Origin of the sequence: Paenibacillus taihuensis (genome assembly GCF_003386535.1) — a bacterium.
Classification (GTDB): domain Bacteria; phylum Bacillota; class Bacilli; order Paenibacillales; family Paenibacillaceae; genus Paenibacillus_Z; species Paenibacillus_Z taihuensis.
In genome coordinates, this window is record NZ_QTTN01000001.1 from 56,230 (window position 1) to 171,572 (window position 115,343).

The window sequence follows — 115,343 nt, forward strand, 5'->3', positions numbered from 1 at the left end:
GGGCATGGCTTTCCAAATTCGCGATGACTTGCTGGACCTGCTTGGTACGGAGAAACAGATCGGCAAACCGCCGGGCTCTGATATTAAACAAGGCAATATGACATTGCCGGTACTTCTTGCGCTGAAAGAACCAGGACATTCGGAGGAATTGCTTGCAGAAATAAAAAAAATTCATGAGTCGAATGGAGCAGGGGAAACGAAGCGCGCGTTGAACATAATACGTAAGAGTGCAGGCATACATATCGCTGATGAGATGGCGACCCGCTATATTAACAAAGCGATCGAAGCGCTTAGCAGCTTGCCAAGCATTCCAGCTAAGAAGAATTTAACCGATATCGCCCATTTTGTAGGGAAACGAAACTACTAATCGCGTCAAGGAGGGAACATTCGATGGAAAGAACGTTTCTAATGGTTAAGCCAGACGGCGTACAGCGCGGCTTGATCGGAGAAATTGTATCACGCTTCGAGCGGAAGGGACTAAAGCTTGTCGCTGCCAAATTTATGATGATTACACCAGAGCTGGCTGAACGCCACTATGCAGAGCACATCGGGAAGCCCTTTTACCCGCCGCTTGTAGCGTTTGTGACGTCTGGGCCGGTATTTGCAATGGTGTGGCAAGGAGACAATGTCATCGGGTTGACCCGTGCCATGATTGGCAAGACAGATGCCCTTGAAGCAGCGCCTGGCACAATTCGTTCCGATTTTGCCGTACATACCAATTTTAATTTAATCCACGGTTCGGATTCGCCGGAAAGCGCAGCACGAGAGATTGGCATTTTCTTTGCATCGCATGAGCTCGTTGATTATAACCAAACCATACAACAGTGGATCTAATTTCATAAATTGCCACCAAGAGTCGGCATGATGGGGGTTCGTGCATGTTCGAGGATAAGGACTTCGGTTTATTCATCTCGAAGATTAAAGAGAAGACCGCAATCGATCTATCGCAGTATAAGGAAGCCCAGATGAAGCGGCGGCTGACGACCTTACGACAGAAGTACGGATATGATACGTTCGCGGCTTATTGGAACGGTCTTGAGAAAGACAAGAAGCTGATGAATGAGTTTCTGGACCGAATGACGATCAACGTATCGGAGTTCTGGCGCAACCCAAGCAGATGGGATGCGATGGAGAAGAAGTTTCTCCCGGAAGCGCTGAAGAACAATAGCCGCGTCAAAATTTGGAGCGCTGCCTGCTCGACAGGAGAAGAGCCTTATACGCTTTCGATGATCATGGCCGAACTCGGCGCGCATGACCGAACGTCCATACTCGCCACGGACCTTGATAACATTGTGCTGCAGAAGGCGATGCAAGGCGTGTACCAAGACCGATCTGTTCGAGATGTACCCCGCAATTATATGTCCAAATATTTCGTGAAACAGGGCGAGGATATGCTTGCCATTACGCCCCAGCTCAAAAAAAATATTACGTTTAAACAGCAGAATCTGCTGCATGATACGTTTGACACCGGATTTGATATCATCGTTTGCCGCAATGTTATGATCTATTTTACCGAAGAAGCGAAGCACATGCTTTATCATAAGTTTTCGAAAGCGCTTAAGCCTGGCGGGCTCTTGTTCGTCGGCAGCACGGAGCAGATTTTCTCGCCGGGACAATATAATTTCGATTCGGTCGAAACTTTCTTTTACCGTCGCAAGGCTTAGTGCGTATATCGTTTTCCATCTTCTGCAATACTAATGCTATCACTGCTGTGGCATTGGAGGTGCAACATGGACAAGCGAAAAGTAATTACAGCGTACAAACGTGGCTTTATTACGGTCCACGAATGCGCCCAAATTCTCGGAATCGATACTAGTCAAATGAAAGGTCTTATGAATGATCCTAATTTGAACGTGGACCCGCATTTGCTGCGGAGCCAGCATTCCGCTAACGGTTAATAAATCATGAAAGCTGTTCGTTCCGCCTTGAAGAAGGTGTGGCGGACAGCTTTTTTTCATGGGCGCAAGCCGTGGAATTGCGCTTCGAAAGCGGCTTTCATTTCCTTGTCAAACCAGCGGCGCTATACTATAATGAGCAAAAGATATTTTGGCAGACAAGCTTACATAAGCGGCCATCAAGTTTTCGGTGTTCAAAATGAGGGAGGACTTTACAGTGAGTTTACGTTATTTGACAGCGGGAGAGACGCATGGTCCGCAGTTGACGGCGATTATTGAAGGATTGCCGAGCAACCTGAAGCTGGACTTCGAAGAACTGAATTTCCAATTGCATCGCAGACAGAAAGGTCACGGCCGTGGCCGCCGGATGCAAATCGAGAAGGATACGGCGAACATCGTTGGCGGTGTGCGTCATGGGAAGACAACAGGGGCGCCAGTCGCACTTATCGTTGAGAATAATGACTGGAAGCACTGGACAACTGTAATGAACATTGAGCCGATCGAAGGCAGCGATGAAGAGAAGCGCCGCGTGCATCGTCCGCGTCCGGGTCATGCTGACTTGAACGGCGGCTTGAAATATAACTTGAAAGATTTGCGCAATGTACTGGAGCGCTCGAGCGCTCGCGAAACAGCTGCACGTGTTGCTGTTGGTGCAGTTGCAAGACAGTTCCTTGCTGCCTTCGGCATTAAAGTTGGCGGACAAGTCATCCGTATTGGCGAGATTGAAGCGCCGGCGAACAATTTGCCGCTGGACGAGCTCATCCGTTTGACGGAAGAATCGCCAGTGCGAGTGGTCGATAAAGGGACAGAAGAGAAGATGACTGCTTACATCGATCAGATCAAAGCAGAAGGCGACTCCATTGGCGGTATCGTAGAGTGCATCGTGGAAGGCGTGCCAATTGGTCTTGGCAGCCACGTGCAGTACGACCGGAAGCTGGATGGCCGCATCGCGCAAGCGGTAGTCTCCATCAATGCGTTCAAAGGCTGCGAGATCGGTATCGGCTTCGAAGCTGGCACAATCCGCGGTTCGCAAGTGCATGACGAGATCCTGTACTCCGAAGAGCGCGGCTACCACCGCAGAACGAATCGCCTCGGCGGCTTCGAGGGCGGCATGACGAATGGCGAGCAAATCGTTGTACGCGGCGTAATGAAGCCGATCCCTACGTTGTACAAACCGCTGCAAAGCGTTGATATTGATACGAAAGAGCCGTTCACGGCACAAGTTGAACGTTCGGACAGCTGCGCAGTTCCAGCCGCAAGCGTAGTCATGGAGCATGTCGTTGCTTGGGAAGTAGCGAAGGCGTTCCTGGAGAAGTTCGGCGGCGACTCGATGGAAGAGATCACAGCGAATTACAACAACTACCTGGCGCAATTGGAGAGCTACTAATGAGCGGCCATCGTGAGCTGACCGTTGAGCTTGGCGAACGGTCCTATCCGATCTATATCGGGGAAGGACTGCTTGACGAAGCGGGCAAGCTGTTCGAGCGCCATGGAATTAGCAAGAAGTCGCCGCTTATGATCATCACAGATGAGAATATTGCCGGTCGTCACTTGGCCCATTTGGAATCGGTGCTGCAAACGGCGGGTTTTGCTGTGACTAGCGCGATTATTCCAGCGGGCGAGACGTCGAAGTCGCTGCGTGAACTGGAGAGATTGACCGGGATCGCGCTCGAAAGCGGGCTAGACCGTAAATCGGCCATTGTCGCGCTTGGCGGCGGCGTCGTCGGCGACCTCGCAGGCTTCGTTGCAGCATCCTATATGCGCGGTATCAAGTTCGTGCAAGTGCCTACGACGATTCTGGCGCATGACAGCAGTGTCGGCGGTAAAGTAGCGGTGAACCATCCGCTTGCGAAGAACATTATCGGTGCGTTCCATCAGCCGGAGCTTGTGCTGTACGACTTGCTTACTTTGCAAACGCTGCCGGAACGTGAAGTGAAGGCCGGTTTGTCCGAAGTAGTGAAGCATGGCCTCATCTGGGATGCGGAATTCGTGACGTGGTGCGATGAGAATGCAGGCAAACTGCTCGCGCTCGATGCGGATGCGCTTGGCTATGCGCTTTACAAAGGCTGCAGCGTGAAAGCAGCGGTGGTTTCCAAAGATGAGCGCGAGAATGATCTGCGCGCGATTCTGAATCTCGGCCATACGATCGGCCATGCGCTCGAAGCTGTTGCCGGCTACAATGAGCTGCTGCACGGCGAAGCGATCGCGATCGGCATGATTGGATCAGCTAAGCTTGGTGTAAGGCTAGGCGCGCCGGAAGAGGTATACCATGTGACGAAGCGAGTGTTGTCGCGGGTGGGACTGCCGGTTCGATTGCCTGAACATCTGGATACGGATGAAATTATGCGTGCCATGATGCATGATAAGAAATTCCAGGAAGGCACGATGGTGTTCATCGTTCCAACTGCCATTGGCACCGTTGAAATCAATAAATCGGTATCTGCTGCGCTCGTACGCGAGATAGTAGAAGAGCTGAAACAGGAGGCCGTGTAGATGAGTGTTCGGGGAGTTCGCGGAGCAATTACGGTAGAGGTGAACGAGGAACAGCCGATTCTGCAAGCAACGGCAGAATTGCTTAACCTTATCGTAAGTGCCAATCATATTTTGCCAGAGGACATTGCTAGTGTATTCGTAACTGTAACAGGAGATCTCGATGCAACTTTCCCTGCACGTGCGATTCGCGCAATGGCTGGCTGGGATCTTGTTCCCCTGATGTGTGCGCTCGAAGTGCCTGTTAAAGGCAGCCTGGCGATGTGCATCCGACTCATGGTGATGGTGAACACGGACAAATCGCAGCAGGAGATCGAACACGTCTACTTAGGTGGAGCGAAGGCGCTGCGTCCGGATTTGAGCAAAGCTTAAACGACGATTTGGTGCAAGCCGGCCAAATAAAGTGCATTGACGGATTCAATTGCACTAGTGTATAGTGATTTCATACTTAAAGAATGAGCAGAGTAATAAGCAGAGCATAGATTAGCAGTAAGAGATGTTTTTAGAAGAGATGAGTAGAGCTGAGCTGAGTAGAGCTGAGAGCTTGCATGATTGAGACGAGTAGAGTGAGTGGTTGGAGCCATAGGTGTATTTTGCCGATTTTGTCGTACCCATTTGCTGGAATCTTGCAGCTGGGGCGTTAGATAAGTGCATCCAATTACGATTATTTCTCTATATTCGAATCAATGCTCATCATTAATATCTTCTGATACGAACACTCCTGCTGCGGCAGGAGTTTTTTTATTTTTCCTACAAGGAGAGATTAAAGATGAATCAGGAGCTTCAAGAGATTATTCGATTAGCAGGTACTTATAATTTAATTCCGGTTGTACGCAATGTGCTGGCAGATACCGAAACGCCAATTCGGCTGTTCCAGCACTTCTATAAAGAACGCCGCGCTTTTCTGCTTGAGAGCGTTGAAGGCGGAGTGAAATGGGCACGTTACTCCTTCATCGGCACGGACCCATTCATGCTAATCCGAGGCAAGAACGGCGAGATGGTTATCGAGAAGAACGGCGAAGAGACAATTCTTCGCGACAAGCCGATCGAGCTGCTCAAAGCTCACTTGCGCGCTTATCGCAGCCCATCTATCGCAGAGCTGCCGCCATTCACGGGAGGCGCGATCGGATTCTTCGGTTACGATCTGCTGCAGTATTACGAGAAGCTGCCTGCACACCGTATCGACGATTTGCAAATGAACGATATGCAGTTTATGTTCTGCGATCAGATCATCGTCTTCAACCATTTTAAGCAGCAGGTGCAAGTCATCGGCAACGTACATATCCCGCATGGCGCGAATGACCGGGATATAGAAGCCGTATATAACCAGACAGTGAGCAAGATCGAATCGACGATTGAGCGTCTGCAGCAGCCGCTGCAAACGCCGCTCGCAGGCGGGAAGGTTCCAACGGATCCGGAGCTTGGCGATGTGCAGTCGAACTTGACGAAAGAGCAGTTTCTAGCAAACGTTGAGAAATCGAAGGAATATATTCGCTCAGGCGATATTTTCCAAGTGGTGCTTTCACAGCGCTTCAGCATTGAGACGGAAGTTGATCCGCTGCATGTGTACCGCGTACTGCGCACGATGAACCCTTCGCCATACATGTACTATCTGAAAATGGATGATGAAGTCATCGTCGGCACTTCGCCGGAAGCACTCGTGAAGGTGGACGGCGAACGCGTGGAGACGCGCCCGATCGCAGGAACACGACCGCGCGGCAAGACGCCGGAGCAGGATCTTGCGCTCGAGAAGGAGCTGCTCGCTGACGAGAAAGAACGAGCAGAGCATCTGATGCTCGTTGACCTGGGACGTAACGATATCGGCCGCGTATCGGAGTTCGGTTCCGTTCGCTGCGATTCTTACATGGATATTGAGCGGTACTCGCATGTGATGCATATCGTGTCCAACGTTTCCGGCAAGCTGCGGGCGGACAAAGATTTCTTCGATGCGTTCGTCTCTTGTATGCCAGCCGGCACGGTATCCGGCGCTCCGAAGCTTCGCGCGATGGAGATTATCGCAGAGCTTGAGAATGAAGCGCGCGGCGCATATGCCGGTGCGATCGGCTATCTCGGCTTCGGCGGGAGCTTGAATACGTGCATTACGATTCGGACGCTCATTTTCAAGAATGGCAAAGCTTACGTTCAAGCAGGAGCAGGTATCGTGTGGGACTCCATTCCAGAGAGTGAGTACCAGGAAACTGTGAACAAAGCGATGGCAATGCTCAAAGCAGTTCGCGCGGCAGAAGCGATCTTCGCAGAGCCGAAGCGCGGCGTGAACATGATAAATATGGACTATTATGCGGGTGCGAAAGGGTGAGGAGCATGACAGTAACAAGCGAAATGATTACGATGCAGCGAGCTTTGACATCGCTGATTGGCGGTCGGGACTTGACGCGTGATGAAGCTAGAGGTGTAATGGAATTAATTATGCGTGGAGAAGCGACAGACGCACAGATCGGCTCCGTCGCTACTGCACTCCGCATAAAAGGCGAGACGAAGGACGAAATTACGGGCTTTGCCGAAGCGATGCGCGCGCATTCCCATCATGTGCACACAGAGCGCGGCGGTCTGCTGGACACTTGCGGCACAGGCGGCTCCGGCGTACACAAGTTTAATATTTCTACGGCTTCGGCAATTATTGCATCGGCGGCAGGCATTCGCGTGGCGAAGCACGGCAACCGCGCGATGTCGGGCAAATCCGGCAGCGCGGATACGCTTGAAGCGCTGGGCGTCAATATTACGCTGACTGGCGAGCAAGCAGCACGCTGCTTGGATGCAATCGGCATCTGCTTCATGTTCGCGCAGATCTACCATCCTTCGTTGAAGCACGCAGCTGCACCGCGCAGGGAGCTTGGTTTCCGCACGATCTTCAACATGCTTGGACCATTGACGAATCCAGCGAATGCAGATCGCCAATTAATCGGTATCTATGACCGTTCGCGGACGGACACGATAGCTGCCGTTCTAGGTGATCTTGGCTTGCATCGCGCGATGGTCGTAAGCAGCCATGACGGGCTGGATGAAATCAGCATTTCGTCGCCGACCCAAATTTCCGAGCTGCTGAATGGCGATGTTCGCACGTATACGATTACACCGGAAGAGCTCGGCTTGACGACGCGCTCTCTATCCGATATCATCGGCGGCGACGCGCAGGAGAACGCGCGTATTATCCGTACGATCTTCAGCGGCGAAGAGCAAGGCGCTTACCGCGATATCGTACTGGCGAACGCTGGAGCTTGCATCTATGTCGGCGGCAAAGCGAACTCGCTGCAAGAAGGAGTGGCTGTCGCGAAGAGCATTATTGATTCCGGCAAAGCAGCGTCGAAGCTGCAGCAGCTGATTGAAACGACAGGAGCGTTGAGCCATGTTTCTTGATAAAATCGTAGCTACAAAGCGCAAAGAAGTAGAAGCACTTGCAGCACAGTTCGACCTCGCTGCTGTTGAACGCCAAATCGCAGCGCTGCCTGCTTGCAGAGGCTTCGAGCGCGCATTAACCGAGCGAAACAATCGTCCGCTCGGCCTGATCGCCGAAGTGAAGAAGGCTTCGCCTTCCAAAGGGCTAATTCGCGCCGACTTCGATCCTGTCACCTTGGCGAGGATCTATGAAGAAGCGGGTGCGGACTGCATTTCGGTGCTGACGGACGTGGATTATTTTCAAGGTCAAAATGAATACTTAACTGCGGTATCGCAAGCCGTTCGTCTGCCGCTGCTGCGCAAAGACTTCACGATCGATTATCGTCAAGTCTACGAGGCACGCTTGATCGGAGCAGATGCGATCTTGCTTATCGCCGCAATCCTTAAACCAGCCGAGCTGTCGGAGCTCTATGATATTGCGAAATCGATCGGTCTCGATGTGCTGGTCGAAGTGCATGACGAGCAAGAGATGGATGCGGTTCTTGAGCTGGATAAAGCGACGCTTGTCGGCATCAACAACCGCAATCTGCACACATTCGTGACTGACATTAAGACGACGGAACGGCTTATTGGTTTCGTTCCGCCAGGTATTACAGTGATCAGCGAGAGCTCTCTCGGCTCGCAAGAGGACATCGATTTTGTCCAATCGGTCGGAGCCAGAGGCGTACTAATTGGCGAATACTTCATGCGTCAGCCGGATGTCGGCGCTGCCGTCTCTCACTTGATGGGACCGGTGAAGGTATAATGACGCGTGTCAAAATATGCGGTCTGCGCGACAGCGAAACGGTCCGTGGGATGGACGGTTTGCCTGTAGACGAGATCGGCTTCGTCTTCGCGAAGAGCAAGCGGCAAGTGTCGCCTGCACTTGCTGGCGAGTTGATCGGCGAGGTGAAGAAGCTTCGCACGTCGTCCGGTTCTTCACCGCAAACGGTTGGCGTCTTCGTGAATCCGACGCTCGATGACCTTCGCTCCGTGCTGGCAGAGGCTCCGCTTGATGTCGTCCAACTGCATGGAGAAGAAACGGCGGAGTTCTGCGCGCAGGTACGGAATCTCCTGGGCGTGAAGGCTTGGAAGGTGTTCTCGGTTACGGCTGAAGATAGCGACGGGACGGTATCGGACGGGCCTGCTCGACTTTCATCATTTGCAGGTGTTATCGACGGTTTCCTCATCGATACGGCTGGCGGAGGCACAGGCGTTACGTTCGCATGGCATGTCATTGATCGATATGCGGAAGCTGCCGCGCAGATCGGCGTTCCGCTTTATGTTGCTGGCGGATTACACCCGGATAATGTTAGCGTGCTGCTTAGCGGATATACGCCGAGCGGGGTAGACGTGTCTAGCGGAGTAGAGACTGACGGCATCAAAGATATTCAGAAAATTCGATTGTTTGCAGAAAGGGTGAAAGGTGTATGATCGAAGTTCCAGATTTGAATGGCCGCTTCGGCAAGTTTGGCGGACGGTATGTACCAGAAACGCTCATGAACGCACTGTTGGAGTTGGAGGAAGCGTACAAGCGCTACTCGCAGGATCCTGAGTTTATTGCGGAGATTCGTAATTTGCTGCACAAGTATTCCGGTCGTCCGACGTCGCTGTATCACGCTCAACATCTGTCTGAGCAGCTTGGCGGCGCGCAAATCTACCTGAAGCGGGAAGATTTGAACCATACCGGCGCGCATAAAATCAACAACACCATTGGCCAGGGCATTCTTGCGAAGCGCATGGGCAAAACGAAGATCATCGCCGAAACCGGCGCTGGTCAGCACGGTGTAGCGTCTGCAACTGTAGCAGCGCTGCTCGGCCTGGAGTGCAAAGTATTCATGGGCGAGGAAGATATGAAACGCCAAGAGCTGAACGTATTCCGGATGCAGCTGCTCGGCGCGGAAGTTGTTCCGGTTACTTCTGGCACACGCACGCTGAAGGATGCATGTAACGAGACGCTTCGCTACTGGGTTAGCCACGTGGATGACACGTATTACATTCTTGGATCGGCAACAGGTCCACACCCTTACCCGATGATTGTCCGCGACTTCCAGCGCATTATCGGCGACGAAACAAGAGAGCAAATCGTGAAGGAAGCTGGACGTCTGCCGGATTATGTGGTCGCCGCAGTCGGCGGCGGAAGCAACGCAATCGGCATGTTCTATCCGTTCATCGGTGATGACAGCGTGAAGCTGATCGGTGTTGAGGCAGCAGGACGCGGCGTCGATACAGAAGAGCATGCGGCGACGATGACAAAAGGACGTCATGGCGTATTCCAAGGCTCGCTCAGCTACGTGCTGCAGGATGACCACGGTCAAGTGCTGCCGGCGCATTCGATTTCGGCAGGCCTCGACTACCCGGGGATCGGTCCAGAGCATGCGTATCTGAAGGATACGGATCGGGCGAACTATGTACCGATTACCGACGCAGAAGCACTAGACGCGCTGCAATTGCTGTCCCGTACGGAAGGCATCATCCCAGCGCTTGAATCGGCGCATGCGATCGCAGAAGTTGTGAAGCTCGCGCCGAAACTGAGCCGTGAAGAGATCGTTGTTGTCTGCCTCTCCGGTCGCGGTGACAAGGACGTGCAAGCGATTATGGGTTACTTAAACGGAGGAGGCGTAAACAATGGCCATTAATGCAATTGATGCGGCATTCCAGCGGCTCCTTGAGGAAGGCCGTACGGCACTAATTCCTTTTGTAACAATTGGCGACCCTGACTTGGGGACGTCTGTAGATATCATTAAGACTTTAGAACAAGCAGGCGCGGATATGGTCGAGCTCGGCGTGCCGTATTCGGACCCGCTCGCAGACGGTCCTGTCATTCAGCGTGCATCGGAGCGGGCGCTATCGAATGCCAGCGTTACATTGGCGGACGTTATCGATGTGGCGGCGCAAGCGAGAGCTGCTGGCGTGCAGCTGCCGTTCATTCTATTCACTTACTTTAATCCGGTCTTGCAATTCGGCTTGGATCGTTTCTTCGACCTGATCGTTTCGAAAGGCATTAGCGGTCTCATTATTCCGGATTTGCCGATTGAAGAGGATGCCGAGCTTCGCGAAATGGCGGAGAGAGCCGACATTCACCTCATTCCGCTCGTTGCACCGACGTCGAATGACCGGGTAACACGGATTGCGGCGAAGGCGCGCGGCTTCGTCTACTGCGTATCGTCGCTTGGCGTAACTGGCGTGCGTGCGGACTTCCACAAGGGCATTGATGAGTTCCTCGCTACTGTTCGCAGTGCGACATCGACACCAATCGCAGTCGGATTCGGTATCTCGAACCGCGAACAGGTTGAGCGCTTCAGTAAGCAAGCGGATGGCGTTATCGTCGGCAGCGCGATCGTGCGCAAGATCGAAGAGGTTGTTCCATTGCTCCAGTCGCCGGATACGAAGCAGGCAGGGCTAGAGCAAATTCGCCAGTTCGTGAGTGAACTGAGCGGCCGAGCATAAGTAAGCACTGGAAGATAAAAAGCATAGATAGCATAGGTATAGCCCTCCGGCTGGCGATGAGCGCAGCGAGAGGGCTTTTCTGCCTTCACAGTGACGCTTCTATGCATAAAAGCTTAAAAGCACGAAAGAAAAGTTTGTGCAGGCTCTTTAAAATGCCAGCAAGTTGTGAGACAATGTTGGAATAACATTTGTTCACTATTCTACGCCACTAATTATGAGGTGATCTTGTATGCAACCGAAACAAAGTATTGTGCACTTGCCAGTGTACCAGCCTGGTAAGCCGATTGAAGAAGTGAAGAGAGAGCTTGGACTCAAGGAAGTCATCAAGCTTGCTTCCAACGAGAATCCGTTTGGCAGCTCGGAGCATGCCAAGGCAGCGATTCAGAATGAACTTACGAACATTAGCATCTATCCAGACGGCGGCAGCGTTGAGTTGACGAGGGATCTGGCAGCATATCTTGGCGTGACGCCGCAACAAATCATCTTCGGCGCTGGCTCCGATGAAGTCATTCTCATGCTGGCACGCGCTTATTTGACGCCTGGCGACGAGACGATTATGGCGGATGAGACATTCCCGCAATATAAGCATAACTGCGAAATTGAAGGCGCGACGATCATCGAAGTGCCGCTTAATAACGGAACGCATGATTTGAACGCGATGCTGGCGAAAGTCACGGATCGCACGAAGATCATCTGGGTGTGCAACCCGAACAACCCGACAGGCACAATCGTGCGCAAAGCCGAGCTCGAAGCGTTCATCCGCCAAGTGCCTGCGAATGTCATCGTAGTGCTTGACGAAGCGTATTTCGAGTATGTCATGGATGCAGAGTATCCGGACGGCATTACGCTGCTCCCAGAATTTAAGAATGTGATCGTACTTCGTACGTTCTCCAAAGTTTACGGACTTGCATCGCTCCGAATCGGCTACGGCGTAGGTCACGCAGATGTGATCCGTTCGATCAATCAAGTTCGCGAACCGTTCAACACATCCCGTTTCGGTCAAGCTGCAGCGAAGGCATCGCTCGCTGACGTGGACTTCCTGAACACATGCAGAACGCGCAACGCCGAGGGTATTGCATATTTGTACGAGCAGTTCGATCGTCTGGGCCTGAGCTATTTCGAAGCGCACGGCAACTTCGTCATGGTCGATGTGAAGCTTCCGTCGCAGCAGGTATTCGACGGCTTGCTCCGCAAAGGCATTATCTCCCGTGCACGCTGGTCCTACTACCCGACATATATTCGGATTACAGTCGGCAGCCGCGAGCAGAACGAAGCGTTCATCCGTGCATTGGAAGAAGTACTTCAAGAAGCGGCGGTGCTAGGCTAACATCATGACAAAAATCGCGATATTCGGCGTCGGTCTGATCGGAGGCTCGCTCGCGCTTTGCTTCAAAGGCAAGCCGGGCATAACAGTTGTCGGCCATTCCGTACGCGAATCATCCGTAGCCAAGTACCTCGAGAGAGGCGTCGTCGATCATGCGACGACGTCACTCCGCGAGGCCGCGGAAGGCGCGGATTTTATTTTTCTATGCGTGCCAGTCGGATCACTGGCGCAATATGTGGACGAGCTCAGCCAGCTCGAGCTGAAGCCAGGCTGCATTATTACCGATGTAGGCAGCACGAAAGCATCGGTAGCTGCATCCGCGCGTAACGCGAAGCTGGGAGATGCCGTATTCATCGGCGGTCATCCGATGGCGGGCTCCGAGCGTTCAGGCGTAGAAGCCGCATCCTTGTATTTGTTCGAGAATGCCTTCTACGTGCTCACACCAGACCCGGAGACGCCTCAATACTTCGTCGACCGGCTTACAGAGCTGCTCACGTATACCAAGGCACATATCGTCCATGTACACCCGGAGGAGCATGACGAGATCGTTGGCGCGATCAGCCATCTGCCGCATATTATTGCGGTCGCGCTCGTTAACCTGGTTCGCGGCTACAATGAGGACAATTCATTGTATGCGCAGCTGGCAGCAGGCGGCTTCCGCGACATCACGCGGATCGGTTCCAGCGATCCTGTCGTCTGGCGCGATATTCTCGTGAACAACCGCAGCGTACTGCTTAAGCTGCTACAGGAGTGGCAGGCAGGGACGAGCGCGTTCATTGAGATGCTGCAAAGCGAGGATGGAGAAGGAATCGAGAGTGCATTCAAGAAGTCGGGACAGTTCCGCAGTACGCTGCCGGAGAGACGCAAAGGTATGATTCATTCCGTATTCGAATGTTATATCGATGTGCCGGACCATCCAGGCATTATTGGCAATGTAGCGACAGAGCTTGGCAACAGCTCAATCAATCTTAGCAACGTCCAGATTATTGAGAGCAGAGAGGACGTCCCTGGCGTGCTGCGGCTTAGCTTCCGCACACAGGAGGATCTGGACCGCGCCGTTTATAAATTGGGTGAAATTGGATATTCTGTACATTTTTAAAATGGTTGTTACGAATATGAAAACGCTTATTGACAGAATGAAAACGTATACATATAATAAGAGTACAGTATGGTTTCTCTCCACTCCTATCCAAATCCATCGCAGAATATGCGGGGCCGCCTTTATAGGGCGGTCTTTTTTTTGTCTAACTGTAACCTTTCGGTCGTTTCATTCGTTTATTGTTGTGGGTAATGACACTTCTGTCCAAAACTTTGAAAAAATTTAACCCAGCATGGAAAGATTTCATGTTACAATATTGATTGTAAAAATGTGGATACGACATTCGTGTCGAAAATAGCAGGATTTTCGACTCATTTCACGAAATTAATAGTGATCTTTATCATTAAATTTTTTTTGTTTAGGATCGCGCAACTTTTCACTCTCGATTCGGTACAATGTAATACCGAACCGGGAGCACTCCTAAGGCCAAGGAGGGTCGCCCGCGATGACGGATTCCCAGCTAATACGCGAAATTAAAGACGGAAACATACAGCTATATTCGGAATTGATGCGGCGCTACCAACGTAAGATCCTTGCCTTCATCTACCACATGCTGAAGAGTGCGAAGCTTGAACTGTTGGCAGAGGATCTTTGCTCAGAAACGTTCTACAAGGCGTATCGAAGCCTGCATTCATTCCGAGAAGTCGATGCTTCCTTCTCTACGTGGCTGTACACCATTGCAAGAAATACGGTATTAAGTGAACTGCGCAAGCAGAAGGCAGGCAGCGTATCCTTCGATGAAGTTGGATACATACCTATTGCGCCGCCGGATGCCGTGCCTGAACATAGGCTGCTGCAGAGCGAACGAATGTCTATGGTTCGCGAAGCGATTAACAGCCTGCCGGAGAAACAGCGTTCAGCGCTTATTTTACGAGAGTATGACCAGTTGGATTATCAAGAGATTGCCAGCATTCTTGGTCAGACGGTCAGCTCGGTGAAATCGCTCCTGTTTCGTGCACGCAGCAGTGTCAAAGTTCAACTCGAACCGTATTTCGGGGAGTCGCCAATGCTGGAGGAATACGAGGGGATGAAAATGCGATGAAATGCCTTGAAGTCGGGCAATTGTTTGGCGTCTATTGGGATTTGCCGGAGGACGACATCGAACGCAAGTCCGTCGATGAGCATCTCCTTACCTGTGCAGCTTGCAGGGAGGAGTTTCAAATATGGGAAGAGAGCGAGCAGTTGATTCGCGTCTTCTCCGAGGATTCAGATGAAATCGGTCCGATCGATCACATGAACAACGGTGTCATGGACCGCATATATAACGAACAATCCTGGTACATGCCCGTACCGAACCGGAGCTACCAATTCTCGAAGTCGTTCCGCAGAAACGCAACGCTCATTATCGCTTGCTTCATGGCAATGTTCGTATGCGGCTTGTTCTACGTCGTTACGGGGGCGAACGATTCTTCTTCGGCCCAGGTGGCCAAGCTGACAGGGCTTCTCGAGACAGCGAATGCGGCGACAGACAGCTCAGTCATAAGTGCCGACTTCTACGCAGACGTGCCGGTTGCAAGCATCAGCGACCCGATCGTGCTGAATATTGTGCCGACCGTTCCGCAATACTATGTGGCATTATCCTTGCTCGGCATCATTATGACGCTGCTCATCTTGAACTGGTTTTCCCGAACGCGCAATTAACTAATCGGATACATGCATGTTGAAAGCTCGCATACATATAATTCAGAATGCAAGGTAAAGGGGGGCGCGAAGACTTGAGGATCGGACTCATTCGGCATGGCAAGACAGATTGGAATGCACTCGGCAAAATTCAAGGCCAAACCGATATCCCGCTCAACGAAGAAGGGATCCGACAAGCTAACGCGCTTGCCTATCGGCTTCAGCATGAACCGCTGAGATGGGACGCCATTATTTCAAGTGACTTGTCTCGCGCGATTGAGACAGCGACGATAATATCGAAGGCACTTCAAATTCCGCTGTTGCCGCCAGACGCCAGACTCCGGGAACGATTCTACGGAGAGGTAGAAGGAACAACGGAGGAAGAGAGACAGAAGCGCTGGGGACCGGATTGGAAGAAATGCGACTGCGGTCAGGAAAGCGATGCTTTGGTTCGCGAGAGATCGCTCAGTTTCGCCCAAGACACAGCAGATGCTAATCCAGACCGAAACATTCTTGTCGTCACGCACGGCAGCCTGCTCGCCCAGCTGCTGAAAGCGATGTGCGCTGATCTAGCTGATAAGCCGATCCACAATTTATCCTTCTCCATCATGGAACGCAGCGGTTCAAGCTGGAATCCGCTCCTTCATAACTGCACGCTACATCTGGAACAGCTGCAGAGCTAAGAACTGAACAGAACAGCCGTCAATCCTCTTATTCTAAGGGGGGCGACGGCTTTTTTTATTGCTAATGTTATAATTTTCGTCAATGTTCCCATAATGGTAGTAAACCTGTGAGAGGCGCTTGGAACGGAGGGCTGTATATGAATTTAGCAGATATGCTTAGCTATGCGGATATTGGACAGCTAAGCCGGATTGCGACGACCTATCAATGTGAATGCAACGGAAACTCGAAAAATGATCTCATCCAGTCGATTCTGTCGACGGTGAATCGAAGAGATGTGTTTGAAGCGCAGATTGGCGCGATGAAGCTCGAGGATTTGAGGTTCATTAATTCGCTCTTATTCGATGCAAGAGACGCATTCAGCCTAGAAGAGCTAATTGCTCGTGTACAGCAGAGCCGATTTGCAAGCCCATCGGAAGAAGCGAAGCCAGAAGAAGAGAGCGCAAAATCATCAGCGGCAGCAGCGAAGAAGACCGAAGCTGCCAAGAGCAAGGCTGCGAAACTATCAAACAAAAGCCGGGCAGCCAAAGAGAAGCAAGTCCAGGAAGACGGGCCGCGAGATACGATCTCAAGGTTCAAGCAGTACGGCTGGCTGTTTAACGGATATGCCGGTCCGAACCGTTATCTGTTCCAAGTGCCTACAGATTTAAAGGAAAGATTCAAAGAATCGATGGAGCGCAGACTTGCCTCCCAAGTCGTCTATGCTGGTGATGAGCCGCATGCTTATCGCGACGAGCAGATGCTTATGGGCGACGATGTTGCCCAGCTGCTTACATACATTCACCTCAATGAAATTCCGCTCACTAGCGAAGGCTTCATGTACAAGCGGAATGTCCTGCAGCTGCTGGAACTGTTCGGGGTGAAGGAGCAGCTTCCGGGCAAAGGAGAATGGCGCTTCGGATATGGCAGAAGAATGAAAGAATATCCGAACCGGCTCTCGCTTCTCTACGACTATTGCTACTATAAAGGATGGATTACAGAGACAGCGACTGGGCTGGAGTTGACACCACCCGGTCAAGAGCGGCAGGCGACGCGCGCAGCCGAGCCAACGGACAAGCTGTATCAGTTCTGGCTGAGGCTGTACAAGGGGCCGATTCCGAACATAAGAGCGATCGTTCACTGGATCGATAAGCTCGGCAGCCGTTGGGTGAAAGCAGAGACGGTGCGTACGACATTAACGCCGTACATCAAGCCGTTCTATTATGATCAGCCAGAAACGATTCTCGAGCATCGGCTGATTAGCATGATGATGCATCTTGGTCTTCTGCGTATTGGCGATCATCATGAGCATGGGCAAGTAATCCGGATGACGCCGCTCGGCCGCACGGTTGTTGCGGGTCAGAGCATAGATGACGAAGCGATTGTTTTGAACAGCTAAGCTAACCGGGTCAGTTGGACAAACATACCTGGGCAGAAGCACATTTCTTGCATTCGGCAGGGCCATCGTCCCAATCGGGGGCTGGCGAGATGAATATGATAAAGTAGAGCCGGTTCGCTTAAGGGTAACAGATATAATTACCCACCTATACGCTTTCACTTATTCGCCTGCGGGAGTCGTCACAGATCGGATGGAAAGCTATTGGCGCTTAAGGAAAGGTATATAGGATCTCTTAAACGCGGTTTTGGAGGTGTATCCTATGGACAAAATGAAAGTATCGTACGAAGTGATGCTCGGGCTCGCTGCTGAAATGTTACTGGATGAAGCTGTACTCAAATTCCGTAGGGATAAGCTTTATCAGGCCATTGACAGTGCGCTTGCGTCAGGCGATCGGGATACGTTCCAACGTTTGACTGACGAGCTGAAGACATTACACGCATAATGGAGGCGGACGCGAACATCCGCTTAAACCAAAGCCTGTACAACCGAGTCGCGAAATGAGCAATTTCGTGAAGTCTCGGAACGTGCAGGCTGTTTTTTGTGTTCCAGAATTGTGGTAGGATGGTAGAAAAGTGTTGGTTTTCGATATTTGCTACATAATAAGGACTGGTGAATGCACAATGAAATTTAGCGAGTTAAGCGCGGACGGATGGGCAGAGCTTGCCCCTTATCTAGACACGGCGGTGCTGCCTGTATCCGGGCTGCAAGGAACAGAGATGCCGCATGAGGCTACGGCAGTGCTGGAACGACTGCGGGATGTACTCGATCTGATCGAGATTCCCTTCAAAGGAAGAATCGTTACATATCCTGCTTGCCAGTACGGAACTTGGACACCGGAGTTAAGCAGCCAACTGCAATCATTATCAAGCAATCTGCGTCAAGTCGGGTTCAAATACGTGGTTATCGTCATGGCCTTTGGAGCACCGTCTGAGGCGAAGGTGGAAACAGGGGCAGACCTCATCATAAGCCTGAGTGAACAAGGGGAATTGCCATCCGGAACCGATGTGAACGACGCCGTTCGACAACTTTGGCTTGGACGAGCGTAAGGTCCGGAAGAAGTACGTGGCAGAATACGCATAAGGTGACAGCGGTTGGGGAAAACCAATAGCCAGTGACAAAGGTTAAATGTGACAAAATGACAACAAAATTGAGATTGCATTTTGAACTGATAAGCAAAAACGCCTGCCATATTCTTGACGCTCTATATGACCTAGGCTATTATAGGTAATGTCCAAGTTCAACGTGCGTTTTGCCTACTCCGGCAGAACACAAGATATGGCTCAGCAAAGGGGGTAGAACAGAAGATGAGTAACCATGGAAAACAGGATAAAGCGAATAGTTCGGCTAAGCGCGGTATATCAAGGCGGCAGTTTTTGTCGTATACGCTCGGCGGCGCTGGCGCATTCATGGCTGCAGGCATGTCACTACCGATGATCCGTTTCGCGGTTGATCCGATTCTGCAAAAAAAAGCAGGCGGAACATGGATTAAAGTAGTTGAGGCAAGCAAACTTACGAATGAACCTCAAGAATTCAAGTTCAAAATTCACCAAGTGGACGGCTGGTATGTCAGCGATCCGGAATTGACAGCTTGGATTTCCAAGGACGACAGCGGTAATGCTTTCGCATTGTCCCCTGTTTGTAAACACTTGGGTTGTACAATTGGCTGGAACACGGAGAAGAACAACGAGTATGTTTGTCCGTGTCACGGAGCTCACTACACGAAGGACGGCAAAAACTTGGTCGTAGCTCCGAAGCCGCTCGATGAATACGATTTGAAGATTGAGAACGATTGGGTGTATCTCGGCCCGATTAAAGCAAACACACGGGTGAAATAAGGAGGCGTAAGCTCAGATGATGAAAGGTGTCTACAACTGGATTGATGAACGTCTTGATATTACGCCGATGTGGAGGGACGTTGCGGACCACGAGGTTCCGGAGCACGTTAACCCTGCGCATCACTTCTCTGCATTCGTGTATTGCTTTGGCGGATTGACGTTCTTCATCACAGTAATTCAAATTCTGTCGGGTATGTTCCTGACGATGTACTTCGTACCGGATATCATCAACGCGTACAAGTCGGTCGACTATCTTCAGCACAAAGTTGCATTCGGCGGTATCGTTCGCGGCATGCACCACTGGGGTGCGAGCCTTGTAATCGTTATGATGTTCCTGCACACGCTTCGCGTTTTCTTCACGGGTTCCTATAAGGCGCCTCGTGAAATGAACTGGGTTGTCGGTATGTTGATTTTCTTCATCATGCTCGGACTTGGTTTCACAGGCTACCTCCTTCCTTGGGATAACAAAGCTTACTTCGCAACGAAGGTTGGTATTCAAATCGCTGAATCCGTGCCGTATATCGGTACATATATCAAAGAATTGATGCAAGGCGGAGAAATCGTAGGCGCTGAAACGTTAACCCGCTTCTTCGCAATTCACGTTTTCTTCCTGCCAGGTGCGCTTCTTGCGCTTCTTGCGGCACACTTCTTTATGATCCGGAAGCAAGGTATTTCGGGACCACTATAAGCCGAAGGGAGGCATATTGCGAATGGCACACGGTCACAAATCGAACGAAAAAGTCGTATTCGTTGGTGATTCGCGGGTTCGTAAAAAAGCGAAGACAGGTCCGTCTATCCCTCCTGACTATTCTTCCTACCCAGGCAAATCGGAAGCGTTTATTCCGAACTTCCTGCTGAAAGAATGGATGGTTGGTGTAGTAGTACTCGTCGGATTCCTAGTTCTGACGATTGCCGAACCGGCTCCGCTTGGTTACCCTGCAGATCCTACGAATGCTGCGTTTATTCCGATGCCGGACTGGTACTTCCTGTTCCTGTATCAATTCCTGAAATTGCAATACGTATCGAAGGACTATGTCGTACTCGGTACGGTTGGTATTCCTGGCGTAGCTTTCGGCGCACTTCTGCTGGCTCCATTCTTGGATACAGGCAAGGAGCGTCGTTTCTACAGACGTCCAATTACAGCGATTCTCATGTTCATGTCGCTTATCTCTGTTTTCTATCTGACGAAGCAATCGTGGGATCACTACCAGCACGAGCTGAAGCTGACGAACACGATTCCAGAGCATATTCTTCGTGAAGAGAAAGCGCGTGAAGCAGCAGAGAAAGGCCAAGAACCTGGCGGCGAAGCAGCTGCAGCAGCTGATATTCCGCTCGTTGATAAAGACGATCCTGCGGTTGAAATTACGAAGAAAGCGCAGTGCGTTGCATGTCACGGCGCTGACCTCAAAGGTAATGAAGGCGCAGGCATTCCATCGTTCCACGGAATCGGCGACACGTTCACGAAGGAAGAGCTTGTTGATATCGTAACTAACGGTAAAAACAACATGCCTTCATTCAAAGACAAGCTGAGCCCAGAGGAAATCGATCAACTGACGACTTGGCTGGCGAAGCAGAAAAAAGCATAATACGCACAAATAAAACCTGATCGTTCAACGCGGTCAGGTTTTTTTTCAAATTATTCAAGGGGTTGTTAGCACGTGAATGCTGCAAGTGTATTAGTAAGCCGGGATCTGCTGACTAGCCGGTTCATGCTTTGGACGCTCTTCTGGGTTAACGCGGCTGGTACAGTGTATGGCTACATCTGGTACGGCCAGCAAATTGAATATACTGCACAGTATCAGTCGTTATGGCAAATTATTTTCGTACCGGACAGCCCGACGGCGAGCTTGTTCTTTACGTTATCGTTGCTGTTTCTGCTGTTTCCGAGATTGTCTAAGCCATCAGGCGTATATATCGGAGTGCGAACCATCGTTGAAGCGCTTGGCGTCGTAACATCGATCAAATATGGATTTTGGGCGGTAACGATGATATTGGCGGGCGGTGCGCAAGGTGACCCGCTGGAGTGGCAGCATTATATGCTGATGGTATCGCATCTTGGGATGGCGTTTGAAGCGATGCTGTTCATTCGTTTCTTCGTGTTCGGCCGTTTCGCTGCCTTTCTTGCGCTTATCTGGCTGCTGCTTAATGATACGATTGACTATACATATTACGTGTACCCATGGCTTCCTGATGTGCTCGAGAATGATGTTTCTGCGATTCAATCGTTTACGATGGGCTTATCTATTGTCAGCACGCTGCTGACATGGCTGTTTATATCGCTTAGGAAGGTCTAAGATTGGACATCCCCCCATAAATTGATTAGGGGAGGGATGAGAGCATGAGAGCATCATCGTTGTTCGCGCTGTTCTGCAGCGCAGTGTTTATAGGATATTTGGCAATCGGCAGCTTCGCTGGGCTGTCAGCAGCCGTAGCATCGGCTGCGGCACCTACTCCGGCCGTCGAGACTTCGGCGGTGGACAAGCAGGCGGGCAGCGGGGTCGCCAAGCTGAGCCAGCTTGCAGACGAGCTGTATACGGCCGCAAACGATGCGAATCGGCAGGTCGTATATAATTTGCTGCAGCGAATGGAACAACTGTCCGAGCTGAAGGCGGTTCGCGCCAGCGGTACAGATGCGGGCTGGGCTGCTTACGACCAGACGGTGAAAGGGTTGAAGCAGGCGCTCTCGGAGAAAGGGACGAGCCAGCGATGGTATATCGAGGCTGCGAAGCTGAAGCTTGCGAGCGATGCGCTCTATCGGCCGACAGTTCCGTTGTGGCTTCAGTATGAAGGCATATTGAAGGACGATGAGAACCGGATCATGATCGCGTGGCAATCCCAGACAGAAGGGCGTTTCGATGCGGCTAAAGTGAACCTGGACATATATCGCGATCACATCGATCGGTTTGAAATAGCAGCGCTCATGCAGCGTGATGCAGGACAGCTTCAGGCGCTGAGAGATCAGGTAACGTATACGGAGCGGATATTAACTGCAGTAGACGGGGGAGCGGTGAAGCCGCAAGAGGTGCAGTTCGCGCTTGAGGGGCTTAATTCTGCCGCAAGCCGGCTGTTCCGTCTCTCGGACGGCCAGCCGGCTTTGGCCGAAGCGATACCGCCTGGAACGACAATCGGCGAATATCGCAAGGGCAGCAGCCAAATCGTGGAAATGTTTATTGCGGCTTTCGTCATGGCGGTGCTAGGTTTCGCCGGCTGGCGCAAATATTCGCTCTACCGGAACGTTGGCGAACCGGTGTCACGCAATAAGTTCAAGTAAGCGCGAGGCCTATCCGTCCTTGAAGCCTTCGCCAATTACTTCGTGCACATCCGTAATAATGATAAAAGCAAGCGGGTCGATACTGCGGACAATCGTTTTGAGCTGCCGGAATTCATGGCGGGCAACGACGCAGTAGACGACCTCTTTTTGTTTGCCGGAGAAAGCTCCTTTGGCCGGGTAGATCGTTACGCCGCGGTCCAACGTTTCATTAATGAGCTTGCTCATTTCATCGCCATGATCGGTGACGACAGAGAATGCTTTTGCCGCATATGCGCCTTCTTGAATGAAGTCGATCAGCTTGGACGCAATGAAGACGGCAACGAGCGTGTACAGCACCTTCTCCTTCGGAATATACAATAATGAAAGCCCGATTACGATGATGTCGGATGCAAGGATGAATTGACCCATGCTCCAGCCTTTCAGCTTAGAGGCAATCCGGGCGATGATATCGACGCCGCCTGTTGTTCCGCCATAGCGGAATACGATTCCGAGGCCTGCGCCAAGCGTAACGCCGGCATAGAGAACGGCAAGTATGTAATCGTTGGACGTTTTGAACGGCTCTATCCAACCGGAGGAGATCATTTTCTCCATTATAGCAAGGAATACGGAGAGCGAGACCGAGCCGAAGATGGTATAACCGATATGGGATCGACCGAGCACCTTCCAACCGAGAAAATAAAGCGGAATATTCAATATAAGCGTAGTTACGGATAATGGCCAGTCAAAGGCGTAATTGAGCAAAATCGCGATACCCGTGACGCCGCCTTCCATGAGTTGATTCGGCAATACGAAGTACTGCAGGCCGAACGCGTAGATGGCTGTCCCCAGCATGACGAAAGGAAGCGTGCGCAGGAGCTGAGCGAGGTTTGTTTTCATCTAAGATGATGACTCCTTTCAAATGGTTGCAAAATGATAAAGGCTATAACATAGTATGTCTCTTTGCAGGGATTGTCAAAAGCATTGTTTTCAAAAGCGCTTTGATATAACATAATGGGAAGATCAACTGATTGTCCAAGTGTCAGGAAAGGATGTTTCACATTGTCTCAAAAAACAATGGCAGACCTGCAGCGCGAAGTTGACGACTACATATCGCAGTTTAAAGAAGGCTATTTCAGCCCATTGTCGATGCTGGCAAGAATGAGCGAAGAAGTAGGCGAGCTGGCGCGGGAAGTGAACCACCGCTATGGCGAGAAGCCGAAGAAAGCCGATGAAGCGGATAATTCCATCGAAATGGAATTAGGCGATATTCTATTTATCGTCATCTGTTTCGCGAATTCTATGGGTATCGATCTAGCTGAAGCGCATGACCGCGTGATGAATAAGTTTAATACTCGCGATGCAAATCGCTGGACGCGAAAAAACGTCGAACATAATTAACGTCCTTACATATGCTGTACCATCAACCTGTGTACAAGGAGGATGGGCGGATGGACGGAGATAGCAGCATTAAGAAAGCTTACGAAGCCATCCTGAGCGGCGATTTCGAACAGGCAATCCTTCACTTTGAAGAAGCGATTGCACTGGATCCAACGAATGGAGCGGCATATTACAAATGCTCCATCACATGCGCCCGCAGCGGGAAATGGCAGAAGGCGCTCCAATATGCAGAGCAGGCAGTAAGCTTGAACCCGGAACTAATCGAATACCAGTTTCATCTGGAGAATGTAAAAGCGAAAGCACTCGTTATTGAAGCAGAAGGCATCTTGTCGAATAGCCCGGCGCGGACTGAAGAGGCGGTTGCGATGCTCCTGGAAGCTTCGCGGCTGGACCCGCTTAATATCGAAGCGCTGCTGATGCTCGGCGCCGCATATGCGACACTGAGCCGATACGATGAAGCTGTCGTATGCGCTCGCGATGCGGTTCGGCTTGAGCCGGAGCATTCCGCAGCACGGCGGATGTTCGCCGATATGAGCCGCCGAAGCCGGATACTGCGGACGAAGAGCGGGCGAACTAAACGGAAAAGGAACAGGTGAAACTTGTGTCAAATGAACAAATTCGAGTTGCAGTAATTGGAGCAAGCGGTCGAATGGGCCGTGAAGTCGTAAAGATGGTGCTTCAAGATGAAATGCTGACACTGGCTGCGGCGGTGGCTCCTTCCGCTGGTCCGATCGATGCTGGCACGTTGGTCGGGCTCCAGCCATGCGGCGTTACAGTAAGCGCGGAACTCGACAGTGCGCTTGCTGAAGCGAACGCAGACGTGCTTGTTGATTTTACCGTTCCTCACGCTGCATATGGCAATACGAGAACGGCAATCGCCCACGGCGTTCGCCCAATCATCGGAACGACGGGACTTACGCCCGAGCAGATTACGGAATTGGACGAGCTGTGCAAAGAGAAAGGAATCGGCGGTTTGATCGCTCCGAACTTCTCAATTGGCGCTATTCTGATGATGCAATTCGCGGCGCAGGCAGCCAAATATCTTCCGCACGTTGAAATTATTGAATACCATGGCGATCAGAAGCTGGATGCGCCATCGGGTACGTCCATTAAGACGGCTGAGCTGATCTCGGCTACACGCCAGGAACTGCGTCAGGGCAATCCGAAGGAAGAAGAAATTATCGACGGCGCACGCGGCGGTTATTATAATGGATTCCGTATACATAGTGTTCGTTTGCCAGGCGTGTTCGCACAGCAAGAAGTCGTATTCGGCGGTTACGGCCAGACGCTTAAGATTCGTCATGACTCCTATGAGCGTGCCGGATATATGCCAGGCGTTAGCGTAGCGTGCAAGAAAGTAATGACTTATACAGGACTTATTTATGGCTTCGAGCATCTAATGGACTAACAGCTTGCCGATTGGCAGGCTGCTTATAAGAGAGAGAAACCGCGGATACGAGAGAGGTGCGAGAGAATGAACATCGCGTTTATTGCCCACGATCGAAAGAAAGACGAAATGGTCAATTTCGTCACTGCTTACGAGCATGTATTTGAAGGTCATACCTTATATTCGACAGGTACAACAGGTACGCGTATTATGGAGCAAACGAAGCTGTCCATCCACCGCTTCATGTCTGGACCGCTTGGCGGCGACCAGCAAATCGGCGCACTGGTTGCGCAGAACGAAATGGACCTTATTATCTTCCTGCGTGACCCGTTAATGGCACAGCCGCACGAGCCGGACATTATCGCACTGCTTCGCCTCTGCGACGTGCAAGGCATTCCGGTGGCGACGAATGTTGCAACAGGCGAGCTGCTTGTGCGCGCACTGCAGCGCGGCGACTTTGCTTGGCGGGAGCTCGTTCACAAATATAAGCCGGGTGAAAATTAATGAGTACGGTTGATATTCTCGCATTTGGCGCACATCCCGATGACGTTGAGATTGGCATGGGCGGCACAATCGCCAAGCATGTACAAGCCGGCTACAAAGTAGCCATTTGTGATTTGACGGAAGCAGAGATGTCTTCGAATGGCACCGTGGAGACAAGGCGGCAGGAAGCCGCCGAAGCTTCCGCGGTGCTTGGGTTATCTGACCGCTCCGTATTGAGACTGCCTGACCGAGGTCTGACAGGCTCTTCGGAGCAATTGGCTGCGATCGTCGCCGAGATTCGCCGCGTACGTCCGCGTCTCGTATTTGCACCATATTGGTCGGATCGTCATCCTGATCATGTCATCTGCAGCCGTCTGATTGAAGAGGCAGTGTTCAACGCGAAGCTTCGGAACTACTTGCCGGAGCTGCCGCCGGTGCAGGTCGAGCATCTATACTTCTACTACATCAATGATCAGAACGATGTGAGTCTGATCACGGACATTACGGAGCATATGGAAACGAAGATCCGTGCGCTGCAGGCGTACCGGTCTCAGTTCGCGCCTCCTGCAGAAGGTGAAGATCGCGTTCAGACACCTCTGACCGACCGTTATATTCAGCGTGTTGAGGCCAGAGATATGCTGACTGGACAGACGAGAGGTTTCGGCTATGGCGAAGGATTTGCAATTAGGCGTCCGCATGCGGTAACTTTATTTTAACATCATTGCACTTACTGAATTTATGCTTAATGGCATATACATAGGCAGTAGCGTTGTAACAACTGGGGGTGTGAAACATGGCTAAACGCTTGAAAATCGGCATTACCTGTTATCCGACATTAGGTGGTTCCGGCGTTGTCGCAACTGAGCTGGGGAAGCTTCTTGCGGAGAAAGGGCACGAAATTCATTTTATTACGCATAGTGTGCCGTTCCGTTTGGGTCAGTTCCAAAAGAATATTTTTTATCATGAAGTCGAAGTAAACGATTATTATGTATTCCGTTATCCGCCTTACGATCTGTCACTTGCGAGCAAGATGGCTCAAGTCGCGAAGATGCAGAAGCTCGATCTGCTCCATGTTCATTATGCGGTGCCGCATGCGGTATGTGCATATTTAGCGAAGCAGATGGTCGGCGATCAATTGCGGACCGTCACGACGCTGCACGGTACTGACATCACGGTGCTTGCACAGGATGAATCGCTCAAGGATCTCATCCGGATGGGTATCAACAAGAGCGATGCGGTAACAGCCGTTTCCAATGATCTCATTAAGGAAACGCGCGAGCTGCTCGATATCGATAAGCCGATCGAGTTAACTTATAATTTTGTTGATAAGAGGGTCTATTATCCCCGGGAATGCAGCTCGCTGCGCAGCGATTTTGCGAGCAAGGATGAGAAGATTCTGATGCATATCTCGAACTTCCGTCCGGTTAAGCGTCTTAACGATGTCATCGATATATTCGCCAAAGTCGTGAAAGAAGTGCCGAGCCGCCTGCTCCTCGTAGGCGAAGGGCCGGATCTGCCTAAGGTGCAGCAACGCATTCATCAATTGGGCTTGCAGGATCGCGTTCATTTCCTCGGCAAGCAGGACGACGTCGCTCAGGTGATCTCGATTGCGGATGTCATGCTGCTGCCTTCGGAGAAGGAAAGCTTCGGCTTAGTCGCGCTGGAAGCAATGGCATGCGGCGTACCGACAATCGGATCGATTGCCGGCGGCATTCCGGAGCTGGTCACGAGTGGCGAGACCGGTTTCCTGTCCCCGATCGGCGATACCGACGATATGGCGTACAATGCCATCAAGCTGCTGCGCAGCGAAGGCATGTATGGGAGATTCCGTGAGGCTTGCCTCAATCGAGCGCGGCGCGTGTTCTGCAACGATCTGATTACGGCGGAATATGAACGAATCTATTACAAGGTGCTTGGAATTGAAGCTGACGTTCCAGTACCGGTCTGTGAATAAGAAGGATGGTCTTTAAGGAGGGAGAGCCTGATGTCATGGAGTGATGCGCTGACGAAGGCGCTCCCTCTATTGCATGTTTTGGAGGAGCGCGGCTTCGAAGCGGTGTTCGTAGGAGGCTGCGTACGCGATACGATCCTCGGCAAAGAGCTGAAGGACGTCGATATTGCGACGTCGGCAGCGCCGGAGGAAGTCATTGCGGCATTCCCGCATACGATCCCTACGGGGCTGCAGCATGGCACGGTCACTGTCGTCCATGAAGGCGAAACGTACGAGATGACGACGTTCCGGACGGAATCGGCGTATGAGCAGTTTCGGCGACCGACGCAGGTGCAGTTCGTGACGAGTCTTGAAGCGGATTTGCTGCGGCGGGACTTCACGATCAACAGCATGGCGATGCGCGCGGACGGCACGATTGTTGATCCGTTCGGCGGACTCGCGGATCTACGCCGCGGGTTGCTCCGCTGTGTTGGCGACGCCGATGCGAGGCTGCAGGAAGATGCGCTGCGCATCGTGCGGGCCGTTCGCTTCGCAGCCGCGTACAGGCTGCGGATTGCGCATGGCACTTGGCGAGCGATTCTGCGGCATCGCGGGCTGCTTGCGCATATTGCGATGGAGCGGGTCGGGCTCGAGCTGGACAAGATGATTGCCGGAAGCGGGCCGCATCAAGCGGCAGCTTGGCTGGCTGCGAGCAGGCTGCTCGAGTATACAAAAGTGAAGCTGCCTGAACCTTTGGCGGCCGCAGCGGCACGTTATCGATCGGACGAGCCTATGCATGCCAATATGCAGACTGCAATCGAATCATTGATAGAGCTCTCGCAGCCGGAGGATCGCTGGGCTGCGCTTTGCATGGCGCTCTCGCTCAACGCGGAGCAAGGGACGGAGCTGTTCGTAGAGTTGAAGTATGCTTCCGCTCGAAGTTCCCAGCTCGCTGCGGTCATTGGGCTGCACCGAGAGATGCTAGATGTCTTCGAGAGCGGTATAGCTTCCGCTTCCAGCAAGCAATGGAGTAACCGATGGGTACGGTTGATTGTGGGCAAATACGGTGTCGCCGCTGCAAGAGAATGGCTGCGCGTGACGAGGGCACTCCCTATTCTAGTGCCGATGCTGCAATCGGACTCGGCAGATACTTCGCTTGCGCTTCTCGATGAACTCGAGCATCGTTTGAACACGCTGCCTGCTTTTATACTGAAGCAATTGGCGGTCAAGGGAAGCGATGTGCTGGCTCAACAGAAGGACCGGCAAGCCGGACGATGGCTTGGCCAAACGATGAATGAGCTGCTGCTTGCCACCGCGCTTGGCGCAGTGCCGAATGAGAAGCAGGCCTTGCTTAATTTAGCTGACCGGATCATTACGCTCGGTTCAGCAGCTTACGAGGAGCCGTTATGAACAATCGAATTTTACAAATGCTCGAGCAGCAGTCGGAAGGCTATGTATCCGGCGAGATGCTCAGCCAAGAACTGCAAATTAGCCGTACTGCAGTATGGAAACATATTAAGAAGCTGGAGTCGGAGGGATATCTGATCGAAGCTTCGCGCCGGCTCGGATACAAGCTCATCGGACGCCCATCCAAGCTGACGCTGCCAGAACTAACGCAGCAGCTTCAGCAGAAAGGCGCTCAGCTTGTACAGAGCGTGAAGCTGTTCGACTCCATCGACTCGACGCAGAATATCGCACAGCGGCTCGCTGAGGACGGTGCTCCGGAAGGGACGCTTGTCATCGCCGAGCAGCAGACGAGCGGCCGCGGGCGTATGGGACGTAAATGGGTGTCGCCATCGGGCAAAGGCATCTACATGAGCTATATTCTGCGTCCCGGTATCCCGCTGCAATTCGCGCCGCAGCTGACGCTGCTTACGGCAGTCGCGTTATGCCGCGCGCTCCGGAGCGTTGCTGCGCCGCTGGATATCGGCATTAAGTGGCCGAATGACCTGCTCATCGGCGGCAAGAAGATCAGCGGCATTCTGCTCGAATCGACAGCGGAGGACGAGCGACTGCGCTATGTCGTCACTGGCATTGGCATCAGCGTCAACTTGACGCGTGAGGATTATCCGCCAGAGCTGCATGATATTGCGACATCGCTTGCGATTGAGCTTGGCCGCACATTGGATCGTGCGGAAATCATCGCTTCGTTCTTCGCGCAATTCCAGCAGTTATACGCGGTATATCTGAAGGAAGGCTTCGCGCCGATCAAGATGCTATGGGAGGCGTTATCGGTCTCACTGCATAAGCCGAGGAAGCTGCTCGTTGCAGGCGGGGAGATTACTGCCACTCCGGTCAGCTTGAACGACCAAGGCGCTTTGATGGTCCAGAGTGAGGATGGGACCATTATCCCGATATTTTCAGCCGAACAGATGCTTCAGCAGGGATAACCGTTCATAGACGCCGAACCATTTTTTTGATATACTCGCCTTACTAGTCATGCTCCGTTTAAGGGCGGTATCGCTATTCGTAGCGAGCTGCACCAGTAAGTGGAGCTTTCAGCATGCGGTAATGTAACCTGTGTCCATTCATGTCACGCATTCTGCTCTGAGCCGTAGGGACCGAGACAGAAGGAAGCTGTATTTTAATATGGCGCAAGCACGTTCCTTTATGGATTGGAACCTTTTTAGCGGCGGCTAGAAGGTTTTTTTGTGCTGATCACATAGGACTCCCCGCGTTCGTGAAAGCTTTAGGTAGGCATTCGCGACGATAATTCGGAGTTCGTCAAATCCAATCTATAAGGAGGACGGAGCAATGAAACAACCGTTGACTATTACGAAGCTGAAAAAAATGAAACAGAGCGGCGAGCCAATTTCCATGCTGACCGCCTATGATTACCCTGGGGCCAAACTCGCTGAGGAGGCCGGCATCGATGTGATTTTGGTTGGTGACTCGCTCGGCAACGTCGTACTCGGATATGATACGACAATTCCAGTTACACTCGACGATATGGTTTACCACACGCGAGCGGTCGCTCGCGGTGCTGCACATACATTTATCGTCGCAGACTTGCCGTTCATGACGTATCATCTCGGCAAGGAAACGACGCTTCGCAATGCGGCAAGGCTGCTGCAGGAAGGCGGCGCGCACGCTGTTAAGATGGAAGGCGGCGCTGAAATCGCAGAAGAGCTGGCGGCATGCGTAAGAGCCGGCATCCCGGTTATGGGGCATATCGGCCTCACGCCACAGTCCGTGCATCAGTTAGGCGGTTATAAAGTACAAGGCAAGGTCGAAGCGGAAGCGCGGCAGCTCATTGATGACGCCAAGGCGCTTGAGGCAGCCGGCGCATTCTGTATCGTGCTTGAGCTTGTTACGGAGCCGCTTGCCGAAGCAATCACTTCCGCACTGTCGATTCCGACGATCGGAATCGGCGCTGGCCGCGGCTGTGATGGGCAAGTGCTCGTGTATCATGATATTTTGCAATATGCATCGCCTTATCAGCCGAAGCGCATGGTGAAGACGTATGCGGACATTGGCAAGACAATTCGTGGTGCGATCAGTTCGTATGTGAGCGATGTGAAATCGCGGGAGTTCCCGCAGCAAGAGCATGCATTCCCGATGGAGCAGGAAATTCTGCACAATCTGTACGGAAGCGGCAGCAGCGCGAGCAAAGTGGCGGCGACGAGCGAGCAGCCTGCCAAAGGAGGCGGCGTATCTTGATTCGCTGCATGACTATAGAAGAGCTGCGCCAGCGTCTTGCTGAGCAGCGCAAGCAATTCCCGGAAGGCCGAATCGGACTCGTGCCGACGATGGGCTTCCTGCACGAAGGGCATGCCAGCCTCATGCGGCGCGCGGATGAAGAGTGTGATTTTAACGTGCTGTCTGTGTTCGTTAATCCGCTCCAATTCGGGCCGAATGAAGATTTTGACCGGTATCCGAGGGATATTGAGCGCGATGCGGCAATTGCGGAGAAGAATGGCATCGATATTCTATTCATGCCTTCGGTACAGGAGATGTACCCGATGAAGCCGCTGACGAAAGTGCTGATCAGCGATGTGACGGATCGGTTGTGCGGCGCTTCGAGACCGGGGCATTTCGACGGAGTAGGAACCGTGGTAAGCAAGCTGTTCAATCTGGTGCAGCCGGACCGTGCATACTTCGGCATGAAGGACGCGCAGCAGGTTGCCGTTATTGAACAGATGGTGCAGGACCTGAACATTCCGGTGCAGATTGTCCGCTGCGAAACGGTACGTGAAGCAGATGGACTCGCGATGAGCTCCCGCAATGTGTATTTGAACGAGGATCAGCGGCAGCAAGCCGTCGTATTATCCCGGACTCTACGTGAGGCGGGGTCGTGGCTTCAAGAGAAGGGCATGACAACGCAAGAGCTGACACAGCGGATTCGTGCATCGATTGAGACGGCACCGCTCGCAGTTATTGATTATGCAGAAGTACTGACTTATCCATCCTTATCGGTCATTGCATTGAATCAGGACTTATCCCAATTATCCGGTAACTTAATTATTGCGCTTGCTGTCAAATTCGGCAGCACGCGTCTCATTGATAACCGTTTATTCGAACTGCAAGGAGGTGACGTTCATGTTCAGAACGATGATGAAATCGAAGCTGCACAGAGCAACAGTGACAGAGGCGAACCTCAATTATGTGGGCAGCATCACCATTGATGAGGACTTGATGGAGCTTGCTGATCTTTTGCCAAATGAGAAAGTGCAAATCGTTAATAACAACAATGGCGCAAGGCTGGAAACTTACGTCATCACGGGTCCACGCGGCTCTGGCGTTATTTGCTTGAATGGCGCTGCAGCGCGTCTTGTTCAGCCTGGCGATAATGTCATCATTATCGCTTACAGCATGATGACGGATGAGCAAGCACGTTCTTACAAGCCGAAAGTCGTCATTCTCGACGCGGCGAATAAGCCGGCACAAGTGCTTGGCGAAGAAATTCACGCTACAATTATGTAAGATATACCGATTGTACCGCCAGCCTTCATGCCAGTGTTGTGAAACGGTTGGACACGAGTATGAAAAGTCGCGCCGGGGCAAAGAATGAGCATAAACATCCACACTTTTATGATCACCATTACGGCGTGAAGGCGGGTGCGTACGATGTTTAAGCACGTATTTGCTACAATGCAGGAACTGCTGCAGGACATTATCATTCATTATCCTAATGCAAATGACACGCAGCGCAAGCAGATGGATGAACAGCTTGCGACACTTAAGCAGTTCAGCGACAATTTCATTGAGCAATGGCTCCAGTTTGAAGAGAAAATGGCTGATTTCCGTGACATGCAGCAGGTTGTTCAGTCTCAGCAAGCTCAAAGTCAATCACAAGCACCAGCACAGTCGCAGGGACAATCTCCCCTTCATGGAGTGAAGAAAGACGCGGCCATTCCGCCGCCGATGCCGGGCTACCCGAAGATCATTTCCCAGCCTCCTGCTGGAACGATGAGACGACAGGCATCCAGCATGAAGCAAGCACATGTAAGTCCAGCGCCGCCACTCGCATCTTCGGTGTCAGGCAGCGAAGCTGGATTTGACGAAGCCGCTATAGATTTATGCCAGGCGATGTCGAAGGGGCAAGGTTATTTCAAATTGTTCATGTTCCGTGAAGCATCTAACCACTTCGCAGAAGCGGTCAGGATAGCGCCAGATGACAACCGTGCAAGGCTGTTTCTTGGCATGACCTATATGCATCTGCAGGAATGGCATGAAGCGCAGCGCCACTTCCAGCTGCTCGTTGAAGTAACGGAGCATCCGAAGTGGAAAGCGCTCGGTTTGAACGCATTAGGCTGTATCCAAGCCGTTCGCATGAATTTGGAGCAGGCGACCAGATATTTCGAGAAAGCGCATGAGGCAGATCCGGACTTTACGGATCCGCTGTCCAATATGAAATCATGCGAGCAGCACAGCGGGCATCTATCCTTATATTTCGGGAGCGGCCAGCTATAGATTGATGAGAGGAAAGTTATCCGGATGAATTATGCCGTACTGGATTTGGAAACGACTGGCCATGGCGCCAGCGATGAAATGATACAGGTTGGTCTAGTGCTGCTGGATGAACAAATGTCGGTCATTCGAACGTATAGCACATTTGTGAAGCCTACGATTCCGATACCGCCGTTTATAACCCAGTTAACTGGCATTGATGAAGCGATGGTGAAGGATGCGCCGGAGCTTGAGGAAGTCCTATTGGAGTTGATTCCGCTCCTAGACGACGCGGTTCTCGTTGCACACAACGTCAGCTTCGATGCTGGTTTTCTGAATGCAGCGCTGGATCGCTCAGGCTATATGCCTTTTGACGGCAGACGGCTTGATACGATCGATCTGCTTCGCATACTTTATCCGACCTTAACGACCTATCAGCTTGGCGCCGTAACAGAACTGTTCGGCATCGAGCATGACCAGCATCACCGCGCGGACAGCGATGCGCTAGCTACGGCAGAGCTGTTCGCGGAATGCTATCGCAAGCTTGAAGGCTTGCCGCTGCTCACCTTGCAGCGGCTGGCCAGCTTGCTCGGCGATGAAATCGACGATCTTGGCTGGTTTATCGGATCCGTGGCACAGCGCAAGGAATCCATTACCTCCATCGATCTCGATGCATACCACTACTTCCGTCAGTTCGCCATGAAAGCAGGAGACTGGACGGACGAAGAGCATCCTCGCAGTGACGAAGATAATCAATCGGTTGCCGATTGGACCTTCCCGCAATTTCTAGCCCATATTAAAGCTGAAATATCCGCCATTATTCCGGGTTATGAAGAACGCGAGCCGCAAAATATGATGTTCCAGGAAGTCATCGACGCGCTGGATGAAGAACGCCATCTGCTCATTGAGGCAGGTACCGGCACCGGCAAATCGTTAGGGTATTTAATTCCAGCACTTTACTATGGTGTCCAGCATAACAAGAAGATAGTCGTCAGCACGCATACGATTAACTTGCAGGAACAGCTTCGGGCAAGGGATCTTCCGCTTCTTGCGGCCGTCATGCCATATCCGTTCAGGGCCGCCGTCTTCAAAGGACGCGGCAATTATTTATGCCTGCGCAAATTTGAAGGCAAAGTTAATATGCGCGACTTCGTGTCTCCGGCTGAGGATCGAATTACAGCATCACAGATGGTTGTCTGGCTCAGCGAGTCACAGCATGGGGATCAAGAAGAGCTGAATTTCGGTAACCGCGGCTCCGATTTCTGGGGTACGGTAGCGAGCGACGCAGATTCATGCTTGAACCGCAGCTGTCCATGGTTTAAGCGTTGTTATTACCATCGCGCGAAGCAAGAAGCTAACATGGCTGATGTTGTCATTACGAATCATTCAATGCTGTTCACCGATATTCGGGCAGATCATCGTTTGCTCCCAGGCTATGAGCATCTTATTCTCGACGAAGCACATCACCTTGAAGAGGTGGCCGGCAAGCATCTGGGCACGCAAGTGTCCTACTATTCCGTGCAGCATCCCGTAATGCGGCTGTCCAAGGATGCCCGTAACGGCCAACTGATCCAATTGAAGAGCAGATTGGCTAACGAGAATATCGAGCAGACGCAGAAGTGGCGCGAGGAGATCGATGAAGTCGTGCCGGTCTTCGGCGATTTGCGAGATGAATGGGATCGATTGTTCGACATGCTCTACTCGATGATGGTTCCTGGCGGAGGCGGCTTCGGGGCAGGCGGCGCGAGGAGCGCTGCGCTTGACAGCGGAGGCAGCGAGAGCGGCCAATATGTGCTGCGTCTGCGTGGCGGGAAGCTACCTGCGGCTTGGTCGGACGCTCAGCTCGTTGAAGAAGCCATCAATGGTTATTTGAGCCGAATTGTGCGACCGCTCGAGAAGGTGTTCACGGCAATTAAGGATGAACTCGATGATCCGGGTATCACGGCGCTTGTGACCGACTTAAGCGGAACAATTAAGGATTTGGGAAGAGCGAGAGACGATCTGCGTCAATTTATGAAAGCGGACAAATCCGATACGGTTTATTGGCTCGAAGCGAACAGCAACTCGCGAGCGAAGTCGGTTCAGCTGTACTCGGTTCCGGCGGATGTGAGCAACCAGCTCCGGACTTATTTCTTCGACGTGAAGAAAAGCGTTGTTATGACGTCGGCGACATTGTCCGTGCAGAAGTCGTTCCAGTATGCATGCGAACAGCTAGGATTGAGTGCGGATGAGCGCGATGGAAGATTGAAGACCGTCCAGCTGCCATCCCCGTTCAACTATAGGGAACAGGCGCTTGTCATTATCCCGCGCAACTTCCCGGTACTGAAGGGCGCTTCGGGCGATCCTCTTTTTAACGAGATGCTTGTGAAATCTTTAACAGAGACTGCGATCGAGACGAACGGGCGAATGCTCGTGTTGTTCACTTCCTACCGGATGCTGAAGCAGGTGTATGAACCGCTGAAAGAAGCTTTGACCGTGAACGGCATTCAAGTGCTTGGTCAAGGAATCGACAGCAGCAACCGCAGTAAGCTGACGAGAAGGTTCACGCAGCAGGATGCTTCCGTACTGTTAGGGACAAGCAGCTTCTGGGAAGGCGTCGATATTCCAGGCGATGCGCTTACGACGCTTGCAATTGTAAGGCTGCCGTTCCAGCCGCCGAATCATCCGCTCGTTGAAGCGAAGTCGGAGATGCTGCAGGAGCAGAATCAGAATCCGTTCATGAAGCTGTCCATTCCGCAAGCCGTCATTCGGTTCAAGCAAGGCTTCGGCCGCCTTGTCCGGACAGGGAACGACCGTGGAATCGTACTTATTTACGATACTCGTGTAATCGATACGTATTACGGCAAATACTTCTTATACTCGCTGCCAGGACCGAAGATCGAGACGATGCATCAGGATCAGATCGTTCCGAGAATCCGGGAATGGCTCTCGAAGGGTGAAGAAGGGATGGAGGAGGTGACGTCATGAAGCCGATGAAAATATCCGAAGCGGTTGTTCGCCGACTTCCCGTTTACTTGCAAGTGCTGAACGACCTCAACATGCGCGATGTGCAGACGGTTTCGTCGCAGGAGCTTGGCAACAGGCTCGACCTGAACCCAGCTCAAATTCGCAAGGATCTGGCTTACTTCGGCGACTTCGGCCGCAAAGGAATCGGCTATGATGTGACGTATCTCATCGAGAAAATCCGTCAAATTCTGAAGCTCGACCAGCCGCTGAATGTTGGCCTGGTCGGCGCCGGCAACCTCGGCAGGGCGCTGTGCAATTATAATACGTATTTGAAGGATAATATGAAGATTACGGCCGTGTTCGATGTCCATCCTTCAATGGTTGGCGCGTCGATAAACGGGCTCACCGTGCTTCCGATGGAGAAGCTGAAGGAAACGATAGCGGAGCGGAATATCCGAATCGGTATTATCACGGTGCCGGCAACCGAAGCGCAGAATGTCGCTGATAAGTTCTCCGAAGCTGGTGTGGATGGGATATTGAACTTCGCGCCTACCATACTGCGCGTACCGGAGCATGTGCGCATCCATTATGCGAATTTCACGACGGAGCTTATGAGCCTGGCGTATTATCTGGACGAAGAAGGGGACAAGGAAAACGATGAAACGGTTGTGGATTGAGAACGGCACGTTCGTCACGATGGACGAGCAGCGTCCTGTGCTGAAAGGCCATATGGTAATCGAAGGCGATACCATTCTATATTTAAGCGAGCAAACGCCTGATCCGAAACCAGAAGGCGCAGAACGACTGGATGGTAAAGGTCTTGTGTTTATGCCAGGCCTTATCAATACGCACGGTCATGCAGCAATGTCACTCCTTCGCGGCTATTCCGACGACGAAGCGCTGCAAGTGTGGCTGGAGCAGAAGATGTGGCCAATGGAAGGCAAATATACGGACGAAGACTGCCGCTGGGGCACTGCGCTTGCAGTAACAGAGATGCTAAAATCCGGTACAACGACGTTCGTCGACATGTATGACCGTATGCACATCGTTGCCGATGTTGTTGAGCAATCCGGTATGCGTGGTCTGCTGACCCGCGGCGTTATCGGCCTCTGCCCGCCGGACGTACAGGAAGCAAAGCTGAACGAAGCGAAGCAATTCGTGCAGGATTGGAACGGACGTGCCAATGGACGGATCCGGACAATGCTGTCTCCGCACGCACCGTACACGTGCCCGCCGGATTACATCAAGCGCATCGTAGATGCTGCTCATGAGCTGAACGTGCCGCTTCATACGCATATGTCCGAATCGGCTGCTGAAGTGCAGCAGAACGTGAATGATTACGGCTGCCGTCCTGTCGAGCATCTGGACAAGCTTGGATTCTTCTCCGGTCCGTCGCTCGTGGCACATGCTGTGCATCTGACGGATGAAGAGATCGCATTGCTCGCAGATCGCGGCGTAAGCGTATCGCATAACCCTGCAAGCAATCTGAAGCTGGCGAGCGGTATCGCACGCGTCCCTGATATGCTGAAAGCAGGCGTTACCGTATCGCTTGGTACAGACAGCGCTGCAAGCAACAACAATCTCGATCTGTTCGATGAGATTCGTCTGGCAGCATTGATCCATAAAGGCATCTCCGGCGACCCGACGGCTGTTCCTGCATGGGAAGCCCTCAAGCTTGGTACGGTATACGGCGCTCGTGCCATCTGGCAAGAAGAGCAAATCGGCATGTTGAAGGAAGGCATGAAAGCCGACTTCATCGCAATTAATGTTGAGCAGCCGCACTTCTACCCGCAGACGGAAATCGTCTCGCATCTCGTATATTCCGGCTCCGGCCGCGACGTCGTGCATGTGTGGGTAGATGGCGAGCAAGTTGTGAAGGATGGACAATGCGTATTCCTCGATGAAGCGCAAATCCGTGCCGAGGCGCAGCGCTGCTTCGAAAGGCTGTTATCCTGATAATGCGCGCCAATCGTTCGAAACGCCCGTCATTCATGACGCCGTGGCGCTGGGTGCTGCTCGCGTCGCTTCTCGTTATCCTGATTCTTACTTCGCTTAACGTTTATTATCGGTCTGTTCAATCGCCTGTATGGGAAGAGGAACGGAATGCGGAAGACCAAGCGATGCAGCTTGGCAGTTTGAGCAGCGTGGACAACTCTTATCATTACGTGTGGGATGAGCCGGTGTGGGTGGTCAAAGGCAAAGATCACAACAACGATGTTACATACGTCTGGTTACTGAAGGACGGATCGATTACACTTCGCGCGGATCAAGGCAAGACGAAAGCCGAGGTCAAAGAAAGCTTCCTGCAGACCAAGCCGGATGCAGCCATTTCGCATATCAAGCTTGGGCTGCTGCGCGCCGAGCCGGTCTGGGAAGTTTTCTACGAACGCAATCAATCCGGCGTTGCGACGCATTTCTATGATTTTTACCGATTCAGAGACGGCACCTTCTTCGATTCGTACAGATTGCCGACGCGTTAATGGCGGTCAATGTAAGTAATCAGCATTGTCAGCACGATAAGCCATAGTTCCCTTTTATTACACGCCCCCTCGATGTATAGGTTGTGATATACTTTCGTTTAGCAGCAGTTGATTGACGAAAGTGCTAGCAATCAGTATTGACGAAGGGGGCTTTTTGCCATGAAATTCCGTATGATGCCTGCAGTCCTGACAGCTGTTATTTCAGCTGGAGTGTTAGTCGGCGGCTGGTTTACTTATCACAGCGTGGCAGCTGTAAAGCCGCTTGAACGAATTGTAGCAGGTACGCCTGGCGTAGTTGAATCGACACCTGTCATTAACCGGAACGCCGTTACGATAGATATGAAGCTTGACCGTGATGCCAATATCCGCGATGTATATGACCATATTGCGACTGAAGGAAACGATATTATAGGAGACCGCGAGCTGAAGCTTGATTTCGGCGATACGAAACCGTCCAAGCAGCTTGAGGACGTATGGTCGTCGATGTTGTTCGATATCGCGCAAGCGATGGATCATCGTGAGTATGCCTCGATTCCAGAGGCGATAAAGCAAGTGCAAGCGAAGCACCCTGGTGTTACGGCAACTTCGGAGATGGACGATGTTAATGTGTATATTACGCTGAAGGACGAAACATCTGTGAAGTATATGGTTCTACCTCGCACTCCAAACCAGATGGGAGCGTGGCCTAATGTTTAAACAGTACGGCAAAGAAATGGTGATCGGCTTCGTGCCGATCTTTCTCTTATTTTTGCAGTTTTTCGTTGGTGTGAATACCATTCCGCTCGTGCTGCTCGGCGCGATTGTCGGCGGATTGCTTTATATGGCAAGATCCCGTGGTCACTTGGCGACTGTAGGCGGGGAGCGTAAGACGAAGTCGCGTCCGGCGAAGCCGATGTCGTTCGATCAGATCGGCGGGCAGGAGCGGGCGAAGCAGGAGCTCGTCGAAGCGCTTGATTTTCTTGTGAAAGTGGATCAGATTTCGAAGTTCGGTATCCGTCCGTTGAAAGGGATTTTGCTTACAGGTCCTCCGGGAACAGGTAAAACGCTGCTTGCGAAGGCGGCGGCCTCGTATACGGATTCGATCTACCTTGGCGCATCCGGCTCGGAGTTCGTAGAGATGTATGTCGGTGTCGGCGCAAGCCGGATCCGTGATTTGTTCAAAGAAGCGCGTCAAAAAGCAGCGAAGCAAGGCAAAAGCAGTGCAGTTATCTTCATCGATGAGATCGACGTTATCGGCGGTAAGCGTGACGGCGGTCAGCAGCGCGAGTATGATCAGACGCTGAACCAGCTGCTCACTGAGCTTGACGGTATTCATACGTCGGACTCGCCGCGTATTCTGTTGATCGGTGCAACGAACCGTAAAGAAATGCTCGATAGCGCGCTGCTTCGTCCAGGCCGTTTTGACCGTCACATTGGGGTTGACCTGCCGGATAAGAAAGGCCGCACGCATATTTTGAACATTCATGCGAAGAATAAGCCGCTTGATCTGGAAGAAGTGAATCTGGAGAAGATCGCGGAAGAATCGTTCGGCTTCTCCGGCGCGCAGCTCGAGAGCGTGATGAACGAGGCAGCCATCTACGCGATGCGTGAAGACGGAGAGTTGATTAGCCAGCGACATCTGTCGATGGCGATCGATAAAGTCATGATGGGCGAGCGGACGGACCGTGAAGCGACGAAGGAAGAGCGGGAACGCGTCGCGCTGCATGAGCTTGGTCATGCGATTGCAGCTGAGCTTGTACGTCCAGGCAGCGTATCGCAGGTAGCGTTGCTGCCGCGTGGCCAAGCGCTCGGTTATGTTCGTCACAATCCGCAGCAGGATAAGTATCTGTATACGAAAGAGTTCCTGGAAGGTCAAATCATGATCGCGCTTGGCGGCGCGGCAGCGGAAGAAATGTTCTACGGCGACCGCAGCACAGGCTCGCGCGGCGACTTCGACCAAGCGATGAACATCGTTCGTTCGATGGTCGAGTGCGGCCTTACAGAGCTTGGCATTATCGATCAATCGATGATGACGCCGGACAAATGGGCGACGATTACGCGCACCATTCTGGACGAGCTCATGATCCGTATTAAGTCGATGCTTGAAGGACATCGTGACGTATTTACATCGTCGCTCGACGTGCTGACAAGCGAGGAAACACTAAGCGGCGATCGCTTCCGCAAGCTGCTCGCTGATGCGGCATAAATCTATGACGGAGTTCGGGACTAACCCGGACTCCGTTTTTTTAGTTGAACCTGTTATGATGGATATTATCCAATCATTGGAGGGATGGCTCGATGAAGAAAGTGCTGCTTACCGGTTTTGATCCATTCGGCGGGGAAGCCGTCAACCCTTCCTGGGAGGCGGTCAGCCAGCTTCACCAAAGGAAGTTGGACGGAATTGAAGTGGAGGCCATTGAGCTCCCGACGGTCTTCGGTAAGTCATTTCAATTGCTCCAGCAAGCGGTTCTGGAGTTTAAGCCCGATGTGATCATCTGCGTCGGTCAAGCAGGAGGCCGCAGCGATATAGCACTCGAACGCGTAGCTGTTAATCTGGACGATGCCCGGATTCCGGATAATGAAGGAAATCAGCCGACCGATAAGCCAATCACTTTCGATGGACCGGCTGCTTATTGGTCTACATTGCCAGTTAAGGCTGTTGCAGCAGCAATGCGCGAGGAAGGTATCCCGGCGTCCGTCTCGTACAGCGCGGGCACGTTCGTATGCAATCATCTGTTCTACAATCTTCAGCACATGATTGCCTCATCGTCTCACGAGATGAAGGGCGGCTTCATTCACATTCCGTATCTTCCTGCCCAAGTCGCCGAACGCCCTGGCGTTCCGAGCATGAGCCTGGATGTCATGGCAAAAGCGATTGAAATTGCAATTAAGTCAAGTGTATGAACTCACGGAGGGACTCAGGCGGAGTCCTTCTTATTTTTGTCCAAAAACGGTATAATAACTACAGAACTATGGAGGTGGGAAGTTGACAGCAGTACGGAAAGCAGGCGTCGTAGGCGCCGGAACGATGGGTCAGGGCATTTGCGAAATGCTGGCCTTCAATGGTCTTGAAGTCTACATGGTAGAACAGGACGAAGAAAAGCTTAACCAATCGCTCGGCATGATCGAGCAGAGCTTGGACAAGCAGATGGAGCGGTGGGCGCTCACTTCCGCAGAGAAGAAGCTGGTTATGAATCGGCTGAACAAGGCTGCAGAGCTGAGTGAACTTGCGGATTGCGAGCTCGTCATCGAGACCATCACCGAAGATTTGGACCGCAAGCGGGACATCTTCACGCAGCTGGACCAAATTTGCGCGCCGGATGTTATTTTGGCCAGCAATACGTCAACACTGAGCTTAACGGAGCTCGCAAGCGTAACCGCTCATCCAGAGCGGGTAATCGGCATGCACTTCGTCTACCCTGTGAGCAAGACGGACCTGGTCGAGATCGTGCGCGGCTTGAAAACGTCAGATGAGACGTTCAATCGAACGAAGCATTTTGTCGAGAACATTATACATAAGAATGGCGTCATGGTATTCGAATCGCCCGGTTTTGTAACGACGCGGCTTATTTGTTTATTCATCAACGAAGCGATGCATGTCCTTGAGGAAGGTGTTGCCTCCGTTAACGATATCGATAGCGCAATGCGGATCGGCTATTCGTTCCAGCATGGCCCGTTCGAGATGGCGGACCGCTTCGGACTGGATTCGGTGTTAGCTGCACTGGAACGGATGTTCCGCGAATATGGCGAGCTGAAGTACCGGCCATCGTTTATTTTGAAGAAGATGGTTCGTGCCGGGCAGCTTGGCGCGAAGAGCGGCGCAGGTTTCTTTAATTACGATAAGGACGGAGTCCGTGTATGATCATACTCGTTATGAATGCGGGGAGTTCCTCGTTAAAATATCAGCTCTACAATATCGAGAGCGAAGCCGTGCTGGCCGTTGGCCGGGTTGAGCGTATCGGAATGGAAGATTCGATTCTGACGCATGAGCCGACTGGGGGCATCGAAGTGAACCGCGTGAGCGAAATTCTCGATCACAATGAAGCGGTGCGCAAAGTCATTGATATGCTGACACACCGCGAGCATGGCGTGATGTCATCGATCTCTGAGATTAATGCGGTCGGCCACCGAGTCGTGCATGGCGGTGAGAGCTTCAAGCAATCGACGCTTGTGACTGGGGAGGTGAAGCAGGAGATCAGACGTCTGTTCGATCTTGCACCGCTTCATAACCCGCCGGCGATGATGGGGATTACAGCTGTCGAGCTGAACTTGCCGGGCGTGCCGCAAGTCGTCGTCTTCGATACGGCATTCCATCAGTCGATGCCGAAGGAGTCGTTCCTGTATCCGATTCCGATGGTGCTGTATCGTCGTCATAAGATAAGACGTTATGGCTTCCATGGCACATCGCATGATTACGTCAGCAAGCAGGCGGCCAAAGTGCTCGGCAGACCGCTTGAGGAGCTGAAGCTCGTTACCTGCCATATCGGGAACGGCGCAAGCTGCGCGGCGATTATGGAAGGCAAGACGCTCGATACGAGCATGGGCTTGACGCCGCTCGAAGGGCTCATGATGGGCACGCGCAGCGGCGACCTCGATCCGGCGATTGTTCCGTTCACGATGAATAAGGAAGAGCTGACGCTGAACGAAGTGAACTCGATGCTGAATAAGCACAGCGGCCTTCTCGCGATAAGCGGCATTAGCAGCGATATGCGTGAGATCGTCCAGGCGATGAGCGAGGGCGACAGCCATGCGAAGCTGGCGTTCGATATGTACACGTATCGGCTGCGCAAGTACATCGGCGCTTACGCGGCGGCGATGGACGGCATTGACGCGATTATTTTCACAGCTGGCGTGGGTGAGAATTCGTGGCCGGTGCGCAAAGCTGTGTGCGAGAAGCTGACATTCCTTGGCATCGAGTTCGACGAAGAGCGGAACATGGAGAAGTCCAAGGAAGCGCGCTACATCACGAAGGACGGCTCCCGTACGAGCGTGCTCGTCGTTCCGACGAATGAAGAGCTGCTTATTGCAAGAGATACGTTTGAAATCGTGAAATCATCATAAACCTAGAATGATCAGGAAAATAAGTAAAGGCGGAATCGAATATGAAAACATTAACAACAATTAGCCAGCTGAAGGACAACGCTGGTCAATCCGTATGGATTGGATGCTGGTTGAACAACAAACGTTCCAGCGGAAAAATCCAATTCCTCCAGCTGCGCGACGGCACAGGTTATGTGCAAGGCGTTGTCGTGAAGAGCGAAGTATCGGATGAAATTTGGTCAGCTGCGAAGGAATTGACGCAAGAGAGCTCGCTGTATGTGAAGGGCATCGTGCGCGAAGAGCCGCGCAGCCAGTCCGGCTACGAGCTTACGGTTGAAGACATCGAGATCATCCAAGTGACGCAAGATTACCCAATCACGCCGAAGGAGCACGGCATCGACTACTTGATGGACCGCCGTCATCTGTGGCTCCGTTCGCCGAAGCAGCGCGCAGTTCTAGTTATTCGTGCGGAAATTATCCGCTCGATACAGCAGTTCTTCGACAACAACGGCTTCACGCTCGTTGACCCGCCGATTTTGACGCCTTCTTCATGCGAAGGTACGACGAACCTGTTCCATACGAAATATTTTGACGAGGATGCGTATTTGACGCAAAGCGGCCAGCTGTACATGGAAGCTGCAGCCATGGCGCTTGGCAAAGTATACTCGTTCGGTCCGACTTTCCGTGCGGAGAAGTCGAAGACGCGCCGCCACTTGATCGAGTTCTGGATGATCGAGCCGGAGATGGCGTTCGTCGATCATGAAGAGAACCTGCGCGTGCAAGAGCGCTTCGTCTCCTTCGTGGTGCAGAACGTTGTGAAGAATTGCCGCAAGGAGCTTGAAGCCATCGGCCGCGACATCAGCAAGCTGGAGAACATTCAGGCGCCATTCCCGCGCATCACGTATGATGACGCGATCAAATTCCTGCAAGAGCAAGGCCAAGAAATCCAGTGGGGCGAAGACTTCGGTGCGCCTCACGAGACAGTGATCGCAGAGGCTTATGATCGTCCGGTATTCATCACGCACTATCCGGCATCGTTCAAGGCGTTCTACATGAAGCCAGACCCGAACCGTCCGGAGGTTGTACTGTGCGCCGACATGATCGCGCCAGAGGGCTACGGCGAAATTATCGGCGGCTCGCAGCGTATCGACGATCCGGAATTGCTGGCAGAGCGCTTCTCGGAGCATGAGCTGTCGACAGAGGCGTACCAATGGTACCTCGATCTGCGTAAATACGGCACAGTGCCTCACTCCGGCTTCGGACTTGGCCTTGAGCGTACAGTAGCGTGGATTTGCGGTCTGGATCACGTTCGCGAGACGATTCCGTTCCCACGTATGCTGTACCGTTTGTATCCATAAGTTGCGAGGAGAGGCTGAAGACCGGTGAAAAACGAAATGTGGAAAGCTTACGCCAGAGGCATGGCGGCGGCGATGAACGGCGGCGGTGTCGTCGTTCCCGCCGGTCTGCTGCGTGCTTACCGCGGCGTTGGTCTATCCGACACCGAGATGATGCTGATGGTACAGCTGATGATGTACCGGCAGCTCGAAGGGGTCGACTTTCCTACGCCGGAGCAGCTGGCGGAGCGCCTTGGTTTATTGCCGAAGGCGGCGCATCAGCTGCTCAGCCGCCTTATGAAAGAAGGGCTGCTCGCGATCGATGATGAGATCGATTCGGAGAGCGGCATGCAGATCGAGCGCTACAACTGGAACGGCTTCGTCATCCGCTGCGCCGAATGGCTGGCGGATGAAGCGAAGCAATCGTTCGAGGCAGAGCGCGAGCTGCAGCGCAGCACGAGTGCGGCGGCCGCAGCGGCAGCCACGCAGGCTGGCGCTGCCGAGTGGCCGAAGACGTCGGACCTGTTCACCGTGTTCGAACAGGAATTCGGTCGTCCGTTATCTCCGATGGAGTGCGAGACGATCAGCGCTTGGGTCGATCAGGACCGGTATCCGGACGAGCTGATCCGCTTTGCGCTGAAAGAGGCGGTATTTGCAGGGAAGCTGCATTTCCGCTACATCGACCGCATCCTGCTCGAGTGGAGCCGGAACCGGGTGACGAATACGGAAGAAGCAAAAGCACATACGCAGAAGTTTCGCGGCGGCCGCGGGTCTTGATGACCCGGGCCGTTTTTTGTGTGTGGATATCTAACACTCAGCCCCTATAAGGCGCGGGATTTGGGGCTAGCGCTGCGAGAGAACATATACGTTCTCTCAGAGGCGTAAACGTGAGGAGATGGAGTTGAGAGCACATATGTGTGCTCTCGATATTTCCTCATTACTTGCGAAGTAGCATTGTTCATAAATTAGGATGGAAGGACTTGTGAAAAGGGGCGTGAGCTTGTATGATTATACATAGATATCCGATGCATAGATATACGAAGTATTACGGGCGGACGAGGTGTAGGGCATGAAAGTGAACAAAGAGCTGATGAAGGGCAGTACCGTCATCCTGATTTTATCGCTGCTCAGCAAAGCCGAAATGTACGGCTACGAGATGATCAAGGAGATCGAGAGGAAGTCCGACGGCGTGTTCTCCTTCAAGGAGGGGACGCTGTATCCGATCCTGCATTCGCTCGAGATGGAGCAATGTGTGGAGTCGTTCTGGGCGGAGGAGGGCGGACGCAAGCGCAAGTATTACCGGATAACGAAGCAAGGCCAAGCGATGCTGAAGGAGAAAGAGCAGGAGTGGTCCTTGTTCAGCTTGTCGGTCAATCGGGTCATCGGGGAGGAGAGGGCATGAAGCCGAATCTGGAGGCGCATCCGCTGCTGCAGGCTTATCTCGATCAAGTCTGCGCTCATATTCGCATGAAGGAAGTGCATGATGCGATTCGAGAAGAGCTGCTAAGCCATTTGCTCGAAATCATCGAAGCGAGAGGAACGCTTGAAGGCGAATCTGAGGATCAAGTTATTCAGGCGGCGATCCTGCAGATGGGCAATGCCGATGTGCTTGGCAAGCAGTTCAATGGCGCGCATAAGCCGAAGAAGGATTACGGTATGATGGCACTTGTAGCTGGCATGATTCTGTTCGGACTTGTGACGTTATTCGCAGTGAAAGTATCGCTGGTTGATGGCATGCTGGAGTACAAATTGGTATATGGCGGAGTAGGAATTGCAGCGATGGTCGGCATGTATTTCGCAGATTATCGCAAAATCCTTCATTTCGCTGAACCGCTCTACGCCGCTACAGTCGGCTTACTGATGGTTGCGCTTTGGCAAGGGGTCCATGTGAATGGGGCGAACCAGTGGATTATATTGCCGGGGCACATTTCCATTCCTGTATTTTCGATGTCGCCTTACCTGTTAATCATCGCGATTGCGGGCATGCTTCTGCAAGGAAACGAAGCTGCCGCGCATGTAAGCGGATGTCGAGCCGTGTGGATGCCAGTGAAGCAAGTCATCCTCTACATGGTGATTCCACTTATTTGTTACATTAAGTCGCCAGCTCTTGTTCCATTAATTGTCTATGGTATAAGCCTTGCGTTGCTGTTGCTCGTCACTAAGAAGTGGAAACTGCTAGCTATATGCTGTACTGGCGTACTGCTGATGTTCTTGTTACTCAATTTTACAGATCATATTGTCCATAGTTTTCTCTATATGCGATATACCGGCTTCCTGCATCCGAACTCAGAAACCTATTTTCTAACCGGACGATCGTTAGAAGCCATTCGAAGTGCGGGGTTATGGGGGCATGGCATCGATGTCGCAAATGACCGCTTGCCTTTTCAGACAAATGAATTCGTATTCTCGTATTTAATCTATAGCTTCGGCTGGGTGTTTGGCTGGTGTGCTGGTCTGCTCGTGCTGCTCTTTATCGTTCGCATGTACAGGATTGGATTACGAATAAATGACCGAATTAGCCGCGGGCTGTTCATAAGTCTAGGATCGGTCATTTGTCTGGAGCTTGCCTGGAACCTCCTGATGTGCCTCGGTCTGCTTCCCGTCGTCGGCTTGACAATGCCGATTGTGAACTGGAGCGCTAGCACGGTTATTGAGTTAGCTGCTGTCGGATTTGTCCTAGGCGTGTATCGTCGAAAAGATCTATCAGCGTCTCCAGGTTTGATGGTTTGATAGCTGGCTACCGACGGTGGGTCGAGGAAGCTGAGTGATCCAAAAATGATCTCTCAGCTCTGAAAAGGGTAAGAAACTTATCTGAGAGTGCTAAATAGTCACTCTCAGATAAAAATCCGGCGACCGCCGCCGGTTCGAGGAGGTTGAGAGCTCCGAAACGGATCTCTCAGCTCGGAAAAAGGCAAGAATCGTATCCGAGAGTGCTAAATTGGCACTCTCAGCGATAGCTCCCCGCGGCCCGATGGAGGCGTAGCAACCTGAGCAATGCTCCAAGCGCTTTGCAATTTATACTGGCATTTTGCGGAATGTCTGCTATAATAGCGATGCAGGGCCGAACTGAATATGACATGGGGAGCTGGACTGAGGCCGGCTGAGAGGAGATCCCTTCAATGATCTCGACCCTTTGACCTGATCTGGATAATGCCAGCGTAGGAATTGCGATTGTATGTGTTCACATTCGCCTTCGTGCTTACTTGCACAGGGCAATGGATGAACCGGTACACACAGCTATTTTGAGCGTCTTCCAGAGCGGGAGGCGCTTTTTCTTATGGATTGGTTTGGTTTAGGTCATATTCATTCTGCCTTCGAAGTTTGTGCTAGCGATAGAGAGGAGTAAGGAAGATGGAGAGAACGAAACGTAACAAAATGGCTTTGCTCACCCTTGCTGTTATGCTGATGGCAGCGCTTATGCTGTCGGGGTGCGGCTCGAAGACCGAGAACAAGTCGGCTACAGAGAGATCAGGTGCGAATACAGCTGCAAACAGCGGTTCGGACAACACAGCTGCAACTGACCAGTTGAAAGAGATCAAAGTCGTGCTCGACTGGACGCCGAACACGAACCATACTGGTCTGTATGTTGCGCGGGACAAAGGCTTCTTCGAAAAGCATGGCCTGAAAGTTGATATCATCCAACCTGGCGAAGCGGGTGCGGATACGATGATCGCAACAGGCGCAGCGGACTTCGGCGTCAGCTATCAGGAAGGCGTGACGCAAGCGCGCATTCAAGGCGTGCCGCTCGTTTCCATTGCGGCTGTCATCCAGCACAACACGTCGGGCTTTGCATCCCCGGCGGATAAGAACATTAAGACGCCGAAAGACTTCGTCGGCAAAACGTATGGCGGATGGGGATCGCCTGCGGAGAATGCCGTCATCGACTCGCTCATGCAGGAAGAGAAGAGCGATGCGAGCAAAGTGAACATCGTCAGCATCGGCGATGCGGATTTCTTCACGGCTACGAAGAAGAACATCGATTTTGCATGGATCTACTATGCGTGGACGGGTGTTGAAGCGGAGCTGCGCGGCGACAAAATAAATATGATTTATTTGACCGATTATAGTAAAAAGCTCGATTATTATACGCCGGTGCTGGCGACGAACGAGAAGATGATCGCGGAGCACAACGATACGGTAAAAGAGTTCGTAGCAGCGGCAAGCGAAGGTTACCAATATGCTATTGATCATCCGGACGATGCAGCAGAAGTGCTGATCAAGGCTGTGCCGGACTTGAACCCGGACCTCGTCCGTGCGAGTCAGAAATGGCTGAGCCCGCGCTACCAAGACGATGCGAAGCGTTGGGGCGAGCAGAAGCTGGAAGTGTGGCAGAACTACGCAGGCTGGATGTTCGATCACAAGCTGCTGGATAAACAACTGGATGCCGAGAAGGCGTTCACGAATGAGTTTTTGCCAGAGTAAAGCCGGAAGCGCCAGCTGAGGTATTGGGATCAATCAATGGAGAGGGGAACTGATGAAGATGGCAAATGCATTGCTGAGCATTCAAATTATTCCGCGCACACCGGGCGGCGAATCCGTGATTCCGTATGTGGACCGCGCAATTGAAATTATAAAAGCATCCGGTGTTCCGTACCGGGTTGCTCCGCTCGAAACGACGATGGAGGGTGAACTGAATCACCTCCTGTCGATTGTACAAGAGATGAACGCAGCGATGACCGAGATGGGCTGCCCGTCCGTTATTTCGCAAATTAAAGTGTATTACAATCCTGCAGATGGCGCGTCGATGGATGTGCTGTTGGAGAAGTACCCGGATGGACAATAAACAGAATCGCAAATTTCTTCCGCCAGTCATTGTACTGGCTCTTTTCTTGCTTATATGGCAAGCTGCGGTGCGGATCTTCGATATCGATGCTTACGTGCTGCCATCTCCGGCTTCAATCGTGAAGCAGGGGCTTAACGATTGGAGTTCGCTGCTGCAGCATATGAAAGCGACGCTCGGCATAACGCTGCTTGGCTTCGGTATCGGCGCTGTGCTCGGCTTCCTTCTCGCGGCGTTATTGCATATCATTCCAGGGGCAAAGGCGGGTTTCTACCCGCTCCTCGTCCTTACGCAAAATGTACCGCTCATGGCGCTCGGTCCGCTGCTCGTCATTTGGTTCGGCTTCGGCATGATGCCGCGTGTCGTTCTAATCACGCTGGTGACGTTCTTCCCTGTCGTCGTGGCGATGCTCACGGGACTGACGCAGTGCGATCCGAAGCTGATGAATTATATGCGGATGATTGGCGCGAAGCGGGCTCAGCTGTTCTGGCGTCTGGAGCTGCCGAGCTCGGTGCCGCATCTGTTCTCGGGCCTCAAGATTGCCGCATCGTACAGCGTCATCAGTGCGATCTACGCCGAGTCGATCGGCTCGAACAAAGGGCTTGGCTACTACATATTGCTGAAGCAGCGCGGCTTCGAGACGGCGAAGGTATTCGCTGCTGTAGCGGTTATCGTGATGCTCAGCCTCATTCTGTTCGGTGCCATTACGCTGCTAGAGCGGATGTTCGTCCGTGGCCGCGTTCCATCGACCTCGTCGCGCCTGCGCCGCAAGAAAGGAGAGGAAGCGAGTTGAGCTATGCGCTAGAGATATGCAAGCTATATAAGTCATTTCCCGGCGCACGTCGCGGGGATGAACCGAAGCAAGTGCTTGCGAACGTCTCCTTTCAGGTGAACGACGGCGAGTTCGTGTCGGTAATCGGGCCTTCCGGCAGCGGCAAGTCGACGCTGTTTCATCTCATTGGCGGTCTGGAGAAGCCGACCTCAGGTGATATTAAGATGCAGGGACGCAGCGTTGTTGGTGAGCAAGGGCATATTGCATATATGCCGCAGCAGGCGTCGTTGATGCCTTGGCTGACTGTAGCCGGCAACATCGAGCTGGCGTTAACGATTGCCGGAGTCGCCAAGGCGAAGGCTCGCGCGCAAGCGGAGGAATGGCTGAGCCTTGTAGGACTTGCCGGTGCAGCGAATGAATACTCGCATGTGCTCTCAGGAGGCATGCAGCAGCGCGTATCGTTCCTTCGCGCACTGCTCTCGCCGCAGCGCCTGATGTGCCTCGATGAACCGTTCGGCGCACTCGATGCGCTGACGCGGATGCATATGCAAACATGGCTGCTATCGCTGTGGGAGGCGGACCGCCGCTCGGTGCTGTTCGTCACGCATAGCATCGAGGAAGCGCTGCTCCTGTCCGACCGCATTATTGTTCTCTCGGCAGCTCCTGCTTCCATTATCCACGAGCTGCATGTACCGTTCCCTCGCCCGCGGTCAGAAGCGCTGTGGAGCGATGCTGGTTTTGTAGCGATGAAGCAGCAGCTCTATGAGCTGCTGCGTCCGAAGTCGGAGGTGTTCACGTAAATGAGCTGGATTGATGCACATATCCACCTTGATTTGTATGAAGAGCAGGACGGTCGCGGGCTGCTTCAGGAAGCATTCGAGCGGGATCAGGTGGATGCCGTCGTTGCGGTTTCGATGCATCTGAAATCATGCGAGCATAACCGCCTCCTTGCGCAGCAATTCGAGGACCGCATTATGCCGGCGTATGGGTTTCACCCGGAGCAGCCGCTGCCGTCCGATTCAGAGCTGGATGCGCTCTTCGATTGGATCGAAGAGAAGCACCGGCAAGGCGAGAAGTTCGCCATCGGCGAGGTCGGCCTGCCGTATTATACCCGGACGGAAGCGCAAGAGAAGGGCGAGCATTTCGACGAGACGCCTTACTTAGCGCTGCTAGAGCGCTTCGCGCAGCTCGCTGCCAAGCTCGATCGACCCATCGTGCTGCATGCGGTATACGAGGATGCGGATAAAGCGTGTGAGCTGCTCGAGCGGTACAATGTGAAGCGTGCGCATTTTCACTGGTTCAAAGGTGGATCAGCGACAATCGAGCGAATGATTGCAAACGGCTATTATATATCCATTACGCCTGATGTCGCCTACGAGCAGGAAATCCAGCAGCTTGTCAGCAGCTATCCGGTAGAGCTGATGATGACTGAGACGGACGGCCCGTGGCCATTCGAAGGACCGTTCGAAGGAAAGCAAACTCGGCCTTGGATGGTGCGATATGTAGTCGGAGCCATTGCAGAGTTAAAGGGAATGCCGCAGGAACAGGCAAAGCAGCAGCTTCGCCAGAATGCGGCCGATTTTTACGGAATATAGATCATGTTGAAGGAGACCTAGGGGCCTGCTATGCAGCTGGTTCAGGTCTTCTTTTTGCTTAAAAAATGCGCAAGACTGTACAAAATTATGCTACACTAGTTATGAAGAACATGTTTGCGTAAGCGTGGTAAGGGAAGGACGATTGGCTGATGGCAGAACAGCATGCACACGCTCATTCGCATGAGCACTCGAAGTCTGCGGGAGCAGGCGACCATAACCATGATCCTGTGAAACAGATGATCCAGGTCATGACGACGAACGGCTGGCGCATTACCGATCAGCGCCGTGAGCTGGCCGAAATCTTCGCGCGGACGGAAGGTTACTTGTCGCCGAAGGATGTTTATGATCAGATGACGGTCGTTTATCCGAGCGTCAGCTTTGATACGGTGTACCGCAATTTGCGCTTGCTGAGTGAGATGGGAGCGCTGGAGCAGTTTTATTTTATGGACGGCGGCTTGAAGTTTCGGACGAGTTGTTTGTCTCATCACCACCACCACCTCATTTGCATCAATTGCGAGAAGACGTTGACGTTTGAATATTGCCCCATGGAGCAAACGCTGGATTTGCCGGGTTCGTTCAAAATCATCAATCATCGCTTTGAAGTGTACGGTGTGTGCGAGTCGTGCCAGAAGGAATAGATGCGTGATGTTAGAGGGAGTTTCGCCGCATTGGCGAAGCTCCCTTTTTTGGTATGGTTCTATGCGGTTTGGATGAGTGCACGAATGCGGCCGTTCACGTCAGCATCGCGATATAGCCCGCCATGGTAGCAGATAACCTGCCCGATGTCACAGGCTGCGAACTGCGCGAGCGACTTCGCGGCGGCTGCCTGATCGTAATTGAACTGGCCGAGCGCGAGTTCGCCGTCAATGATCGTCAGCGCATCCGCTGCAATCAATGTTCTGCTCGGAGCGTGATAGAGACTGACGTGGCCAGGCGTGTGCCCCGGAGTATCAATAACTGTGATGCCCTTGAAAGGATGCGCGTTCTCGCCGTATCCGATCAACTGATCGACTGTGCCGGTCGGCGGATGCTCAAGCGCGTAGCGGAACGCTTGTTTCTGAGTTTCGGGCATGTCTTGCGGGAGCGAAGCAACCGCTTGGTCGATACCGGCCTGGGTCACTTTGATCAGCATTTTATCGCCTTGAATGTAAGGTCTCTCGATTGCGGATGCCCACACTTGAACGGTGGAGCTGTTCGAGCCTCCCCTCAGGGCAGACAGACTGCCGATATGGTCAATATCTTGGTGGGTGATAAGGATGTCGGTCAGACGATCAAGCGGCAAGCCTTCATGCTGCAGCGCTTGCTCGATAAGTACGGCTTGACCGGGATAACCGGTGTCGATGAGGATGGTTTGTTCTTCGTTCCAAATCACAGTTGGGCAAATGGTGTTCGTACGTCCCATAATGGTTGCCGTAATTTCTAAGATGGCGATTCCCGATTGAATTTGCATCGTTCTAATCCCTCCGCTAGTGAAGTCTAACGACAATAATAGCGGACGAGTGACTTGCAGTCAAATAAATATTTTATTATATCATATTTTTGTAATTATGTCAATATTAATTTTCGGACGCATAAAAATAGACCTTCGGGAAAGACCAAGAATATACAGCAGGCAGCTTTTCTGGAGGTGCAATAACGTTTGAGAAAGCAGCATTTAAGATACATATTACTCGCCGGCTCCGTGCTTGTCTGCCTGATGATTGCAGATACACAGACCGTATCCAGCAACTCGAGCACCTATAACACGAATATGTATGGTGCCAAAACTGGCTTGAATCATGCCATGCCAAGCAAGTCGGAAGACGAAGTGAACGCAGAATCAACGGCGTTGCGGACGTCGTTTCTCGGACAGGACAATCCCCCTCGGAGCCGATATCCCGGCTGGCTCGGCCTGTTCGGGCTGCTTGGCCTCTTGGGCTTACGGGGGCGAAGCAGAGAGAAGTCTTAACCGATACCCGCTTCCGTACTCTACCTAGATGTACTTACGGAAGCGGGTTTTTGCTATATATACGTCACCTGCCGTTCCAACTCTATCGATCTATGCATATACAGGGAAGTAGATTAATAGATTCGTGTCCGTCTCTTACATGCGTGGAGGGAGGTGGTTGTAGAGTTGGACAAACAGTCATTTTTTGCATATTTAGTCCCAATCGTCAGGCAGCTGTACTTGGAAGGCTCACCGATCTATCCATCCGTACGGCTTGCGCAGAGCTGGCTTGAGACAGGCGGCAATCTTCCCTATTGGAACAATCTCGCCGGATATAAAGCAGGCGCAGGCGTCCCGAGCGGCTATTGGAAAGGTGCTGTCGTGAACAAGTCGACATGGGAGATCATTAACGGGAAACGGGTCAATATCGTGGCGGCTTTCCGTGCGTATGACAGCATTTATGATTTCTTCAAGGATCAGGACCTGTTGTTCGCCACTAGCCGGTATACTCGGGTGCGGGAAGCGAAGGGACCTTTCGAGCAAGCTGAGATGCTTCTCGCATGCGGTTATGCGACGGATCCGACCTATGCGATGCAAATCATAGCGATTATCAACGCGAGTCAGTTATTGAAATATGACAGCATGAATGGGGGCGATGAGCCGATGACGGCAGACGAGAAGAAAGCATTTCAGGATTTGATGGATCAGGTAACAGCGCTAAGCGCTGCGCTGAATGCCCAATCAGCAGCAGTTCAGGCGCTTCAAGTACAAGCTGCCCAGCTGCAGGCACATGATCAGTTGGGATCGGTTCCGGCATGGGCGAAAGAAGCCGTCGATGCGGCGGTTAAAGCAAAGCTGATCGATACGCCGGACGGAGGCAGCTTGGATTTCTACCGGCTGCTGACCGTGATGCACCGGAGGCAGCTGTTGTAATGTTTTAATTTCACAATAGGAGAGGCTCATGTCGGAAAGAAGCCAGAAGCGGCCGCCGGTGGGCCTCTTCCTTTTTGCGCATTAGCAACCAACCGTATGGTAAAACGTTAGGAATCAGGGAATCCTACAGACGACACCAACACTGTTCTGAAGGAGGACCCCGAGCTTGATCCATCACACGCGCATCATAGAAGTCGTTCTTGTCGTCATCGCCCTATTCGTGATGTGGTATGCGGTCGTCAATTTCAGCACGTTCAAACGTGTTGTAATCGGGCGGCCGATGCGTTCGAGGGAGCTGCATGAGCAGCATAACAAGCTGTTCTGGCTCATTGCCTTGCCGATTCTGTCAGCCGATTTGTACTCTTCCGTTGCTTACGGTCCTGAAGCGGGCTTAACGGAGCTTGCGAGTCTCGGCAAGTCAGCGCTCTGGCTCGTAATTCCGATTACAGCGGCGTCTGTCATCTTGCTATTCATTCTGATCCTCTCGTACATTATGGGGATCATCGCATATCCAAGCGGCGGCGGCGCGTACTCCATCGCCAAAGATAATTTCAAGAAGCCGTGGGCTTCGCTCGTAGCGTCAAGCTCGCTGCTCGTTGATTATATTCTCACCGTTGCGGTATCCGTATCTGCCGGCATTCAAGCTGTTGCGTCGGCTTATCCTGTGATAAAGCCTTATAGCGCTTCGCTCGCCATATGCTGCGTGCTCCTGCTCGTTATCGTGAATCTACGAGGTGTGGCGGAGTCGGCAACGATCTTCGCTTGGCCGACGTTCGTCTTTATGGGCAGCATGATCACCATCATCATCGCAGGATTTTTCAATGAGTTCGCGCATGGCTTCGTACAGCCGGAAACCCCGTCTTTCGGTACGATCCCAGGCGGCATTACGATACTCCTCATCCTGAAGGCGTTCAGTTCCGCCTGTTCCGCTCTGACCGGGATTGAGACGATTTCCAACGCCGTTCCGATCTTCCGGGAACCGCAGCAGCGGAGCGCGATTAAGACCTATATCGCTCTCGGAACCGTTACCGCGGTTACGCTGCTTGGGTATGCGTATCACCTCTACGTGCAGGGCATTGAAGTTCGGGAGGACGAGACGATGCTGTCTCAGCTGGCTGAGCAATATTTTGGCCATGGCATCGTGTATCAGATCATTATATGGTCGACGTTTATCGTGCTCATTCTGGCGGCTAACTCAACCTTTACAGGCTTCTCGCAGCTTTCCGCCATCGTCGCTCAAGACAGCTTCCTCCCACGTGCTTTCACGAATCGCGGCGATCGGCTCGGCTACTCGAACGGGATTATGTTTCTGGCCGGAGCTGCGGCTCTGCTGATCGCGATCTTCCATGCGCAGACGAACAGTCTGATCCCGCTCTATGCAATCGGCGTGTTCTTGTCCTTCACCATCGCACAGGCGGGGCTGTGCAAACGCTGGATGAAAGTGAAAGGGTCCATGTGGAAGGTGAAGCTCGCGATCAACTTATTCGGCTTCATCGTGACGGCCGTCGTTACGGCCGTCGTCGCGTTCACGAAGTTTCTGGAAGGGGCTTGGATCGTGCTCGTTATCCTTCCCTTGCTTATCTCGTTCTCCATTATGGTGAAGCGTCATTATGACAAGATTGCCGCAGAATTGCGGATTGATCCGAAGGAGACAAGGCCGCAGCCGCATGACCTGGTTACGATCGTGCTTGTCTCTGGCGTTCATCGCGCCGTACTGCATACCGTATCTTTTGCCCAGAGCTTGGACAGCCGTGCAGTTGCCGTCTACGTTGGCTTCGATGATGAGTCGATTGACAAAATGAAGCTGAAATGGGAGGAGTGGGGTGAGCCGTGCAAGCTTGTAACGCTTCGCGGGGAGTTCCGTTCGATTCTTGCGCCGCTTAGCCGGTTCATCGATCGGCTGGAGATTAACGAGTGCCAGTCATCGTCGAGCATTCATATCATCATGCCGCAGTTCGTGACGAAGAAATGGTGGCATAATCTGCTGCATAACCAGAGCGCGCTGCTCATCCGGGCGTGGTTTCTGCGTAATAAGGACGTTGTCATTACGACGGTGCCGTATCATTTGCAGAAGTAGCCGCACTTAGTTGGACGGTTAATAATTTTTTAAGAAAATGATTCTATACTGGGTGCCTAAGAACGAGGAGGTGCCTTAACCATCATGAGCAAGAAAATGAAAACATGGCTTCCTGCGGTTATTTTCCTTGCAGCTGCAGCAGCCCTTGTCGTCGTGTACTTCGTTATACCCGAGCATCGAGAAATGCGCCGACGGGAGAATGACTTAGGCGACATCTTTACTACGCTTGGAACGATTGCCATTTATCTGGCAGCGGGCAGCTTCTCCTGGTTATGGTTCAAGCGCAAGCAGAAGTCTGCTTCAATGCTGGTGCGCAAGGTGGGCAAACTGTTCCATGCGTCGCATAAACCGCTCGGCTGGGTCACTTTGATTCTGGTCGCGGTTCATGGAACATATTTCTTGCTCACGAAGCTGGACGATCATAAGATTTACAGCGGGCTTGCGGGATTCGTTCTGCTAGCCGCAATTGTCGGTTACGGCTTGTCCATTCACAAAGTGCGCAACAAATGGATACGAGCTGTTCATCGGACATTAGGATTATTGTGGGTTCCGGTACTTTGGCTGCATGCCGGAGGCTCTGCCATAATCGCCGTGCTTGCGGCGCTTGCGGTCGGCGGAGCGGTATACATGCTAGAGAAGCGGGCGAGAGAAGCAGAGCAGCCGACGAGCTGAACGAGGAAAAAGCACCTGAAAATGGTGCTTTTTTTGTTGCCATGAATAGGGGACGCGGATTGACGGATGCTGAGAATAAGGATATACTAGTTTAGTAATTTACTAATTTACTAATTTACTAAATAACTGATTCGTAAAAAGGGAGAACGAACTATGAAAATTCCGACAACGTTAAAACATAAACCAGTCATCGTTTCCGAAAATTACGAGCAAGTAGATGGCCGTGTCGCTGGCAACACAGATGCGAAGGGGCTGTCGCTAGGACTCGCGCAGTGGAATGACCGCGGAAAGGTCGATATCTCTGCGAAAGTATGGCGATATACAGGGGAGAAATGGTCCCGCCAATCCGAGGAGCTGCCGCTGCACCGCGTGCTGGATCTCTCCATTCTCATCGCCCGCTCAATTGCACATTTTCGCGAAGGGTATCGGTATGAGAATTTCTACGATCCGGAGAATCCCGTTATCGACCGAATTGGTCTCCAAGGGGATGCGATGACCGTTGCCGTCTGCACGGATAATGACAAGATTAACGAAGATATCAAGCTGTTCGGCCAAGCGCTGAGCGATGACGATGAACTGATCGGGGAACGGCTGCGCACATTGTCGAGCGTGCTGAAGGAATTAGGTTACTAGAGGTTTGCGTAAAGGAGAGGAGTCGTACACATGGACAAGGAGAGACGGAAAGAGCTGCTCGAGGAATACAAAGAGATTAAAACCTATATAGGCGTCGTCCAAATTACGAATACCGCGAATGGTAAAGTGTTTATCGACAGTTTTCCGAATTTGAAGAACAAATGGATGACGATCAAGATGCAGCTCGATATGGGCAGGTTCGCGAACGCCCAGCTGCAGAAGGATTGGAAGGAGCATGGGGAAGCGGCATTCACCTTCGAAGAATTAGAACGCAAGGATGCGTCCGAAGTGAAAGATGTTCGCTGGGAGACGAAGCAGATGAAGAAGCCTTGGCTTGACCAGCTTCAGCCATATGGGGATAGAGGATACAACGTCCTTAAGGACAGTCAATAAGCAGCCACTACTGCTGCACAGTTGCAGGTGGCAACCGCTAATCTAATGCCGCCGTCATGGATGATTCCATTCATGGCGGCTTTTTTGTGCCCATTTTGACGTGTCCACGCATGTCCAAAAATTTCTTTCGAACGAAATGAACAATTCCGCTTGAACCGAAGTCTTTCCCTATATGAACAGAGAGGAGACTTTAATTTATGAAAAGATTAATAGAAGCAGTCATGCAACGCTCCAGCATTATTCTTATCTGCGTTGTACTCATCTTAGCATTCGGTGCTGTGTCGGCAGTCCAGATGCAGCGCGATTATCTGCCCGGCATTAATAATACGACTCTGATGGTATCGCTGCGTGCTTCGTCGTATCAAGCGGACCAAGTGAAGAGAGACATAACCGCTCCGCTTGAGGATGTGATTCGCAAGACGAATGGCATCGTCAATCTCGAGACGACCTCCTATGACGGCGGCGTTCTCATGAACATCGCTTATCCGATGGATTACGACATGAACAAGGCGGAGAATGATCTTAAACAAGCGCTTAATGACGCGGCGCTGCCAGACGGCGTGAACAAGCCGGCAGTCACTCGATTGACGTCGAGTACGTTCCCGATCTTGAGCTACAGCTTGGCTGCCGGCTCGAACAAAGTGGATGATCTGACGCTGCAATCTACGATTCAAACGGACATTGTCAATCAGCTTAAATCTGTTCCAGGCGTCTCCGATGTGCAAACGGTTGGCGGAGCGAATCGCGGATACGTCGTCGTCCTGCGAATGAAGGATCTCGTAGCGAACAACTTGACGCTGGATGACTTCAACAAGTCGATTACGGCGGATATTCCAAGCCTAACCGGCAATATTGCGAACGTGAAAGCCTCGTTCCCGATTCGAGTCGAGGGCTGGGAACTCACCGAACAGCAGCTGAACCAGCTGGTCATTAAGAATAAGGACGGCCAAGGCGTTGCCTTGTCGGACGTCGCTTCCGTGCACCAATCGTTGACGGATGTGAAGACGGTCTCGAGAGCGAACGGCAAAGCGAACGTCATGCTTAATGTCATCAAGACGCCTACGGCTACCATCACTGGTGTGGCCAAGCAAGTCAAAGAGCGGGTTGCCGGCATTCCTGCGGTGAAGAGCGGAGACGTCACGATGTCGCTGCTAACAGACCGGGCTCAGGATCTGAACAGCTCCTTGATGGGTCTTGTACGTGAAGGACTACTGGGCTGTCTATTCTCGATGCTGTGCGTATTGTTCTTCTTCCGCAATGTACGCTCAACGCTGCTGATTGCGGTCACGCTGCCAATCTCGCTGCTAGCGACGACTGCGGTACTGAAGTCGATGGGCGTGACACTTAATATCCTGACCGTATCTGGTCTGATTGTTGCGATGGGCCGTATTGTCGACGATGCGATCGTTATTCTCGATAATATGTACCGCCGTGTTCAGGAAAATAAGGACAAGCCGATTCTCCATGTGCTGTCTTCTTCCGTCGTGGAGATGCTGCCGGCAATCTTCGCGTCGACCGCAACGACGATCGCGGTATATGTTCCGATTGCACTCGTAGGCGGTATCATTGGCGCTTCCTATGCTGGATTCGCATGGTCAGTCGTTATTGCACTGGCAGTTTCGTTCCTCGTCGCTATGTTCGTCATCCCGGCTTTCGCGTTTATGGGCTGGAGACAACCGAAGACTGAAGCGGTAACGATCGAGCCAATCATGAAGCCGCTGCTCCAAGGTGCTTTGAAGCATAATAAGACAGTTATCAGCATTTCGCTTATCATCTTCATCGCTGCCGCGGTGTTTGGCTCACAGCTGTCGTTCAGTCTGCTGCCTAGCTCAGCAAGCGGCCAAGTTGCCATCCAAGTCGAGCTGCCAAAAGGGACGCCATTGTCTGGCGTCGACGATGAGGTGAAGCAGGTTGAAGGCGTATTGCGCAATAACGCAGCCATTTCGTCCTATACGGCTACTTTTGGCTCGTCGTTTGCACCGACGGCAGATGACGTATTCGACCAAGGCGGCGGCTTCATTCAACAGCCGAATATCGCGAATCTCTCGGTGCAGCTGAAGAATAAGAAGGATGTCGATACGATCATCCCGGCATTGCAAGCGGATCTGAAGCAAGTCGCGGATGCGGGTCACGCCGCAATAAACGTCACGAACCAGAGCCTTGCAGGCGACGACTCCTTGATCAAAATCATGCTGACAGGCGCAGATCAAACCACATTGGAGCAAACCGCTCAGGATGTACGCAAGCAACTTACGTCCATCCAAGGTCTCGCTGTAACAGGTGCAACAGATTTAACGAATGGCATTCCGAAGTACGCCATTACGATCAATAAAGAAAAAGTACTTGAAGCTGGAGTAAATCCGGATGAGATCAACAAGCTGTTGGTTCGGTATACGTCGAAGGCGAAGGATTTTGACATTCCGGCCTCGACTTCTGCGAATGGCTCGATCCCGGTCGATGTCTATATCGATTCGGTGAAGAGCGGTACAGTGACTGACTCCTTGGTGCCCGTCTATACGCCGGAGCAAGTATTGGCGTCGATGGCAGCAGAGACGGTTAAGGGAAGCGGCGATAAGACGTATCGCCTCGATGAGTTCGCAACGGTTCAGAAGAGCAATTCGCTTGCTTCTATTCAAGAGCATGATGGGCAGCCATTCTCCGTCGTCCAGGTTCAAATTACTTCGAAAGACCTTAGCAAGGTGTCCAAGGAAGTGAATCAGACGCTCGGCAGCATGCAGCTTCCAAGCGGCGTAACGTATTCGCTTGGCGGCATCACGCAGCAGATCACGCAGATGATCATTGAAATTTCAATTGCCGTTGTCGTGTCGATCCTGCTCGTGCTGCTCATTACCAGCTTCGTGTTCAAAGGCTGGAAAGCGCCTCTAGCCGTGCTGCTAAGCATTCCGCTTGCTTTGTCCGGTATCGTGCTTGCTCTATACGCCGTTCATGGACAATGGAACTTGGCTGCTTTTATCGGTGTATTGATGCTTACAGGTATTGTTGTGACGAACGGAATCGTGCTTATTGATAAAATCGAACGTAACCGCAGAGAAGGCATGGGGCTGCGAGAAGCCGTCATGCAAGGCAGTCTGTCCCGAATTCGTCCGATCTTCATGACAGCGGGGACGACTGTGCTTACCTTGATTCCGCTCGCGCTGTCGGGCAGTGCAGATACGGTTATTTCGCAAGTGCTCGGCATCGTCGTCATTGGCGGTATGATTACATCGACATTGAATAGTTTCGTCGTTATTCCGATCATCTACGAGTGGATGCAAGGCAAGGCTGTACGCAATGCGGATCAGTCGCTGAAGACGATGCAAGGATGATAGGGCTGTTTTAGGAAAACCTACGAGAAGAAAGGGGAGGTAAACGATGGGCAATCTGACTTCTTGGCTTGAACATTACGGATATGGACTGATCTTTCTGTCTTTATTTCTGGAGATGCTCGCTTTACCTCTCCCCGGCGAGATGATGATGAGCTATACCGGGCTGTTCGTCTTCGAAGGAAAGCTGAGCTGGCTGCTAAGTATGGTCTCTGCAGCTGGCGGCGTGATCGGCGGTGTCTCGTTATCGTATTGGATTGGATACCGGCTCGGTCAGCCATTCGTCGCCAAATACGGGCACCGCGTTCATCTTGGCGAGGCGCAGCTTGCCCGGTTAACGAAATGGTTCGAGAAATACGGAGAAAAGCTCCTGTTCATCGCCTATTTCATACCAGGTGTACGGCATGTGACCGGCTACTTCTGCGGCGCAACCCGAATGCCGTTTCGCCGCTATGCGCTCTACGCGTATCCCGGGGCGATATTCTGGGTGGGCTTATTCATTACGCTTGGTAAAGTATTAGGGGCGAAGTGGGAAGAGTACCATACGACGGTCAATCATTATATGATTATGTTCGGCGTCGCTTCCGGGTTGCTTGCGGTCGTGATCTATCTGTACAAGAAGTATAAGGGCCTCGTTCAAGCTGCACTCATGGATTTGCTATCGAGAGGGGGCAGCCATTTTCATTCCCTCGGCAAAGTAAAGTTCTTGCTGCTCGGCGCATTCGTGCTCCTGGCGGGGTTTGTTTCGCTCATGCTTGGCATGATTCAGGACTTTCTTGGCCATGAATTCAGCCAGTTTGATGAAGTCGCTTCTTATATCGTGCTGGCTGGCTTCGGCTCGGAGTGGCATGATCAGATGCAGCTGTTCGAGAAGCTGGGAACGTTCGCTTTCTATGGTCCGCTAATAGTGGTGACAGCCATTTGGATTCTATTCAGAGGGCATAACCGAGCGCTGGAGCTGATCTTCTTGATCTGGGTGGTGCTTGGCGGAGAAGTGCTTAATGAAGGGTTAAGAATGATTTTTCACCGTGCGGGTCCTACTGGAGTCGGCATTCCATTCTTGTACACGTTCCCGAGCAAAGAGACGCTTACCTCGCTTGTCGTGTGCGGGTTTTCTGCGTTTCTGCTGCTGCGGCATTACCGGAATCACGCGGCTCATCTCGTTGTGCCTGCAGTCGTCATCCTGCTCTGCCTCATGATCGGCATCAGCCGGATTTATTTCGGAATGCAATATCCAAGCGACGTTGCAGCAGGCTATGTATTCGGAGGCGTCTGGGTTTGTCTGAACGTTATTCTGCTTGAAGTGCTTAGAAAGCTTCAAAATCAAAACGCTCGCTAACGCGTAAAGACAACGACGGGTAGAGCGAGCTTGGTGTTTCAGTAGGAGTTGAAGAACGAAGTGGTGGACGAGGAGCTGCATGATACGATTCATCGCGCTAAGCAAGGCGATCAAGAAGCGTTTGCTGCACTTATAACGCGATATAAAGGCCATGTCTACCGCTACGCTTTCGGCATGCTCGGCAACCGAATGGATGCGGAAGACGCTGCTCAAGAGGCGTTTATTAAAGCCTATTATGCATTGGCCAAATTAGATAACGAATATGCCTTCTCGTCTTGGATCATCCGAATCGTCGCGAATGTATGCAAAGACCGGCTGGGAAAGCGTGCGAAGATTAACGAGCTGGAATCGATGGAGGAGCAGGATGAAGCGAAAGTCGCGGATATGCGTGCACCAGACACGTTGGAACAGCTGACGCTTGCAGAGGGGCTTAGCCGCTTGAGCGCAGAGCATCGAGAAATTCTGGTGCTGCATGAGATTCAAGGGTACAGCTACGAAGAAATTGCAGTTATCATAGAAGTACCGGTCGGGACTGTGAAGTCTCGGCTTCATGCAGCCCGGATGGGCTTGCGAAGAGAATTAAGGAGGGAGGACTAGGCGTGCACAATCATCCGGAAGAACAGTTATCCGCCTACCTCGACGATGAATTAGAGGAAGTGGAGAGGCAGCAGGTTGAAGCGCATCTCGAAACATGCGAGTCCTGTCAGGCTATCGTGGATGACCTGCTCGGCTTGAAGCATGAGTTCAGACTGACGTTTGCCGCAGTCGAAGCGCCGATGAACTTGGAGAATCGGGTTCTGCTCACGCTCCGCGAGGAAGAGACTCCGCAGAAGTCCGTCCGGTACTGGCTGGCAGCGATTCTTATTGCTATGCTTCCGCTGGCAAGTCTATATTTATTCGCTGGACCGATCGCCCTGAAGCTCCTTCATGGGGGATATAAGCTGATCGTGACGCTGCTCTACATGGCCTCACACTTTATTCTCAGCGTACCTGTCTTGTCTGCGAGTACGATCATGCTTGCCATAATCATCCTTGTGACGAGCGGTTATTCATTAAAACGGCTGCTGCAAGCAAATGCCGGCTGAAAGGTTTGAATGGAATGAGAAAATCGAGAAAATCGATCTTTACGATAAGCTTGCTTATGCTTCTCATGCTCCTTATCCCAGGGGTAGCGTCTGCCAAAAGCATATTCGAGCATCACAATACAACCGTGCCGATCGGGCAGTCCGTGGATGACGTTTACGTCATCGGTGGTGACGCCGAAGTGCAAGGTCAAGTTCACGGCATCGTTGTCGTCATTAACGGCAATCTGCATTTAGCCAGCACGGCTACGGTTGACGGTGTTGTCGTCGTTATCGGCGGAGAAGTCGTTCAGGACAACGGGGCTATGCTTGGTGACGATATTTATACGATATCGCTCGATACGGCAACACAGAACAGCTTGCTGCTTGGAAGCGGGCTTGTGATGAGCTTGTGGGTACTTCAGCTTGCAGGCGGCTTGCTGATGGTTCTCATCCCGGTGTTGATCCGAGTGTTAGGAAAGCGGCGAATGGCTGAGTTCACGGAACAATACGAGCAATCTGCTATGGGAAGGCTTCTGTACACGGGCTTCTTCAGCGGTTTGTTAGTTGCGGCCATTAGTATGCTGCTGCTCGTAACCGTAATCGGCATCCCGTTCCTCGTGCTGATTCTGATCGCATTAATTGCTGCGATGGCACTCGGCTTCACCGTGATCAGCTATCGAATCGCTGACCAGATCAAAGGCACGGAACGAATAGCCGATTGGTTGAAGGTGCTCATCGGCGCAAGCGTGTTAACCGCATTCACGACTATCCCGCTCGTTGGCTGGATGATCTTCATCATCGCGATGCTGATGTCGTTAGGCATCTGCACGCAATGGCTGGCGGGGAAGCGCAAGAAGAAACCGAAGAAGTAATCGAAGAAGAAACCGAAGAAGAAACCGAAGAAGAGATCGATGACATAACCGAAGAATTAACAGATGGAGAAGGGGCAATCCCTATGCTGCTGGCAGCTGGCCAGTGGTATAGCGAGATGGCCCCTTTTTCTTTATGCTTTTGTACTTTCGCTCGAAATCATTTACATGACCATTAATTGGTATTAGTATAAAAATAATTTTATGGCTCGTTTGGCATCCTGTATACATACTTATCCAACTGCATCCTAGAGTAGAAAGGAAGTTGTTACGCTTTGGAATTATTTCATGCCGTCTTACTGATGCTGCTCATGATCGGGTTCTCCCACGTGATCAGCCGGTTCATACCGACGATCCCATCACCGCTTATCTTGATCGCGCTTGGCGCGGTCGTCGCTTTATTGCCGTCAGGCGTACATATGGAACTGGAGCCGGAGCTGTTCTTCATCTTGTTTATCGCGCCGCTGCTCTATAATGACGGCAAACATACGTCGCGCAGAGAGCTATGGCGGCTGCGGGCGCCGATTCTGCTTCTGGCGGTCGGGCTTGTGTTCGTCACGGTGCTGGTAGGCGGCTATTTCATTCACTGGCTAATTCCGACGATTCCGCTCCCGGCGGCTTTCGCGCTAGCCGCCATTCTCTCGCCGACTGATGCTGTCGCCGTTGGCGCGCTGGCCAAGCGAATCCATATGCCGGAGACGCTGATTCGCTTGCTCGAAGGCGAGTCGCTCATGAACGACGCCTCGGGACTCGTCGCGTTCAACTTTGCCATTGCCGCTACGGTGACCGGCGTGTTCTCGATGACGCATGCCATCTTCAGCTTTCTCGTCATTGCCGTTGGCGGGCTGCTGGTTGGCGCCATTGTTGCCTTGATCATCGTTTGGTTCGGCGTCATGCTGCGTAGAGGCGGGCTGGAGGATGTTACGCTCCATATGCTGATTCAAATTTTGACCCCGTTCGTCCTTTATTTGATTGCGGAGGAGATCGGCGTCTCCGGTATCTTGGCTGCGGTAGCCGGCGGGCTTGTCCATGCTATTGAACGGGATCGGGTTGAATCGTCTATGCTGCGGCTGAACATCGTCTCGAATAATACGTGGTCAGTACTGCTATACGTACTGAACGGACTTGCCTTCCTATTGTTGGGACTGCAAATCCCGCATGTAACGAGCGTCGTCTGGCGCAATACGCACATTGACAATACGCAGGTGTTTACCTACGCCTTTCTCATCTTTCTGCTGCTCGTCGTGCTGCGATTCGTCTGGACGTTTATCTTTACGCGCAATCAGCGGCTGTTCGGCGTTGAACAAGAGCAGGAAGTGCCCGATTACAAAATGCTCCTGCTCACCTCGCTTGGCGGCGTACGTGGGGCAATAACGCTCGCAGGCGCATTCTCGATTCCCTATGTGCTTCAGAGCGGGGCTTCGTTCCCGGAGCGGGACATGATGATATTTATCGCAGCGATTGTCATCTTGATTTCGCTCGTTGTCGCAAGTGCGCTGCTGCCTCTCCTCTCGAAGCCGAAGGATGCGCCTAGTACAGCAGAGCAGAACCGTCTGGAGCAGCGTGCTCGGGTTCGCATCCTGCAAGCCGCGATCGAAGCGCTGAAGACGGAGCAGAGTCCGGAAAATGAACCGGCTGCAATCTCCGTCATTACCGACTATCAGAAGTGGGTGCAAGAAGAAGCGATGATCTCGCATACCTATGATACAGGCCAGCCGCGATGCCGCGATACCGAAACCCAGCTGCGGCTGAAGGCAATCGATGCTGAACGCCGTTGCGTCAAAGCGATGGTCGAGAACGGTACCGCGGATCCGAAGCAAGCGATGAAAGTAACCGAGATGCTCGATCAGATGGAGCTCGTGCTGACCAAGCAGTCTCGCATGTGGCGTGCGCTAGTCAAGCTGTTCATGAAGAAGGTGTTTGCAAGAGATCACAAGCGTAATGTGAAGCATCACGAGGAGCGGGAAGCGATGAAGGCGCTCAAGATCTGTATGTGTCAATCTGCGATCGCTGAATTGGGTGTACAGAAACGACCGGAAATTGCCACCGAAACAAACTATGTCATCTCGCAGTATAAACAGATGCTCGGTCGATTGTCGCTCTTGCAGGGCTCTCGGGCATCAGAGGATCTGGAGCAGAGCGATATCAAGAAAGAGATGTACTGGGTTGCTATCCAAGCCGAGCGGGATATGGTTCAGACGATGTATGAAAGCGGCGAAATTACGCGGGAGCTTGCCAGTGATCTCAGAGGAACGATTCGTGATCGTGAAACGGCGATATCGGAGATTATGTAGCGAAGCGTAAGATCAAGAGGGAGAAGCTATATGGAACCTATTGCACTAAGCAACAACGAGCAAACGGCTGTGAACCCCAAAGGCTACTTATTTTCCAATAGGGACCTGCTGAGGCTGTTTCTTCCCTTAACGGTAGAACAGGGGCTGGAATTTCTGGTCGGCATCATCTCATCTGTCATGGTCGCGTTCGTGGGAGAAGCGGCAGTGTCAGGCGTTTCATTGGTGGAATCCGTCATGGCGCTGTTGATCAGTTTATTTGCAGCGCTCGCAACGGGCGGTGCGGTCATAGCCGGACAATACCTGGGCTCGAAACAGAGGCGAGAAGCACGCGAATCCGCGCAGCAAATGTTCTGGTTCGTTAGCATCATTTCCATCGTTATCATGATTGCTGTCTATGCGGCCAAGTCCTTTATCCTCTTTAACTTGTTTGGGCAGATATCGGATGAGGTGCGCAGAAATGCTGATACGTATCTGGTCTTCGTGTCGTTATCAATCCCTTTTCTAGCTGCCTACAACGCGGGAGCGGCGATTTTCCGCACAACCGGCAATGCGATCATCTCTATGAAAATCGCGCTGCTAATGAATTTCATCAACGTGGCAGGAAGCGCGATGCTGCTGTATGGGTTTCATATGGGAACAGAAGGTGTGGCTATCGCAACGTTGATCTCGCGGATTATCGCTGCAGCAATCATTCTCGTTGTAGTTGTAAATCCGGATTACAGCCTGCATATTCAGAGGAGCTTGAAGCATAAGTTCGATTGGCGGATGATCAAGCAAATCTTAAGCATCGGGATTCCATACGGACTGGAGAACAGCTTGTTCTTCATCGGACGGATTATTGTGCTGAGCCTCGTATCGACCCTTGGTACGGCAGCTATAACAGCGAATGCGATAGGCGGATCGCTTGCGGTATTCGAAGTGCTGCCAGGAGTTGCGATCAATCTCGGATTTACCGCGATCATCGCCAGATGCGTAGGGGCAGGGGATTACGAGCAGGCCAAATATTACACGAAGAAAATCATGGCGATCGTGTATGCTTCGCAACTCGTATTCATCTCTCTGATTCTAGCTTTACTTCCGCTCATTATGAAAGTATACGGACTTTCTGAAGCTACTGCAGAGCTGACTCGACAGCTTGCTTGGTGGCATGGTGTTATCGCGATCATCCTCTGGCCGTTCGCTTATACGCTGCCGGTTACGTTCAGAGCTGCAGGTGATGCGAAGTACCCGATGGCCATCGGCATTATGGCGATGTTTCTGTGCCGGGTCGTGCTGGCTTACTTGCTCGGGGCGCATTTTCATATGGGCGTGTTCGGTACATGGATTGCGATGTTCTCGGACTGGGGTTTCCGATTCATCTTATTTACGTATCGATATTTCAATGGCAAATGGATGCGATACCGCGTCATTTAAGTAGTTGGACTGCTTCACTCCGGTGATGCAGTCTTTCTTCATGTTTGGGCAATTTATTATTTTTCCGAACGACTATAGATTGCGATGAGCGGTAGCATATGATGGTTTATCCTGATAATCCGGAGAAGGTGGCATGTTGTTTAATTCCCAATCAATCCAAATTTACTGCGTATGCTGCAAAGAAATTAGGTGGGCGACCACATGCCTACTCAAGAAACATGGTTATGAACATAGGAACCTCGAGCCTGAAATGTACCCCGTATCGGTATGCTTGGACTGCGAGGAAGAGATTGTGAATAGGCTGAGTTTGTATATGGAATCCCAAACGGATGAGGACGAATAGGACAAGTTAAGGATAGCCCGCCCCCGCTTCTTGCTTCTAAAAGGATGTTTGAGCTGCGTTCATAGATGCCAGCAGCACCAGCTGACGGATGTGCGCAAATGCGGTTACAAGTTGTTTCGTAGGAGAAGGGGGATTGCGCATGGGAGACGAAGAATGTTAAATACAATCAGGAATACCACATGGTATGATGAATGCAATGCCAAGTGGAAAAGAGGCTTCGGATCGATGCTAGACAAGCTTAAGGAGTGGGCTAGGGGACTTAAACGAAAAGTGTTTATTCTTTATACCGCGTATGTGACTTCCTTCGCCTTAACTGCAAATGATTTTGACGTAAGAGGGTTTCTTATTGGCGGGAATGTGGCTTATGAAGTTCAGCTAAGCTCGTCCACGACAGCCGTTTTATTCACTGTCACTGGAACAGACGAATTTGGGAACTTGGCGGAGGATCAACGGTTTCCTCAAACGGAATTGAGCTTTATTCCGCAGCTTAGTCCGATTGTATAGAGCTGGATAAGCGTATAGAGCAAGATAAGCAACGAGGGGCTCCCATGAACATTCTGGAGCCTCTTTTTTCTTTGGAGAAGTACCTCAATGGTGATAACTTTTTGTTATTGGCACCTAACTTATCGATAGTACAAACCTTCAGCGCTTCGATGTTAAAGTAAATGAGCCGGTGAGACACTAACCGCGCTGAAAGAATCACAGGACGAAGAGGAGAAGATGACATGGATCATTTATTCACACCGTTTACTATAAAAGGCCTTGAACTGAAAAATCGGGTTGTCATGCCGCCGATGTGCCAATATGCCGTAAAGAGCAAAGATGGCATCGTTAATGACTGGCATTATATTCACTACGTCAGCCGCGCAATCGGCGGCGCGAGCCTGATTATCATCGAGATGACCGATATCGAGCCGGACGGCCGAATTACCAACTTCGATCTTGGACTTTGGTCCGATGAACAGATTGCGCCATTGAAGCGAATTGTGGATGCGATCCACGCGAACGGCGCTAAAGTAGGCATTCAAATTGCTCATGCCGGACGGAAAGCCGAAGACGCAGAAACTCCCGTAGCGCCGTCTGCCATCCCGTATGACGATAAATCGAAGACACCTCGTGAGCTGACTACGGAAGAAACGAAGCAGATGGTTGAGAAATTCCGGTTAGCCGCGGAACGAGCTGTCAAAGCGGATGTGGATACGATTGAAATTCATGGGGCGCATGGTTACTTGATCCACCAGTTCCAATCGGCTTATACGAACAAACGGACGGATGAATACGGTCAAGATAAGACACGATTTGGCCGGCAAGTCATCGAGGCGGTCAAGAGCGTTATCCCAGACTCCATGCCGCTCATTATGCGCATCTCGGCTAGAGAGTATGTCGATAGCGGATACGGCCTGGAGGAGAGCATTGCATTCTCCGAGGCATATCGGGACGCTGGTGTAGACATGTTCCATATCAGCTCCGGCGGCGAAGGTCCGATTCTCGCGCACGGCAGACCTGGAACGCATGTCGCATATCAAGTGCCTATGGCGAGAGAGTTCAAGCAAGCATTGCACGTTCCTGTCATTGCCGTCGGACGATTGGACGAGCCGTCATTGGCGAATGCCGTAGTCGGCAATGACGAAGCTGAGCTCGTAGCCGTTGGCCGCGGGATGCTGAGAAATCCGTATTGGACACTTGAGGCAGCTGCGAAGCTGGGGAAAGAGATCCAATATCCAGGCGTGTACGGACTTGGCTTTGGAATCAAGTAAGTAACATTGCATGTAAGATGAGAATCTATCTCCCTATCACTTCTATGTGCTAACTCCTCCATAACTATTCCATGCATAGAAAGCGCTGCTCCGAATCCGCGGGCAGCGCTTCTTTGTCTTTTTCCTGTATAAGGAAACGAATTTCCAGCCAAAATAAAAGCAATATTTTGGAAGGGGGGAGCCAAGTGGAGCCGCGTGTTCTTGAGGATGATGTTAACGAAAGCATTACGGTCAATTCTGAAGCACTGCACCATATTTTTGAACATTGCGCGGATATCGTATTTCGACCGTTAAATCTTACTGACCGGTCTCATATTCTACTAGTTTATATCGAAGAGATGACCGATTCGACTAAGCTCGAGCAGATTATCTCGGCATGCATGATTAGCCGTGATTTCAATCGGCTGACACAGTATCAGGTCGTTCATCGCATATCGGAGATTGCCGCGAAAGTGTTGAAGGGCAGCACGGCCATATTTATTGACGGCATTCCTTACGCCTATTCAGCGGATCTGACCGCATTCCATCAACGTGCGATTAGTGAGCCTTCGAATGAAGCTTCCATTCGAGGTCCGCGTGAAGGCTTCACCGAGGATTTGAAAACGAATTTAAGCTTGATTCGGAGAAAAATAAGCCACCTGAATTTAAAGTTCGAATTGTTCCAAGCAGGAGAGCTGACCCAAACCGAGTATGTGGTCGCCTATATTGACGGGATTATTAAACCGGAGCTTCTCGAAGAAGTGAGAAGGCGTCTTCAGACGATTCGCACGAACCAGCTGCTGGACTCCAGCTATATCGAGGAATATATCGAGGACAGAACCTTCTCGTTATTCCCGCAAATTCAAAATACGGAACGACCAGATACCGTTGCCGCGAGTTTGCTCGCAGGGAAAGCAGCCATTATCGTCGACGGATCTCCGAACGCTCTATTGCTGCCGATGACCTTCTGGGCCGGCTTCCAGGCGGCTGAAGATCATTATGAGCGGTTCTTGTACGTTTCGGCGGTGCGGTTATTGCGTCTTATGCTCGCGATCATGTCAGGCTTGCTTCCTTCCGTGTACGTTGCGCTGACAACGTTCCATCCACAAATGATTCCGCTTGCATTGATGCTCAGTATCTCGGCTTCCAGAGAGGGCATTCCGTTTCCGACGGTAATCGAAACGTTGCTGATGGAGCTGATGTTTGAAGGGCTGCGGGAAGCCGGACTTCGGCTGCCGAAAGCGATCGGATCAGCGGTCAGCATCGTCGGCGCGCTTGTCATCGGGGAAGCGGCCGTTCAAGCTGGCTTTATATCTGCCCCTATCGTCATGATCGTGGCGGGAACCGGGATTGCCTCGTTTGCTTTTCCAAGCTATAGCCTGGCATTGCCGTTCCGTATATTGCGGTTTCCGCTGCTCATATTGGGCGGATGTCTGGGACTCTACGGCGTCGCTATCGGGTTATTATTCATCATCATTCATTTGGTCACGCTGAAATCTTTTGGGGTCCCTTATCTAAAGCCTGTAGCGCCGATCGGGAAAAATTTCTGGAAGGATACGATTATACGATTGAATAAACGTTTCGTATCGTCGTCGCAAAGAAACCAATGAAGAAACGTACCGTGATACTTGGGTTGTTCGTCCTCCTCGTGCTCCTCGTGCTGCCTGGATGCTGGGACAGGCATGAAATTAACAATTATGCGTTCTGGATCGGAACCGCGCTTGATGCGGGCAAGGACGGGAAGCTGGTCAAAAGCGCGCAGGTTGCCATTCCAGCCGATTTCAAGAGCATCCGGGAAGGCGGGGGCAAGGGGCAGCGTGCGAACATCGTACTGACAGCAAGCGGACAAACAGTCGGGGATTTGATCCAGCAAATTCAAGACAAGCTTCCCCGCAAGGTTTTTCTTGGGCACCGGCGAGCGATCTTTATTGGAGAGAAGCTCGCGCGCAAAGGCATCAAGGACATTATGGATCAATTTACCCGGAACACCGACACGCGGATGCGCACGGATATTTTCGTCGTCAATAACGGAGAAGGCAAGGATGTCTTGAAGATTAACAGTCCATTCAACCAATTCTCATCGATCGTGGCTGTGGATCAAGACCGTTATTGCCGTCTCGGAGACACCGCATTGCGCGATGTTTTGCTCGATATCGGACGTGATGGCATTCGTCCTGCGATGCCGATGATTGATATTGCGCCAAAGAATGAACAAGAGAAGCACGAGGTGATTGAAGTGAAATCCGTCGCGATCTTTAATCGCGACTTGCAAATGGTCGGGGAAGTGACCGGGCGTGAATCCTTGGAATTGTTCTGGGTCAAGGGCGTGCTGCAAAATCTGTTAATACCAGAAGAGATGGAAACCGGCAACATCACGATCTACGAATCCAACTTGAAAAAAAACATTCGAACGACTATCGAAGGCGACCGGATCAAGGCGTACGTGAAGCTGGAGGGAAGCGGGAGGGTGCTTGAAAACAACACGGATATCGACATTTCCGTATCCAAGGAACGGATTCCGCTAGAGCGCAAGCTGAATGAATTGAAATCCAAGCAAGTGGAAGCAACGGTCAAGAAAATACAAAAGCAGTACGGCCAGGACGTGTTTGGCATTGGAGAGGAAATTCACAGGGAGCATCCGTACAAGTGGAAAGAAATCAAGCATAAATGGGACGAGCTCTTTCCGAACGTGGAAGTGACGGTAAAGGTGAAGATCAAAATTCAAAATACGGGAGCGATCGGCAAGCGAGTCCCGGGAATCGGAGATCGAAAGTGAAAATCTCGACTTGGCAGTTGTTTTGGATGTTCACGACGCTTGAAATCTCGATGAGTATCTGGCTGACCATATCGCCAACCATCGAGATTGCCAGGCAGGACGCATGGATCTCCCTTGCTGTGGCAGGACTCATCGGTGTTGCCGTTACGTTCATATGTATTCGAGTCAGTCAGCGGCATTCGGCGCTTACGTTGGTCGAGTTTGCGCAGAAGTTATTTGGGAAGTGGATCGGCAAGCTCATCGGCGCGTTGTATATCTTGATGTGGTTTTCCGTTTGCTCCGACATATTGCGAATCTTCTCTTTGTTTGTGAAACAGTATCTATTTCACGAAACGCCAATTTGGATCATAGCGGCATTAATGGTTGCTGCGATGGTTTATGTTAATTACGCCGGAAGCGTAGAAGCAATTGCCCGAATTAGCGAGTTGATGGGGCCGCTGCTTCTGATCGGGATCTTCATTACGTTCGGGCTTAACATTACGAATTTGCACCCGGCGCTGCTGTTCCCCGTGTTCGCTGATACCGGTGCGATGCCGATCATTAGGGGCTCATTCGTCAATGCCTCGTTCCTGGGAGAGTCCATGATGATCATGATGTTAACGCCGTTCATTGCAAATTCGCAAAAGATGCTGAAACCAGTTCTGCTCGCGATTTGCATTCCGTCCGTCATCGCCGTTATTGCAGCGATTATGATCATTGCCACATTCGGCACGAATGTTGGATCGACGCTTGTCTTTCCTTATTTCAGCATGGTTCGATTTATCAACTATCTCGATTTTATTCAAAATATGGATGTCTGGGTCATGTTCGTTTGGATCTTCTGCGTGTTCGTGAAGCTGGCGATATACTTGTTTATCAACAGCTATGGCACAGCTCAACTGCTTGGCATTAAAAATTGGAAAGTGATGATCTTCATTTCGGCAATCGTCATCTATGTGATTTCCTTAGTGCCTGCAAACATAGTCGGCATGCTTGATTATGCGAATTATGTGTGGATCATCTACGTCTTCCCGATATTCATCGTTGGGCTGCCCATTGTGCTGCTGCTCGTTAGTTTGTTAAGAGGCAGGCAGACGGCTCGCGCCTAGCTGGAACGGAAAAGGGAGAGCAGTTGTCTGTTCACGGCTTCTGCGCGCGCAAGGAGCGAGATTTGCCGGTTCAGGCGGACGTCTGAGAAAGGAATGGCTTTCACATCTTCGCTCATTTGGCTAATAAAGATCTTCGGCAGTATCGAGATGCCGAGATTGGACTGAATGAAACCGAGGATGCTCTGCCCGAGCTCGATTTCGAATGCGATCTGCAGCTTCTTCCCTCTGGAGGCAAATTCGGTTTCCACCATACTCCAATAGTACATCCTTCTGTTTATGACCTGCGATCCGTGTTGGCAAGTACACCGTCGCAACACTTGGCCACGATCCGATCGTGAGCTGCAGTCTGGTACCTTCCTGAAGTGCGATCTCCCTCCTGAGCGTATTGAATTCCTCCATAATGCGTTTGCTTCTTTCGAACAAAATGGTTCCCGTGGCGGTGAGTGTCACGCCGGTTGTGGATCGTATGAACAATTGCGTGCCGAGTTCATCCTCTAAATTGCGAATTTGCTTGCTGAGAGCCGGTTGGCTGATATGCAGAACTTCGCTCGCCTTCGTCAAACTTCTAAGCTCCACTGTTTGCAAGAAGGCTTCCAGAGATTCTGTTTTCATGTTGCGATCCTCCTCTTCAATAAAAAACAGGCTGTATCAGTATCTGATACAACCTGTAATATGATTCCTTATAAAAAAATCCGGGGCTCCCTTGCGGGAGCCCCTTTCATGGGAGAGGAGAAACCGGACGAAGAGCTTATGGGGAAACGTAAGTCTTCTCCGCGGTTGTCTACGGCATCTCGCGACGCCGATATCTTCAGAATGCCCACATCAGTGGGAAATATACGTATCGATTAATTTATTCCTTTGGCGAGCAGGGATAATGCGGTATGATCAACATAATGAAACAGAATCACGCCTCTCTGCCTAGTGGGTGAGGGCCAATGGAACAGATTAGAGACAGGAGCTGGTAAGTAGTGAAAATCGTAGTATTGGACGGTTATACGCTGAATCCGGGCGATCTGAACTGGGATGAAATCAGCAGCCTCGGTGAGCTTGTCGTTTACGAGCGCACGGCGAGAGAAGACATTGTCAGCCGAGCGCAGGATGCTGAAATTGTGCTGACGAATAAGACTCCGATGTCAGCCGAGACTTTAGGTCAGCTGCCGCAGCTTCGATATATTGGCGTGCTTGCGACAGGCTACAATATCATTGATACAGCTGCTGCAGCGGGGCGAGGCATCGTCGTCACGAACGTGCCGGATTACAGCACGCATTCGGTCGTGCAGCTCGTGTTCGCGCTGCTGCTCGCGCATGCCTCGCAAGCAAGTGCGCATAGCGATGCGGTTCACCGTGGACAGTGGGCGAACTGTCCGGATTTCTCCTTCACGCTGAGCCCGCTGCTCGAGCTGTCCGGCAAGACGTTCGGTATCATCGGCTATGGGCAGATCGGCCAACAGGTGGCGCGGACTGCGCTTGCATTCGGCATGCAAGTGATCGTACATACGCGAACAATTAAATCAGTACCAGGCCTGGAAGCGGTGCGTTTCGTAGAGCGCGAGGAGCTGTTCGCGTCCGCAGACTTTGTATCGCTGCACAGTCCGCTTACGCCGGATACGACAGGCATCGTTAACAGCAGCACGCTCGATCTCATGAAACGTTCTGCATTCTTGATTAACACGGCACGCGGCGGTCATGTCGTTGAGGCGGATTTGGCTGAAGCGTTGAGTAACGGCAGAATCGCCGGAGCGGGACTGGATGTCCTCAGCGTTGAACCGCCGCCTGCCGATAATCCGCTGCTGCATGCAGCAAACTGCATCATCACTCCACATATTGCGTGGGCGACAGTCGAGGCGCGCAGCCGTCTGATGGCGATTGCGGCGAACAATTTGCGCGGCTTCCTGCGTGCTGATATTCAGAACCAGGTGAACTAAGGCGATGCGCGGATTTGTTATCATTATGGGGTTTGACGGGCTGGGATGGCTGCTGCACGCCTATGCGCATATTCCTTTGCCCTCGCATGTACTCGGGCTGCTGCTTCTCGCGGCAGCTCTTTTCACGCGCGTGATTAAGTTGGAGTGGGTGGAAGAAAGTGCGGCGTTTCTGACGAAGCATATGATGCTTTTCTTCGTACCGCTCCTTGCCGGTGTCACTGCATTCGCGCCTATGATAGGCGACTCCTGGCTTGCGGCGATCGTCTCACTTCTAGCAGGGACGCTAGTCATTCTGCTATCCACGGGACTCGCAACACAGTTCTTCATCGGACGCCGGAAGGGGGATGAGACGATTGAACAACAATCTGATCGCTGATCCGATGTTCGGCACGACGCTTACTGTCCTTGCCTATGGAGCTGCGCTTTACCTCAAACGCAGATGGAGCTGGCTGCATCCCTTGATTGCTGCACCGCTTATCGTTTACGTTATTTTGCAGATCGGCGGCATCTCCTACACGGCCTATCGGGTCGGCGGTGATTTGGTCACCTTCTTCCTCGGGCCGGCCACGGTCGCGATGGCCGTTCCTCTCTATAAACACGCGATGCGGCTGCGCCGCTTGCTGCCATCGCTGCTGCTCGGCGCTTTCGTCGGGAGTGCGCTCGGGCTGCTTGTGAACGCGCTTTCGGTTGTTTTGTTCGGAGGCACGGAATCCTTCCTTTACTCCGCACTTCCTAAATCCGTAACCGCAGCGGTAGCCGTTGATTTATCGCGCTGGCTTGGCGGTTCGCCAGAGTTGACGGCTGCACTAACTGTGACGACGGGGCTTATTGGCAGTGTGGCGGGGCCGCCGTTGCTGCGCTTGTGTGGCGTTAATAACGCCATAGCGTCCTCAATTGCCGTCGGTGCGGCTGCGCATGGGATCGGCTCGGCGAGATTGTTGTCTGAATCGGAGGAACAAGGCGGACTGAGCGGTTTCTCTATGGCCGCGTGTACCGTATTTACTCCTGTGTTATTGCTGCCCGTTCATGCGTGGTTATTATGAAATATATCATGTGTTTTTTCGTGTAATTTTTACATATTTCAGCTTTTCTTAAGGTTTGTTGCCTAAATATCTGATATAGTGGCACAGTAAAGCTATGGCAGATTTCAAATGTTGGAAGGGAGACTTCAATTTTGAGCGAGAAAGAAAAAGAGTTTAATAAGGATGTAGAGCTAGAGGCAACACATAAAGATGAGCAAGAGGGAGTCATCTCGGAAGAATCGCGCGAAGAGCTTGAGAATAGCCGTGAAATAGCAGCGAGTGCAGAGGCTAGGGAACTCGAGGAACACGACGAGCACGAAGAGCACGAAGAAGTCGAGAGAGAACAAGCGGCAGCTAAGCCAGCATCGAGCGGCGGCGGCAGAGCATGGATGTACATTTCCATCGGCCTTGCAATTGTCCTTCTTGTATTCCTGGTAAAGCAGCCGCTCGGTTCAACTGGCGGTAAGAAAGCAGTTGGTTCCGTCAATGGCGTTGCGATTACGAAGGATCAGTTATACGATGCGATGCTGAAGGTTGGCGGCACGCAAACAATGGACAACCTCATTCAAGAAGCGCTTGTGAAGCAAGAAGCGGATAAGAAAGGCATCACAGTTACGGATGCTGACATTGATGCTGAAATTGCGAAGATCAAGAAGCAATTCCCTTCGGATTCCGATTTCGAAGCTGCACTGCAGCAAGCGGGCATGACGCTTGAAGATTTGAAAGCTCAAACACCGATGCAGCTCCGTATTACGAAGCTTGTTGAGCCGCAAGTCAAAGTAACAGCTGACGATATTAAGAAATATTTCGATGAGAATAAAGCAACGTTCAACGAGCCAGAGCAAGTGAAGGCTTCCCATATTCTTGTTGCGACGAAGGAAGAGGCGGACGCAATCGAGAAGCAGCTTAAAGACGGCGGAGACTTCGCGGCGATCGCCAAAGAGAAATCGACGGATCCAGGCAGCAAAGATGCTGGCGGCGACCTCGGTTACTTCAGCGCAGACAAGATGGATCCTGATTTTGCAAAAGCGGCATTCGCGCTTAAGGTTGGCCAGACGAGCGAACCGGTGAAGACGCAATTCGGCTACCACATCATTAAAGTGTTTGATCATAAAGCAGCGAAAACGGCGACACTTGATGAGAAGCAAGCAGATATCAAGGATACGTTGACTCGCCAGAAGGTACAAGAGCTGTCGCCAACTTGGCTGGAGGATTTGAAATCCAAATCCAAAATTACGAATACGTTAAAAAAAGATGAAGCAGCAGCGCCTGAGACGACGACAACCGGCAACGCGAAGTAATCGATTCACTCACAGACAACCATCCTCAGCCAACATTTGGCTGAGGATGGTTGTTTCTTTTGTGGCACAATATACATAATCACTAAGAAAGCCGCAACCCTTGTGGGCTCTGGGGTTGAGTCACCTTTTTGTGAGGATTTCTAACATGACAGAAAAGTAAATCTTTACAAGTGTTCAAATTATGTTTTACAAATTGTTAAATTCGTTGTATATTTGGTTTCGGGTTTAAAAAAATAAACAAATAGTTGGAGGCGGGCTCAAGTAATGAAGAAGAAATTGCTAGTACTTGTTTCACTTATCCTGGTCTTCACAGGCGTATTGTCCGCTTGTGGCAAGAGCGGATCGGGCAGCGATCAAACGTTCCGTATGAACCTTACAACGGAGCCGCCTAGTCTTGATGTAGCGCAAGCACAGGACCAAACATCCTTTACTGTGCTGAGCGGCCTTTTCGAAGGTCTGACGCGTATGGACAAAGATGGCAACATCATTCCAGGCGTAGCTGAGAAATGGGACGTTGCTGATGGCGGCAAGAAGTACACTTTCCACCTGCGCAGCGATGCAAAATGGTCGAACGGTGACCCTGTAACAGCGCATGACTTTGAATATTCTTGGAAACGTACATTGGATCCAAAGCTAAATCCACCAGCACCGTATGCTTACCAGCTCTATTACATTAAAAATGCTCAAAACTATAACATCGAAGCGGACAACCCTAACCACATTAGCGATCCGGCACAAGTCGGTGTTAAAGCTATCGATGATGCAACGCTTGAAGTTAACCTGGAGAACCCAACTCCTTACTTCTTGAACATCACAGCGTTCTTCACTTCCTACCCGGTTCACAAGTCGGCGCAAACAAACGCTAACTGGGCTGCTGAAGCGAAAGATTACATTTCGAACGGCCCTTTCAAACTGTCCACGTGGAAACACGGCGACTCGATGGAACTCGTACAGAACGAAAACTACTGGGATAAGAAAGACATTCACTTGACGAGCGTAAAGTTCTCAATGGTTAAAGATGCCAACACTGAGCTTAGCATGTACAAAACAGGCAAGCTTGATTGGGCAGGTAAACCGACAGGAGATATTCCGACCGAGCAACTTGCCAAGTTCCGTGAAGAGAAGAACCCTGAGCTTACAATCAAGCCAATCGCAAGCACGTACTACTACAACTTCAACAACGAGAAGAAGCCTTTCAACAACGTAAAAGTTCGTAAAGCGCTTTCGATGGCGATCAATCGCCAAGACATCGTTGACAAAGTTACTAAAGCAGGCCAAACACCGGCATACGGTTTCGTATCCGGCGGTATCCACGGCGTGAGCGGCGAGTACCGTTCCGAAGTGAAAGACGATTACTTCAAAGAAGATGTAGCGGAAGCGAAGAAATTGCTTGCTGAAGGTCTTCAAGAAGAAGGCATGACGTCGATGCCTGAATTCACGCTTACTTTCAACGAAGGTCTTCACAAAGAAGTAGCGGAAGCAATCGCGAACATGTGGAAAGAAAACCTTGGCATCACGGCTAAGACTGAAGTTCAAGAATGGAAGATCTTCCTGAAAAACCGTCAAAGCTTGAACTATGACGTTGCACGAGCAGGTTGGGGCGCTGACTACAACGATCCAATGACGTTCATCGACATGTTCACTACTGGCGGCGGTAACAACGACATCGGCTTCAAGAACGCGGATTACGACGCGCTCGTTAAAGAAGCTTATGCAACAAGCGATCAGCAAAAACGTGTAGACGCAATGGCTAAAGCCGAGAAAATTCTAATCGGTGATAATCAAGCAATTATGCCGATTTACTACTACACATCTGCTCAATTGGTTAAACCGTATGTTAAAAACTATGTTGTAGACTTTGGCGGTAACATTGACTACACTCGTATTTCGATTGAAAAATAGTAGCAACAAAATAATTAGGGATATAGGGATATATATGGTTCCCATATATATCCCTTCTCTATGATTGGGGAGGGCTTGGGATGGCTCGGTATTTAGGTGGTAAGTTCGTCAACATAATCGTTTCGCTGCTAATTCTAGCCACCGCAACCTTTTTCTTGATGAAGGCTGTCCCAGGGGACCCTTTCACGCAAGAAAAAGCAATTCCGCCTGAAATCAAGGCGCAGATTATGGCTCACTACGGTTTGGACAAACCGGTTTGGCATCAATATTTGATTTACATGAAGAACCTGTTTCAATTTGACCTTGGCGAATCGATGAAGAGCTCGAATCGTACAGTTACAAGCATCATTGCGGATTCCTTCGGAACCTCGTTTAAAGTTGGTATTATTGCGATTATCGTTTCTGTCATCATCGGGGTTTACCTCGGCATGATGGCTGCGCTGAGACATAAGAAATTTATCGATAATTTCTTTATGTTTATTGCCGTTCTTGGGATCTCGATTCCAAGCTTTGTCGTCGGTGCGATGGTTCAATATTTCTTTGGCGTTAAATTCCAAATCTTTACGGTTGCAGGGCTGGAAGGACCGCTCGATTACGTACTTCCTGTAGTAGCGCTGTCAACGCTTCCAATTGCATTCATCGCGAGGTTAACTCGCTCAACCATGCTCGAGGTACTTACCTCGGACTATATTCGTACTGCAAAAGCAAAAGGTCTTACGCCGCATGCCATTCTGTGGCAGCACGGTTTGCGTAACGGCATTTTGCCGGTTGTTACTTATCTCGGCCCGATGACAGCGAACGTAATTACGGGTTCCGTTGTCGTTGAACAAATCTTTGGTTTGCCTGGTCTCGGCGCATACTTCGTAGAAAGTATTACAAACCGGGATTACACGCTTATCATGGGTATCACGATCTTCTATGCCGTCATTCTTATGGCTGCTCGTTTCGTGACAGATGTGCTTTACATTATCATTGATCCGCGTATCAAAATCAGCGGAGGTGTCGTTAAGAAATGAGTACACAATTGAAAGATATTCAGCACAGCGAAGCGAACACGCAGGCACTCTTCGAGAAGCTGCCGCAGCGCCATAAAGAAGCTGAGATCATTACGGCAGAAAGCCGCTCTACCTTCCAGGAGAGCTGGGCTCGTCTCCGCAAGAATAAATACGCGATGACAGGGATGTATGTCCTGATTATCATGATAATTTTGGCCATTGTTTGTCCGATGCTATCTCCGTATAATACGTATACGAATGATTTGGACAATACGTATGCAGCTCCATCGGCTAAGCATTGGTTCGGAACAGACAACCTGGGTCGCGATATGTTCACGCGTTCCTGGAGAGGTGTTCAGATCTCGCTTATCGTTGGTTTTACTGCCGCATTGATTGACCTTCTTATCGGGGTTGCTTACGGCGGTATCATGGGCTTTGCGGGCAAACGCCTAGGTAATGCGATGAACAAGTTCGCAGAAGTGCTTTATGCGATTCCGTACATGCTTGTCGTTATTTTGCTTGGCGTTGTTATGGGCTCTGGATTGTTCACAATCATTTTGGCTTTGTCGATTACAGGCTGGATTACGATGTCATGGATTGTTCGTGGTCAAATTTTACAATTGAAGAACCAGGAATACGTGCTAGCGGCGCAATCGATGGGTGCTAGCGGCGGTCGTATTCTGTTTCGCCACTTAATTCCGAATACTCTCGGACCGATCATCGTTACAGTAACGCTTTCGGTACCGTCTGCTATATTTACGGAAGCATTCCTTAGCTTCTTGGGTCTAGGCGTTCAGTCGCCGGATGCATCCCTTGGTTCTTTGATCAGCAGTGCAATGTCTTCTTGGACGCTGTATCCATGGGTAATGGCGATTCCGGCGTCGCTGCTATGTATCACAATGATTGCATTCAACATTTTCGGTGACGGTCTGCAAGACGCGTTCGATCCGAAGATGAAAAAATAAACAGCGCAGGAGTGAGCTTATGAGTGATCCGATTCTCAATATTTCTGATTTGCATATCTCGTTTCACGTGCGCGGTGGAGAGGTTCAAGCAGTTCGCGGCGTTAACTTGGAAGTTAACCGCGGCGAATCTGTTGCAATTGTCGGCGAGTCCGGCAGCGGCAAGAGCGTAACAGCTCAATCGATTCTTCGTTTGATCCCCACGCCTCCGGGCGAGTTCAAACAAGGCTCCATTACGTTTAAAGGCGAAGATTTGCTTGCCAAAACAGAGAAAGAGATGGAGTCCATTCGCGGTAAGGAAATCGGCATGATCTTCCAAGACCCGATGACATCTCTTAACCCTACACTTACAGTAGGTCGTCAAATTACAGAAGTTCTTCATAAGCACCAGAACATGAGTACTTCTGATTCAACGAAACGGGCAGTTGAGCTGCTGAATCTCGTAGGTATTCCGAACGCTGCAGAGCGTGTGAAACAATATCCGCACCAATTCTCTGGTGGTATGCGTCAGCGTGTAATGATTGCGATTGCGCTTGCATGTAATCCTTCGCTTCTGATTGCGGATGAGCCGACAACGGCGCTTGACGTTACGATCCAGGCTCAAATCATGTCTCTAATGAAAGAACTTCAACAGAAGACGGGTACGTCGATCATCCTGATCACGCATGACCTTGGTATCGTAGCAGATATGTGTGACCGCGTTGTCGTTATGTACGCAGGTAAAGTCGTTGAGACGGGAACGAAGCAAGAAATCTTCAAAAACCCGCAGCACCCGTATACAAGAGGTCTGCTGCGTTCGCTTCCGCGTCTGGATCAGAAGAAGGACGAGCCGCTCGTTCCGATTATCGGTACGCCGCCGGATATGTCTTCGCCGCCTAAAGGCTGCGCATTCTGTGCGCGTTGTGACGAAGCAATGCGTATCTGCGTCGATAACGATCCGCAAGCTTATGTGCTGAGCGAGACGCAAACTGCGAAATGTTGGCTGCATGACTCGGCCCTTAAAGGGGGAGAGAGCGCATGAAAACAAACAATGAAATGCTCCTTGAAGTAGAAGGGCTGAAGAAATATTTCGACGTTGGTAACGGTAAAACGCTAAAAGCGGTTAACGATCTTTCTTTCGGTATCCGCCAAGGCGAGACGCTCGGTATGGTTGGTGAGTCCGGCTGCGGTAAATCCACTGCCGGAAGAACAATCCTTCGTCTCTATGAGCCGACTGCTGGTTCTGTTAACTTCCAAGGCCAAAACATCGTTAAAGCTAAAGGCTCGACGCTCAAGGCGCTGCGCCGCGAAATGCAAATGATCTTCCAAGATCCATATGCATCGCTGAACCCGCGCTGGAAAGTTGAAGACCTGATCGCAGAGCCGATTGATATTCACGGCCTTGCTAACGGTGCGAAAGAGCGTAAAATGCAAGTTGAACGTTTGCTTGACCGTGTAGGTCTTCGTTCGGAGCATGCTAGACGTTACCCGCATGAGTTCTCCGGCGGTCAACGTCAACGGATCGGGATCGCCCGCGCGCTAGCGGTTAATCCGAAGTTCATCGTCTGTGACGAGCCGATCTCGGCGCTTGACGTATCGATCCAGGCGCAAGTCGTTAACTTGCTGCAAGATTTGCAGCGTGAAATGGGTCTGACGTACCTGTTCATCGCGCATGACCTTGCGATGGTTAAACACATCAGTGACCGCGTTGCGGTTATGTACTTGGGTAAAATGGTGGAGCTTGCAGAGAGTGAAGAGCTGTATGCGAATCCGAAGCACCCATACACGAAAGCGCTGATGTCCGCGATTCCGGTACCGGATCCGGATGTTGAAGAGAGCAAAGAGCGTATCGTGCTCACTGGCGATCTGCCAAGCCCGGTTAGCCCGCCAAGCGGCTGCCACTTCCGTACTCGCTGTCCCTTTGCGACAGAGAAATGTGCGAACGAAGTGCCGATCTTCCGCGAAGTAGAGCCAAACCACTGGGCTGCTTGCCATTATGCATAATTCGTATCAATAAGAGAAGGACGTTTCGCTAGATGCGAAACGTCCTTTTTTTGCTGCGGGAAACTAGAGAATGCGTTCCCCGAGCAGAGAGCCGATCAGCTCGACGGCGAGCCTTGCCGTTCTCCCGCTCGGATCAAGCAGCGGATTCACCTCAACGACGTCGGCGGAGGTGACGCGGCCGCAATCATAGAGCATCTCCATCGCCAGATGAGCTTCGCGGTAGTTCAATCCGCCCCGGACTGGAGTCCCGGTTCCTGGCGCCTCGCCGGGATCGACGCTATCGATGTCGAAGCTGACGTGGATGCCTTCGGAACCATACGAGGCGATGGCGATAGCTCGCTCCATTACTCGGGCCATGCCGATACGGTCGATATCATGCATCGTGAAGCAGGTGATGCCGCTGCCGTAGATATTCCGTTTCTCGCCTTCATCAAGCTCGCGGCTGCCGACGAGGACGACGCGCTTGGATTGCAGCTTCGGATTTACGCCGCACAAGCCGGTGAATCGTCCATCGCCAAGGCCGAGGCAGGCTGCGAGCGCCATGCCGTGTATATTGCCGGAAGGTGTCGTTTTGGGCGTATTCATGTCGGCATGTGCATCGATCCAGATGACGCCTAACTGCTGGATATGCTGCGTCAAGCCGGCAATCGTACCGATAGAGATGCTGTGGTCGCCGCCGATCGTCAGCGGGAAGGCGCCGTTCTTCGCGATCGCATGGACCGCTTCGGCGACGTCCTCGCTCATCGTAAGAACACGGCCCCAATTGTGCATCCGTTCCATGGAACGGCGGTCTCTGGATAGCTTTTGCCATTCAAAAGGAGGATGCAGTGTACCCGTTCTCTTCAGCAGCTTCAGCTTCTCCATCAGCCCTGCCTGCAAGACAGCTTGCGGCCCGCCTTCAGCGCCAGGGCGGCTTGCTCCGTAATGGAACGGAACGGGAAGGACGGTGACCGGCTGCCGATGTTTGCTCATGTGAAATTCCTCCTTGTGTCACGACATGCAGTCTATTCGTTTATATATAGACGCGAAGGCGGGAGGTCATGACAAACATGCGCGCAGATCATGTGAATCCTTTAAAATAGACGAGGAAATATGTTACGATACTACGTAGGAATTGGCAGCAGGAATGAAAGGGGCTTTGAGCAGCTTTGAGAGTAATTGCAGGCTCGGCGAAAGGCCGGTCTTTAAAAGCGGTGCCGGGAAAGAATACGAGACCGACAACCGATAAAGTAAAAGAAGCGATATTCAGTATGATTGGCCCATTCTTCGACGGAGGTTTGGTGCTCGATCTGTTCGCCGGTACAGGCGGGTTAGGCATCGAGTCGCTGAGCAGAGGGATGGATCGCGGAGTGTTCGTTGATCTGGACGGCGGCAGCATCGAGGTGATCAAGCAGAACGTCCAAGCGGCAGGCGTGTCGGAAAATGCGGAAATTTATCGCACGGAAGCACTTCGGGCCGTGAAGGCACTGGCGAAGCGAGGGCTTCAGTTCCAGCTTGTGTTTCTGGATCCGCCTTATCGAATGAAAGAGATGGATACGCTCATTAGCGAGCTTGCAGAACGCAATTTGCTGGCGCCTCGTGCCAAGATCGTCGTCGAGCACGATGCCGAGCATATTTATCCGGAAGTGATGGATGGCTTCGTGCAGCTCCGGCGTTCGCAGTATGGCGATACAGCTGTAACCATTTATCGTTTTGGTGCCTCTGAAGTAGAGCCAGGCGAAGAAATGAATGAAGCAAACAATTGATGGCGAGTAAAAAGCCAACTGTACATATGGAGGCTATGAATATGACAGCAACAACGAGAACACCCGGCCAGAGAGTTGCCGTATATCCGGGCAGCTTCGACCCAGTAACTTGCGGGCATGTGGACATCATACACCGCGCTGCCAAGCAGTTTGATCACTTAATCGTCGCTGTGCTCAACAATACGAGCAAGAATCCGCTCTTCTCCGTTGAAGAACGCAAGGAACTGCTAAGGGAAGTGACGAAGGATCTTCCGAATGTGACCATTGACAGCTTCCGTGATTTGCTCGTCAATTTCATGCGTTCGAGAGATGCGCATGTCATCGTTAGAGGCATCCGTTCGGTTACGGATTTCGAATATGAGCTGCAGATGGCGTCGACGAACCATCAGCTGGATGGCGAGATCGAGACGATCTTCATGATGACGAATCCGAAGTGGTCTTACCTTAGTTCCAGTATTGTAAAAGAAATCGCGCGTTTTAAAGGAAATGTGACGGATCTCGTACCGCCGGTCGTGGCAGAAGCGCTGGCAGGGAAGTTTGCAGACCGGGCTTAACGTGAGATATGCCTTCCCGATGTTCCCGCTATGGCAGCGGAGAGCGTAATGAGCACGGAAACGGCGAATAAGAAGCCAATCAGCAGAACAGGCGTATACGGCCAAAGGGAATGCAGATCGCCAGCGCGAATCGATGCAGCCGTGGCAGCGCCTGTTTTTTCTGTCTGCGAGAAGGTCGGTGCGGATGACGGTATTATATACTGCAGCAGCTTGCCTGCGGGTTTCCACGCGAGCAGCGTGATGAAGAAGGCGAGCAGGCTTTGAACAAGCCTAGCTGCAGCAAGACGGGCGAGCGATAATCCGGTGTCCGCGAGCATGCTGCCTGCTTGTAAGAGAGCGCTAAGGCCGCTCCAGCTTAGTACAGCTGCAGCACATGCGGCTGTCCACGGAACGCCACCTGCGAACTTCGTTGTCGCGGCAGCGTATACCCCGATATGGCTCTCCAGGAAGGCCGGGAGCAAGAAGGCGGGAATCCGCTCAGGCATCAATGGCTGCAAGAGTCGAACGAGGACGGCTGCGAAAATCATGAAGCCGCCGATGGCCATCAGCTTGTAGACGGAGACGACGACGGCGTCGCCAAGCGCTTTGCCGAACGTGCGGCCGTCGCGTTTGCTGGCTGCCTGCATAGCCGCAGCTGCGCGTCGCAGAACTGAAGTAGGCGCTGGCTGTTCTTTGTTGTCGCCGCGTGTTGGCGCTGGAGCAGACGCTGACGAGAAGTGGGCGGTGATGAACGAGGTGAGAACGGCCGAGATCCACACCGCAGCGGCAATTGCCGCGCCGAGCTCGGGGCGGTGGAGAAAGCCGGAGCCGACGACGAGCAGCATGAACAACGGGCTTGGCATATGCGAGAGCGAGAGCAGCCGCTGTCCTTCGGCGACGGTCACGGACTTGCTGCGGCGCAGGGCAGCGACAGCTTCCGCGCCGAGCGGGAAGCCGCCTGTCCAACCAAGCGCCATTGCGATGCCGGATTCACCCGGCAGACGGAAGAGCCGGCGCATGAGCGGATGCAGCAGTGCGCCAAGGGCGTGAACGGCGCCGAAGGTGAGCATGAGCTCCAGCAAGGCGAGAAACGGCAGAAGACCGGGAAAGACAATATTCCACCAGACGGTCAAGCCTTGCAGAGAGGCTTGGAACGCTTCATCCGGGCGTAAAATGATGGAAGTTACGAGAAGGATCGATAAGCAAGCGTACGTGATGGTGCGCGTCATAGGAACTCACTCCATTGCTAGAGATAGTGGCTCTGCTTGGTCCGGATAGTCGAAAGCGACTAGGCAGGACAAACAGAGCCACTATATTGTTACGCTCGTCTTCATGGGGATAGACCAAGCCGATTACGATTATCCAATCGTAATCGGTTTCTCGTAATAATCGCGGAAGAGATCGCGTGGTGAAGGATCTTGCCAGCCGAGCGCATACACCGAGGTCGCTTGGACATCAAGCGCCAAGTATGGGTCATCGTGCTGCGAGCGAGCGGCGCTCATCAAGATCGGCAGCTTCGCCGACTTGCGCATGCGCTTCAGCAGCTCTTGACCGCGCGGAGTGAAGCCTAGCACGCGGATATATTGGATGCCATCGCGAAGACGCTCGCGCGACAGCAGTTCCTTGGAGTGCCCAAGCAGCACGGCTAGCAAGGCGCGCTGGAGCTTCGTGCGCGTGTAGCGCTTCGTCTTCAGTGCGCCTAGCAGCGTCTCGAAATCAAGAGCAGCAAGCTCGGGAAGCAATTTCTTGATTCGATGCTCCAGTCCTTCGCTCATCTCATAATAGTGCTCAAGCTGCTCTGCGGGCTCGCTCACGAGCTTATGTATTAGTGTAGGCGCATACTGTGCCCAGCTATTGCGACCGCGTCCCAGCGCATGATCGCGCAGGAGCAGCTCCAGCGTCGAAGCAGGGACGTAAGGGGCTGCATCGGCAGGCGTCCCAGCCTCGCCGACGACAAGCCCGCGTATCGCCGTTGCGCTCGCAATCTGCGCATCGGTGATGCTGGTCTGCGAGTAGCCGGCCTTCTCGCGGCGCAGCGTGAAAGGCTTGATCGCGCTGCCAAGCCGCTCCAGCGCGAGCAGGTAATGCAGCCCAAGCGTATTGTTGGGCTGCGCAAGCGGAAACGCGGCCGCCTCGGCATCGCCCGCGGCCAGCATAAACTGGCGGACGGCTTCGCTATATGCAGCCGGATAGCTCACGCCGCCGCGAAGGCAATCCGCCATGAGCCCCTCGAATGCTGCGGGCTCATGCGCGAGCTGCCGGGCAACCCGCTGAAGCGGCCGGATGTCGCCGGACTCGCTGCCGAAGCAGAGCGCGTCTACGACGCCTGTCGCTTCCAGCAGCGCCACGGCGCCGAAGCCGAACCATTCCGCCGCCTGCGTCGAATAGGCGACGGGCAGCTCGATGACAACGTCGCAGCCGCCTCGCAGCGCCATCTCGGCGCGCGTCCACTTGTTCAGCAGCGCCGGCTCCCCGCGCTGCAGGAAATGGCCGCTCATCACGGCGACGACCGCGTCGCTGTCCGTTATTTTCAGCGATTGCTGCAAATGATAATGATGACCGTTATGAAATGGGTTATACTCGACAATAAGCCCAACTGTTCGCATTGCGAATCCTCCGACATGTGATATGATATTGTCTTGACCGTTTTTGCTCATTCCATAATATCATGCAGTGAAAATGTTGACAAAACGATTCAATACTCGATATAATAAACTTTGTTTGTTTGGAGTGATCGTATGGAGATTAATGTTCGCGAATTAGCATCCAAAGGATTGAAAGTTCCTTATCATTCAAGCTTAGACACCGACTGGCTGAAGCAAGTTCGTAAAGACATCATCAGTACGAGCCCTATGGAAGTCAAGATGACCGCTTGGGGTGAAGACGCTGTTGCCCATGTGGAGGGCGAAGTGTCCGTCGATGCTGATCTTGCGTGCTCACGGTGTTTGGAGCCGACACATACGCATGTTGTCGTTCCGTTTCATGAGCGATTCAAGCCGGCTGCGAAGCTGACTGGCGATGAAGAAGAGGACATCATTCCGGTGGAGGAAGACAAGCTTGATCTTGAGCCTTTTCTTGAAGAGATGCTCATGCTCGCATTGCCTTTCGTTCCGCTTTGTAAAGAAGACTGCAAGGGTCTTTGCCACTCCTGTGGCACGAACTTAAACGAGCAAAATTGCGGGTGTCAGACCGATCGGATTGATCCAAGACTCGCCGCCTTGAAAGATTTGTTCAAAGAGTAAGTGAAAGTAGCTGGCCGAATTCTGTTAAGGAGGTGGGAAACATGGCAGTACCACAACGTAGAACGTCCAAAACACGTCGTGACAAACGCCGCACGCATTTCAAACTGGCGGTGCCAGGTATGGTTAAATGCGAGCAATGCGGAGAGTTGAAATTGGCTCACCGTGTGTGCAAAGTTTGCGGAACATACAAAGCAAGAGAGATCATCAAGCAATAGTTTTAAGTGCATAATAGTACTTCATCCCGTGATGAAGTGCTATTTTTTTGTTCATTTGTCCGGAGGGATACCCCGTGGTGCGGAGTGCTGATGAGAAGGCTAATGTGCCTAATTAGGCGGCTGAATATTGCGCGATGCCGTTTTCTTCTATATACTATTAGTACCTGGTTATAATAGCTGATTTTAATGGTGTATGATTATAAGCAGAAGTACATACTTAGAACATTAGGCAAAGGTGGTGCGGACCATCGAACGTCTTCCGAAAAAACAGCGACATCAGCTGCTGCAAAGTCTGATCGAAGACAATCCGTTCATTACGGATCAGGAGCTGACACGTCAATTGAAGGTTAGTATTCAAACGGTGCGGCTGGATCGGTTAGAGCTCGGCATTCCCGAGCTGCGGGAACGAATGAAGTTAATGGCGGAACGTTCGTATGACCCCGTCCGTTCACTGCCGCTGCATGAGGTAATCGGGGATATTGTAGATTTGCAGCTGGATCACAGCGGCATCTCGCTTTTTGAAATTAAGGAAGAGCATGTATTTTCAAGAACCGGCATTGCCCGCGGACATCATGTTTTTGCCCAGGCGAACTCACTCGCGGTTGCAGTTATTAACGACGAGATTGCGCTCACGGCAACAGCAGACATCAGGTTCGTGCGCTCAGTGCAGCTAGGAGAGAAATGCATTGCGAAAGCATATGTGCGTTCAGGCTCCGGCGGCCGCAGCAAAGCGAAGGTAGAAGTTTGTTCCTATGTAGGCGACGAGATGGTGTTCCAAGGCCATTTTGTCATCTATCGTTCCGCAGGCGAGCCGGTTATAGAGGGAGGAATGGATGGTGCGGATCGCAATTGACGCGATGGGTGGCGACCATGCCCCTTCACTAATCGTGCAAGGCGCAGTCGAAGCGGCACTGGAATGGCCGGAGCTCCAAATTAAGCTAGTTGGAGATACGGCACAGATTGAGAAGCATCTTGGCGCAAAGAAGCCTTCCAATATTGAAATTATTCATGCGGATGATGTCATTGGGCCCGATGATGAGCCGGTTAAAGCCGTACGCCGGAAGAAAAGTTCTTCGATGGTGATGGCAGGCCAGCTTGTACGGGAAGGTCATGCGGAAGCGATGCTTTCGGCAGGCAATACCGGCGCGCTGATGACGACAGGGTTGCTCGTCGTTGGACGGATGGAAGGCATGGAGCGCCCGGCGCTCGTAACGATGCTGCCGACGATGGACGATGTCGGTTGTCTTGCGCTGGATCTGGGCGCGAATATGGATGCGAAGCCGGAGCATCTGCTTCAGTATGCCATTATGGGAAGTATTTATCGCAGTAAAATGAACGGCATGGAGAAGCCCCGCGTCGGACTGCTTAATGTCGGAACAGAGGCGATGAAAGGTAATGAGCTGACGAAGGCGGCTTACGAGCTGATGGATTCGGCGCCGATTAACTTCATTGGCAATGTGGAAGCGCGTGATGTGCTTCTTCGCAATTGCGACGTGCTTATCTGTGACGGCTTTGCCGGCAATATTATGCTGAAAGCGATGGAAGGTACTGCGGGGACGCTGTTCAAAGCTATCCGCGACGTCTTCTCAAGCAGCTTGCTGACGAAGCTTGCAGCAGCGCTCGTTTTGCCAAGGATGCGCCAGCTTCGCGGCAAAATGGATTATAAAGAGCATGGCGGCGCGCCGCTTCTTGGCGTTAACGGTCTTGTTGTGAAATGCCACGGCTCATCAGATGTGAAAGCAGTCAAAAATGCTGTACGGCAAGCGAAATTAGCCATTGAGAGCAATTTAATTTCGTCAATCGCAGCGGAAATTAGCAGGAAGTGAGTGGGACTATGCAACTGAATCCCGTAGGCATTCTCGGCACAGGCAAATACGTGCCAGAGCGGATTTTGACGAATCAGGAATTGGAACAGATGGTGGAGACGAATGACGAGTGGATCGTATCGCGCACCGGCATGCGTGAGCGCCGGATCGCTGCTCCAGAGCAAGCAACGTCGGACCTCGCTCTCCATGCTTCGCAGGCTGCACTTGCGGCAGCGGGCATTACGGCAGAAGATCTTGATTTGATTATCGTAGCAACAATTACACCGGATATGTTCTTCCCGTCGACAGCTTGCTTGCTGCAGGATAAGCTCGGCGCGAAGAAAGCGGCTGCTTTTGACCTTTCGGCAGCATGCTCGGGCTTCATCTACGGTCTGGCAACAGCAACGAACATGATCGCAACCGGCATGTACAACCATGTGCTCGTTGTCGGCGCGGAGACGCTGTCCCGCATTACGGATTATACAGACCGCAACACATGCATCCTGTTCGGCGATGGCGCTGGCGCGGTTGTGCTCGGCCAAGTGCAAGAAGGCCGCGGCTTCCTATCGTTCGAGCTTGGCGCTGACGGTTCAGGCGGCGAGCTGCTGAAAGTATGCGGCGGCGGTTCGCGTATGCCTTCTACGCCGGAGAGCATCGAGAACAAGCATCACTTCATCTATATGGCGGGCAACGAAGTATTCAAATTCGCAGTTCGCATTATGGGCAATGCGGCTGAAGCAGCGCTTCGCAAAGCGGGTATCGATAAAACCGAAATTGATCTCCTCATTCCGCATCAAGCGAATATCCGGATCATTAACTCGGCGATGAATCGTCTCGATCTTCCGGCTGAGAAATGCATGATCAACCTTGATAAATACGGCAACGTTTCCGCGGCATCGATTCCGATCGCACTCGCAGAGGCAGTTGAACAGAACCGCGTGAAAGAAGGCGACAAGCTGGTTATGGTCGGCTTCGGCGGCGGTTTGACTTGGGGCGCTTCCGTACTCATTTGGTAACTTATTCTTTCATTATATAGTGTTATGATATTCAGTCGGTTCGGAGGTGCAATGGTTTGAGCAAAATCGCTTTTGTATTTCCAGGCCAAGGGGCGCAAGCCGTTGGCATGGGTAAAGATGTTTACGAAGCTGTAGATGCTTCGCGCGCAATCATTGACGCAGCGGATCAAGCGCTCGGCTTTGCGCTTAGCGATATTATTTTTAACGGTCCGGAAGAGAAGCTGAAGCAAACAGCGAATACGCAGCCAGCATTGCTAGCTGTAAGCATCGCGCTGCTTGAAGCGTTGAAGGACCATGGTCTGAAGCCGGACTTCGTGGCAGGTCACAGTCTAGGCGAGTACAGCGCACTTGTGGCGGCTGGCTCACTTTCGTTCGAAGATGCAGTGCGCACGGTTCGTGCACGCGGCGAATTCATGGAGCAAGCGGTACCAAGCGGTCAAGGCGCAATGGCTGCAGTGCTAGGCGCAGAACGCGAAGCTCTGGCAGCTCTCTGCGCAAGTGTATCTGCGGAAGCAGGCGCAGTTGAACTCGCCAACGTAAACTGCCCGGGCCAAATCGTCGTATCTGGCACAGCGGCAGGCGTGCAGGGTGTCGTGGAGCGCGGCAAAGAAGCCGGCGCGAAGCGCGTTATTCCTCTCGAGGTAAGTGGCCCGTTCCACTCTTCTTTGATGAAACCAGCAGCAGAGAAGCTGGCAGAGGTTCTAGCTTCTGTTCAAGTGAGCGATGCAGCAGTACCGGTAATTGCAAACGTAACAGCGAAGCCGGTAACAAGTGCAGAAGAAATTCGCAGCTTGCTTGCGGAGCAAGTGTATTCCCCGGTTCAGTGGGAAGACAGCGTAAAGTATTTGATCGAGCAAGGTGTAGATACGTTTGTCGAGATCGGATCGGGCACGGTTCTAGCGGGCTTGATTAAGAAAATTGACAAGTCGGTTAATATCATCTCGGTCAATAGCTTGGAAGCTCTCAAGGCAGTTGCTTTGTAATCTTTTAGGTTTTTACTTTTAGCACCGCAGGTGCGGGTTTGGCTTTTAGCACCGCAGGTGCGGGTTTGGCTTTTGCGACGTTTAGGTGCCGGCAGGCACAAGCCGGCGCAAACGGCGACACTAACGTCGGCGGGATAAGCCGCCGACCTAAGAAGCCAGCGGTAGGCGCAGGCTGTCCATGCTCTCGCACCAAATGTAAAGCGTGTCCCGCAAGGGAAAAAAACGAGCGGCAGCACGCAGCATCGCACAACGCGCCTCAGTAAAGCGCCACGTTACGATGTGTCCCGCAAGTGACAACAGGTGGCTAAACGGCGCCCAACGTTAAGCGTGTCCCGCGAGGGACGAAAGCGAGGCCCAGCACTAACCCCATCTCGCGAGCGCTTCTCTGCAAGCACAAACGTTCCACCTTCCGGGTGTCCAGAGGGTCGGTAGACCCTTGGGGTCCCCCTAGGCGTAGGGGGATTTAGGGGGTACGTACCTTACATACTAAGTAAAAGGAGGCTGCTTTTATATGAGTTTTGCTGATCTTTCTGGTAAAATAGCGCTAGTCACGGGAGCATCCCGTGGAATTGGCCGCTCGATCGCCATCGCGCTCGCTGAAGCAGGCGCAGATGTTGCCATCAACTATTCCGGCAGCGAAGCAGCAGCAGCAGAAACCGCGCAACAGATTGAAGCGCTTGGACGCCGCTCGCTCGTGCTCAAGGCGAACGTCGGCAAAGCCGATGAATTCGATGGCATGGTGAAGCAGGTTGTCGAGACGTTTGGCGCCATCGATATTCTTGTGAATAATGCAGGCATTACGCGTGACAATCTAATCATGCGTATGAAAGAAGAAGAATTCGACCAAGTCATCGAGACGAATCTTAAAGGCGTATTCAACGGCATCAAAGCGGTAACGCGCCAAATGATGAAGCAGCGTTCAGGCCGCATCATTAATATTTCGTCCGTTGTAGGGGTGCTTGGCAATCCAGGGCAGGCTAACTACGTAGCAGCCAAAGCGGGCGTTATCGGCCTGACGAAGGCTTCTGCGCGCGAACTCGCTTCCCGCGGCATTACAGTCAACTGTGTAGCGCCTGGATTCATTCAGACGGACATGACTGACAAGCTGCCGCAGGAAACACGCGAGAAGCTTGCTGCGGACATTCCGCTTGCAAGACTAGGTAATCCTGAGGATATCGCAGCCGCTGTCCGCTTCTTGTCTTCAGGCGCTGCAGCCTATATGACAGGCCAAACCATCCACGTCGATGGCGGCATGTACATGTAATTTTGCTAGCCTTTGCAATAGAAGTGGCCGAGTATGGCATTTTGCAATCAATTCTCGTATAATACCATGGAGGAGGTGAACCGGATGTCCGATGTATATGATCGTGTAAAACGCATCGTTGTCGACCGCCTTGGCGTAGACGAGTCGGAAGTGTCTCTCGAGGCTTCGTTTAAAGAAGATCTTGGAGCAGACTCTCTTGATGTCGTAGAACTCGTCATGGAACTGGAAGATGAGTTCGATATGGAAATCTCTGATGAAGATGCAGAGAAAATTACGAGTGTAGGGGAAGTTGTTAATTACATATCTTCTCTAGCTAAGTAAAGAGCTGTCAAGTCCCGCCCGTCAAAGCGGGACTTCTCTCCATATCTATGGCATATGCCATCATGAAAGCTGTAAGCGCATTAGCGTTTTTATAGATATCGTTAACCAATAGTGGTTTCCAATCAGAGGTGAATCGTAATGAAACAGAGAGTAGTCGTTACGGGCATGGGAGTTATGACTTCGCTCGGTTCCGATTTAAATACGTTTTGGAGCAATTTGATGGAAGGCAAATCCGGCGTTTCGCTGGTCGAAGCGTTTGACGTTTCGGAGTACCCGACACGAATTGCAGCAGAAATCAAAAACTTCAATCCGGAAGATTACAATATCGACAAGAAAGAAGCGCGCCGCATGGACCGCTTCGTTCAATTCGCTGTTGTAGCGAGCCAGTTGGCCGTTAAGGACGCTTCGCTTGATATCGGTGCGAATGTCGATGCTGAGCGTGTCGGCGTTATGATCGGTTCTGGAATCGGCGGTCTAGGCACTTGGGAAGACCAGCACAATATTTTGCTGGAGAAAGGTCCTAAGCGTGTCAGCCCGTTCTTTATTCCGATGATGATCGCGAACATGGCTTCCGGCCAAGTGTCGATGGCAACTGGCGCGAAAGGCCCGAACAGCACGGCTGTAACGGCTTGCGCGACAGGAACGCATTCCATCGGCGACTCGTTCAAAATGATTCAGCGCGGCGATGCAGACGTAATGATCTGCGGCGGTGCTGAAGCGACAATTCGTCCGACAGGCATGGCGGGCTTCTGCTCGATGCGTGCGATGTCGACGCGCAACGATGAGCCAGCGAAAGCGTCCCGTCCATTCGATATAGACCGTGACGGCTTCGTAATGGGCGAAGGCTCCGGCGTTCTTATTCTGGAATCGCTCGAGCATGCGCAGCAGCGCGGCGCTCATATTTACGCTGAGATCATCGGCTACGGCATGAGCGGTGATGCGCATCACATGACAGAGCCAGATCCCGACGGCGCAGCGCGTTGTATGGTGAAAGCACTTCGTGACGGCGGCATCGAACCGACAGCGATCGACTACATCAATGCGCACGGAACTTCGACGCCGGTAGGCGACCTTTCCGAGACGACAGCGATCAAGAAGACGTTCGGCGAGCATGCATACAAGCTGGCAGTCAGCTCGACGAAGTCGATGACAGGCCACTTGCTTGGCGCAGCTGGCGGCGTAGAAGCCGTTATCCTTGGCTTGACGCTCCAGAACGGCATCATCCCGCCGACGATTAACCTTGACAATCAAGATCCTGAGTGCGATCTGGATTATGTCCCTAACACACCGAGAGAAGCAGACGTGCAATACGCGTTGTCCAATTCGTTCGGTTTCGGCGGCCATAACGCTACGATCGTGATGAAACGTTATGAAGCATGATAAGTTTGAAGAGCTGCAGCAGCGTCTGCAGCTCCGATTTCATACGGTGCGCCTGCTGAAGCAGGCGTTTACCCATACCTCTTACGTGAACGAGCATCGGCAGAGCGCCATGGAGCATAACGAGCGGCTCGAGTTTCTGGGCGATGCGATTTTGCAGCTGACCGTCTCGGAATTTCTGTACCGCACGTTCCCGGAACGTCCGGAAGGTCAGTTAACCCGGATGAGAGCATCGATCGTCTGCGAGCCTTCGCTTGCGCGTTTCGCGGAAATGCTCGACTTAGGTTCACATGTATTGCTCGGACGTGGCGAAGAACAGCTGGGCGGCCGGCAGCGGCCTGCATTGCTAGCTGACTTGTTCGAAGCGTTCATTGGCGCGATTTATCTCGATCAAGGACTGGAGCCAGTGAGAGCTTTCCTCGCGACGCATATGTTCCCGCATATCGACAGCGACGGCGGCTTGCTCGTGAAGGATTTCAAATCGACGCTGCAAGAGAAAGCCCAGCATGCGAGCATGGGACCGATTGAGTACCGAATTACCGAAGAACGTGGCCCTGCACATGACCGCGAGTTCGTGGTGGAAGTGTACATCGGGGATACGTCTTACGGCTCTGGTGCCGGCAGGACGAAGAAAGAGGCTGAGCAGCAGGCTGCAGCGGAAGCTTGGAGAAAGCTTGCTCAGTAATAGGTTAGGCCAAAATTCTGGTGCCCATTTGGCAACCGGGATTTTTTGCGTTAAGAGGCCTTCTGCAAGCTTGAAATATGGCATATTTTCCGCATTGGAAAAGGTTTCACCGCATGTCCTTTTCCGGCAAGTATGGTACAATAGTCGTTGAGGTGAAGGTAAGCGATGTTCCTGAAAAGGATAGAGTTAGCCGGGTTTAAGTCGTTTGCCGACAAGACGGAGCTGGAATTCGTCCGTGGCATTACGGCTGTTGTTGGGCCGAACGGCAGCGGCAAGAGCAATATCAGCGACAGCATCCGCTGGGTATTGGGTGAACAAAGCGCGAAGAGTCTTCGCGGCGGCAAGATGGAAGATATTATTTTTGCGGGCAGCGACGCGCGCAAAGCGGTGAATTTCGGCGAAGTTTCGCTTACGCTGGATAACTCCGACAATGCGTTGCCGCTTGATTTTAACGAGGTAACGGTCACTAGGCGCGTACATCGTAACGGCGACAGCGAATATTTGATCAACAAGCAGTCGTGCCGACTGAAAGATATAACGGAACTGTTCATGGATACGGGGATCGGTAAAGAAGCGTATTCCATTATCGGACAAGGCCGAATTGAAGAGATTTTGAGTACGCGTTCGGAGGATCGGCGCGGTATCTTTGAAGAAGCATCAGGTATTGTGAAATACAAGTCGCGTAAACGCGAAGCGCAGAAGAAGCTCGATGAGACCGAGACGAACCTATTGCGTATCCATGACTTGGTTACGGAGCTTGAGGACCAGGTTGAGCCTCTACGTGTGCAGTCGGAGAAGGCGATTCAGTACAAGCAGCTCCGCGAACAGCTGAAGCATGGCGAAATTTCGATGTATGTACATAACATTGAAACTGTGCACAAGACGTGGAATGAATCGAATGCGAAGATGGCGAAGCTGCAGGAAGAGCAGCTTGCGCTCTCGACAGTCGTCAGCAAGCATGATGCGGTGCTCGAGAAGGACCGCTTGAAGCTGCGGGAGCTTGAGGAGACGCTTGATCGTCTTCACGAGTCGATGCTGCAATACAGCGAAGAGTACGAGAAATGCGAAGGCTACGGCGAGGTGCTCAAGGAGCGTAAACGTAACTTGGAGCAGAATCGCGCGCAGCTTGAAGCGACGCTTACAGCTCAGAATGAACGCATTCAGGCGCTGACGAAGGAAGAAGCAGAGTTCCGCGGCAAGGCGGCCGCACTTGATAGCGATATTAACACGCTGCGGGCGAAGCTTGCGGAAGAGGAAGCACAGCTTCTCGGCACCGCTGCATCGGCTTCCGGAGATGCGGAAGAATCGCTCAAGGGCGAGCTGCTTGATGTGCTGAGCACAATGGCGCAGCTTCGCAATGAGATTCGCTATGCGACTCAGCAGGATGAAGCATTACAGCGCCGGATGGAACGACTCGGCGATGAGCATACGAAATGGCAGGAGCAGAACGACCGGCTGAAGGCCAGACGCGCCGAGCTGTCGCAGAAGCTCGAGACTACGCTTGCTGACATTAACAAGTTCCGTAACAAATACATTACGGAAGCGGAGCAGCTGCAGAACGGCCAGAAGCTGCTCGAAGAAGCAGGCGGCGCAGTCCGTAAGTGGGAGCAGAAGCTTGAGGCTCTAACTTCCCGACGGGATACGATGAAGGAAATGCAGGACGATCTCGACGGCTTTATGCAAGGCGTCCGTGAGATTTTGAAGAATTCCCGCCGTTCATCCGGCGGCGTTGAAGGCGTTCACGGCGCTGTCGCGGAGCTGATCCGCGTGCCGGAGAAGGTCGAGCTGGCAATCGAGACAGCGCTTGGCGGTGCGCTCCAGCACGTCGTTATGAACGATGAGCGATCAGCTCGCGCGGCGATTGCATTCTTGAAGTCCCGCCAGCTTGGACGAGCTACATTCTTGCCGCTCGATGTTATCCGCGGACGGAGTATTCCGGAGCATGACCGCAGAACAATTGCCGGTATGGAAGGCTTCGTCGGCGTAGCCGCTGAGCTCATCTCCTGCGATGCGAAATATGCGCAAATTGCCGAGAACTTGCTCGGTAACGTGCTTATCTCGGAAACGCTGGAGCATGCGAACCGAATTGCGGCAAGATGCCAATACCGGTTCCGGGTCGTTACACTCGAAGGCGACGTTGTAAATGCCGGCGGTTCGATGACAGGCGGCAGCATTCAGAAGAAGGGTGCCAACCTGCTCGGCCGTACGCGTCAGATCGAGCAGCTCGATGAAGAGATTAAATCGACAGGGGAGCAGATTACGAAGCTTCGCGATAAGATTAGCGACCTTCGCAAGGAGCAATCGATTCGCAATCAGAATGTGGATGATTTGCGTGCGCAAGGCGAACAGCTGCGGATTGACGAGCAGCACCAGCGTGCTGAGCTTCAGCAACTCGAGAATGAACAGCGCCATCTCGATGAACAGGCGCAGCTGTTCCAAGCGGACAGCGCCGGCCATAAGTCGGAGAAGGATCAGCTGACTCAATCGGCGAAGGAAGCGGAAGTCCGTCTTGAACAACTGACCAAGGAAGAAGCGAGGCTGCAAGAAGAGATCCGCGTCGCGGAAGAACGCCGTAAAGCAGGCGAATCGGCGAAGGAACAGCTGCAGGATCAGCTGACAGATCTTAAGATTGCCCTTGCGAAGACCGATCAGGAGAAAATGTCGTTCGAGGATCAGGCTACCCGAATTCGCAGTGACATCGGTCGTGCGAAACAGGAGCTGTCCGGCTTGCGTGAGATGCTCGTACGCCAAGAGGAAGAGTCGTCCCAGCATGCAGCCGAGAGCGTGAAGCAGATCGAACAGCTGAACGGATTGAAGCTGAAGAAGGACACCTGCTCCGAGCAGACGGATTTGAAGCGCGCTGAGCGTTCAGAGCTTACTCGCGACTTGGAGCAAGGCGAGAGCGAGACGAAGGAGCAGCGCACGCAGCTGCGCAGCATCGAAGATCAGCTGCGTCAGATTGAGATCGCGGTCAACCGTCTCGACGTCGAGCTCGACAACTTGCTTCGCAAGCTAAGCGAGGAATATGAGCTTAGCTACGAGCTGGCGAAGGAACGCTATCCGGTTCCGGAAGACGTACTCGCTGCACAGAACGAAGTGCGTGATCTGAAGCGCCGGATCTCGAGCCTTGGTGAAGTCAACCTTGGCGCAATCGACGAGTACGAGCGTGTGAAGGAGCGTTACACGTTCCTGAACGATCAGAAGAATGACCTGATCGAAGCGAAGACGACGCTGTATCAAGTTATCCGCGAGATGGACGACGAGATGAGCAAGCGGTTCCGCAGTACATTCGAGGCGATTCGAGGTCACTTTGTCGTCGTATTCTCGAAGCTGTTTGGCGGCGGCCGTGCGGATCTCATCATGATCGATCCGGACCGGGTTCTCGACAGCGGTATCGATATCGTCGCCCAGCCTCCGGGCAAGAAGCTGCAGAACTTGCAGCTCCTCTCCGGCGGCGAGCGCGCACTGACGGCTATCGCGCTGCTGTTCGCGATTTTGCAGGTTAAGCCAGTACCGTTCTGCGTACTCGACGAGGTTGAAGCGGCGCTTGATGAAGCGAACGTTGCACGTTTTGCGCAGTATTTGCGCGAATTCTCGGAACTTACGCAGTTTATTGTCGTAACACACCGTAAGGGTACGATGGAGGAAGCCGATGTACTCTATGGGGTAACGATGGAGGAAGGCGGCGTATCGAAGCTCGTTTCAGTCCGGCTGGAGGACGAAGAAGCGGTATCTGCTTAAAGGTTTTATGGAAGAGCCGGTGCTTATGGCCGCAATTTGCGCCAAAGCCCGGCTTTTGCAAGTAAAGGGACGGAGGTTAAGGGATGAGTTTTTTCAAAAGGCTGAAAGAAAGCATTGCACAGAAGACCGAAGCGGTCACATCGAAGTTTAAGGAAGGCTTGACGAAGACGCGGACGGCGTTCGTCGGCAAGATCGAAGAGCTCATTACCCGCCGCAAGAAGATTGACGAAATGTTCTACGAAGAGCTGGAAGAAATTTTGATCGGCGCGGATGTCGGCGTAAACACAGTGATGGAACTCATTGATGATTTACGCGCAGAAGTGAAGAAGCGTAAAATCGAAAATGCTTCCGATCTTCAGCCGATTCTGTCCGAGAAGCTTGTTGATCTGCTTAAGGGCAATGCATCAACCGCATTGCGCATGGCCGATCAAGGCATGACGGTTATTTTGTTCGTTGGCGTTAACGGCGTAGGCAAGACGACGACGATCGGCAAGCTCGCGCACAAGTTCAAGAGTGAAGGCAAGAGCGTTCTGCTTGCGGCAGGCGATACATTCCGTGCAGGCGCGATCGAGCAGCTGGAAGTATGGGGCAAGCGCGTCGGCGTTGACGTCATCAAACAAGAATCCGGCGCAGACCCGGCGGCTGTCATGTATGACGCAGTGCAAGCGGCGAAGCAGCGCGGCGTTGATGTACTGCTCTGCGATACTGCAGGCCGTCTGCAGAATAAGCACAACCTGATGGAAGAATTGAACAAGATCTTCCGCGTCATCCAGCGTGAAGTACCGAGTGCTCCGCATGAAGTGTTGCTCGTCCTTGATGCAGCAACAGGTCAGAATGCACTTAGCCAAGCGAAGCTGTTCGGCGAGAAGAGCGGCGTAACCGGACTCGTCCTGACGAAGCTCGACGGTACGGCCAAAGGCGGTATTGTCATTGCCATCCGCAACGAAATGGATTTGCCGGTTAAGCTTGTCGGTCTAGGCGAGAAGATGGACGATCTGCAGGAGTTCGACTCCGAGCAATTCGTTCACGCGCTGTTCGGCGGACTGCTGGAAAGCGGAGAAGATGAGACGGAAACTGCCGATTAATTTCGAGTTTCGAGGGCGTCAACCTTTTTTACTTGACAGTGTATTGTCGAATGCGCTATGATAATCGTCGTGGAATTGGTGTAAAGGTAATAGCCTTGACGCAAAGGAGTGGCACGCATGATTGTCCATGAATCTGACGCCCTGGCGAAGACAAACCGAATCAATATGCTATTTGACTTCTACGAGAAGCTGCTGACTGAGAAGCAGCAGACGTTTCTTAAATATTATTTCCATGATGATTATACGCTCGGCGAAATTGCGGCTGAGTTCGATATTACGCGTCAAGCCGTTTATGAGCATGTTAAGCGTGCCGGAGCGGTTCTGGAGAGCTACGAGAGCAAGCTTGGCTTGCTGCGCAAGCACACTGCAGCAGAGAACTGGCTGAGTAAGCTGGAGCTGCTTGCAGAGCAGACAGAACCGAATGAAGAGCTGCGCACGAAGCTTCAAGATATTGCCAGAGGATTGCGCGAAGAAGTACATGGCACTACATAGTTAGCAAATAGGAGGTGACGATCATGGCATTTGAAGGATTGTCCAGCAGGCTGCAGAACGTATTCGGCAAGCTTCGCGGCAAAGGTAAAGTGTCCGAGGATGATGTTAACGAAGCGATGCGCGAGGTGCGGTTAGCCTTATTGGAAGCCGATGTTAACTTCAAGGTCGTCAAAGATTTCATCGCGAAGGTGAAGGAACAGGCCGTTGGAGCGGAAGTGATGAAGAGCTTCACTCCCGGCATGGTCGTCGTCGATATCGTAAATAAAGAGCTTACTGCCCTAATGGGCGGTACGCAGTCGAAGCTGGCCAAAGCGAACAAGCCGCCAACCGTTATTCTTATGGCTGGTTTGCAAGGTGCGGGTAAAACAACCTCCACTGCTAAGCTCGCGAAGCTGCTCCTTAAGGACAAGCATAAGCCGCTTATGATCGCAGGCGATATTTATCGTCCGGCAGCGATTAAGCAGCTGCAAGTGCTCGGCGAGCAGATCGGCGTACCGGTGTTTACGCTTGGCGATCAAACATCGCCGGTCGACATTGCACGCGCTGGCCTACAGCATGCGAAGGACAACGGTCATGATTATGTCATTATCGATACAGCGGGCCGTCTTCATATCGACGAAGCGCTCATGGAAGAGATTCGTCAAATCCATGACGTCACGAAGCCGGATGAAGTGCTCCTCGTTGTCGATGCGATGACGGGTCAAGAAGCGGTTAATGTTGCCCAAAGCTTCCATAGCCAGCTTGAGCTGACCGGTGTTATACTGACGAAGCTCGATGGTGACACTCGCGGCGGTGCGGCATTGTCCGTCAAAGCAGTAACAGGCTGCCCGATTAAATTCGCAGCAACTGGCGAGAAGATCGAACCGCTTGAACCGTTCCATCCGGAGCGGATGGCTTCCCGGATTCTTGGCATGGGCGATATGCTCTCCCTAATCGAGAAAGCCCATTCGACGATCGATGCGGAGAAAGCCGCAGAGATGGAACGCAAGATGCGCACGGCGGAATTCACGTTCGAAGATTTCCTTGAGCAGATGGAACAAGTTCGTAAGCTCGGACCGCTGGACCAGCTCCTCGACATGATGCCTGGCATGGGCAAAATGAAGGATATGAAGAACTTCAAGGTGGATGAGAAGCAGATTGGCCGCGTTGAAGCGATCGTGAAATCGATGACGAAGGCCGAGAAGCAGAAGCCGGATATCTTGAACCACAGCAGACGCAAGCGTATCGCTGCGGGCAGCGGCACTTCGATTGCAGAAGTTAACCGTCTCATCAAGCAGTTTGAAGACATGAAGAAAATGATGAAGCAGTTCTCCTCGATGATGGGCCCTAAAGGTCCTAAGGGCGGCATGAAAGGTCTTAAGAACATGCTGCCGAAGGGCATGAAGTTTCCTTTCTAAAAATCTAAGCAGCATAAGTATTCGGTTACTTTGCTTAGATTTCTCCGCGAAACGTAAGCTTTACCGCCAGAGAACGGCGAGAGCCGTTTTCACTTGTCCAAGGAGATAAGCATATAAAACTTTTTTAAGGAGGTGAATTTCCAAATGGCAGTACGTATTCGTTTGAAACGTATCGGTGCGCACAAAGCGCCTTTCTACCGTGTAGTAGTATCCGATTCCCGTTCCCCGCGTGACGGTCGCTTCATTGAAGAAATCGGCACTTATAATCCGGTTGCAGAGCCGGCACAAGTGAACATCGATGAAGAGAAAGCTCTTCAATGGCTTCAAAAAGGTGCTCAAGCTTCTGACACAGTTCGTAACTTGCTTTCCAAAGCAGGCGTTATGACTAAGTTCCACGAAGCGAAGCTTCAAAAATAACTACTCGATGCGGGGGGCCTATTGTGATGAAAGATTTGATTCTTGTCATAGCGAAGGCTTTAGTGGATTACCCGGAGGACGTGCGAGTCGACGTGAAAGAAGACGATCGCGGCACCGTCTATCTGCTGTCGGTGAACCCTGATGATGTCGGGAAAGTCATCGGCAAGCAGGGACGGATTGCTAAAGCGCTGCGGACGGTTGTCACCTCGGCTGCCGTCAAATCGCATAAGCGCGTCATGGTCGATATCATTTCGTAGCGATCGTACATCGAGACAGGGTTAGGATACGAACGTATCCTAGCCCTTTTTCGATGGATAAAGCGAAAATGGATGCAACACGCATAGCGAGGAGACAATAATGGAACAGTGGTTATCGGTCGGTAAATTAGTGAATACACACGGTATCCGCGGCGAAGTGAAGATCGTTTCGCAGACGGATTTTCCGGAAGAACGCTTCGCTCCGAAGGCTGTGCTAACGCTTCTGGAGCCGGAATCGAAGCAGAGGTTTGAGGTTGAAGTGCAGACTGCAAGACTGCATAAGAATATGTACATCGTGAAGTTCAAGGGCTTCGACAACATAAACGAGGTAGAGAAGTACAAGGGCTGGGAGCTGAAGGTGTCCAAGGACGACCTTGTGCCGTTAGAAGAAGGTGAGTATTACCATCACCAAATCATCGGCTGCGCAGTGGTGACGGACGAAGGTGCTGAGCTTGGCGTCATCTCTGAAATCCTCTCCCCAGGCGCGAACGATGTTTGGGTCGTAAAGCCGAAGAAGGGCAAGGAAGTACTTATTCCTGTTATTGACGATGTCGTGCTCGATGTCAATATTGCCTCTAAGACGGTTAAAGTACACCTGATGGAAGGGCTGATCTAGCCTTATGCGTATTGATGTACTAACGCTGTTTCCAGAGATGTTCCAAGGCGTATTCGGCGCGAGCATCCTTGGCAAAGCGAGAGATAAAGGCATTGTAAGTCTGAACGCGGTTAACTTCCGTGATTATGCGAATAATAAACATAATACGGTCGACGATTATCCATATGGCGGCGGAGGAGGCATGGTATTGAAGCCTGAGCCGTTATTCGCTGCTGTAGAGGATCTGATGCCTGAAGGCGGAGAGCGTCCTCATGTCATTCTGCTTTGCCCGCAAGGGGAACCATATACACAGAAGAAGGCGGAGGAGCTTTCGAACCATGAGCATCTTGTGTTCGTGTGTGGCCATTATGAAGGCTATGACGAGCGCATTCGTCAGCATCTGGTGACAGACGAAATATCGCTCGGTGATTACGTGCTCACTGGCGGTGAACTGCCGGCGATGGTTATTATCGACAGTGTCGTTCGTTTGCTTCCGGGCGTGCTCGGCAATGAGACTTCGGCAGTAACGGATTCATTCAGCACAGGACTGCTTGAGCATCCTCACTATACGCGCCCTGCGGTGTTCCGCGACTGGGAAGTGCCTGAGGTACTGCTCTCGGGCCATCATGCAAACGTAGAGGTTTGGCGACGCCAGCAGTCGCTTCTGCGTACGCTTGAACGCCGTCCGGAGCTGCTGGAAACGGCCGAGCTGACGAAGAAAGAACGGCAGTGGCTGGATGGAATCATCAAAGAACGTGCAAATCAGGAACAAAGCTAGCGCTCTAGCATGCATCGATAGATTTTTAGAAAAGTAGTGTTGTGTTCTAGGCGTAAATATGTTATATTATCAGATGTTGCTTTGTTAACTCGGACGGTCCGCTATGAAGCCATGATCCGTTTCGTTTGTTCTGAAGGATTCGGGTAGCTTATAAGAACGTCTATGGTGGAAGGAGTGAATCTAAATGAATCTTTTGCAAATCATTGCGCAAGAAAATCTTCGTACTGACATCCCTAACTTTCGCCCAGGCGATACATTGAAGGTGCATGTTAAAGTTATCGAGGGTTCGCGTGAGCGTGTACAGTTGTTCGAAGGCGTTGTAATCAAGCGTCGCGGCGGCGGTATCTCGGCTACTTTCACAGTGCGTAAAATCTCGTACGGCGTTGGTGTGGAAAGAACTTTCCCACTGAACTCGCCGAAGATCGAGAAGATCGAAGTTGCTCGTCGTGGTAAAGTTCGCCGCGCGAAACTGTACTATCTTCGCGAACTTCGCGGTAAAGCTGCGAGAATCAAAGAAATTCGCTAATGAACGTCAAGAGGGGGACTTGCGCAAACAAGTCCCTTTTCGTTTTTTCTACATATGTGATGTACTTGTAAACTCCGAATATAGAAGAGGTGGATTTCGTGGATCAACATCGCCGGACGGAAGAAAACGAACAAGAAGTTCAGCAGCATGATGGAGTAACGCCTGCTGAAGAAGGTACGGATGCCCCAGTCGCCACGAGCAGCCGTTCTGGCAACCGCACACAGAAGGAAGTCTTCGAATGGGTTAAAGCGCTCGCCATTGCCGCAATTTTGGTATTGGTCATTCGCTACTTCCTGTTTGCTCCGTTTATTGTTGATGGACCTTCAATGGAGCCAAACTTCTATACCGGTGAACGGTTAATCGTTAATAAAGTGATTTATGATATCAGAACGCCGAAGCGCGGCGAAGTTATTGTATTCCATGTACCTGAAGAAGGTCGGGATTTCATTAAGCGCGTCATTGGCGTGCCAGGTGACAAGATCAAGTACGAAGGCGACGACCTGTATATTAACGGCAAGAAAGTCGATGAGCCGTATTTGGCGGAATCGATTGCGAATGCGAAAGCAAATGGTGAAATTTTCAATAACGAAGGCACGGACCGCAACTTCCCGAACGCGAACTTTACGACAGATGTTGTGCCAGAGGGCACAGTGCTTGCATTTGGCGATAATCGCCGAAACAGTAAGGACAGCCGGATGATCGGCTTTATTCAGGACAAGGAGATCGTCGGCAGAGCGGATATTATTTTCTGGCCGGCAGCGAAAATGTCCTTCGTGAAACACGGATGAGGTGAATTAACACTATGACGATTCAATGGTTTCCCGGCCATATGACGAGGGCCCGGAGGGAAATTGAGGCAAAGCTCAAGCTGATCGACATTGCGATCGAGCTGCTTGACGCGAGAGTTCCGCTCTCGAGCCGAAACCCGATGGTGGATGACATTCTTAAAGGGAAGCCGCGCTTGATTTTGCTCAATAAGACGGATTTGGCTGATACCCGGACGACAGAGAAGTGGATGGCATATTTTGCAGGTCTCGGGTATACAAGCCTTGCTATAGATGCTTCAACTGGTACGAGAGTGAATGAAATTCCGGTTAAAGTGAAACAGCTGCTGCATGAGAAGATTGAGCGTCAGCTTGCAAAAGGCATTACGCCTCGCGCGGTACGCGGACTTATTGTGGGTATACCGAACGTAGGCAAATCAACACTCATTAATCGACTGGCAGGCCGAGCGATCGCTGCAACAGGCGACCGTCCTGGCGTGACCAAAGGCCAGCAGTGGATTAAAGTCGGCACGGAGATGGAGCTGCTCGATACGCCTGGTATTCTGTGGCCGAAGTTTGAGGACCAGCTCGTCGGCATGAAGCTGGCGATGACAGGCGCGATTCGCGAACAAGTGCTCAACATTGAGGACGTTGCGTTCTTCGCGGTCAAAGAGCTGTCGAAGCGGTATTGGGATACGATGTCGGAGCGCTTCAACTTAACAACCGAGCCGCCGAAGGATTTGGATGACGCGGATGAAGTTGTACGTGTCATGGAAGACATCGGCCGTAAGCGCGGCTGTCTCGTAAGCGGCGGACGGGTTGATCTTGAGAAAGCATCCGGTATCATCCTGCGTGAGCTGCGGGCAGGGAACCTTGGCCGCATCACATTGGAATCACCGGAAGATATGATGTAGGATTTGGACGGCTGCCTTGTTCGTAGAGGGAGCCGTTTGTTTTTATAGGGGAGTTCGTCATGGGAAGAGAGGGGAATCGTGATGCTGGAGTTTGAGAAGCCGCTGTGGGAGCAGGGTTTTCGCTACATTGCCGGTGTTGATGAGGTTGGCCGAGGCTGCTTGTTCGGTGATGTTGTAGCGGCTGCAGTCATTTTGCCCGAAGGGCTTGTGCTTGATGGAATTGACGATTCGAAGAAGCTGACCGAGAAGAAACGGGAAGAGCTGTATGACGTTATCATGGAGCATGCAGAAGCGTGGGCTGTAGCCCGTGTCGATGCATCGGTTGTCGATACCATTAACATCAAGCAAGCAGCACGTCTTGCGATGAAGCAGGCGATTCAGAGCCTGTCCGTGCAGGCGGAGTATTTGCTCGTTGATGCGGAGAAAGTAGATCTGCATCTGCCCCAGGAAGCGATCATTAAAGGCGATGCGAGAAGTCAGTCGATTGCAGCGGCGTCCATCATGGCGAAAGTAACGCGCGACCGACTCTGCCAAGGGGAATGGAATGATCTTTACCCGGATTATGGCATTGCGATACATAAGGGGTATGCAACGAAGCTGCACCGCGAGAAGCTGCTTGAATTTGGTCCAAGCCCGATGCACAGGCAGAGCTTCCTTCGGAAACTGCTCGGGGAGCAGGAAGTGGAGCAGCAGGTGTTGTTTTAGGCGGGAATCGAGGAAGGCAAGAAGCAAGAAAGTAGTATAGTAGAATAGATTCTGAAGCGTGGTGTGATTGGCCGCTGAATCCGTTATAATCGGAGTCAGCGGTTTTTGCTTTGGGGATAGTGATAGGCCTCGAAAAGTGATAGGCATGAGAAGCGAAGACAGTGATACTGAGCGAAAAATGCGGCTGTGGTTAAGTTGTTCCGCCGTGAAGCCGATAATAGGGATATAGATATTGGTGCGTGTTTGGTTTGGGGCATGTGCAGGAAGGAAGTGTTCGGATGACGTTATCGATAGGACAGCTTATGAAAGGCTTGCTTGGCGATGCGCAGCCTGCTGATGGTAAAGCGTTGGAGCTGAAGATTGGTCAGATGGTGCGCGCAGTGCTCGTTAAGATGCTGGATGAGCAGGAAGGCATCATCCAAATTAACGGAACGCAGGTGCAGGCGAAGCTGGAAACGCCGCTGCAGCCTGGTCAGTCGACATTGCTGCAGGTGCAGCCGCAATCATTGGACGGGACGCTTGTGCTGAAGCAGGTCGATCAGCAGGCGGCTGTAATCCCAGAAGCGACGATGAAAGAATGGCTTAAGGGAGCGGGTCTTCCTGAGCAGAAATGGACCGCGCAGCTTGTAACTGATTTGAAGCGGGAGGGCGTTCCGCTGACTCGTGAAACTGCAGCGCAGTTCAAGCAAGCGCAGGCGGAGATGCCGCAAGGGACGGATGCAAAGACGTGGATGAATGCGGCCGCGCTAGCTTCCAAGCGCGGGCTGCCGATGACAAGCGCGACGATTCAAGGGCTTGCGCAGACGCAATCCGGCGCTCCGGCACATGTGCTGCTGGAAGCGCTGGAGCAGGGGCTTGCCGCTTGGAGCTTGGAGTCCGCCGGTAAGAGTGGAACGGCGGGTGAAAGTGCGCAGCCGCCGACAACGGCGCAAGCGGCGGCAGCGAAGCTGCAGGCGCTGCTCACCGAAGGGGCAGCGCTGATGCGATCCGGTGCAGTGGCGCAGCCGGCACCGGCTGGGTCTGCTGCAGCTGGCGAAGCTGCTGCAGTTTCCGCGCGAAGCGCGGATGCGGGCGCGAGCTCGGCAGCGCCGAGCGCTCGCGGTGGCGGCGAAGCCGCCACCGGCGCGGCGGAGGCGAAGCCCGCGCCGGCGCCGGCCGTGGCGCCGCAGGCCGCGGCCGGCGCCACGGCTGCGCGAAGCGCAGCGGCGCAGCCGGCGAGCTCAGGCGCAGCAGCTGCTGCTGAGCAAGCTGCGCCTGCAGACCCCGCTGCCGCCGCGCCTAGCAGCGGCGGCACCACAGCCGCACAGCCGGCCGCCCCGCAGAGCTGGGTCGGCCAGCTGATGAAATGGCTCGGCGTCGATCACGAACGACTGCTCGCCGCCTCCGCCACAGATGACCAGCTTCAATCGACCCCGAAGCTGGCAAAACAACCGAACGAGGCTGCACAAGATCAGCAGCAGCCTCGCAATACCAATGCCGCCGATGCCAAGGAATCGGCTCGCGGCAATTCTACCAGCGCGGTCATCGAGCGCGCGCTGCAACAACAACAGCAGCAAGCGAGTCAACTTCATTCGCCGGGACAAGCTCCAACGCAGGAAGGCGTCAAGCATGCTGCTGCCGAAACGATGAAGAGCGCGCTGATGACAATCGCTAGCTCTGATGAAGTGCCTGGAGCGCTGCGAGATACCGCGCAGCAGCTTGTGCAGCATATTACCGGCCAACAACTGCTGCTGTCGCCGGAGAAGACAGGTGCGCTTCTCTCGCATGTGACGATGTTCATCCCGATGAAAGGGGCAGACGGAAGTCAGACGGCTTCGGTCCATATCCAGACGCGGCGCGGTCGCAAAGGAGAGCTGGATGCGGACAATTGCCGGCTGCTCTTCGATCTCCGGATGAAAGCACTAGGCGATACAGTCGTCGATGTGCAGGTTGTCGACAAAATCGTTAGCATCAATCTTTGGAACGATCATCCGATGACAGGCGAGTTAATTGAGTCATCCCGGACAGAATTGACCGAAGCGCTGCAAAATTCGGGCTATCAGCTGCTCACGTTGAAAGCAACACCGATGCCTGAGCGAATGGCAGCTCGAATGAATGGGGCAGATGCCGCGTCATCTCAGAAGAATGGGCAAGAATGGTCGGCGAAGCCTTACAAAGGAGTGGACTTCCGAGTATGAGGGAGAACAACAATAACGCAGTCCCGCAGCCGCATCCTCTCCCGAACAAGAAGGCGGTCGCACTTAAATATGAACCAAGTGAACGGATCGCGCCAGTCGTCGTTGCGAAAGGTCAAGGAAGAATCGCCGAAAGCATACTAGAGAAAGCAACTGAGAGCGGTGTACCCATACAACAGGACAAATCGCTCGTAGAAGTGCTCTCCAAGCTTGATTTAGACCAAGAGGTTCCTCCCGAATTGTACACGTTGGTCGCAGAGGTTCTGTCCTTCGTCTACCGCTCCGATCAGAGGGCTGGTGCGAAGGAATGACCAGTAGACAGAACGCTAATCATGTGAAGAAGCAAGACTCACGGCAGTCGATAGGTAAATTCGGAGAGGAACAGGCTGCACGATATCTGAGCGAACAAGGCTATCAAGTATTAGTACGCAATTGGCGCTGCCGCTCCGGAGAACTAGATATCATCGCTTCAATTGACGATTCGATCGTAATTGTGGAAGTGCGTACCCGCAGACAAGGTGGGCGCTTTGGTACAGCGGCGGAATCGGTTGATTTTCGCAAACAGCATCAAGTACGGGGAATCGCAGAAATCTACTTATCGCTTCAGAAGCTGCATGGCAAACTGATCAGGTTCGACGTCATCGCTATAACAGCAGCTGTAATTCCTGGTGAACCAACACAGTTCGAGATTGTAGAGCTAAAGCACATCGAGGCGGCTTTTTAACAAAAAACAAAGAGATGCTCCCGTAGCAGGAGCATCTCTTTTCTTTTTTCTATTCATTCTCTTCCCCCTAAAGCGCATGCAGCTTCCGATCCAAGCTCCGGTAGCCGATCGCTTCAGCCACATGCGGACTATCAACGCGTTCACACTGCTCCATATCTGCAATTGTCCTCGCAAGCTTCAAAATTCGGTCATGTGCCCGCAAACTTACGCCAAGTGTATCAAAAGCAAGGCGCAGCAACTCATCCGCTTCCTTCGTGAGCAGCACTGCTCTTCGTAATGAAGCGCCAGCCAAATCGGTAAGTGGTTTTCCATGCGTTCCTTTACGTCCCTCACTGAAAGCAACAGCTTCAAACACGAGTTCTTTCATCTGAGCAGAAGTCATTCCGAGCTGCAAGCTTGCTGTCGCCGGCGGCCGGGGAACCTCGATATGCATATCGATCCGATCGAGAAGAGGACCGGATATTTTGGCCCGGTAACGAGAGAGCGTCACCTCACTGCAGCTGCAGCGGTGTTCTTCCGAATCGTGGCCATAATAGCCGCACGGGCAAGGATTCATCGAAGCCGCCAATAGAAAATGCGCCGGGAACCGGAACACCGCACGCGACCTAGCGATGGTCACTTCGCGATCTTCCAGCGGCTGACGAAGCACTTCGAGTGCCGCTCGTGTAAATTCCGGCAGCTCATCTAGAAACAGTACCCCGCGATGTGCCAATGTCACTTCTCCAGGCCTGGGAATTGAGCCTCCGCCGATCAATCCTGCCGCGGATATCGTATGATGCGGGCTGCGGAATTGCCGCTCCTTCAGCAGCGCCGGGATACCGCCAGGCAGCTTCCCGGCAGCACTGTATATCTTCGTCACTTGCAGCGCTTCATCTTCAGAGAGTGGAGGCATGATGCCAGGCAGCCTCTTGGCCAGCATCGTTTTCCCTGTGCCAGGCGGCCCTGACATTAACACATTATGTTTGCCAACCGCCGCAATCATTAAGGCTCTCTTCGCATGATGCTGGCCAAGCACATCCCCGAAATCACCATGTTGATGAATGCTCCCTACAAACATGCGGTTCAGTTCTTCTTGCGAACGAAGCGAATAATAACGCAGCGATTCCCATGCAACATTATTTGTATCCGATTCTTTCAGCGTTAATAGATGAGTGACGGCGAACAGTTCCAACCCTTCAATACATGCGGCCTCTGAAGCATTAGAATGAGGCAGCAGCACCTTCGTATTGCCTCTCAGCTTGGCTTGTTCCACCATCGCAAGAACACCAGGGATGGCGCGCACTTCGCCATTCAGTGCTAGCTCGCCAAGGACAATCATATCTTTAAACAATTCCGCTCGAAGCTGTCCGCTAGCAACTAAGATTCCAACTGCAATCGCAAGATCAAAGGCTGTTCCTTCTTTGCGCAAGTCGGCAGGTGCAAGATTAACTGTAATCCGCTCCATAGGGAAAGCGAATCCGCAATTTTTAATGGCTGCGCGAACGCGTTCGACTGATTCGCGGACGGCAGGATCAGGAAGGCCAACGATATTTACTTGTGGTAAACCGCTAGAAATGTCGACCTCAACAGCAATCATTCTGCCTTCGACGCCATAAACGCTGCCGCTGCTAATTTGTGTATACATAACAAAAAACACCTCCGCCATAAAATTCGGCTGAAGGTGCTTCCTCACAAGTCCGTTATCCAAGTCTTACTTCCTATTCATGATAGTACAGATTCAAAAATATTGTCAACAATGGCTCCTAACCGCTCCGAAATTGAACAGGGATTGCATGGCTATTGTCGAAAAGCTTAGAAAACAAGATCAAACTGCAAACGTGCGAAGGCTACATAAGCTTCCGTCCGCATGTTCGATGAAGAAGATACCGGAAAAGGAGAGACTCGCGATGACATTGCAAAATTTCGAGACGAAAAATGTGCAAATCCGCAGCGCCTTTCAGGAACTTAAAAGGAATCATCCCGAACGATTGGAGAAGAGACTAAACTTATCGTGGAGCAACTGGGGCTTTGGGATGGAGTCGCTCGCAGAAACCGCAGCCCGGTTGCAGCATGCAGATATTCGTTATATTGAGCTGCATGGCAATCATTACGGACCGGATCTTGGCTACAATGTGAAGGAAGCACTTGATATTCTCGGTGCCCACAACATAAAAGTCGGAGGCGTCTGCGGAATGTTCTCGGCAGATAATG

The 115,343-nt window shown here is 52.1% G+C and carries 120 protein-coding genes, 1 pseudogene and 1 riboswitch (2 of these 122 only partly in view); of the genes and pseudogenes, 113 read left to right on the forward strand and 8 right to left on the reverse strand.

Features of this window, described 5'->3' with window-relative positions; all coding sequences use genetic code 11:
- The 26 genes from A8990_RS00320 to A8990_RS00440 form a co-directional block, all read left to right on the forward strand.
- A protein-coding gene (locus tag A8990_RS00320; RefSeq protein WP_116187025.1) for a polyprenyl synthetase family protein crosses the window boundary here: on the forward strand, positions 1–367 show its end. 608 nt of this gene lie to the left of the window's left edge; only the last 367 of its 975 coding nucleotides appear in the window; its start codon lies off the left edge, out of view; its stop codon occupies positions 365–367.
- Between the two features lie 23 nt (positions 368–390).
- Positions 391–834 (forward strand): nucleoside-diphosphate kinase, encoded by a 444-nt coding sequence (gene ndk, locus A8990_RS00325; RefSeq protein ID WP_116187026.1) that lies wholly within the window; start codon positions 391–393, stop codon positions 832–834.
- Positions 835–878: 44 nt separating this feature from the next.
- Positions 879–1,664: a CheR family methyltransferase gene (locus A8990_RS00330; RefSeq protein WP_116187027.1), complete on the forward strand. Its 786-nt coding sequence runs from the start codon at positions 879–881 to the stop codon at positions 1,662–1,664.
- 66 nt (positions 1,665–1,730) lie between these two features.
- The gene (locus A8990_RS31340; RefSeq protein WP_181909336.1) at positions 1,731–1,898 is read left to right on the forward strand and encodes a hypothetical protein; all 168 of its coding nucleotides are present in this window, start codon (positions 1,731–1,733) and stop codon (positions 1,896–1,898) included.
- Between the two features lie 214 nt (positions 1,899–2,112).
- Positions 2,113–3,282, forward strand: coding sequence for a chorismate synthase (gene aroC, locus A8990_RS00335; protein ID WP_116187028.1), 1,170 nt, complete (start codon positions 2,113–2,115; stop codon positions 3,280–3,282).
- Positions 3,282–4,388: a 3-dehydroquinate synthase gene (gene aroB, locus A8990_RS00340; RefSeq protein WP_116187029.1), complete on the forward strand. Its 1,107-nt coding sequence runs from the start codon at positions 3,282–3,284 to the stop codon at positions 4,386–4,388. The genes aroC and aroB overlap by 1 nt, the downstream gene beginning before the upstream one ends.
- The gene (aroH, locus tag A8990_RS00345; RefSeq protein WP_116187030.1) at positions 4,389–4,757 is read left to right on the forward strand and encodes a chorismate mutase; all 369 of its coding nucleotides are present in this window, start codon (positions 4,389–4,391) and stop codon (positions 4,755–4,757) included.
- A gap of 397 nt (positions 4,758–5,154) precedes the next feature.
- Positions 5,155–6,702: an anthranilate synthase component I gene (trpE, locus tag A8990_RS00350; RefSeq protein ID WP_116187031.1), complete on the forward strand. Its 1,548-nt coding sequence runs from the start codon at positions 5,155–5,157 to the stop codon at positions 6,700–6,702.
- Positions 6,703–6,707: 5 nt separating this feature from the next.
- The gene (gene trpD / locus A8990_RS00355; protein WP_116187032.1) at positions 6,708–7,760 is read left to right on the forward strand and encodes an anthranilate phosphoribosyltransferase; all 1,053 of its coding nucleotides are present in this window, start codon (positions 6,708–6,710) and stop codon (positions 7,758–7,760) included.
- Complete coding sequence (gene trpC, locus A8990_RS00360) at positions 7,750–8,544, forward strand: indole-3-glycerol phosphate synthase TrpC (protein ID WP_116187033.1); 795 nt, start codon at positions 7,750–7,752, stop codon at positions 8,542–8,544. The genes trpD and trpC overlap by 11 nt, the downstream gene beginning before the upstream one ends.
- Positions 8,544–9,212 carry a phosphoribosylanthranilate isomerase gene (locus A8990_RS00365; RefSeq protein WP_116187034.1) on the forward strand — a complete coding sequence of 223 codons (669 nt, stop codon included), beginning with the start codon at positions 8,544–8,546 and terminating at the stop codon, positions 9,210–9,212. Before trpC ends, A8990_RS00365 begins: the two co-directional genes overlap by 1 nt.
- Entirely contained in the window at positions 9,209–10,417 is a 1,209-nt protein-coding gene (trpB, locus tag A8990_RS00370; protein ID WP_116187035.1) for a tryptophan synthase subunit beta, read from the forward strand. Before A8990_RS00365 ends, trpB begins: the two co-directional genes overlap by 4 nt.
- Positions 10,413–11,228: a tryptophan synthase subunit alpha gene (gene trpA / locus A8990_RS00375; RefSeq protein WP_116187359.1), complete on the forward strand. Its 816-nt coding sequence runs from the start codon at positions 10,413–10,415 to the stop codon at positions 11,226–11,228. Before trpB ends, trpA begins: the two co-directional genes overlap by 5 nt.
- Positions 11,229–11,457: 229 nt before the next feature.
- A complete protein-coding gene (gene hisC / locus A8990_RS00380; protein WP_116187036.1) occupies positions 11,458–12,555 on the forward strand; it encodes a histidinol-phosphate transaminase in 1,098 nt (365 codons plus the stop codon).
- A 4-nt stretch (positions 12,556–12,559) separates the two neighbouring features.
- Entirely contained in the window at positions 12,560–13,651 is a 1,092-nt protein-coding gene (locus A8990_RS00385) for a prephenate dehydrogenase (protein WP_116187037.1), read from the forward strand.
- A 445-nt stretch (positions 13,652–14,096) separates the two neighbouring features.
- A complete protein-coding gene (locus tag A8990_RS00390; protein ID WP_116187038.1) occupies positions 14,097–14,693 on the forward strand; it encodes an RNA polymerase sigma factor in 597 nt (198 codons plus the stop codon).
- Positions 14,690–15,292, forward strand: a complete 603-nt coding sequence (locus A8990_RS00395; RefSeq protein ID WP_116187039.1) for an anti-sigma factor family protein — start codon at positions 14,690–14,692, stop codon at positions 15,290–15,292. The genes A8990_RS00390 and A8990_RS00395 overlap by 4 nt, the downstream gene beginning before the upstream one ends.
- 74 nt (positions 15,293–15,366) lie before the next feature.
- The gene (locus A8990_RS00400; protein ID WP_116187040.1) at positions 15,367–15,954 is read left to right on the forward strand and encodes a histidine phosphatase family protein; all 588 of its coding nucleotides are present in this window, start codon (positions 15,367–15,369) and stop codon (positions 15,952–15,954) included.
- 137 nt (positions 15,955–16,091) lie between these two features.
- On the forward strand, positions 16,092–17,330 hold the full coding sequence (locus A8990_RS00405; RefSeq protein ID WP_116187041.1) for a hypothetical protein: 1,239 nt from the start codon (positions 16,092–16,094) through the stop codon (positions 17,328–17,330).
- A gap of 259 nt (positions 17,331–17,589) precedes the next feature.
- Positions 17,590–17,772 (forward strand): IDEAL domain-containing protein, encoded by a 183-nt coding sequence (locus tag A8990_RS00410; protein ID WP_116187042.1) that lies wholly within the window; start codon positions 17,590–17,592, stop codon positions 17,770–17,772.
- A 178-nt stretch (positions 17,773–17,950) separates the two neighbouring features.
- Positions 17,951–18,376 carry a DUF2487 family protein gene (locus A8990_RS00415; protein WP_116187043.1) on the forward strand — a complete coding sequence of 142 codons (426 nt, stop codon included), beginning with the start codon at positions 17,951–17,953 and terminating at the stop codon, positions 18,374–18,376.
- A gap of 258 nt (positions 18,377–18,634) precedes the next feature.
- Positions 18,635–19,165 (forward strand): QcrA and Rieske domain-containing protein, encoded by a 531-nt coding sequence (locus A8990_RS00420; protein ID WP_116187044.1) that lies wholly within the window; start codon positions 18,635–18,637, stop codon positions 19,163–19,165.
- A 16-nt stretch (positions 19,166–19,181) separates the two neighbouring features.
- The gene (qcrB, locus tag A8990_RS00425) at positions 19,182–19,853 is read left to right on the forward strand and encodes a menaquinol-cytochrome c reductase cytochrome b subunit (protein ID WP_090574015.1); all 672 of its coding nucleotides are present in this window, start codon (positions 19,182–19,184) and stop codon (positions 19,851–19,853) included.
- Between the two features lie 22 nt (positions 19,854–19,875).
- Positions 19,876–20,751, forward strand: coding sequence for a menaquinol-cytochrome c reductase cytochrome b/c subunit (locus tag A8990_RS00430; RefSeq protein ID WP_116187045.1), 876 nt, complete (start codon positions 19,876–19,878; stop codon positions 20,749–20,751).
- A 123-nt stretch (positions 20,752–20,874) separates the two neighbouring features.
- Positions 20,875–21,459, forward strand: a complete 585-nt coding sequence (locus A8990_RS00435; protein WP_116187360.1) for a DUF1405 domain-containing protein — start codon at positions 20,875–20,877, stop codon at positions 21,457–21,459.
- A gap of 44 nt (positions 21,460–21,503) precedes the next feature.
- Positions 21,504–22,436 carry a sporulation protein YpjB gene (locus A8990_RS00440; RefSeq protein WP_116187046.1) on the forward strand — a complete coding sequence of 311 codons (933 nt, stop codon included), beginning with the start codon at positions 21,504–21,506 and terminating at the stop codon, positions 22,434–22,436.
- Between the two features lie 9 nt (positions 22,437–22,445).
- Here A8990_RS00440 and A8990_RS00445 read toward each other — a convergent pair whose 3' ends face one another.
- A complete protein-coding gene (locus tag A8990_RS00445) occupies positions 22,446–23,312 on the reverse strand; it encodes a YitT family protein (protein ID WP_116187047.1) in 867 nt (288 codons plus the stop codon).
- Between the two features lie 177 nt (positions 23,313–23,489).
- On the opposite strand from A8990_RS00445, the gene A8990_RS00450 reads away from it, so the two are divergent.
- The 31 genes from A8990_RS00450 to A8990_RS00600 all read left to right on the forward strand — a co-directional run bounded on the left by A8990_RS00450 (position 23,490) and on the right by A8990_RS00600 (position 53,066).
- Positions 23,490–23,813 (forward strand): nucleotide pyrophosphohydrolase, encoded by a 324-nt coding sequence (locus A8990_RS00450; protein ID WP_425463874.1) that lies wholly within the window; start codon positions 23,490–23,492, stop codon positions 23,811–23,813.
- Between the two features lie 50 nt (positions 23,814–23,863).
- Positions 23,864–24,409: a tetratricopeptide repeat protein gene (locus tag A8990_RS00455; RefSeq protein ID WP_116187049.1), complete on the forward strand. Its 546-nt coding sequence runs from the start codon at positions 23,864–23,866 to the stop codon at positions 24,407–24,409.
- 5 nt (positions 24,410–24,414) lie between these two features.
- Positions 24,415–25,221, forward strand: a complete 807-nt coding sequence (dapB, locus tag A8990_RS00460; RefSeq protein ID WP_425463869.1) for a 4-hydroxy-tetrahydrodipicolinate reductase — start codon at positions 24,415–24,417, stop codon at positions 25,219–25,221.
- Between the two features lie 66 nt (positions 25,222–25,287).
- The gene (locus A8990_RS00465) at positions 25,288–25,704 is read left to right on the forward strand and encodes a methylglyoxal synthase (RefSeq protein ID WP_116187051.1); all 417 of its coding nucleotides are present in this window, start codon (positions 25,288–25,290) and stop codon (positions 25,702–25,704) included.
- Positions 25,704–26,399: a bacillithiol biosynthesis deacetylase BshB1 gene (gene bshB1, locus A8990_RS00470; RefSeq protein ID WP_116187052.1), complete on the forward strand. Its 696-nt coding sequence runs from the start codon at positions 25,704–25,706 to the stop codon at positions 26,397–26,399. Before A8990_RS00465 ends, bshB1 begins: the two co-directional genes overlap by 1 nt.
- Positions 26,400–26,476: 77 nt before the next feature.
- Positions 26,477–27,637 carry an N-acetyl-alpha-D-glucosaminyl L-malate synthase BshA gene (bshA, locus tag A8990_RS00475; RefSeq protein WP_116187053.1) on the forward strand — a complete coding sequence of 387 codons (1,161 nt, stop codon included), beginning with the start codon at positions 26,477–26,479 and terminating at the stop codon, positions 27,635–27,637.
- A gap of 30 nt (positions 27,638–27,667) precedes the next feature.
- Positions 27,668–29,023 carry a CCA tRNA nucleotidyltransferase gene (locus tag A8990_RS00480; protein ID WP_116187054.1) on the forward strand — a complete coding sequence of 452 codons (1,356 nt, stop codon included), beginning with the start codon at positions 27,668–27,670 and terminating at the stop codon, positions 29,021–29,023.
- Positions 29,020–30,003, forward strand: coding sequence for a biotin--[acetyl-CoA-carboxylase] ligase (locus A8990_RS00485; protein ID WP_116187055.1), 984 nt, complete (start codon positions 29,020–29,022; stop codon positions 30,001–30,003). The genes A8990_RS00480 and A8990_RS00485 overlap by 4 nt, the downstream gene beginning before the upstream one ends.
- A gap of 364 nt (positions 30,004–30,367) precedes the next feature.
- Positions 30,368–31,273 (forward strand): 3-methyl-2-oxobutanoate hydroxymethyltransferase, encoded by a 906-nt coding sequence (gene panB / locus A8990_RS00490; RefSeq protein WP_116187056.1) that lies wholly within the window; start codon positions 30,368–30,370, stop codon positions 31,271–31,273.
- Complete coding sequence (gene panC / locus A8990_RS00495) at positions 31,270–32,238, forward strand: pantoate--beta-alanine ligase (protein ID WP_245995785.1); 969 nt, start codon at positions 31,270–31,272, stop codon at positions 32,236–32,238. Before panB ends, panC begins: the two co-directional genes overlap by 4 nt.
- A complete protein-coding gene (gene panD, locus A8990_RS00500; protein WP_116187057.1) occupies positions 32,153–32,536 on the forward strand; it encodes an aspartate 1-decarboxylase in 384 nt (127 codons plus the stop codon). Before panC ends, panD begins: the two co-directional genes overlap by 86 nt.
- Positions 32,537–32,680: 144 nt before the next feature.
- Positions 32,681–33,526 carry a tetratricopeptide repeat protein gene (locus A8990_RS00505; RefSeq protein WP_116187058.1) on the forward strand — a complete coding sequence of 282 codons (846 nt, stop codon included), beginning with the start codon at positions 32,681–32,683 and terminating at the stop codon, positions 33,524–33,526.
- 24 nt (positions 33,527–33,550) lie between these two features.
- Positions 33,551–36,469 carry an ATP-dependent DNA helicase DinG gene (dinG, locus tag A8990_RS00510; RefSeq protein ID WP_116187059.1) on the forward strand — a complete coding sequence of 973 codons (2,919 nt, stop codon included), beginning with the start codon at positions 33,551–33,553 and terminating at the stop codon, positions 36,467–36,469.
- Positions 36,466–37,125 carry a redox-sensing transcriptional repressor Rex gene (locus A8990_RS00515; protein WP_116187060.1) on the forward strand — a complete coding sequence of 220 codons (660 nt, stop codon included), beginning with the start codon at positions 36,466–36,468 and terminating at the stop codon, positions 37,123–37,125. The genes dinG and A8990_RS00515 overlap by 4 nt, the downstream gene beginning before the upstream one ends.
- Complete coding sequence (locus A8990_RS00520) at positions 37,106–38,404, forward strand: amidohydrolase (protein ID WP_116187061.1); 1,299 nt, start codon at positions 37,106–37,108, stop codon at positions 38,402–38,404. The genes A8990_RS00515 and A8990_RS00520 overlap by 20 nt, the downstream gene beginning before the upstream one ends.
- Positions 38,405–38,406: 2 nt before the next feature.
- Entirely contained in the window at positions 38,407–38,928 is a 522-nt protein-coding gene (locus A8990_RS00525) for a cell wall elongation regulator TseB-like domain-containing protein (protein WP_116187062.1), read from the forward strand.
- 159 nt (positions 38,929–39,087) lie between these two features.
- Positions 39,088–39,624: a hypothetical protein gene (locus A8990_RS00530; protein ID WP_116187063.1), complete on the forward strand. Its 537-nt coding sequence runs from the start codon at positions 39,088–39,090 to the stop codon at positions 39,622–39,624.
- Positions 39,617–41,113: an AAA family ATPase gene (locus A8990_RS00535; RefSeq protein WP_116187064.1), complete on the forward strand. Its 1,497-nt coding sequence runs from the start codon at positions 39,617–39,619 to the stop codon at positions 41,111–41,113. The genes A8990_RS00530 and A8990_RS00535 overlap by 8 nt, the downstream gene beginning before the upstream one ends.
- A 92-nt stretch (positions 41,114–41,205) precedes the next feature.
- Positions 41,206–41,811: a pyroglutamyl-peptidase I gene (pcp, locus tag A8990_RS00540; protein WP_116187065.1), complete on the forward strand. Its 606-nt coding sequence runs from the start codon at positions 41,206–41,208 to the stop codon at positions 41,809–41,811.
- Between the two features lie 82 nt (positions 41,812–41,893).
- A complete protein-coding gene (locus A8990_RS00545; protein WP_281272471.1) occupies positions 41,894–42,769 on the forward strand; it encodes a 3-hydroxyacyl-CoA dehydrogenase family protein in 876 nt (291 codons plus the stop codon).
- Positions 42,766–43,968 carry an acetate kinase gene (locus tag A8990_RS00550; RefSeq protein WP_116187066.1) on the forward strand — a complete coding sequence of 401 codons (1,203 nt, stop codon included), beginning with the start codon at positions 42,766–42,768 and terminating at the stop codon, positions 43,966–43,968. The genes A8990_RS00545 and A8990_RS00550 overlap by 4 nt, the downstream gene beginning before the upstream one ends.
- Positions 43,969–44,009: 41 nt before the next feature.
- Complete coding sequence (asnS, locus tag A8990_RS00555) at positions 44,010–45,305, forward strand: asparagine--tRNA ligase (RefSeq protein WP_116187067.1); 1,296 nt, start codon at positions 44,010–44,012, stop codon at positions 45,303–45,305.
- Between the two features lie 24 nt (positions 45,306–45,329).
- Positions 45,330–46,058: a DnaD domain protein gene (locus A8990_RS00560; RefSeq protein ID WP_116187068.1), complete on the forward strand. Its 729-nt coding sequence runs from the start codon at positions 45,330–45,332 to the stop codon at positions 46,056–46,058.
- Positions 46,059–46,350: 292 nt separating this feature from the next.
- Entirely contained in the window at positions 46,351–46,683 is a 333-nt protein-coding gene (locus A8990_RS00565; protein ID WP_116187069.1) for a PadR family transcriptional regulator, read from the forward strand.
- Complete coding sequence (locus tag A8990_RS00570) at positions 46,680–48,011, forward strand: FtsW/RodA/SpoVE family cell cycle protein (RefSeq protein WP_116187070.1); 1,332 nt, start codon at positions 46,680–46,682, stop codon at positions 48,009–48,011. The genes A8990_RS00565 and A8990_RS00570 overlap by 4 nt, the downstream gene beginning before the upstream one ends.
- A gap of 338 nt (positions 48,012–48,349) precedes the next feature.
- Positions 48,350–48,463: riboswitch (TPP riboswitch) on the forward strand.
- Between the two features lie 169 nt (positions 48,464–48,632).
- Positions 48,633–49,703, forward strand: a complete 1,071-nt coding sequence (locus tag A8990_RS00575; RefSeq protein WP_116187071.1) for an ABC transporter substrate-binding protein — start codon at positions 48,633–48,635, stop codon at positions 49,701–49,703.
- Between the two features lie 58 nt (positions 49,704–49,761).
- A complete protein-coding gene (locus A8990_RS00580; RefSeq protein ID WP_116187363.1) occupies positions 49,762–50,064 on the forward strand; it encodes a thiamine-binding protein in 303 nt (100 codons plus the stop codon).
- The gene (locus A8990_RS00585; protein ID WP_116187072.1) at positions 50,054–50,854 is read left to right on the forward strand and encodes an ABC transporter permease; all 801 of its coding nucleotides are present in this window, start codon (positions 50,054–50,056) and stop codon (positions 50,852–50,854) included. Before A8990_RS00580 ends, A8990_RS00585 begins: the two co-directional genes overlap by 11 nt.
- Positions 50,851–51,633, forward strand: a complete 783-nt coding sequence (locus tag A8990_RS00590; protein WP_425463870.1) for an ABC transporter ATP-binding protein — start codon at positions 50,851–50,853, stop codon at positions 51,631–51,633. Before A8990_RS00585 ends, A8990_RS00590 begins: the two co-directional genes overlap by 4 nt.
- Positions 51,634–52,428, forward strand: a complete 795-nt coding sequence (locus A8990_RS00595) for a TatD family hydrolase (protein ID WP_116187073.1) — start codon at positions 51,634–51,636, stop codon at positions 52,426–52,428.
- Between the two features lie 149 nt (positions 52,429–52,577).
- Positions 52,578–53,066, forward strand: coding sequence for a Fur family transcriptional regulator (locus A8990_RS00600; protein WP_116187074.1), 489 nt, complete (start codon positions 52,578–52,580; stop codon positions 53,064–53,066).
- 59 nt (positions 53,067–53,125) lie between these two features.
- Here A8990_RS00600 and A8990_RS00605 read toward each other — a convergent pair whose 3' ends face one another.
- Positions 53,126–53,878 (reverse strand): MBL fold metallo-hydrolase, encoded by a 753-nt coding sequence (locus A8990_RS00605; RefSeq protein ID WP_116187075.1) that lies wholly within the window; start codon positions 53,876–53,878, stop codon positions 53,126–53,128.
- 189 nt (positions 53,879–54,067) lie between these two features.
- Here A8990_RS00605 and A8990_RS00610 point away from each other — a divergent pair, with 189 nt between their 5' ends.
- From A8990_RS00610 to A8990_RS00700, 19 genes are all read left to right on the forward strand, one after another.
- A complete protein-coding gene (locus tag A8990_RS00610; protein WP_116187076.1) occupies positions 54,068–54,376 on the forward strand; it encodes a hypothetical protein in 309 nt (102 codons plus the stop codon).
- Between the two features lie 165 nt (positions 54,377–54,541).
- A complete protein-coding gene (locus A8990_RS00615) occupies positions 54,542–55,288 on the forward strand; it encodes a glycoside hydrolase family 73 protein (protein WP_116187077.1) in 747 nt (248 codons plus the stop codon).
- Between the two features lie 166 nt (positions 55,289–55,454).
- Entirely contained in the window at positions 55,455–57,365 is a 1,911-nt protein-coding gene (locus tag A8990_RS00620) for an APC family permease (protein ID WP_342772773.1), read from the forward strand.
- Positions 57,366–57,449: 84 nt separating this feature from the next.
- Positions 57,450–58,037, forward strand: coding sequence for a hypothetical protein (locus A8990_RS00625; protein ID WP_116187078.1), 588 nt, complete (start codon positions 57,450–57,452; stop codon positions 58,035–58,037).
- 153 nt (positions 58,038–58,190) lie between these two features.
- Complete coding sequence (locus tag A8990_RS00630; protein ID WP_116187079.1) at positions 58,191–58,670, forward strand: DUF6530 family protein; 480 nt, start codon at positions 58,191–58,193, stop codon at positions 58,668–58,670.
- 30 nt (positions 58,671–58,700) lie between these two features.
- Positions 58,701–59,063 (forward strand): GIY-YIG nuclease family protein, encoded by a 363-nt coding sequence (locus A8990_RS00635; protein ID WP_116187080.1) that lies wholly within the window; start codon positions 58,701–58,703, stop codon positions 59,061–59,063.
- Between the two features lie 197 nt (positions 59,064–59,260).
- The gene (locus A8990_RS00640) at positions 59,261–62,389 is read left to right on the forward strand and encodes an efflux RND transporter permease subunit (RefSeq protein WP_116187081.1); all 3,129 of its coding nucleotides are present in this window, start codon (positions 59,261–59,263) and stop codon (positions 62,387–62,389) included.
- A gap of 46 nt (positions 62,390–62,435) precedes the next feature.
- A complete protein-coding gene (locus tag A8990_RS00645) occupies positions 62,436–63,725 on the forward strand; it encodes a bifunctional DedA family/phosphatase PAP2 family protein (protein WP_116187082.1) in 1,290 nt (429 codons plus the stop codon).
- Between the two features lie 48 nt (positions 63,726–63,773).
- Positions 63,774–64,322, forward strand: a complete 549-nt coding sequence (locus A8990_RS00650; protein WP_245995786.1) for an RNA polymerase sigma factor — start codon at positions 63,774–63,776, stop codon at positions 64,320–64,322.
- Between the two features lie 2 nt (positions 64,323–64,324).
- Complete coding sequence (locus A8990_RS00655; protein WP_181909338.1) at positions 64,325–64,810, forward strand: anti-sigma factor family protein; 486 nt, start codon at positions 64,325–64,327, stop codon at positions 64,808–64,810.
- Between the two features lie 14 nt (positions 64,811–64,824).
- A complete protein-coding gene (locus A8990_RS00660; RefSeq protein ID WP_116187084.1) occupies positions 64,825–65,661 on the forward strand; it encodes a hypothetical protein in 837 nt (278 codons plus the stop codon).
- Complete coding sequence (locus A8990_RS31205; protein ID WP_147306748.1) at positions 65,622–65,837, forward strand: hypothetical protein; 216 nt, start codon at positions 65,622–65,624, stop codon at positions 65,835–65,837. Before A8990_RS00660 ends, A8990_RS31205 begins: the two co-directional genes overlap by 40 nt.
- A gap of 96 nt (positions 65,838–65,933) precedes the next feature.
- Positions 65,934–67,952, forward strand: coding sequence for a Na+/H+ antiporter (locus tag A8990_RS00665; protein ID WP_116187085.1), 2,019 nt, complete (start codon positions 65,934–65,936; stop codon positions 67,950–67,952).
- Between the two features lie 30 nt (positions 67,953–67,982).
- Positions 67,983–69,365 carry an MATE family efflux transporter gene (locus A8990_RS00670; protein WP_116187086.1) on the forward strand — a complete coding sequence of 461 codons (1,383 nt, stop codon included), beginning with the start codon at positions 67,983–67,985 and terminating at the stop codon, positions 69,363–69,365.
- Between the two features lie 568 nt (positions 69,366–69,933).
- Entirely contained in the window at positions 69,934–70,212 is a 279-nt protein-coding gene (locus A8990_RS00680; RefSeq protein WP_147306749.1) for a hypothetical protein, read from the forward strand.
- A gap of 221 nt (positions 70,213–70,433) precedes the next feature.
- Complete coding sequence (locus A8990_RS00685) at positions 70,434–71,465, forward strand: NADH:flavin oxidoreductase/NADH oxidase (RefSeq protein ID WP_116187089.1); 1,032 nt, start codon at positions 70,434–70,436, stop codon at positions 71,463–71,465.
- Positions 71,466–71,650: 185 nt separating this feature from the next.
- Entirely contained in the window at positions 71,651–73,054 is a 1,404-nt protein-coding gene (locus A8990_RS00690; RefSeq protein ID WP_116187090.1) for a spore germination protein, read from the forward strand.
- A gap of 11 nt (positions 73,055–73,065) precedes the next feature.
- A complete protein-coding gene (locus A8990_RS00695; protein WP_181909339.1) occupies positions 73,066–74,220 on the forward strand; it encodes a Ger(x)C family spore germination protein in 1,155 nt (384 codons plus the stop codon).
- Positions 74,217–75,308, forward strand: coding sequence for a GerAB/ArcD/ProY family transporter (locus tag A8990_RS00700; RefSeq protein ID WP_181909340.1), 1,092 nt, complete (start codon positions 74,217–74,219; stop codon positions 75,306–75,308). The genes A8990_RS00695 and A8990_RS00700 overlap by 4 nt, the downstream gene beginning before the upstream one ends.
- Here the strand turns inward: A8990_RS00700 and A8990_RS31930 are convergent.
- Both A8990_RS31930 and A8990_RS32635 read right to left on the reverse strand, forming a co-directional pair.
- The gene (locus tag A8990_RS31930) at positions 75,305–75,559 is read right to left on the reverse strand and encodes a LysR family transcriptional regulator substrate-binding protein (RefSeq protein ID WP_245995787.1); all 255 of its coding nucleotides are present in this window, start codon (positions 75,557–75,559) and stop codon (positions 75,305–75,307) included. The two genes, A8990_RS00700 and A8990_RS31930, sit on opposite strands and share 4 nt — an antisense overlap.
- A 238-nt stretch (positions 75,560–75,797) precedes the next feature.
- Positions 75,798–75,920: pseudogene (locus A8990_RS32635) on the reverse strand (LysR family transcriptional regulator); the annotation flags it as partial.
- Between the two features lie 356 nt (positions 75,921–76,276).
- Between A8990_RS32635 and A8990_RS00715 the strand changes: the two are divergent.
- The 9 genes from A8990_RS00715 to A8990_RS00755 all read left to right on the forward strand — a co-directional run bounded on the left by A8990_RS00715 (position 76,277) and on the right by A8990_RS00755 (position 85,398).
- Positions 76,277–77,233: a D-2-hydroxyacid dehydrogenase gene (locus tag A8990_RS00715; RefSeq protein ID WP_116187094.1), complete on the forward strand. Its 957-nt coding sequence runs from the start codon at positions 76,277–76,279 to the stop codon at positions 77,231–77,233.
- A 4-nt stretch (positions 77,234–77,237) separates the two neighbouring features.
- Positions 77,238–77,609 (forward strand): CidA/LrgA family protein, encoded by a 372-nt coding sequence (locus A8990_RS00720; protein WP_116187095.1) that lies wholly within the window; start codon positions 77,238–77,240, stop codon positions 77,607–77,609.
- Positions 77,587–78,276 (forward strand): LrgB family protein, encoded by a 690-nt coding sequence (locus A8990_RS00725; RefSeq protein WP_181909341.1) that lies wholly within the window; start codon positions 77,587–77,589, stop codon positions 78,274–78,276. Before A8990_RS00720 ends, A8990_RS00725 begins: the two co-directional genes overlap by 23 nt.
- Positions 78,277–78,407: 131 nt before the next feature.
- Positions 78,408–79,556: a peptidylprolyl isomerase gene (locus tag A8990_RS00730; protein WP_116187097.1), complete on the forward strand. Its 1,149-nt coding sequence runs from the start codon at positions 78,408–78,410 to the stop codon at positions 79,554–79,556.
- Positions 79,557–79,820: 264 nt separating this feature from the next.
- On the forward strand, positions 79,821–81,458 hold the full coding sequence (locus A8990_RS00735; protein ID WP_116187098.1) for a peptide ABC transporter substrate-binding protein: 1,638 nt from the start codon (positions 79,821–79,823) through the stop codon (positions 81,456–81,458).
- 80 nt (positions 81,459–81,538) lie between these two features.
- Positions 81,539–82,474 carry an ABC transporter permease gene (locus tag A8990_RS00740; protein WP_116187099.1) on the forward strand — a complete coding sequence of 312 codons (936 nt, stop codon included), beginning with the start codon at positions 81,539–81,541 and terminating at the stop codon, positions 82,472–82,474.
- Complete coding sequence (locus A8990_RS00745) at positions 82,471–83,418, forward strand: ABC transporter permease (protein WP_116187100.1); 948 nt, start codon at positions 82,471–82,473, stop codon at positions 83,416–83,418. The genes A8990_RS00740 and A8990_RS00745 overlap by 4 nt, the downstream gene beginning before the upstream one ends.
- 19 nt (positions 83,419–83,437) lie before the next feature.
- Positions 83,438–84,436, forward strand: a complete 999-nt coding sequence (locus A8990_RS00750) for an ABC transporter ATP-binding protein (protein WP_116187101.1) — start codon at positions 83,438–83,440, stop codon at positions 84,434–84,436.
- A complete protein-coding gene (locus A8990_RS00755; RefSeq protein ID WP_116187102.1) occupies positions 84,433–85,398 on the forward strand; it encodes an ABC transporter ATP-binding protein in 966 nt (321 codons plus the stop codon). The genes A8990_RS00750 and A8990_RS00755 overlap by 4 nt, the downstream gene beginning before the upstream one ends.
- A 63-nt stretch (positions 85,399–85,461) precedes the next feature.
- Here the strand turns inward: A8990_RS00755 and rocF are convergent, their stop codons facing one another.
- The gene (rocF, locus tag A8990_RS00760) at positions 85,462–86,370 is read right to left on the reverse strand and encodes an arginase (protein WP_116187103.1); all 909 of its coding nucleotides are present in this window, start codon (positions 86,368–86,370) and stop codon (positions 85,462–85,464) included.
- A 176-nt stretch (positions 86,371–86,546) separates the two neighbouring features.
- Here rocF and rsmD point away from each other — a divergent pair, with 176 nt between their 5' ends.
- Positions 86,547–87,143, forward strand: a complete 597-nt coding sequence (gene rsmD, locus A8990_RS00765) for a 16S rRNA (guanine(966)-N(2))-methyltransferase RsmD (protein WP_116187104.1) — start codon at positions 86,547–86,549, stop codon at positions 87,141–87,143.
- Positions 87,144–87,184: 41 nt separating this feature from the next.
- Positions 87,185–87,697 carry a pantetheine-phosphate adenylyltransferase gene (coaD, locus tag A8990_RS00770; protein ID WP_116187105.1) on the forward strand — a complete coding sequence of 171 codons (513 nt, stop codon included), beginning with the start codon at positions 87,185–87,187 and terminating at the stop codon, positions 87,695–87,697.
- Here coaD and A8990_RS00775 read toward each other — a convergent pair.
- Complete coding sequence (locus A8990_RS00775) at positions 87,694–88,905, reverse strand: nucleoside recognition domain-containing protein (protein WP_116187106.1); 1,212 nt, start codon at positions 88,903–88,905, stop codon at positions 87,694–87,696. The two genes, coaD and A8990_RS00775, sit on opposite strands and share 4 nt — an antisense overlap.
- Positions 88,906–89,034: 129 nt before the next feature.
- The gene (locus tag A8990_RS00780) at positions 89,035–90,282 is read right to left on the reverse strand and encodes a nucleotidyltransferase (RefSeq protein ID WP_116187107.1); all 1,248 of its coding nucleotides are present in this window, start codon (positions 90,280–90,282) and stop codon (positions 89,035–89,037) included.
- 132 nt (positions 90,283–90,414) lie between these two features.
- On the opposite strand from A8990_RS00780, the gene A8990_RS00785 reads away from it, so the two are divergent.
- From A8990_RS00785 to A8990_RS00905, 25 genes are all read left to right on the forward strand, one after another.
- Complete coding sequence (locus tag A8990_RS00785; protein WP_116187108.1) at positions 90,415–90,918, forward strand: YceD family protein; 504 nt, start codon at positions 90,415–90,417, stop codon at positions 90,916–90,918.
- A gap of 41 nt (positions 90,919–90,959) precedes the next feature.
- Positions 90,960–91,133 carry a 50S ribosomal protein L32 gene (gene rpmF, locus A8990_RS00790; RefSeq protein WP_006211382.1) on the forward strand — a complete coding sequence of 58 codons (174 nt, stop codon included), beginning with the start codon at positions 90,960–90,962 and terminating at the stop codon, positions 91,131–91,133.
- Positions 91,134–91,368: 235 nt separating this feature from the next.
- A complete protein-coding gene (gene fapR / locus A8990_RS00795) occupies positions 91,369–91,986 on the forward strand; it encodes a transcription factor FapR (RefSeq protein WP_116187109.1) in 618 nt (205 codons plus the stop codon).
- Positions 91,970–92,959, forward strand: coding sequence for a phosphate acyltransferase PlsX (plsX, locus tag A8990_RS00800; protein ID WP_116187368.1), 990 nt, complete (start codon positions 91,970–91,972; stop codon positions 92,957–92,959). Before fapR ends, plsX begins: the two co-directional genes overlap by 17 nt.
- 8 nt (positions 92,960–92,967) lie before the next feature.
- On the forward strand, positions 92,968–93,954 hold the full coding sequence (locus A8990_RS00805; protein ID WP_116187110.1) for a beta-ketoacyl-ACP synthase III: 987 nt from the start codon (positions 92,968–92,970) through the stop codon (positions 93,952–93,954).
- 56 nt (positions 93,955–94,010) lie between these two features.
- On the forward strand, positions 94,011–94,937 hold the full coding sequence (gene fabD / locus A8990_RS00810; RefSeq protein WP_116187111.1) for an ACP S-malonyltransferase: 927 nt from the start codon (positions 94,011–94,013) through the stop codon (positions 94,935–94,937).
- 511 nt (positions 94,938–95,448) lie between these two features.
- A complete protein-coding gene (gene fabG, locus A8990_RS00815; protein ID WP_116187112.1) occupies positions 95,449–96,201 on the forward strand; it encodes a 3-oxoacyl-[acyl-carrier-protein] reductase in 753 nt (250 codons plus the stop codon).
- Between the two features lie 84 nt (positions 96,202–96,285).
- Positions 96,286–96,522 (forward strand): acyl carrier protein, encoded by a 237-nt coding sequence (gene acpP / locus A8990_RS00820; protein WP_090574087.1) that lies wholly within the window; start codon positions 96,286–96,288, stop codon positions 96,520–96,522.
- Between the two features lie 138 nt (positions 96,523–96,660).
- Positions 96,661–97,902 carry a beta-ketoacyl-ACP synthase II gene (gene fabF, locus A8990_RS00825; RefSeq protein WP_116187113.1) on the forward strand — a complete coding sequence of 414 codons (1,242 nt, stop codon included), beginning with the start codon at positions 96,661–96,663 and terminating at the stop codon, positions 97,900–97,902.
- Positions 97,892–98,584 carry a ribonuclease III gene (gene rnc / locus A8990_RS00830; RefSeq protein WP_116187114.1) on the forward strand — a complete coding sequence of 231 codons (693 nt, stop codon included), beginning with the start codon at positions 97,892–97,894 and terminating at the stop codon, positions 98,582–98,584. Before fabF ends, rnc begins: the two co-directional genes overlap by 11 nt.
- Before the next feature lie 165 nt (positions 98,585–98,749).
- A complete protein-coding gene (gene smc / locus A8990_RS00835; RefSeq protein ID WP_116187115.1) occupies positions 98,750–102,325 on the forward strand; it encodes a chromosome segregation protein SMC in 3,576 nt (1,191 codons plus the stop codon).
- Positions 102,326–102,408: 83 nt separating this feature from the next.
- Positions 102,409–103,410 (forward strand): signal recognition particle-docking protein FtsY, encoded by a 1,002-nt coding sequence (ftsY, locus tag A8990_RS00840; protein ID WP_116187116.1) that lies wholly within the window; start codon positions 102,409–102,411, stop codon positions 103,408–103,410.
- A gap of 117 nt (positions 103,411–103,527) precedes the next feature.
- On the forward strand, positions 103,528–103,902 hold the full coding sequence (ylxM, locus tag A8990_RS00845; protein ID WP_116187117.1) for a YlxM family DNA-binding protein: 375 nt from the start codon (positions 103,528–103,530) through the stop codon (positions 103,900–103,902).
- Between the two features lie 23 nt (positions 103,903–103,925).
- Complete coding sequence (gene ffh, locus A8990_RS00850) at positions 103,926–105,299, forward strand: signal recognition particle protein (protein ID WP_116187118.1); 1,374 nt, start codon at positions 103,926–103,928, stop codon at positions 105,297–105,299.
- A 144-nt stretch (positions 105,300–105,443) separates the two neighbouring features.
- Entirely contained in the window at positions 105,444–105,716 is a 273-nt protein-coding gene (rpsP, locus tag A8990_RS00855; protein WP_116187119.1) for a 30S ribosomal protein S16, read from the forward strand.
- A gap of 26 nt (positions 105,717–105,742) precedes the next feature.
- Positions 105,743–105,973, forward strand: coding sequence for a KH domain-containing protein (locus A8990_RS00860; RefSeq protein WP_090574094.1), 231 nt, complete (start codon positions 105,743–105,745; stop codon positions 105,971–105,973).
- Between the two features lie 97 nt (positions 105,974–106,070).
- Positions 106,071–106,589, forward strand: coding sequence for a ribosome maturation factor RimM (gene rimM / locus A8990_RS00865; RefSeq protein ID WP_116187120.1), 519 nt, complete (start codon positions 106,071–106,073; stop codon positions 106,587–106,589).
- Between the two features lie 4 nt (positions 106,590–106,593).
- Positions 106,594–107,346, forward strand: coding sequence for a tRNA (guanosine(37)-N1)-methyltransferase TrmD (trmD, locus tag A8990_RS00870; protein ID WP_116187121.1), 753 nt, complete (start codon positions 106,594–106,596; stop codon positions 107,344–107,346).
- 184 nt (positions 107,347–107,530) lie between these two features.
- Positions 107,531–107,872, forward strand: coding sequence for a 50S ribosomal protein L19 (gene rplS / locus A8990_RS00875; protein ID WP_116187122.1), 342 nt, complete (start codon positions 107,531–107,533; stop codon positions 107,870–107,872).
- A 98-nt stretch (positions 107,873–107,970) separates the two neighbouring features.
- Entirely contained in the window at positions 107,971–108,660 is a 690-nt protein-coding gene (lepB, locus tag A8990_RS00880; protein WP_116187123.1) for a signal peptidase I, read from the forward strand.
- A gap of 14 nt (positions 108,661–108,674) precedes the next feature.
- Positions 108,675–109,550, forward strand: a complete 876-nt coding sequence (gene ylqF, locus A8990_RS00885; RefSeq protein WP_116187124.1) for a ribosome biogenesis GTPase YlqF — start codon at positions 108,675–108,677, stop codon at positions 109,548–109,550.
- Between the two features lie 78 nt (positions 109,551–109,628).
- Positions 109,629–110,255, forward strand: coding sequence for a ribonuclease HII (locus A8990_RS00890; RefSeq protein ID WP_281272472.1), 627 nt, complete (start codon positions 109,629–109,631; stop codon positions 110,253–110,255).
- 278 nt (positions 110,256–110,533) lie between these two features.
- Positions 110,534–112,432 (forward strand): flagellar hook-length control protein FliK, encoded by a 1,899-nt coding sequence (locus tag A8990_RS00895; protein ID WP_116187126.1) that lies wholly within the window; start codon positions 110,534–110,536, stop codon positions 112,430–112,432.
- On the forward strand, positions 112,429–112,740 hold the full coding sequence (locus A8990_RS00900; protein WP_116187127.1) for an EscU/YscU/HrcU family type III secretion system export apparatus switch protein: 312 nt from the start codon (positions 112,429–112,431) through the stop codon (positions 112,738–112,740). The genes A8990_RS00895 and A8990_RS00900 overlap by 4 nt, the downstream gene beginning before the upstream one ends.
- Positions 112,737–113,153 (forward strand): YraN family protein, encoded by a 417-nt coding sequence (locus A8990_RS00905; RefSeq protein ID WP_116187128.1) that lies wholly within the window; start codon positions 112,737–112,739, stop codon positions 113,151–113,153. The genes A8990_RS00900 and A8990_RS00905 overlap by 4 nt, the downstream gene beginning before the upstream one ends.
- Positions 113,154–113,220: 67 nt before the next feature.
- Here the strand turns inward: A8990_RS00905 and A8990_RS00910 are convergent, their stop codons facing one another.
- A complete protein-coding gene (locus A8990_RS00910; RefSeq protein WP_116187369.1) occupies positions 113,221–114,777 on the reverse strand; it encodes a YifB family Mg chelatase-like AAA ATPase in 1,557 nt (518 codons plus the stop codon).
- Positions 114,778–115,039: 262 nt separating this feature from the next.
- Here A8990_RS00910 and A8990_RS00915 point away from each other — a divergent pair, with 262 nt between their 5' ends.
- Positions 115,040–115,343 carry the 5' portion of a sugar phosphate isomerase/epimerase family protein gene (locus tag A8990_RS00915; RefSeq protein WP_220376772.1) on the forward strand. The gene runs 506 nt beyond the window's last position, so 304 of the gene's 810 nt are visible here — the first part of the coding sequence; the start codon lies at positions 115,040–115,042; its stop codon lies beyond the right edge, outside the window.

Coding starts and splice junctions, on each gene's coding strand:
- ndk (WP_116187026.1), top strand. CDS start 391: ATGGAAAGAACGTTTCTAATGGTTAAGCCAGACGGCGTACAGCGCGGC.
- A8990_RS00330 (WP_116187027.1), top strand. CDS start 879: ATGTTCGAGGATAAGGACTTCGGTTTATTCATCTCGAAGATTAAAGAG.
- A8990_RS31340 (WP_181909336.1), top strand. CDS start 1,731: ATGGACAAGCGAAAAGTAATTACAGCGTACAAACGTGGCTTTATTACG.
- aroB (WP_116187029.1), top strand. CDS start 3,282: ATGAGCGGCCATCGTGAGCTGACCGTTGAGCTTGGCGAACGGTCCTAT.
- aroH (WP_116187030.1), top strand. CDS start 4,389: ATGAGTGTTCGGGGAGTTCGCGGAGCAATTACGGTAGAGGTGAACGAG.
- trpE (WP_116187031.1), top strand. CDS start 5,155: ATGAATCAGGAGCTTCAAGAGATTATTCGATTAGCAGGTACTTATAAT.
- trpD (WP_116187032.1), top strand. CDS start 6,708: ATGACAGTAACAAGCGAAATGATTACGATGCAGCGAGCTTTGACATCG.
- trpC (WP_116187033.1), top strand. CDS start 7,750: ATGTTTCTTGATAAAATCGTAGCTACAAAGCGCAAAGAAGTAGAAGCA.
- A8990_RS00365 (WP_116187034.1), top strand. CDS start 8,544: ATGACGCGTGTCAAAATATGCGGTCTGCGCGACAGCGAAACGGTCCGT.
- trpB (WP_116187035.1), top strand. CDS start 9,209: ATGATCGAAGTTCCAGATTTGAATGGCCGCTTCGGCAAGTTTGGCGGA.
- hisC (WP_116187036.1), top strand. CDS start 11,458: ATGCAACCGAAACAAAGTATTGTGCACTTGCCAGTGTACCAGCCTGGT.
- A8990_RS00385 (WP_116187037.1), top strand. CDS start 12,560: ATGACAAAAATCGCGATATTCGGCGTCGGTCTGATCGGAGGCTCGCTC.
- A8990_RS00390 (WP_116187038.1), top strand. CDS start 14,097: ATGACGGATTCCCAGCTAATACGCGAAATTAAAGACGGAAACATACAG.
- A8990_RS00395 (WP_116187039.1), top strand. CDS start 14,690: ATGAAATGCCTTGAAGTCGGGCAATTGTTTGGCGTCTATTGGGATTTG.
- A8990_RS00405 (WP_116187041.1), top strand. CDS start 16,092: ATGAATTTAGCAGATATGCTTAGCTATGCGGATATTGGACAGCTAAGC.
- A8990_RS00410 (WP_116187042.1), top strand. CDS start 17,590: ATGGACAAAATGAAAGTATCGTACGAAGTGATGCTCGGGCTCGCTGCT.
- A8990_RS00415 (WP_116187043.1), top strand. CDS start 17,951: ATGAAATTTAGCGAGTTAAGCGCGGACGGATGGGCAGAGCTTGCCCCT.
- A8990_RS00420 (WP_116187044.1), top strand. CDS start 18,635: ATGAGTAACCATGGAAAACAGGATAAAGCGAATAGTTCGGCTAAGCGC.
- qcrB (WP_090574015.1), top strand. CDS start 19,182: ATGATGAAAGGTGTCTACAACTGGATTGATGAACGTCTTGATATTACG.
- A8990_RS00430 (WP_116187045.1), top strand. CDS start 19,876: ATGGCACACGGTCACAAATCGAACGAAAAAGTCGTATTCGTTGGTGAT.
- A8990_RS00435 (WP_116187360.1), top strand. CDS start 20,875: ATGCTTTGGACGCTCTTCTGGGTTAACGCGGCTGGTACAGTGTATGGC.
- A8990_RS00440 (WP_116187046.1), top strand. CDS start 21,504: ATGAGAGCATCATCGTTGTTCGCGCTGTTCTGCAGCGCAGTGTTTATA.
- A8990_RS00445 (WP_116187047.1), bottom strand. CDS start 23,312: ATGAAAACAAACCTCGCTCAGCTCCTGCGCACGCTTCCTTTCGTCATG.
- A8990_RS00450 (WP_425463874.1), top strand. CDS start 23,490: ATGGCAGACCTGCAGCGCGAAGTTGACGACTACATATCGCAGTTTAAA.
- A8990_RS00455 (WP_116187049.1), top strand. CDS start 23,864: ATGGACGGAGATAGCAGCATTAAGAAAGCTTACGAAGCCATCCTGAGC.
- A8990_RS00465 (WP_116187051.1), top strand. CDS start 25,288: ATGAACATCGCGTTTATTGCCCACGATCGAAAGAAAGACGAAATGGTC.
- bshB1 (WP_116187052.1), top strand. CDS start 25,704: ATGAGTACGGTTGATATTCTCGCATTTGGCGCACATCCCGATGACGTT.
- bshA (WP_116187053.1), top strand. CDS start 26,477: ATGGCTAAACGCTTGAAAATCGGCATTACCTGTTATCCGACATTAGGT.
- A8990_RS00480 (WP_116187054.1), top strand. CDS start 27,668: ATGTCATGGAGTGATGCGCTGACGAAGGCGCTCCCTCTATTGCATGTT.
- A8990_RS00485 (WP_116187055.1), top strand. CDS start 29,020: ATGAACAATCGAATTTTACAAATGCTCGAGCAGCAGTCGGAAGGCTAT.
- panB (WP_116187056.1), top strand. CDS start 30,368: ATGAAACAACCGTTGACTATTACGAAGCTGAAAAAAATGAAACAGAGC.
- panD (WP_116187057.1), top strand. CDS start 32,153: ATGTTCAGAACGATGATGAAATCGAAGCTGCACAGAGCAACAGTGACA.
- A8990_RS00505 (WP_116187058.1), top strand. CDS start 32,681: ATGTTTAAGCACGTATTTGCTACAATGCAGGAACTGCTGCAGGACATT.
- dinG (WP_116187059.1), top strand. CDS start 33,551: ATGAATTATGCCGTACTGGATTTGGAAACGACTGGCCATGGCGCCAGC.
- A8990_RS00515 (WP_116187060.1), top strand. CDS start 36,466: ATGAAGCCGATGAAAATATCCGAAGCGGTTGTTCGCCGACTTCCCGTT.
- A8990_RS00520 (WP_116187061.1), top strand. CDS start 37,106: ATGAAACGGTTGTGGATTGAGAACGGCACGTTCGTCACGATGGACGAG.
- A8990_RS00525 (WP_116187062.1), top strand. CDS start 38,407: ATGCGCGCCAATCGTTCGAAACGCCCGTCATTCATGACGCCGTGGCGC.
- A8990_RS00530 (WP_116187063.1), top strand. CDS start 39,088: ATGAAATTCCGTATGATGCCTGCAGTCCTGACAGCTGTTATTTCAGCT.
- A8990_RS00535 (WP_116187064.1), top strand. CDS start 39,617: ATGTTTAAACAGTACGGCAAAGAAATGGTGATCGGCTTCGTGCCGATC.
- pcp (WP_116187065.1), top strand. CDS start 41,206: ATGAAGAAAGTGCTGCTTACCGGTTTTGATCCATTCGGCGGGGAAGCC.
- A8990_RS00550 (WP_116187066.1), top strand. CDS start 42,766: ATGATCATACTCGTTATGAATGCGGGGAGTTCCTCGTTAAAATATCAG.
- asnS (WP_116187067.1), top strand. CDS start 44,010: ATGAAAACATTAACAACAATTAGCCAGCTGAAGGACAACGCTGGTCAA.
- A8990_RS00565 (WP_116187069.1), top strand. CDS start 46,351: ATGAAAGTGAACAAAGAGCTGATGAAGGGCAGTACCGTCATCCTGATT.
- A8990_RS00570 (WP_116187070.1), top strand. CDS start 46,680: ATGAAGCCGAATCTGGAGGCGCATCCGCTGCTGCAGGCTTATCTCGAT.
- A8990_RS00575 (WP_116187071.1), top strand. CDS start 48,633: ATGGAGAGAACGAAACGTAACAAAATGGCTTTGCTCACCCTTGCTGTT.
- A8990_RS00580 (WP_116187363.1), top strand. CDS start 49,762: ATGGCAAATGCATTGCTGAGCATTCAAATTATTCCGCGCACACCGGGC.
- A8990_RS00585 (WP_116187072.1), top strand. CDS start 50,054: ATGGACAATAAACAGAATCGCAAATTTCTTCCGCCAGTCATTGTACTG.
- A8990_RS00595 (WP_116187073.1), top strand. CDS start 51,634: ATGAGCTGGATTGATGCACATATCCACCTTGATTTGTATGAAGAGCAG.
- A8990_RS00600 (WP_116187074.1), top strand. CDS start 52,578: ATGGCAGAACAGCATGCACACGCTCATTCGCATGAGCACTCGAAGTCT.
- A8990_RS00605 (WP_116187075.1), bottom strand. CDS start 53,878: ATGCAAATTCAATCGGGAATCGCCATCTTAGAAATTACGGCAACCATT.
- A8990_RS00625 (WP_116187078.1), top strand. CDS start 57,450: ATGAGCAAGAAAATGAAAACATGGCTTCCTGCGGTTATTTTCCTTGCA.
- A8990_RS00630 (WP_116187079.1), top strand. CDS start 58,191: ATGAAAATTCCGACAACGTTAAAACATAAACCAGTCATCGTTTCCGAA.
- A8990_RS00635 (WP_116187080.1), top strand. CDS start 58,701: ATGGACAAGGAGAGACGGAAAGAGCTGCTCGAGGAATACAAAGAGATT.
- A8990_RS00640 (WP_116187081.1), top strand. CDS start 59,261: ATGAAAAGATTAATAGAAGCAGTCATGCAACGCTCCAGCATTATTCTT.
- A8990_RS00645 (WP_116187082.1), top strand. CDS start 62,436: ATGGGCAATCTGACTTCTTGGCTTGAACATTACGGATATGGACTGATC.
- A8990_RS00660 (WP_116187084.1), top strand. CDS start 64,825: ATGAGAAAATCGAGAAAATCGATCTTTACGATAAGCTTGCTTATGCTT.
- A8990_RS31205 (WP_147306748.1), top strand. CDS start 65,622: ATGGCTGGCGGGGAAGCGCAAGAAGAAACCGAAGAAGTAATCGAAGAA.
- A8990_RS00670 (WP_116187086.1), top strand. CDS start 67,983: ATGGAACCTATTGCACTAAGCAACAACGAGCAAACGGCTGTGAACCCC.
- A8990_RS00680 (WP_147306749.1), top strand. CDS start 69,934: ATGCTAGACAAGCTTAAGGAGTGGGCTAGGGGACTTAAACGAAAAGTG.
- A8990_RS00685 (WP_116187089.1), top strand. CDS start 70,434: ATGGATCATTTATTCACACCGTTTACTATAAAAGGCCTTGAACTGAAA.
- A8990_RS31930 (WP_245995787.1), bottom strand. CDS start 75,559: ATGGTGGAAACCGAATTTGCCTCCAGAGGGAAGAAGCTGCAGATCGCA.
- A8990_RS00720 (WP_116187095.1), top strand. CDS start 77,238: ATGCGCGGATTTGTTATCATTATGGGGTTTGACGGGCTGGGATGGCTG.
- A8990_RS00735 (WP_116187098.1), top strand. CDS start 79,821: ATGAAGAAGAAATTGCTAGTACTTGTTTCACTTATCCTGGTCTTCACA.
- A8990_RS00740 (WP_116187099.1), top strand. CDS start 81,539: ATGGCTCGGTATTTAGGTGGTAAGTTCGTCAACATAATCGTTTCGCTG.
- A8990_RS00745 (WP_116187100.1), top strand. CDS start 82,471: ATGAGTACACAATTGAAAGATATTCAGCACAGCGAAGCGAACACGCAG.
- A8990_RS00750 (WP_116187101.1), top strand. CDS start 83,438: ATGAGTGATCCGATTCTCAATATTTCTGATTTGCATATCTCGTTTCAC.
- A8990_RS00755 (WP_116187102.1), top strand. CDS start 84,433: ATGAAAACAAACAATGAAATGCTCCTTGAAGTAGAAGGGCTGAAGAAA.
- rocF (WP_116187103.1), bottom strand. CDS start 86,370: ATGAGCAAACATCGGCAGCCGGTCACCGTCCTTCCCGTTCCGTTCCAT.
- coaD (WP_116187105.1), top strand. CDS start 87,185: ATGACAGCAACAACGAGAACACCCGGCCAGAGAGTTGCCGTATATCCG.
- A8990_RS00775 (WP_116187106.1), bottom strand. CDS start 88,905: ATGACGCGCACCATCACGTACGCTTGCTTATCGATCCTTCTCGTAACT.
- A8990_RS00780 (WP_116187107.1), bottom strand. CDS start 90,282: ATGCGAACAGTTGGGCTTATTGTCGAGTATAACCCATTTCATAACGGT.
- A8990_RS00785 (WP_116187108.1), top strand. CDS start 90,415: ATGGAGATTAATGTTCGCGAATTAGCATCCAAAGGATTGAAAGTTCCT.
- rpmF (WP_006211382.1), top strand. CDS start 90,960: ATGGCAGTACCACAACGTAGAACGTCCAAAACACGTCGTGACAAACGC.
- A8990_RS00805 (WP_116187110.1), top strand. CDS start 92,968: ATGCAACTGAATCCCGTAGGCATTCTCGGCACAGGCAAATACGTGCCA.
- fabG (WP_116187112.1), top strand. CDS start 95,449: ATGAGTTTTGCTGATCTTTCTGGTAAAATAGCGCTAGTCACGGGAGCA.
- acpP (WP_090574087.1), top strand. CDS start 96,286: ATGTCCGATGTATATGATCGTGTAAAACGCATCGTTGTCGACCGCCTT.
- fabF (WP_116187113.1), top strand. CDS start 96,661: ATGAAACAGAGAGTAGTCGTTACGGGCATGGGAGTTATGACTTCGCTC.
- rnc (WP_116187114.1), top strand. CDS start 97,892: ATGAAGCATGATAAGTTTGAAGAGCTGCAGCAGCGTCTGCAGCTCCGA.
- smc (WP_116187115.1), top strand. CDS start 98,750: ATGTTCCTGAAAAGGATAGAGTTAGCCGGGTTTAAGTCGTTTGCCGAC.
- ftsY (WP_116187116.1), top strand. CDS start 102,409: ATGAGTTTTTTCAAAAGGCTGAAAGAAAGCATTGCACAGAAGACCGAA.
- ylxM (WP_116187117.1), top strand. CDS start 103,528: ATGATTGTCCATGAATCTGACGCCCTGGCGAAGACAAACCGAATCAAT.
- ffh (WP_116187118.1), top strand. CDS start 103,926: ATGGCATTTGAAGGATTGTCCAGCAGGCTGCAGAACGTATTCGGCAAG.
- rpsP (WP_116187119.1), top strand. CDS start 105,444: ATGGCAGTACGTATTCGTTTGAAACGTATCGGTGCGCACAAAGCGCCT.
- A8990_RS00860 (WP_090574094.1), top strand. CDS start 105,743: ATGAAAGATTTGATTCTTGTCATAGCGAAGGCTTTAGTGGATTACCCG.
- trmD (WP_116187121.1), top strand. CDS start 106,594: ATGCGTATTGATGTACTAACGCTGTTTCCAGAGATGTTCCAAGGCGTA.
- rplS (WP_116187122.1), top strand. CDS start 107,531: ATGAATCTTTTGCAAATCATTGCGCAAGAAAATCTTCGTACTGACATC.
- ylqF (WP_116187124.1), top strand. CDS start 108,675: ATGACGATTCAATGGTTTCCCGGCCATATGACGAGGGCCCGGAGGGAA.
- A8990_RS00895 (WP_116187126.1), top strand. CDS start 110,534: ATGACGTTATCGATAGGACAGCTTATGAAAGGCTTGCTTGGCGATGCG.
- A8990_RS00900 (WP_116187127.1), top strand. CDS start 112,429: ATGAGGGAGAACAACAATAACGCAGTCCCGCAGCCGCATCCTCTCCCG.
- A8990_RS00905 (WP_116187128.1), top strand. CDS start 112,737: ATGACCAGTAGACAGAACGCTAATCATGTGAAGAAGCAAGACTCACGG.
- A8990_RS00910 (WP_116187369.1), bottom strand. CDS start 114,777: ATGTATACACAAATTAGCAGCGGCAGCGTTTATGGCGTCGAAGGCAGA.